The 115343-nt window shown below is 71.2% G+C and carries 92 protein-coding genes and 1 pseudogene (2 of these 93 running past the window's edge); 47 read left to right on the plus strand and 46 right to left on the minus strand.

Annotated elements, in window-relative coordinates; translation table 11 throughout:
- From ACWEFB_RS16530 to ACWEFB_RS16555, 6 genes are all read left to right on the plus strand, one after another.
- Window positions 1-2179, plus strand: partial view of an SDR family NAD(P)-dependent oxidoreductase gene (locus tag ACWEFB_RS16530; protein ID WP_452286224.1) — the final stretch only. The gene continues 18644 nt to the left of window position 1, outside the view; the window shows 2179 of its 20823 coding nt (coding positions 18645-20823); the start codon falls outside the window, past its left edge; it ends in the stop codon at window positions 2177-2179.
- Window positions 2176-3111 (plus strand): LnmK family bifunctional acyltransferase/decarboxylase, encoded by a 936-nt coding sequence (locus ACWEFB_RS16535; protein WP_452286226.1) that lies wholly within the window; start codon window positions 2176-2178, stop codon window positions 3109-3111. Before ACWEFB_RS16530 ends, ACWEFB_RS16535 begins: the two co-directional genes overlap by 4 nt.
- Window positions 3108-3350, plus strand: a complete 243-nt coding sequence (locus ACWEFB_RS16540) for an acyl carrier protein (RefSeq protein ID WP_452286228.1) — start codon at window positions 3108-3110, stop codon at window positions 3348-3350. The genes ACWEFB_RS16535 and ACWEFB_RS16540 overlap by 4 nt, the downstream gene beginning before the upstream one ends.
- The gene (locus tag ACWEFB_RS16545) at window positions 3347-4582 is read left to right on the plus strand and encodes a hydroxymethylglutaryl-CoA synthase family protein (protein ID WP_452286230.1); all 1236 of its coding nucleotides are present in this window, start codon (window positions 3347-3349) and stop codon (window positions 4580-4582) included. The genes ACWEFB_RS16540 and ACWEFB_RS16545 overlap by 4 nt, the downstream gene beginning before the upstream one ends.
- Window positions 4579-5721, plus strand: coding sequence for an alpha/beta fold hydrolase (locus ACWEFB_RS16550; protein ID WP_452286232.1), 1143 nt, complete (start codon window positions 4579-4581; stop codon window positions 5719-5721). The genes ACWEFB_RS16545 and ACWEFB_RS16550 overlap by 4 nt, the downstream gene beginning before the upstream one ends.
- 234 nt (window positions 5722-5955) lie before the next feature.
- A complete protein-coding gene (locus ACWEFB_RS16555; protein WP_452286234.1) occupies window positions 5956-7218 on the plus strand; it encodes a hypothetical protein in 1263 nt (420 codons plus the stop codon).
- Window positions 7219-7327: 109 nt separating this feature from the next.
- On the opposite strand, the gene ACWEFB_RS16560 is transcribed toward ACWEFB_RS16555, so the two are convergent.
- The 3 genes from ACWEFB_RS16560 to ACWEFB_RS16570 all read right to left on the minus strand — a co-directional run bounded on the left by ACWEFB_RS16560 (window position 7328) and on the right by ACWEFB_RS16570 (window position 10408).
- Complete coding sequence (locus ACWEFB_RS16560; protein ID WP_326557424.1) at window positions 7328-8128, minus strand: ABC transporter permease; 801 nt, start codon at window positions 8126-8128, stop codon at window positions 7328-7330.
- Window positions 8125-9087, minus strand: coding sequence for an ATP-binding cassette domain-containing protein (locus tag ACWEFB_RS16565; RefSeq protein WP_326557425.1), 963 nt, complete (start codon window positions 9085-9087; stop codon window positions 8125-8127). The genes ACWEFB_RS16560 and ACWEFB_RS16565 overlap by 4 nt, the downstream gene beginning before the upstream one ends.
- A gap of 82 nt (window positions 9088-9169) precedes the next feature.
- A complete protein-coding gene (locus ACWEFB_RS16570; RefSeq protein WP_452286236.1) occupies window positions 9170-10408 on the minus strand; it encodes a cytochrome P450 family protein in 1239 nt (412 codons plus the stop codon).
- Window positions 10409-10608: 200 nt separating this feature from the next.
- On the opposite strand from ACWEFB_RS16570, the gene bioA reads away from it, so the two are divergent.
- Window positions 10609-11970 (plus strand): adenosylmethionine--8-amino-7-oxononanoate transaminase, encoded by a 1362-nt coding sequence (gene bioA, locus ACWEFB_RS16575; protein WP_452286238.1) that lies wholly within the window; start codon window positions 10609-10611, stop codon window positions 11968-11970.
- Between the two features lie 59 nt (window positions 11971-12029).
- Here bioA and ACWEFB_RS16580 read toward each other — a convergent pair whose 3' ends face one another.
- The gene (locus ACWEFB_RS16580; RefSeq protein ID WP_326557428.1) at window positions 12030-12767 is read right to left on the minus strand and encodes a thioesterase II family protein; all 738 of its coding nucleotides are present in this window, start codon (window positions 12765-12767) and stop codon (window positions 12030-12032) included.
- Entirely contained in the window at window positions 12767-19231 is a 6465-nt protein-coding gene (locus tag ACWEFB_RS16585; RefSeq protein WP_452286240.1) for an amino acid adenylation domain-containing protein, read from the minus strand. The genes ACWEFB_RS16580 and ACWEFB_RS16585 overlap by 1 nt, the downstream gene beginning before the upstream one ends.
- Window positions 19232-19345: 114 nt before the next feature.
- On the opposite strand from ACWEFB_RS16585, the gene fabD reads away from it, so the two are divergent.
- From fabD to ACWEFB_RS16640, 11 genes are all read left to right on the plus strand, one after another.
- Complete coding sequence (gene fabD / locus ACWEFB_RS16590) at window positions 19346-21592, plus strand: ACP S-malonyltransferase (protein ID WP_452286242.1); 2247 nt, start codon at window positions 19346-19348, stop codon at window positions 21590-21592.
- A 45-nt stretch (window positions 21593-21637) separates the two neighbouring features.
- Entirely contained in the window at window positions 21638-22579 is a 942-nt protein-coding gene (locus tag ACWEFB_RS16595; protein ID WP_326557431.1) for a DUF6039 family protein, read from the plus strand.
- A gap of 3 nt (window positions 22580-22582) precedes the next feature.
- Window positions 22583-24385 (plus strand): non-ribosomal peptide synthetase, encoded by a 1803-nt coding sequence (locus tag ACWEFB_RS16600; protein WP_452286245.1) that lies wholly within the window; start codon window positions 22583-22585, stop codon window positions 24383-24385.
- A 1-nt stretch (window position 24386) separates the two neighbouring features.
- Complete coding sequence (locus tag ACWEFB_RS16605; RefSeq protein WP_452286247.1) at window positions 24387-25352, plus strand: chlorinating enzyme; 966 nt, start codon at window positions 24387-24389, stop codon at window positions 25350-25352.
- Window positions 25349-25579: a phosphopantetheine-binding protein gene (locus ACWEFB_RS16610; protein WP_326557434.1), complete on the plus strand. Its 231-nt coding sequence runs from the start codon at window positions 25349-25351 to the stop codon at window positions 25577-25579. Before ACWEFB_RS16605 ends, ACWEFB_RS16610 begins: the two co-directional genes overlap by 4 nt.
- Window positions 25576-26817 (plus strand): beta-ketoacyl synthase N-terminal-like domain-containing protein, encoded by a 1242-nt coding sequence (locus tag ACWEFB_RS16615; protein ID WP_452286250.1) that lies wholly within the window; start codon window positions 25576-25578, stop codon window positions 26815-26817. The genes ACWEFB_RS16610 and ACWEFB_RS16615 overlap by 4 nt, the downstream gene beginning before the upstream one ends.
- Before the next feature lie 6 nt (window positions 26818-26823).
- Window positions 26824-28011 carry an NAD(P)/FAD-dependent oxidoreductase gene (locus ACWEFB_RS16620; RefSeq protein WP_452286252.1) on the plus strand — a complete coding sequence of 396 codons (1188 nt, stop codon included), beginning with the start codon at window positions 26824-26826 and terminating at the stop codon, window positions 28009-28011.
- 99 nt (window positions 28012-28110) lie between these two features.
- Window positions 28111-29664, plus strand: a complete 1554-nt coding sequence (locus tag ACWEFB_RS16625; protein WP_452286254.1) for an ABC transporter substrate-binding protein — start codon at window positions 28111-28113, stop codon at window positions 29662-29664.
- On the plus strand, window positions 29661-30617 hold the full coding sequence (locus tag ACWEFB_RS16630) for an ABC transporter permease (protein WP_452286256.1): 957 nt from the start codon (window positions 29661-29663) through the stop codon (window positions 30615-30617). The genes ACWEFB_RS16625 and ACWEFB_RS16630 overlap by 4 nt, the downstream gene beginning before the upstream one ends.
- Window positions 30614-31405, plus strand: a complete 792-nt coding sequence (locus ACWEFB_RS16635; protein WP_452286258.1) for an ABC transporter permease — start codon at window positions 30614-30616, stop codon at window positions 31403-31405. Before ACWEFB_RS16630 ends, ACWEFB_RS16635 begins: the two co-directional genes overlap by 4 nt.
- Complete coding sequence (locus tag ACWEFB_RS16640) at window positions 31402-32958, plus strand: ABC transporter ATP-binding protein (RefSeq protein ID WP_452286260.1); 1557 nt, start codon at window positions 31402-31404, stop codon at window positions 32956-32958. The genes ACWEFB_RS16635 and ACWEFB_RS16640 overlap by 4 nt, the downstream gene beginning before the upstream one ends.
- A gap of 60 nt (window positions 32959-33018) precedes the next feature.
- On the opposite strand, the gene ACWEFB_RS16645 is transcribed toward ACWEFB_RS16640, so the two are convergent.
- Window positions 33019-33432, minus strand: coding sequence for a DUF3224 domain-containing protein (locus ACWEFB_RS16645; protein WP_326557441.1), 414 nt, complete (start codon window positions 33430-33432; stop codon window positions 33019-33021).
- 33 nt (window positions 33433-33465) lie between these two features.
- A complete protein-coding gene (locus tag ACWEFB_RS16650) occupies window positions 33466-33726 on the minus strand; it encodes a VOC family protein (RefSeq protein ID WP_452286262.1) in 261 nt (86 codons plus the stop codon).
- Window positions 33727-34306: 580 nt separating this feature from the next.
- On the opposite strand from ACWEFB_RS16650, the gene ACWEFB_RS16655 reads away from it, so the two are divergent.
- Window positions 34307-35047 carry a class I SAM-dependent DNA methyltransferase gene (locus tag ACWEFB_RS16655; RefSeq protein ID WP_326557443.1) on the plus strand — a complete coding sequence of 247 codons (741 nt, stop codon included), beginning with the start codon at window positions 34307-34309 and terminating at the stop codon, window positions 35045-35047.
- 24 nt (window positions 35048-35071) lie between these two features.
- Window positions 35072-36994: a KedN5 family methylcobalamin-dependent radical SAM C-methyltransferase gene (locus ACWEFB_RS16660; RefSeq protein ID WP_452286264.1), complete on the plus strand. Its 1923-nt coding sequence runs from the start codon at window positions 35072-35074 to the stop codon at window positions 36992-36994.
- 152 nt (window positions 36995-37146) lie between these two features.
- Here the strand turns inward: ACWEFB_RS16660 and ACWEFB_RS16665 are convergent, their stop codons facing one another.
- The 6 genes from ACWEFB_RS16665 to ACWEFB_RS16690 form a co-directional block, all read right to left on the minus strand.
- Window positions 37147-38034 (minus strand): glycosyltransferase, encoded by an 888-nt coding sequence (locus tag ACWEFB_RS16665; protein ID WP_452286266.1) that lies wholly within the window; start codon window positions 38032-38034, stop codon window positions 37147-37149.
- A gap of 82 nt (window positions 38035-38116) precedes the next feature.
- On the minus strand, window positions 38117-39262 hold the full coding sequence (locus ACWEFB_RS16670) for an RNA polymerase sigma factor (RefSeq protein ID WP_452286429.1): 1146 nt from the start codon (window positions 39260-39262) through the stop codon (window positions 38117-38119).
- Window positions 39263-39268: 6 nt separating this feature from the next.
- A complete protein-coding gene (locus ACWEFB_RS16675) occupies window positions 39269-39676 on the minus strand; it encodes a YciI family protein (RefSeq protein WP_326557446.1) in 408 nt (135 codons plus the stop codon).
- Between the two features lie 106 nt (window positions 39677-39782).
- Window positions 39783-40241, minus strand: a complete 459-nt coding sequence (locus ACWEFB_RS16680; RefSeq protein WP_452286431.1) for a putative quinol monooxygenase — start codon at window positions 40239-40241, stop codon at window positions 39783-39785.
- Between the two features lie 52 nt (window positions 40242-40293).
- A complete protein-coding gene (locus ACWEFB_RS16685; protein ID WP_452286268.1) occupies window positions 40294-41514 on the minus strand; it encodes an RNA polymerase sigma factor in 1221 nt (406 codons plus the stop codon).
- The gene (locus tag ACWEFB_RS16690) at window positions 41511-41843 is read right to left on the minus strand and encodes a YciI family protein (RefSeq protein ID WP_452286270.1); all 333 of its coding nucleotides are present in this window, start codon (window positions 41841-41843) and stop codon (window positions 41511-41513) included. The genes ACWEFB_RS16685 and ACWEFB_RS16690 overlap by 4 nt, the downstream gene beginning before the upstream one ends.
- Window positions 41844-42192: 349 nt before the next feature.
- On the opposite strand from ACWEFB_RS16690, the gene ACWEFB_RS16695 reads away from it, so the two are divergent.
- Window positions 42193-42876 (plus strand): hypothetical protein, encoded by a 684-nt coding sequence (locus ACWEFB_RS16695; protein WP_452286272.1) that lies wholly within the window; start codon window positions 42193-42195, stop codon window positions 42874-42876.
- A 342-nt stretch (window positions 42877-43218) separates the two neighbouring features.
- The gene (locus ACWEFB_RS16700; RefSeq protein ID WP_452286274.1) at window positions 43219-46593 is read left to right on the plus strand and encodes a family 16 glycoside hydrolase; all 3375 of its coding nucleotides are present in this window, start codon (window positions 43219-43221) and stop codon (window positions 46591-46593) included.
- A gap of 117 nt (window positions 46594-46710) precedes the next feature.
- On the opposite strand, the gene ACWEFB_RS16705 is transcribed toward ACWEFB_RS16700, so the two are convergent.
- Window positions 46711-47556: a transglutaminase family protein gene (locus ACWEFB_RS16705; RefSeq protein ID WP_452286275.1), complete on the minus strand. Its 846-nt coding sequence runs from the start codon at window positions 47554-47556 to the stop codon at window positions 46711-46713.
- Complete coding sequence (locus tag ACWEFB_RS16710) at window positions 47553-48371, minus strand: transglutaminase-like domain-containing protein (RefSeq protein WP_452286277.1); 819 nt, start codon at window positions 48369-48371, stop codon at window positions 47553-47555. Before ACWEFB_RS16710 ends, ACWEFB_RS16705 begins: the two co-directional genes overlap by 4 nt.
- 98 nt (window positions 48372-48469) lie before the next feature.
- Here ACWEFB_RS16710 and ACWEFB_RS16715 point away from each other — a divergent pair, with 98 nt between their 5' ends.
- From ACWEFB_RS16715 to ACWEFB_RS16725, 3 genes are all read left to right on the plus strand, one after another.
- Complete coding sequence (locus ACWEFB_RS16715) at window positions 48470-49315, plus strand: SAM-dependent methyltransferase (RefSeq protein WP_452286433.1); 846 nt, start codon at window positions 48470-48472, stop codon at window positions 49313-49315.
- 147 nt (window positions 49316-49462) lie between these two features.
- On the plus strand, window positions 49463-53140 hold the full coding sequence (locus tag ACWEFB_RS16720; RefSeq protein WP_452286279.1) for a S8 family serine peptidase: 3678 nt from the start codon (window positions 49463-49465) through the stop codon (window positions 53138-53140).
- A gap of 235 nt (window positions 53141-53375) precedes the next feature.
- Complete coding sequence (locus ACWEFB_RS16725; protein ID WP_452286281.1) at window positions 53376-54224, plus strand: glucose 1-dehydrogenase; 849 nt, start codon at window positions 53376-53378, stop codon at window positions 54222-54224.
- Window positions 54225-54363: 139 nt separating this feature from the next.
- Here the strand turns inward: ACWEFB_RS16725 and ACWEFB_RS16730 are convergent, their stop codons facing one another.
- Window positions 54364-56373, minus strand: a complete 2010-nt coding sequence (locus tag ACWEFB_RS16730; protein WP_452286283.1) for a DUF459 domain-containing protein — start codon at window positions 56371-56373, stop codon at window positions 54364-54366.
- A gap of 278 nt (window positions 56374-56651) precedes the next feature.
- On the opposite strand from ACWEFB_RS16730, the gene ACWEFB_RS16735 reads away from it, so the two are divergent.
- The 3 genes from ACWEFB_RS16735 to ACWEFB_RS16745 all read left to right on the plus strand — a co-directional run bounded on the left by ACWEFB_RS16735 (window position 56652) and on the right by ACWEFB_RS16745 (window position 59564).
- On the plus strand, window positions 56652-57836 hold the full coding sequence (locus ACWEFB_RS16735) for a zinc-dependent alcohol dehydrogenase (protein ID WP_452286285.1): 1185 nt from the start codon (window positions 56652-56654) through the stop codon (window positions 57834-57836).
- A 289-nt stretch (window positions 57837-58125) separates the two neighbouring features.
- Window positions 58126-58629: a peptide-methionine (S)-S-oxide reductase MsrA gene (gene msrA / locus ACWEFB_RS16740; protein WP_452286287.1), complete on the plus strand. Its 504-nt coding sequence runs from the start codon at window positions 58126-58128 to the stop codon at window positions 58627-58629.
- 80 nt (window positions 58630-58709) lie between these two features.
- A complete protein-coding gene (locus ACWEFB_RS16745) occupies window positions 58710-59564 on the plus strand; it encodes an SCO6745 family protein (protein ID WP_452286435.1) in 855 nt (284 codons plus the stop codon).
- A gap of 25 nt (window positions 59565-59589) precedes the next feature.
- Here the strand turns inward: ACWEFB_RS16745 and ACWEFB_RS16750 are convergent, their stop codons facing one another.
- Together ACWEFB_RS16750 and ACWEFB_RS16755 are read right to left on the minus strand one after the other, a co-directional pair.
- Window positions 59590-60423, minus strand: a complete 834-nt coding sequence (locus ACWEFB_RS16750) for a patatin-like phospholipase family protein (RefSeq protein WP_452286289.1) — start codon at window positions 60421-60423, stop codon at window positions 59590-59592.
- Between the two features lie 94 nt (window positions 60424-60517).
- Entirely contained in the window at window positions 60518-60874 is a 357-nt protein-coding gene (locus ACWEFB_RS16755; protein WP_452286291.1) for a PspC domain-containing protein, read from the minus strand.
- A gap of 81 nt (window positions 60875-60955) precedes the next feature.
- On the opposite strand from ACWEFB_RS16755, the gene ACWEFB_RS16760 reads away from it, so the two are divergent.
- Window positions 60956-62164: an RNA polymerase sigma factor gene (locus ACWEFB_RS16760; RefSeq protein ID WP_452286293.1), complete on the plus strand. Its 1209-nt coding sequence runs from the start codon at window positions 60956-60958 to the stop codon at window positions 62162-62164.
- A gap of 21 nt (window positions 62165-62185) precedes the next feature.
- On the opposite strand, the gene ACWEFB_RS16765 is transcribed toward ACWEFB_RS16760, so the two are convergent.
- Entirely contained in the window at window positions 62186-62545 is a 360-nt protein-coding gene (locus tag ACWEFB_RS16765; protein WP_452286294.1) for a YciI family protein, read from the minus strand.
- A 167-nt stretch (window positions 62546-62712) separates the two neighbouring features.
- Between ACWEFB_RS16765 and ACWEFB_RS16770 the strand changes: the two genes are divergently transcribed.
- Window positions 62713-63093, plus strand: a complete 381-nt coding sequence (locus tag ACWEFB_RS16770; RefSeq protein ID WP_452286296.1) for a VOC family protein — start codon at window positions 62713-62715, stop codon at window positions 63091-63093.
- A gap of 34 nt (window positions 63094-63127) precedes the next feature.
- Here ACWEFB_RS16770 and ACWEFB_RS16775 read toward each other — a convergent pair whose 3' ends face one another.
- Both ACWEFB_RS16775 and ACWEFB_RS16780 read right to left on the minus strand, forming a co-directional pair.
- A complete protein-coding gene (locus tag ACWEFB_RS16775; RefSeq protein WP_452286298.1) occupies window positions 63128-63508 on the minus strand; it encodes an HflX-like GTP-binding protein in 381 nt (126 codons plus the stop codon).
- Between the two features lie 50 nt (window positions 63509-63558).
- Window positions 63559-65277 (minus strand): ABC transporter ATP-binding protein, encoded by a 1719-nt coding sequence (locus tag ACWEFB_RS16780; RefSeq protein ID WP_452286300.1) that lies wholly within the window; start codon window positions 65275-65277, stop codon window positions 63559-63561.
- A gap of 204 nt (window positions 65278-65481) precedes the next feature.
- On the opposite strand from ACWEFB_RS16780, the gene ACWEFB_RS16785 reads away from it, so the two are divergent.
- The 4 genes from ACWEFB_RS16785 (at window position 65482) to ACWEFB_RS16800 (ending at window position 69611) form a co-directional block, all read left to right on the plus strand.
- The gene (locus ACWEFB_RS16785) at window positions 65482-65904 is read left to right on the plus strand and encodes a MarR family winged helix-turn-helix transcriptional regulator (RefSeq protein WP_452286437.1); all 423 of its coding nucleotides are present in this window, start codon (window positions 65482-65484) and stop codon (window positions 65902-65904) included.
- A 113-nt stretch (window positions 65905-66017) separates the two neighbouring features.
- Window positions 66018-66557, plus strand: a complete 540-nt coding sequence (locus ACWEFB_RS16790) for a hypothetical protein (RefSeq protein ID WP_452286302.1) — start codon at window positions 66018-66020, stop codon at window positions 66555-66557.
- Between the two features lie 146 nt (window positions 66558-66703).
- Window positions 66704-68467 carry a glycoside hydrolase domain-containing protein gene (locus ACWEFB_RS16795; protein WP_452286303.1) on the plus strand — a complete coding sequence of 588 codons (1764 nt, stop codon included), beginning with the start codon at window positions 66704-66706 and terminating at the stop codon, window positions 68465-68467.
- A 130-nt stretch (window positions 68468-68597) separates the two neighbouring features.
- The gene (locus ACWEFB_RS16800) at window positions 68598-69611 is read left to right on the plus strand and encodes a DUF5954 family protein (protein ID WP_452286305.1); all 1014 of its coding nucleotides are present in this window, start codon (window positions 68598-68600) and stop codon (window positions 69609-69611) included.
- A 212-nt stretch (window positions 69612-69823) separates the two neighbouring features.
- Here ACWEFB_RS16800 and ACWEFB_RS16805 read toward each other — a convergent pair whose 3' ends face one another.
- Window positions 69824-72409, minus strand: coding sequence for an ATP-binding protein (locus ACWEFB_RS16805; RefSeq protein ID WP_452286307.1), 2586 nt, complete (start codon window positions 72407-72409; stop codon window positions 69824-69826).
- Window positions 72410-72745: 336 nt separating this feature from the next.
- The gene (locus ACWEFB_RS16810) at window positions 72746-74143 is read right to left on the minus strand and encodes an MFS transporter (protein ID WP_452286309.1); all 1398 of its coding nucleotides are present in this window, start codon (window positions 74141-74143) and stop codon (window positions 72746-72748) included.
- A 304-nt stretch (window positions 74144-74447) separates the two neighbouring features.
- Between ACWEFB_RS16810 and ACWEFB_RS16815 the strand changes: the two genes are divergently transcribed.
- Window positions 74448-75485, plus strand: coding sequence for an ETX/MTX2 family pore-forming toxin (locus tag ACWEFB_RS16815; RefSeq protein WP_452286311.1), 1038 nt, complete (start codon window positions 74448-74450; stop codon window positions 75483-75485).
- Between the two features lie 15 nt (window positions 75486-75500).
- Here ACWEFB_RS16815 and ACWEFB_RS16820 read toward each other — a convergent pair whose 3' ends face one another.
- On the minus strand, window positions 75501-76802 hold the full coding sequence (locus tag ACWEFB_RS16820) for an MFS transporter (RefSeq protein WP_452286313.1): 1302 nt from the start codon (window positions 76800-76802) through the stop codon (window positions 75501-75503).
- A gap of 320 nt (window positions 76803-77122) precedes the next feature.
- Here ACWEFB_RS16820 and ACWEFB_RS16825 point away from each other — a divergent pair, with 320 nt between their 5' ends.
- Window positions 77123-77503, plus strand: coding sequence for a RidA family protein (locus tag ACWEFB_RS16825; protein WP_452286439.1), 381 nt, complete (start codon window positions 77123-77125; stop codon window positions 77501-77503).
- Window positions 77504-77560: 57 nt separating this feature from the next.
- Here the strand turns inward: ACWEFB_RS16825 and katG are convergent, their stop codons facing one another.
- Together katG and ACWEFB_RS16835 are read right to left on the minus strand one after the other, a co-directional pair.
- Window positions 77561-79834 carry a catalase/peroxidase HPI gene (gene katG, locus ACWEFB_RS16830; RefSeq protein WP_452286315.1) on the minus strand — a complete coding sequence of 758 codons (2274 nt, stop codon included), beginning with the start codon at window positions 79832-79834 and terminating at the stop codon, window positions 77561-77563.
- A gap of 23 nt (window positions 79835-79857) precedes the next feature.
- Window positions 79858-80286 carry a Fur family transcriptional regulator gene (locus ACWEFB_RS16835; protein WP_452286317.1) on the minus strand — a complete coding sequence of 143 codons (429 nt, stop codon included), beginning with the start codon at window positions 80284-80286 and terminating at the stop codon, window positions 79858-79860.
- A 276-nt stretch (window positions 80287-80562) separates the two neighbouring features.
- Between ACWEFB_RS16835 and ACWEFB_RS16840 the strand changes: the two genes are divergently transcribed.
- Window positions 80563-82062: an FAD-binding oxidoreductase gene (locus tag ACWEFB_RS16840; protein WP_452286319.1), complete on the plus strand. Its 1500-nt coding sequence runs from the start codon at window positions 80563-80565 to the stop codon at window positions 82060-82062.
- On the opposite strand, the pseudogene ACWEFB_RS16845 reads toward ACWEFB_RS16840, so the two are convergent.
- From ACWEFB_RS16845 to ACWEFB_RS16865, 5 genes and pseudogenes are all read right to left on the minus strand, one after another.
- Window positions 82054-82395: pseudogene (locus ACWEFB_RS16845) on the minus strand (phosphoketolase family protein); the annotation flags it as partial. The gene ACWEFB_RS16840 and the pseudogene ACWEFB_RS16845 overlap by 9 nt on opposite strands.
- An 8-nt stretch (window positions 82396-82403) precedes the next feature.
- On the minus strand, window positions 82404-83108 hold the full coding sequence (locus tag ACWEFB_RS16850) for a CBS domain-containing protein (RefSeq protein ID WP_452286321.1): 705 nt from the start codon (window positions 83106-83108) through the stop codon (window positions 82404-82406).
- 164 nt (window positions 83109-83272) lie between these two features.
- Window positions 83273-84313: an alcohol dehydrogenase catalytic domain-containing protein gene (locus tag ACWEFB_RS16855; RefSeq protein ID WP_452286323.1), complete on the minus strand. Its 1041-nt coding sequence runs from the start codon at window positions 84311-84313 to the stop codon at window positions 83273-83275.
- 32 nt (window positions 84314-84345) lie between these two features.
- Window positions 84346-84792: a carboxypeptidase-like regulatory domain-containing protein gene (locus ACWEFB_RS16860; protein ID WP_452286325.1), complete on the minus strand. Its 447-nt coding sequence runs from the start codon at window positions 84790-84792 to the stop codon at window positions 84346-84348.
- A 247-nt stretch (window positions 84793-85039) separates the two neighbouring features.
- Window positions 85040-86005, minus strand: a complete 966-nt coding sequence (locus ACWEFB_RS16865; RefSeq protein WP_452286327.1) for a helix-turn-helix transcriptional regulator — start codon at window positions 86003-86005, stop codon at window positions 85040-85042.
- A 59-nt stretch (window positions 86006-86064) separates the two neighbouring features.
- On the opposite strand from ACWEFB_RS16865, the gene ACWEFB_RS16870 reads away from it, so the two are divergent.
- Genes ACWEFB_RS16870 through ACWEFB_RS16885 form a run of 4 tightly spaced genes read left to right on the plus strand, consistent with a single transcriptional unit; the run spans window position 86065 to window position 90826 of the window.
- Window positions 86065-86466, plus strand: coding sequence for a VOC family protein (locus tag ACWEFB_RS16870; protein WP_452286328.1), 402 nt, complete (start codon window positions 86065-86067; stop codon window positions 86464-86466).
- Window positions 86467-86520: 54 nt separating this feature from the next.
- Complete coding sequence (locus tag ACWEFB_RS16875; protein ID WP_452286329.1) at window positions 86521-87432, plus strand: AAA family ATPase; 912 nt, start codon at window positions 86521-86523, stop codon at window positions 87430-87432.
- Window positions 87429-88487, plus strand: coding sequence for a VWA domain-containing protein (locus ACWEFB_RS16880; RefSeq protein WP_452286331.1), 1059 nt, complete (start codon window positions 87429-87431; stop codon window positions 88485-88487). Before ACWEFB_RS16875 ends, ACWEFB_RS16880 begins: the two co-directional genes overlap by 4 nt.
- Window positions 88484-90826 (plus strand): CHAT domain-containing protein, encoded by a 2343-nt coding sequence (locus ACWEFB_RS16885; RefSeq protein WP_452286333.1) that lies wholly within the window; start codon window positions 88484-88486, stop codon window positions 90824-90826. Before ACWEFB_RS16880 ends, ACWEFB_RS16885 begins: the two co-directional genes overlap by 4 nt.
- On the opposite strand, the gene ACWEFB_RS16890 is transcribed toward ACWEFB_RS16885, so the two are convergent.
- Window positions 90803-92170 carry a hypothetical protein gene (locus ACWEFB_RS16890; RefSeq protein WP_452286335.1) on the minus strand — a complete coding sequence of 456 codons (1368 nt, stop codon included), beginning with the start codon at window positions 92168-92170 and terminating at the stop codon, window positions 90803-90805. The genes ACWEFB_RS16885 and ACWEFB_RS16890 overlap by 24 nt on opposite strands.
- 93 nt (window positions 92171-92263) lie before the next feature.
- On the opposite strand from ACWEFB_RS16890, the gene ACWEFB_RS16895 reads away from it, so the two are divergent.
- The gene (locus tag ACWEFB_RS16895) at window positions 92264-93655 is read left to right on the plus strand and encodes a hypothetical protein (RefSeq protein WP_452286337.1); all 1392 of its coding nucleotides are present in this window, start codon (window positions 92264-92266) and stop codon (window positions 93653-93655) included.
- 121 nt (window positions 93656-93776) lie between these two features.
- Window positions 93777-94514 carry a tetratricopeptide repeat protein gene (locus tag ACWEFB_RS16900; protein ID WP_452286339.1) on the plus strand — a complete coding sequence of 246 codons (738 nt, stop codon included), beginning with the start codon at window positions 93777-93779 and terminating at the stop codon, window positions 94512-94514.
- 30 nt (window positions 94515-94544) lie between these two features.
- Here the strand turns inward: ACWEFB_RS16900 and ACWEFB_RS16905 are convergent, their stop codons facing one another.
- The 8 genes from ACWEFB_RS16905 to modA form a co-directional block, all read right to left on the minus strand.
- On the minus strand, window positions 94545-95669 hold the full coding sequence (locus tag ACWEFB_RS16905) for a serine hydrolase domain-containing protein (protein ID WP_452286341.1): 1125 nt from the start codon (window positions 95667-95669) through the stop codon (window positions 94545-94547).
- A 64-nt stretch (window positions 95670-95733) separates the two neighbouring features.
- Window positions 95734-96093, minus strand: coding sequence for a MerR family transcriptional regulator (locus ACWEFB_RS16910; RefSeq protein ID WP_452286342.1), 360 nt, complete (start codon window positions 96091-96093; stop codon window positions 95734-95736).
- A 111-nt stretch (window positions 96094-96204) separates the two neighbouring features.
- Window positions 96205-98370 (minus strand): MMPL family transporter, encoded by a 2166-nt coding sequence (locus ACWEFB_RS16915; protein WP_452286344.1) that lies wholly within the window; start codon window positions 98368-98370, stop codon window positions 96205-96207.
- A 1-nt stretch (window position 98371) separates the two neighbouring features.
- On the minus strand, window positions 98372-98926 hold the full coding sequence (locus tag ACWEFB_RS16920) for a TetR/AcrR family transcriptional regulator (RefSeq protein ID WP_326557488.1): 555 nt from the start codon (window positions 98924-98926) through the stop codon (window positions 98372-98374).
- Window positions 98927-99052: 126 nt separating this feature from the next.
- Window positions 99053-99718, minus strand: coding sequence for a cysteine hydrolase family protein (locus ACWEFB_RS16925; protein WP_452286346.1), 666 nt, complete (start codon window positions 99716-99718; stop codon window positions 99053-99055).
- 123 nt (window positions 99719-99841) lie between these two features.
- Window positions 99842-100900, minus strand: a complete 1059-nt coding sequence (locus tag ACWEFB_RS16930; protein ID WP_452286441.1) for an ABC transporter ATP-binding protein — start codon at window positions 100898-100900, stop codon at window positions 99842-99844.
- A 56-nt stretch (window positions 100901-100956) separates the two neighbouring features.
- Entirely contained in the window at window positions 100957-101784 is an 828-nt protein-coding gene (locus ACWEFB_RS16935) for an ABC transporter permease (RefSeq protein WP_452286443.1), read from the minus strand.
- 28 nt (window positions 101785-101812) lie between these two features.
- Complete coding sequence (gene modA, locus ACWEFB_RS16940; protein WP_452286348.1) at window positions 101813-102613, minus strand: molybdate ABC transporter substrate-binding protein; 801 nt, start codon at window positions 102611-102613, stop codon at window positions 101813-101815.
- Window positions 102614-102795: 182 nt separating this feature from the next.
- Here modA and ACWEFB_RS16945 point away from each other — a divergent pair, with 182 nt between their 5' ends.
- Both ACWEFB_RS16945 and ACWEFB_RS16950 read left to right on the plus strand, forming a co-directional pair.
- The gene (locus ACWEFB_RS16945) at window positions 102796-103911 is read left to right on the plus strand and encodes a class I SAM-dependent methyltransferase (protein ID WP_452286350.1); all 1116 of its coding nucleotides are present in this window, start codon (window positions 102796-102798) and stop codon (window positions 103909-103911) included.
- A gap of 61 nt (window positions 103912-103972) precedes the next feature.
- The gene (locus tag ACWEFB_RS16950; RefSeq protein ID WP_452286352.1) at window positions 103973-105508 is read left to right on the plus strand and encodes an alpha/beta hydrolase; all 1536 of its coding nucleotides are present in this window, start codon (window positions 103973-103975) and stop codon (window positions 105506-105508) included.
- Window positions 105509-105548: 40 nt separating this feature from the next.
- Here ACWEFB_RS16950 and ACWEFB_RS16955 read toward each other — a convergent pair whose 3' ends face one another.
- The 3 genes from ACWEFB_RS16955 to ACWEFB_RS16965 form a co-directional block, all read right to left on the minus strand.
- Window positions 105549-106364 carry an SDR family NAD(P)-dependent oxidoreductase gene (locus tag ACWEFB_RS16955; RefSeq protein ID WP_452286354.1) on the minus strand — a complete coding sequence of 272 codons (816 nt, stop codon included), beginning with the start codon at window positions 106362-106364 and terminating at the stop codon, window positions 105549-105551.
- Window positions 106361-107731, minus strand: a complete 1371-nt coding sequence (locus ACWEFB_RS16960; protein ID WP_452286356.1) for a flavin-containing monooxygenase — start codon at window positions 107729-107731, stop codon at window positions 106361-106363. Before ACWEFB_RS16960 ends, ACWEFB_RS16955 begins: the two co-directional genes overlap by 4 nt.
- Window positions 107732-107800: 69 nt before the next feature.
- On the minus strand, window positions 107801-108457 hold the full coding sequence (locus ACWEFB_RS16965; protein ID WP_452286358.1) for a TetR/AcrR family transcriptional regulator: 657 nt from the start codon (window positions 108455-108457) through the stop codon (window positions 107801-107803).
- A gap of 67 nt (window positions 108458-108524) precedes the next feature.
- Between ACWEFB_RS16965 and ACWEFB_RS16970 the strand changes: the two genes are divergently transcribed.
- Entirely contained in the window at window positions 108525-109856 is a 1332-nt protein-coding gene (locus tag ACWEFB_RS16970; protein ID WP_452286360.1) for an MFS transporter, read from the plus strand.
- A 132-nt stretch (window positions 109857-109988) separates the two neighbouring features.
- The gene (locus ACWEFB_RS16975; RefSeq protein WP_452286362.1) at window positions 109989-111068 is read left to right on the plus strand and encodes a glycoside hydrolase family 19 protein; all 1080 of its coding nucleotides are present in this window, start codon (window positions 109989-109991) and stop codon (window positions 111066-111068) included.
- Between the two features lie 69 nt (window positions 111069-111137).
- Here the strand turns inward: ACWEFB_RS16975 and ACWEFB_RS16980 are convergent, their stop codons facing one another.
- The 3 genes from ACWEFB_RS16980 to ACWEFB_RS16990 all read right to left on the minus strand — a co-directional run.
- Window positions 111138-112229, minus strand: coding sequence for an aldo/keto reductase (locus ACWEFB_RS16980; protein ID WP_452286364.1), 1092 nt, complete (start codon window positions 112227-112229; stop codon window positions 111138-111140).
- Window positions 112230-112367: 138 nt separating this feature from the next.
- Window positions 112368-114233, minus strand: a complete 1866-nt coding sequence (locus tag ACWEFB_RS16985) for a hypothetical protein (protein WP_452286366.1) — start codon at window positions 114231-114233, stop codon at window positions 112368-112370.
- Window positions 114230-115343: the final stretch of a DUF5682 family protein gene (locus ACWEFB_RS16990; protein WP_452286368.1), read on the minus strand. It continues 2420 nt past the right edge of the window; 1114 of the gene's 3534 nt are visible here — the last part of the coding sequence; its start codon lies off the right edge, out of view; it ends in the stop codon at window positions 114230-114232. The genes ACWEFB_RS16985 and ACWEFB_RS16990 overlap by 4 nt, the downstream gene beginning before the upstream one ends.

Here is a 115343-nt window from a genome sequence, read left to right on the forward strand (position 1 = left end):
GAACCCGGACCTCGTCGACTCCTCCACCCCGAGCCGGGCATCGGGCGACGCCGAGGTGGTGCGGGCGACGGCGGACGCCGTACCCGCGCCGGCGGCGGGGCAGGGGCGGGAGTGGGCCGAGGTGCTGGCCGCGCACGGGTACAACGCCCTCACCGTGCCGGCTGAACTGGTCCCGGTCGACCTGCTGACCGACTCGTGGGCGGAGCGGGCCGACGGGTTCATCGCCGTACGGATGCGGGAACTGGCCACCCGGTCCGACCCGCCCGAGCTGACCGAACTGGACTGGCTGCCGTTCGCCGAGGTGCTACCGACCAGATCCGGACGCTCGGCCGAGGCGCTGCTGTGCCGCTGCCATCCCGGCCCCCGGGGCGTGGTGCTGCACACCGCCGTCTTCCCCACCTGGCTGCTGTCGCTCGTCGATCTCGGCTATGAGCCGGTCCAGGTCGGGAACGGTCGGCTCGACCCCGGGGCGCTGGCGGCGGAACTGGCTCGGCGGCCGGCGGGGGCGGTGTCGTTCGTGGTGGTCGAGGCGTCCAACAACGCCGCGGGCGGGGCCCCGATCGAACTCGACGCCCTCCGTGAGGTACGCCGGGTCACCACCGGACACGGCGTACCGCTGGTCCTGGATGCCAGCCGGATCGTCGAGAACGCCGTCTTCCTCACCAACGACGACGGCGATCCGTGGTCGGAGGTACGGGAGTTGCTCGCGCTCGTGGACACGGCGACCTTCAGCCTCTCCAAGGACTTCGGGGTCACCTCGGGTGGGCTGGTCGCCACCAACGACACCGAACTGGCGGCACGGCTGCGGGAGGACGTGGCGCGTCGCGGCTGGGAGGTCGACCGGTCCACCCGTACGACGCTGCGGGCCGCCCTTGCCGACCGGGCCGGCGTCGCGGAACTCGTACGGCGGCGCGTCGCTGCCGTCCGGACGCTCCGCGACGGCCTGGGCGCCGCGGGCGTGCCGGTCGCGGACGCGGCCGGTGGGCACTGCCTGCTGCTCGACGTCGCCCGGATGCCCGGGTTCGCCGACCAGGAGCACCCGGTGATGTCCTGCCTGGCGTGGCTCTACGCCGGCGCCGGGGTCCGGGGCGCGCCGCACCTGGCGAGCGGGCCGCTCGCCGGCACCGTGCGCCTGGCGGTTCCGGTCGGGTTCGGGCCGGCCGACGCCGAGTTGATCGTGGCCCGCATCGCGGCGCTCGTCGCCCGGCCCGGCCCCGTGACCGAGTTGGTCACCGGGGGAGTCCGGACGGCGGGGGAGGCGGCGCGGGCGGTCTACCAGCCGGTCGAGCGGGTGCCCGAGGACGTCCGGGAGGCGTTGCGCGACGAGCGCAGGCCGTCCGACGACAACGCGGCCGTCCTGCGGGAGTACCAGCCGGCGGTACACCGGCAGATCGTGTCGGCGGCCGGCGCCCGGGTCGAGGTGTTCACCGCCGGCGACGGCCCACCGCTGCTGCTCACCCACCCGTTCAACATCGGCGCGGGCGTGTTCGCCCGGCAGTTCGCCGGGCTGGCCGAGCACTACCGGGTCATCAGCATCCACCACCCCGGCGTCGGGGCCACCACCGGCGCGTCGGACATCACCCTCGACGGGCTCGCCGCCCTCGAACGGGAGGTGCTGCGCGCGATCGGGGTAACCGGCCCGGTCCACGTCGCAGGCGCGTCGTTCGGCGGGCTCGTCGCGCTGACCTTCGCGCTCAACCACCCGGCCGACACGGCGTCGCTGTGCCTGCTCGGCAGCTCGTACAAGATCGGCAACCGGGTTGGCGAGATCAACCGGCTCGCCGTCGTGGCGGCACAGGACCTCGACCGCACGATCGAGGGCGCCGGCGCCGGCGCCGGCGCCGACCGGCTCCGGCGCGGGCGCGCCGACGTCGAGGCCCTGCTGCTGCGCTGCGAGAGCATGGACCCGCAGACCGGCCTGCGATACCTCGACGTGTTCGCGGCCCGGCCCGACCTGCGCCACCGGCTCGGAGAGCTGGACCTGCCGGTGCTCGTGGTGCAGGGCCGACACGACACCGTCATCCCGCTGGAGACCGCGCGGCTGGTGCACCGGGGCATCCGCGGCGCGCGGTACGCCGAGATCGCCGATGCCGGGCACTTCCCGTACCTGACCAGCCCGGACGCCTGCAACCGGCTCCTGGCGGACTTCCTGGCGAGCGTACGGAAGGAGGCGTCATGACCGTGCTCACCCCCGAGCTTGAACTACTCGGCCCCGACGCGACGACCCGCACGACCGTCGTCCGGCCCGGGATGTGCGGTCCCGGCTCGCTGTTCGTCGGGCAGATCGGTGACTGGACCTGGGACACCGTCAGCGCGGTCAGCGGCACCAACGTCTACACCGCCCGCGACGCCGGCGGGGCGCCGACCTACCTGGCCTTCCACTACTTCCACCTGCGCGGCGGCGCGGACCTGCACGTGCGCGGCATGACCTTCGGCGACGTGCTGCGGGTGGACTCGCGAGCCTTCGCGTTCGGCAGCGAGTCCGTGCTGACGCTGCACGAGATCCGCCGGGGCGACGTACCGGCCCGAAAGATCGACCCGGACGAGTTCTACGCCCACCCCGACCCGGCCTGCCTGTACGCGCAGAACTTCAACCGCTGGGTCGTACGCGGCCCGTCCGGTGGCAACGGTGACCTGCGCAGCGCGTCGCCGCCCGGGTTCCGCCACGACCACCTCCCCGCCCTGCCGGCCCGCTACTCGCCCAGACGCGCCTACGGCGACCTGCGCGACCTGTACGCCGCGCCCGAGCCGGTGGACGGGATCGACCGGCTGGTGCTCGACTACCCGGTTGATCCCAGCCGCGACCTCAACGGCGTCGGCCTGCTGTACTTCGCCGCCTACTTCTCCATCGTCGACTGGGCCGTGCTGCGGTTGTGGCGGCACCGGGGCGGTACCGACGCCGGGTTCCTCCGCCGGGTCGTGCTCGACCAGCGCCTGAGCTATCTGGGCAACGCCGACGCCGGCGCGGTGCTGCGGGCTCGGGTGAGCCGGCAGTCGGGCGGCGACGTGCCGGGCGCCGACGAGACCGTACGGGTGGTGCTCACCGATCGCGACACCGGACGGCCGATCGCGGTCGCCCTGCAGCAGGTACGGACGGAGGACCAGAGATGACCGACACGGACCTCCGGCGGGTGGTGTACGAGGTGATCATGGAGATTCTCCCGTCGGTCTCCGACCAGCAGATCTCCGGTGACAAACACCTGCGCGACCTCGGTGCCGACTCGATCGACCGGGTCGAGATCATCCTTGGCCTCCGCGAGCGGCTCGGCATCGACGAGCCCCTCGGCAGCTTCAGCGACCTGCCCGACATCGACCGTCTGGTCGGGTTCCTCCGCGAGGTGACCACGTGACCGCCGGCATCGAGGCCCTCAACGTCTACTGCGGGGTGGCCGCCGTCCCGGTGCCCGTCCTGTTCGAGGGGCGGGGACTGGACCCCGCCCGCCTCGACAACCTCATGATGACAGCGAAGTCGGTCGCGCTGCCGTTCGAGGATCCGGTCACGCACGCCGTCAACGCCGCCCGGCCGATCGTCGAGGCACTGGACCCGGCCGACCGCGACCGGATCGAACTGCTGGTCATCTCCACCGAGTCCGGCCTCGACTACAGCAAATCGATCGCGTCGTACGTGCACCGCCACCTCGGGCTCAGCCGCCGGTGCCGGGTGTTCGAGGTCAAGCAGGCCTGCTACGCCGCGACCGGGGCCCTGCAACTGGCCTGCGGGTACCTCGCCTCCGGTGTGTCGCCGGGCGCCAAGGCACTGGTGATCGCGACCGACGTGTCCCTCGTGGACGAGGCCGCCTCCTACACCGAACCCGCGATGGGCACCGGTGCCGCGGCCGTGCTGCTCGGCGCCGACCCGCAGGTCCTCGACGTGGACCTGGGCGCGTTCGGCACGTACAGCTACGAGACCCTCGACTCGGCCCGACCCGGCCCCACCTTCGACATCGCCGACGCCGACCGGTCGCTGTTCGCCTACCTGGACTGCCTGACGAACGCCTACGGCCACTACGCGGAGAAGGTCGAGGGGGCCGACTTCGCCACCACGTTCGCCGGGCTGGCGATGCACACGCCGTTCGCCGGGATCGTCCGCGCGGCGCACCGCAAACTGGCCCGCGACCATCGGCTCCCCGACGCCGAGACGGACTTCGCCCGCCGGGTCGCGCCCGGCCTGGAGTACCCCCGCCTGGTCGGCAACCTCTGTTCCGGCTCCGTATATCTGGCCCTGGCCAGCCTCATCGATCACCTGCGCACGGAGGAACCGATCCGGGTCGGCCTGTACTCGTACGGCTCCGGCTGCGCCGCCGAGTTCTACAGCGGACTGGTGGACGCCCGGTCCACCGCGGCGGTCGGCCGGATGCGCATCGGCGAGCACCTCGCCGGCCGGTGCGAGCTGACGTTCGACGAGTACCGGCGGATTCTCGCGGACACCGCCGACTGCCTGGTGCCGGTGGCGGACAAGCGGATCGACCCGCAGCGCAGCGCGGCGGTCCTGGAGCGCGTCGGCACCCGCCGGGAACTGCTCGCCTGCACCGGCACGCAGGGCTACCACCGCACCTACGAGTGGATCGGAGTGGGCGCATGACCGCCGTGCTGGACCTCGCCCGCGCACTACTGGCCGCGGAGCCGTTGCTGAGCGCCCTGCCGCAGCCGGTACGCGTACGGTGCACCGACCCCGGTACCGCCGACCGCCTGACCCGGCTGACCGACCTGCTGAAACTGCCGACGCTGACACCCGTGTCCGACGCGGCCGGGCTCGGCCCGTTCGAGCGGGTGGTGAGCGAGTTCCTGAACCTCGGCGTGGGCCCACCGCTGCCCCACGGCGACGACGACATCGCCGTGGCCGAGGCACGCCGACGCGACTTCACCGGCCGGTTCCCCCGCACCGACGTACGCACCGGCGACGGGGTCGTGCTTCCCACCTACTCCGCCGGCAACCCGGACCGGCCGGCGGTACTCATCGCGTCCGCGTGCGGGATGCCCGCCCGCCTCGCGGAGGGCTGGCTCGACCGGCTGTCGCGCGACTTCTTCGTCCTCGTCCCCGAGACCCGGGGCCTGTTCGCGGCCGTGGACGGGTTCACCGGCAGCGCCGACGTCGGAGCCCAGGCCGACGACCTGCTCGCGGTCCTGGACCACTTCGCGCTGGAACGCGCGCACCTGCTCGGGCTGTGCGGTGGTGCCGTGGTGGCCGTCGTCGCGGCAGCGCGCAAGCCGGACCGGGTGTCGTCGCTCAGCCTCTGGCACGGCGACTTCGACCTCGGCGACGAGAGCTCGAAGACCGACCACCAGCGCAACCTGCAGGCGTTGATGGCGCTGGCGGCCCGGGGCCGGCAGCAGGCGGCGGCCGTGCACGCGGTGCTCGCGAACACGATGCTCGGCGTCGCCCCGCCGCAGCTGGCGCATCTGGTGGTCTACCCGTACGCGACGCCGGACCTGCTGCGGCTCTACTGCCAACTCAACGGCGACATCATGGCCACCGACGTTCGCCCGTACCTCGCCGGCCTGACCCACCGCACCCTCGTCGTCACCAGCGAGGACGACCACACGGCGGACCCCGCCGGGTCGCGGGCCGTCGCCGCCCGGCTCACCGGGGCGGCGCTGCACGTCGCCCCGCACGGCGACCACCTGTCCCTCTTCCGCGCGGATCCCCAGCTCGTGGATCTCGCCGCGCGGTTCATCGCCGGGGACGCCGTCCCCGGCCCACAGATCCCCGCCGGCCCCTGAACGGCGGGTGGCACCGAACCCCAACCAGGAACGGAGAGGAGGTGTTCCCCATGACGAAGGAGACCGAGACCCGGAAGAAGGCCCTTCCGGTACGCAAGCTCGAGTCCGTCAAGGCCAGCGCTGCTGTGCCGTGCGGCCCGTCCCCGGTCTGACCGACCAACGCGGGGGGTCCGGAAACGGGCCCCCCGCCCTCGATCCCGCAGTTTCCGCACAGTCTGAGGAGGTGTCCCCAAGGTGACCGAGTTCGCTCTCGACGCGCCGGTGCTGGTCCGGCCGTACACCGCCCGCAGGGACGGTGACTTCGCCGTGATCGGCGACGATGGTCGTCAGGTGTACCTGTCCATCCCCGCGGAGGGTCTCGACCTGCTCGAGTGGCTGCGCGAGGGCGTCACCCTCGGCGAGGCGGTCCACCGCTTCGAAACCAGGCACGACGAGTCCCCGGACGCGACGGCGTTCCTCGAGGCGCTGGCCGAAGAGGGCTTCGTCGCACCGGCGGGAGCGCCGGACGAGACGCCCGCGCCGGAGCAGCCGCCGCGCCGCCCGACGCGCACCTGGAATCTCGACTGGATGTCCCAGCGCACCGCGCAGCGCCTGATGAGCTGGCCGGTCCTCGCCGCGGGCGGCGTGGTGACCCTGGTCGCGGTGGTGCTCGCCGTCGACCGGCCGGGGCTGCTGCCCGGGCCGTCCAGCCTCATGTTCCACACGTACTTCTGGGCGTACCTGTGGATCGTCCTGGGAATCACCTGCGTCGGCGTGTTCCTGCACGAGCTGGGTCATGTCGTCGCCGCCCGCAGCGCCGGGGTCTCGGCGCGCATCGCGATCGGCAACCAGATGTACGCGATCGTCGCCCAGACCGAGATGTCGGGAATCTGGTTGGCATCCAAGCGCCAGCGGTACCTCGCGCTGATCGCCGGTGTCCTGATCGACGTGGTCGGCGCGGCGCTGCTGTTCATCACGCTGTGGCTGAACAACGTCGGGGTTCTCGGCCTGCCCGAGCCGGTGCGGCTCGTGGTCGCCGGAACGCTCTTCACGTCGTTCATCCGGCTGCTGTGGCAGACGTTCGTCTTCCTGCGTACCGACTTCTACTACATCATCGCGACCGCGTTGAACACCCGCAGCCTGATGGCGGACACCGGCGCGTACCTGCGCAACCTCGTGCGGCGGGTGCGGCGCCGCCCGCTGATCGACCAGTCCGGCGTCGGCCCGCGCGAGATGCGCAGTATCCGGATCTTCGCCGTGGTGTGGATCCTCGGTCGCATCCTCTCCCTGGCCACCCTGTTCACCGCCACGATCCCGCTGCTGTGGTTCTACGTGGGACGGGTGGTCGCGTTCTTCCGCGGCGAGCATCTGACCGGCAGCTTCACCTGGGCCGACGTGCTGGCGTTCGCACTCCTGACGTTCCTGGTGGACGGCGGTGGCCTCGTGATGTGGATATTCTCGCTGGCCCGCTCCAGCCGCCTGAGGCGCCGTGCCCCGGACCGTGTCCTGGTCGAATAGCCCACCGGGCTACCCGGTCACACACCGCGCCGCCACACGACAACTCCGCCCGGGCATCAGATCGCCTGGGCGGAGTTGTCGTGTCGACGACCGTACGGGGAACCGAGGCTCAGCCGCCGGCGGCCTTGCGGAACTGGCTGATCGCCAGGGGAATCGAGAGGGCCAGCAGGACGCCGATCCACAGGAGGGAGGCGGCGACCGGGTGCTGCATCGGCCAGACGTCCGGGGCGGTCGACGGGTCGACGTTGCCGAACTGGACCCGGAGGGCCTGGACGATGGCGGACACCGGGTTCCACTCCGCGATGGTCTGCAGCACGCCCGGCATGGACTGGATCGGCACGTACGCGTTGGAGAGGAAGCCCAGCGGAATCGCGATGGTGAAGCCGGTGCTGCTGACCACCTCCGGCGCCCGCGACGCCAGTCCGACGACGGCCATCAGCCATGACAGCGCGTACGCGAACGCCAGCAGCAGCGCGAACCCCAGCACCGCATCGGGGAACGACGAGTGGACCCGCCACCCGACGACGAGGCCGAGCAGGGCGGTGACCGTGATGACCACCGCGCTGTTGACCACGTCGCTGGTCGTCCGGCCGACGAGGACCGCCGACCGCGAGATCGGCATCGACATCAGTCGGTCGACGATGCCGTTGCGCAGATCCCCGGCGATCGCGGTGCCGGTGTTGACGGCGCCGAACAGGACCGCCTGGACGAAGATCCCACCGAGCAGGTACTCGCGGTACGGGACACCCGCCACGTCGATCGCCCCGCCGATGATGAAACCGAACAGCAGCGTCATCATCGCCGGTGCGACGGCGGCGTTCAGCAGGAGCTCCGGGACCCGCAGGATCATCCGCAGATTGCGCTTGGCGACGACGGTGCCCTCGCCGAAGGCCAGTGCGAAGGCGTTCACGCGTGCTCCTCTACGGTTTCCTGGACCGGGTTCGCGGTGAGCGCGAGGAAGACGTCGTCCAGCGTCGCGGTCCGCAGCCCCGTGCCGAGGACGGGGATACCGGCCTCGCGCAGGAGCCGTACACCGGCCAGCAGCGCGTCGACGCCGTCGTCCACCGGTACGGCGAGCCGGCCGCCGATCTCGTCGACGGTCACCGGGCCGGTGCCGACGGAGGCGAGTACGGCCTGCGCAGCCGGCAGGTCGGCGTCCGGCCCGACGGTGACCTCCAGACTCTCCCCGGAGACCCGGCTCTTGAGTTCGTGCGGTGTTCCGGTGGCGACGACCCGGCCGTGGTCGATCACCACGATCTGGTTGGCCAGCCGGTCGGCCTCCTCGAGGTACTGGGTCGTCAGCAGCAGGGTCATGCCGCCGGAGACCAACTCGCCGATGGTGTCCCACAACGCCATCCGACTGCGGGTGTCCAGCCCGGTCGTGGGTTCGTCGAGAAACAGCACCTTCGGGGTGGAGATGAGCGCCGAGGCCAGGTCGAGCCGACGGCGCATCCCCCCGGAGTACTCCTTGGTGCGGCGCTTGGCGGCGTCGACGAGATCGAACCGGTGCAGGAGCTCTTCGGCCCGTTCCCGGCTCCGCCTGCGGCCCAGGTGCAGCAGCTGGCCCAGCATCTCCAGGTTCTCGAATCCGGTGAGGTTCTCGTCGACGGCGGCGTGCTGGCCCGACAGGCTGATCACCTTGCGGACCTTGGCCGCCTCGCTCACCACGTCGAGTCCGGCGACTTGGGCCCGCCCGCCGGACGGCGCCAACAGGGTTGTCAGCAGCCGAACGGCGGTGCTCTTGCCGGCGCCGTTCGGGCCCAGCAGCCCGGTGATCGTGCCCTCCGGCACCACCAGGTCCAGCCCGTCCAGCGCGGTCACCTTGTCGAACTGTTTGCGCAGGCCCTCAGCGACGATCGCGTTGGCCACGTTGTTCCTCCCTCTGCGGTTCGGTCGGTGGGCTGTTGACCGGCCAGCCGAACCGCGTGGGAGCCGGTCGAACAGATCGGGTTCAGAACGCCACGGACAGGGCGCTCAGGCCGCGCAGGGTGAGCCCCGGCCGCCAGGGTGTGTCGTCGATGCTCTCCGCCGGGTGCAGGTCGGGCATCCTGGCCAGCAGGGTGTTGATGGCGACCTGGCCCTCGACGCGGGCGAGCGGGGCGCCGAGGCACATGTGGGCGCCGCGGCCGAACGCGAGGTGCCGGTTCGGGGTGCGTTCGATGTCGAGCCGGTCCGGGTCGGCGTAGCGGTTCGGATCGCGGTCGGCCGCGGCGAGCACCGCGATGACCATCTCTCCCCGGCGGATCGGTACGCCGCCGATCTCGGTGTCCTCCGCGGCGAACCGCGGGAAACTGATCTCGATCGGGCCGTGGTAGCGCAGCATCTCCTCGACGGCGCTCGGCGCGAGGTCGGGTTTGCTCCTGAGCAGGGCCAACTGGTCCGGGTTGCGGAACAGAGCCAGCACCATGTTGCCGATGAGGTGCTGCGTGGTCCCGAGGCCACCGACCACGAGCAACGCCACCATCTTGAGCAGGTCCTCGTCGGTCATCCGCTCGCCGTCGGCCTCGGCGAGGGCCATCCCGGAGATGAGATCGTCGCCGGGCTCCGCGCGCTTGTGCTGGATGAGCGCGTCGAGATACCGCACGAACTCCTCGATCTCCGCCATGACCTCCATCGGGCTCATGCCCTGCGGCGCCGACTGCGCCGACGTGGGGTCCAGCGACAGCAGCAGTTCCGACCACAGCCGGAACCGGTCGCGGTCCGCGCGCGGGATGCCCAGCATGTCGGACATCACGGTCAGCGGGAGCGGTACGGCGAAGTCCTCGACGAGGTCGAAGGTCCGGTCCGGGCGGGCGAGCAGGCCGTCGATGAGCTGATCGGTGATCTGCTGGACTCCCGGGCGCAGGCGCTCGACGTACTGCGGGGTGAAAGCCATCTGCACCAGCCGGCGCTGCCGGGTGTGCTCCGGTGGGTCGACGCTGCCCATGCTGCCACCGAGCAGCCGGACGACCGCCTCGGGCAGGGCCGGCATCTCCATGCCCTCCGGCATCACCGTCGGGCTGGTCTTGAAGCGGTTGTAGTCGGCGAGGAAGCTCGCGGACTCGTCGTAGCCGGTGACCAACCAGACGTCCTGCCCGGTGGGCATCCGAACCCGGGCGACCGGGTTCTCGTACCGCAGCGCGGCGTAGGTGTCGTAAGCGATGGACCTCGCCGCGACCGAGGTCAGGTCGAGGTGCTCGGAGGTCGTCACGTCGGCGTCTCCTCTCCAGCATCCGGCCGACGCCGATCGGCGCCGACCGCGGGATGAGCATTTCGGGGTCGCGCCGACACCTCTGCTCAGAGTTGAGCACTGACCACGTTGCGCACTACTGCGCAGACGTCGCGGTCCCCGAACGGGTGATACTGCGTCATCTTTGACCCGGTTCCCACCCGATGACGGAGCGCCGACTCATGGACCTCGAAATCACGGAGACCGAACGCCTGCGAACGCTGGACCAGCAGCGTGTGTGGCACCCCTACACCCCGACCGACGCCTACCTGAACGCGAAGCCGCTGGTGATCACGCACGGTGAGGGCGTGTACCTGGTGGACAGCGACGGCAACCGGTACCTCGACGCCGGCTCCTCCCTCGGCGTCAACATCCACGGCCACCAGCGCAGGGAACTCAACGAGGCGCTTCTCGCGCAGACGGCGAAGATCGCGCACACGACCCTCTACGGCATGACCCACCCCGGCGCGGCCGAACTCGCCGACCGGCTGGTCAAGCTGGCACCCGAGGGCATCGACAAGGTGCTGTTCCTGGAGTCCGGCTCCAGCGCCGTCGAGACGGCGATGAAGATGGCCTACTCCTACTGGGTTTTCAAGGGATCCCCGCAGCGCAACAAGTTCGTCTCGATGGGCGGTGCCTTCCACGGCGACACGCTCGGCGCGCTCTCCGTCGGTCAGATGACCATCCTGAAGAACTTCTACCAACCGCTGCTGCGCCCGACGAGTTCGTTCGCGCAGCCGTACGCGTACCGGTGCGGGCTGTGCAACAACAACTGCAGCCTCGCCTGCGCCGACACCCTGGAAGAGGTGCTGGAGCGCGAGGGCGACGAGGTCGCGGCGGTGCTCGTCGAGCCGAGGGTGCAGAACGTCAGCGGCATGGTGGTGGCCCGGGACGGCCACCTGGCCCGGGTCGCCGAGATCGCCCGCCGGTACGGGGTCCTGCTCATCGCCGACGAACTCGGCGTCGGCTTCGGCCGTACCGGCCCGATGTTCGCGTGCCAGGCGGACGACGTCTCGCCCGACATCCTGTGCGTCGGCAAGGGACTCACCGGCGGGTACCTGCCGCTCACCGCGACGATGGCCTCGGCCGAGGTGTTCAACGCGTTCCGCGGCGACGGCAAGATGCTGCTGTCCGGACACACGTTCTCGGGCAACCCGTTGGCCGTCGCCGTGGCGCTGGCGAGCCTCGACCTGTTCGAGAAGGACGACCTGATCCGCCACGGCCAGTCGCAGGCCGTCGTCCTGACCGAGGAGCTGGACAAGATCCGTCAGGTCCCCCACGTCGGCGACGTCCGTCAGTGCGGCCTGCTGGCCGCCGTCGAGCTGGTGGCGGACGTGGAGACCCGGGAGCCGTTCCCGTGGGAACTAGGCGTCGCCACGCGCATCACCGAGCGGTGCCGGGAACTCGGCATGATCATCCACTCGGCGCCGAGCGACACCATCGTCATCGTGCCGCCGCTCGCGATGACCGAGGAGGAACTGCGTACGTCCATGCGCATCCTCCTGCAGGCGACCCAGGAGGTCGTGGCCGCGTTGCCGGCCTGACCCACCGGACATGACGGGACGGGCCCGGCCCGTCCCGTCAGCTGTCCGCGGTCAGGGTCTCAGGGGTACACGGCGAGGTCCGCCCGCAACGCCTCGGCGAGCTCCGGAGGCGGGCCGGCGAGGTAGAAGTGCCCCCCGCTGAACACCCGGAGGCTGAAGTCCCCGGTGGTGACCTCCGCCCAGGAGCGCATCTCGGTCACGTCGACCTCGGGGTCCGCGTCACCGGTGAGGGCCGACACCGGACACCGCAGCGGCGGGCCCGGCAACTGCTGGTACGTCTCGTTGACCCTGAAATCGGCCCGTAGCCCCGGCAGGAACACGGCCATGAGTTCCTTCTGCCGCAGCACCTCCTCCGGTGTCCCGCCCATCGCCGCGACCGCCGGCAGGAACTCGTCCGGGCCCAACGCGTGCAGCTCCGGCCGGCGGGCGGGCAGGTGCGGTGCGCGCCGGCCGGAGACGAACAGCCGGCTCGGCCCCTGCGTGATCGTGGACAGGCGCCGGGCCACCTCGTAGGCGACCACGGCACCCATGCTGTGACCGAACAGCGCGTACGGGCGGTCGGCGTGTGACCGGATCGCCTCGGCCAGCGGTGGTACGACGTGCTCGACCGCGGTCAGCGGCGCCTCCCGCAGGCGCGACTCCCGACCGGGCAGCACGACCGGGCAGACGCCGATCCGCGGCTCCAGCGCCGTTCGCCACGACCGGAAGAAGGAGCCTCCACCGCCGGCGTGCGCGACGCAGTACAGCAGCAGGGACGCGTCATCCGTGCCGGGCTCCTTGATCCAGGGGCTCGTCATCAGTGTTCCTCCTCGGCTCGCAGCACCACGTGCCCCACCGAGCCGGTCGCGCCGACCGCGGTGACGAGGGCACGCAACGGAGTGCCGGTCCACGGCTGCGACCGGTCCACGAACCGTACCGGCAGCGCGTCGAGGTCGACCAGCGGATTCGGCGCGGTCGCGACGAGGGTGGGGACGAGCCTGCGGTGCCGTAGCTGCAGCAGCACCTTGGTCAGCTGGGCGAGCCCGGAGGCGGCCTCCGCGTGACCCAGGTTCGGCTTCAGCGTACCGATCGGCACCCGGCGGCCCTGGGCGGTCGGACCGAAGAACCGGCCGACGGCCTCGACCTCGGCGGCGTCGGCCAGGACCGCGCCGGAGGCCGCACACTCGACGTACCCGACGTCGGCCGGCGCGACCCCGGCCTGACGCACGGCTTCGGCCAGCGACCGGGCCAGCGTGGCCGCGTCCGGGGTGCCGAAACGGCTCGTTCCGCCGGTGTGCCCGACCCAGGCGCTCTCCACCACCCCGTCGACCCGGTCGCGGTCCCGGCGTGCGTCGCCGAGCCGGCGCAGCAGCAGGGCACCGGCCCCTTCACCGGGCGACCAGCCGCCCGCGTCGGCGTCCAGCGCACGGGCCGCCGGCACCTCGGCGACCAGGCCCAGGCCCCGTAGCACCGACGCGTGGTACGGGTGCAGCAGCAGGTTGACCGCGCCGACCACGGCGGCGTCGCAGTCGCCGCGTTCGAGGCTCTCGACGGCCTGTCGCAGCGCGGTCAGCGCGGAAGAGCACGAGGTGTCGACCGCGACGCTCGGACCACGGAAGTCGAAGGCGTGGGAGATTCGGTTGGCGATCTCCGAGCCGGTGCCGGAGATGCGGGCCGGGCCGCCCTCGCGCCACCGGTCGGTCCCGACCAGGCGATGGTCGTGCCACATCACGCCGACGAACACCCCGACGCGCCCCAGCGAGCCGGCGGTGTGGCCGGCGTCCTCCAGGCACTCCCACACGACCTCCAGGAGGAGGCGCACCTGCGGGTCGAGGGTGGCGGCCTCGGCCGGGGCGATACCGAAGACCATGCTGTCGAAGGTCTCCACGTCGCGCAGGTAGCCGCCGGGAGGTCCGGCGCCGCGGCCGGGTGGCGGTGCCGCGATCGAGCAGCGGCCGGCGTCGAGGTTGCGCCACAGGGCCGCGACGTCGTCGGCGCCGGGGTAGCGGCCGGCCAGCCCGACCACCGCGATCCCGTCCGGCTCCTCCGGGTGCGGCGTGCGCGCCCTGCCCGTGGGTGCCTCGTGTGTCGCCGGTCCGCACAGGAAGGCCTGCTGGAACACGTGACCCTGGTCCAGCCGCAGGGCGGCGCGGACCGGCGCCGTGGCGACCCCGCCGACGGGGCACAGGCCCAGCCCACGGGCAGCCTGGGCACTCATCAGCAACTGGCCGAGGTAGCCGGCCTCCAGCGCCAGGTACCGCTCGGTGTCCTCGCCGTACAACGGGCGGATCGCCTTCTCCTGACCGACCAGGAACAGCTCGAAGGCGGCCCGGTCGTAGATCGGCCGGTTGTAGACGAAGTGCGCGGAGCGGTCCAGGCCGTCGCCGTCGCCGATACGGCGCAGGGTGTGCTCGTCGGGGTGGTAGTAGTACACCCCGGCCGGCAGCCCGGCGACCCGGTCCGCGGGTACGTGGACGTAGACCTGTACGCCGTAGGTGTCCCCGGCCGACGGGTACAGGCGTCGCGTCCGGTCCCCGTCGGGCAGCGGGCGCAGCAGGGCGAGCAGCGACGCCAGCGCGGCGAACGGCACCGTACCGTCGAGGAAGTCACGTCTCGTGCCGCGCCACCGGTACTGCCGTACGTCGGGGTGATCGTCGGGCAGCGGTACCGCCTCGCCGTCGTCCCGCAGCTCCCGTCGGGTCGAGGCGAAGGCGGCGCGGGCGGTGGGGGAGAGCACGTCGACGGTCTCCGGGTCCGGGTCCGGTGTCGACACGGCCGGGGCGGTCCCGACCGGCACCCCGGACACGTGTGCGGCGATGCCGTCGACGGTCGGATTCTCGAGCAGCACGGCGACCGGCACCCGGGTACCGAACCGCTCCTGCAGCCGCATCGACATCTGCACCATGGTGAACGACGTGGCACCCTGGTCCCACAGGTCCGCGGCGGGATCGACGGCCTCGCCGAGCAACTTGCCGACGAGGTCGGTGAGCGCCTGCCGGATGTTCTGCCCGCCCGGTGACGCGACCGGTGCCGCCGTGGTCAGCGGCCAGGGCAGCCGGTCGCGGTCGAGCTTGCCGTTGGGCGTGGCGGGGAACTGGTCGAGCACCGCCAGATGGTTCGGGACCATGTAGTCGGGCAGCGTCTGCGCGGCGAAGGCACGCAGCTCGCGTACCCCCGGTGTGGTACCGCCGGCGGCCAGGACGTAGGCGACCACCTTGCGCTCGCCGCCCTCGTCGCGCGCCACGACCACCGCGTCCTTCACCTCCGGATGGCTCCGGAGCCGGTGCTCGATCTCGCCGAGCTCCACCCGGAAACCGCGGATCTTCACCTGGTGGTCGGACCGGCCGAGGAAGGTGATGTTCCCGTCGGGGAGGAAGCTCGCGCGGTCCCCGGTGCGGTACATCCGGTCGCCGGGCGGCCCGAACGGGCACGGTACGAACCGGTCCTCGGTGAGATCGGGCCGGTTGCGGTAGCCCAGGCTGAGCACCTCGCCGGCGATGAAGAGATCGCCCTCCGTACCGATCCGGCAGGGCCGCAGATCGCCGTCGAGGATGTAGTACCGGGCGTTGTCGATCGGTCGGCCGTACGGGATGCTGCGCCACCCCGGGTCGACCGCACCGACCCGGAACCAGTTCGACCACACCGTGGCCTCGGTGGCGCCGCCGAGGTTGATGACGTCGGCGGCGGTGAAGCAGGCGCGCAGGTCGTCGGGGAGCGCCAGCGGCATGTAGTCACCGCTGAGGAACACCAGCCGCAGGTCGGTCGTACCGGGCCGTCCCCGGTGCGCCGCGGTCAGCGGCACCACGTGCGCCAGGGTGGTCGGCGCGGAGTTCCAGAACGAGACCGGCTCGTCCAGCAGTACGTCGAGCAGCAGCGCCGGATCCTTCTGCTGCTCCTCGTCCGCGACGTAGATCGACGCGCCGAAGCACAGCAGCCCGAGAAGGTCGAACACGGACAGGTCGAAGCCGAGCGACGTCACGCACAGTCCGACGTCGTCCGGCCCGAAGTGGAACGTCCGGCGCGCCCAGTGCAGGAGGTTGTGCACCGCCCGGTGGGTGACCGCCACACCCTTCGGTCGCCCGGTGCTGCCCGAGGTGAAGATGATGTACGCCGTCGCCCGGTCGTCGGTGACGGGTTCCGGGTCCGGCACGGCGGCGGTGCCGATCCGGTCGGCGTGGACCACCGCGATCCCGGCCGGCATCAGGTCGGACGCGTGCAGTGCCAGGTCGGACGTGGTGACGAGGGCGGTCGCGCCCGCGTCGGCCAGCATCGCCGCGGCCCGTGCCGGCGGAATCGACGGCTCGACCGGCAGGTAGGCGCCGCCGGCCTTGAGCACGCCGTAGACGGCGGCGACCATCAGCGGCCCGCGGGCGACGCTGATCCCGACGACGGACTCGGCGCCGACCCCCGCGGCGCGCAGCCGTACGGCGATGCGGTTCGCGGCCGTGTTGAGCTCGGCGTAGGTCATGGTGCCGCCGCGCCAGCGTACGGCGACCGCCTCGGGTCGGGCCCGCGCGTGCGCCTCGAACGCCAGCTGCACCGGCCCCTCGTGCGGGAACTCCACGGCGGTGTCGTTCCAGCCGTAGACGACGTCGGACAGTTCGGCCAGGCCCGTCAGCGCGGCCCGGTACGCGTCGAAGATCCGGTTCAGGGCGGGGTCCGGGATCGCGCCCTCGGTGCAGTCCCAGAACAGCCGCAGCTCGTCGTCGCCCTCGTCGATGGCGATGCAGTCCAGCGCCACGTCCGGCGTACACGTCAGCCACGGCCCGGCGGTCACCCCGTCGGGCAGCGGCGCGCCGGCGAGCTCCAGCAGGCCGGTACAGACGACCGGGTAGCCGGATCCGCCGTCACGCATCCGGCGCAGCACCAGCCGGCGCAGCTCGGCGAGACCGGACGCGCCGTCCGCGGCCGCGTCGGCGGTGAGGTGCCGGTCGTAACGCTCGGCGAGGTCGAGCAGCGGCTCCCCCGGCTCACCACGCCGCAGCCAACTCAGCGCGGTCAGCTCCGCCGGCCGGTACGGCTCGGACTGTGGCGTCCAGCGCACCAGCGGTACCGCGAAATCGTCCGGGAAGTGCGTGCCGAGCGCCTCGGTGAGCGCGGCCATGAGGACCGCGTCGAGAGCGACCCCCCGTTCCCGGGCCAGCCGTCGGATCCGGGACCAGCCCGGCACCCGGGCGGTGAGCCGCCGTCGGGGCCCGTTGGTCGTCCCGATCGACGGGCCGGGTGGCAGGTCGGCCAGGTGTTCGCGCCAGTACCTCGTGGCGTGCCGGTCCGGCGCCGCCTGCGGGAGACGCGACGGTACGGCGGTCGGCACCGTCGCGTCCGGTTCGGCGTAGCGGCGCATCAGCTCGCGCAGCATGAGGTGGATGCTGCGCCCGTCGGCAACCAGCAGGTCCACGGTGACGTGCACGGTCGCCGAGCCTGCGCTGTCCACACCGACCCGCAACTCGCCCTGCGGGAGCCGGCCGAGCGGGTAGGCCCGGCTCACCATGTCCCGCTGCGGCTCGGCCTGCTCCGCAACGTCCGTCACGGGGATGTGCCACCGGTCCGGTACGGCGTCGTGCACGATCAGGGACCCGTCGTGGGTGACGACCGTCCGCAGCGGCTCGTACGCCGCGAGCAGGCCCAGCCAGGCCGCTTCCAGGCGGGGCAGGTCGATCCGGCCGACCTCGAAGCCGTGCACGACCTGGCAACCGGTCCACGGCCCGGTGCCGCCGGTGATCCGGTCCACGAAGTACGCCTGCTGCAGGTCGTTGAGCGGCCGGGCGCCTTCGGTTCCGACGGGCCGGAGCCAGCGCAGCGTGTTGACGAACCAGGCGAAGGCCCCCGCCACCACACCCGGCCGGAACGCGCCCTCCAGGACGTCCCACCGTACGTGCAGCTCGCCGTCGCGTTCGGCGATCTGGGCGTCGAGCGTGACGCCGGTCGTCTGGCTGACCGCGTACCTTCCGTCGGCCCCGCCGCCGCCGATGTCCAGCAGGCTGGTGAAGATCACCGGCAGGTCGGCCGGTACGGGCAGCCGTCGGGACCGCAGCTCGCGCAGTGCCGCCACGCCGGGCACGTCACCGTGCTCCAGGTCCTGGCGCAGCCGATCGTGCACGGCCCGTGCGGCCTCGGCGAGTGGCAGGCCGGTGGTCGGCTCCGCGACGAACACCGAGGTGGACGTGAACGGCCCCACCACGCTCGCCGTGTCCGCGGGCAACCAGAGCCGGCTGTTCGTGGTGAGCACGAGCGAACACCGGGGATCCGCGGCACTTCGCTGGAGTGCCTCGGCGAAGACGGTGAGGACCAGCGCGGTCGGGGAGACGCCGAGGTTGCCGGCAAGGGAGGTGACCGTGTCCCACTCACGTCCGGTCAACGCCGCCGTGTACGGCACCCGAGTGGTGCCGGGCTCCCCGTCGGACGCGGGCAGGCCGGGACCGGGGGGCAGGTCGCGCAGCCGGTCGGCCCAGTACTCCAGACCGTCGCGGTATCCGGGGGCGTCGCGGTGCCGGGCCAGCGCCATGCCGAGGTCGCGCAGGCCGTGGGCCGGGTCCGGGAGGCGGTATTCCGGGTCGTCGTACAGCCCCCACAACTGCTCGACGAGCAGCTCCAGGCCGGCTCCGTCGGTGATCATCGCGTCCACGCTCAGGTGCAGCACCCCGGAACCGTCCGCGTTCCGGGTCACCTCCACCGTCCACAGCGGATCCTCCGTGGGAACGTAACAGCGGTGGGAAAGCCGCTGCCGTACGGCGACCGCGTCCTGGTGGACCGGCATCGTCCACGCCGGCGCCCGCTCGGTGACGCGCTGGCGCCCGTCGGGCGTGAGGACCAGCCGCAGCGCCTCGTGGTGCTCGACGAGCCGGGCCCACGCCCCCCGCAACCGGTCCGGGTCGAGGTCGGCGACGTCGAACTCGCGGTACACGTGACATCCGGTCTGCCCGGTGCTCTTCGCCAGCAGGTACGCCTCCTGCAACGGGGTGAGCGGGAACGGCTCGTGCCGCAGGTCCGGCTCGGGGCGTACCACCGGGCGCAGCCCGCCGCCGGCCGGAGTGGCGCCGGTGGCGAGGGCGGCCAACTCGCGCGCGTTCGTGCACCGGCGCAGCGCGTCGGTCGGCAGTTCCGTACCGAGCGCGCCGCCGACCTCCAGCAGCAGCAGCGCGGCGGCGAGGGAGCTGAGTCCCAGCGACTGCAACGGCACGTCGGCGTCGACGGCGGTGCCGGGTGGCAGCACGTCGGACAGGACGCCCAGCACGGTTTCCACGGGATCCGGGCGGGCCGAAATGGCGCTCTGCTCGTCCATGCGCTCCTCGCTCCGAAGGCCGACGGCGTCGCCGCAACCTAAGCGCCACGGAGGCCCCTGTGCTGCTCAACTCTGGGCAGCCAGCGTGGTCCGAGGGGCTGGACAGTCCAAGTCGTGTCTGCCAGACCGAAATCCGCCTGGGTCTTCCCGGGGCAGGGGGCTCAGCGCAAGGGGATGGGCGGCGACCTGTTCGAACGCTTTCCCGACGAGTGCGCCGCCGCCGATCGGATCATCGGTGTCCCGGTGGCCCGACTGTGCCGCGAGGACGGTCGGCTCGGCGACACCCGGTACGCGCAGCCGGCCCTGTTCGTGGTCAACGCCCTGAGCTACCTGGCGGCACGCGACGACGAGCCGCCGGACTTCCTCGCCGGGCACAGCCTGGGGGAGTACACCGCGCTGTGGGCGGCCGGTTGCCTGGACTTCGAGGCGGCGCTGCGGCTGGTGTGCCGGCGCGGCGAGATCATGGCCCGGACCGCGGGCGGTGGCATGGTTGCCGTGGTCGGCGAGCGGTTGGACCGGCTGCCCGAGGTGCTCGCCGAGGCCGGCGTCGACGACGTGGACATGGCCAACGACAACGCCGACGGGCAGGTGGTGCTCTCCGGCCCCCGGGAGTCACTGGCCGCCGCGTCGCGTGCCGTGGCCACCGCCGGCCTGGGCCGGTGCGTGCCGCTGAAGGTCGCCGCCGCGTTCCACTCGCGGTACATGCGCGCGGCCTCGGACGAGTTCGCGGACGTGCTCGCGGGTGTGCGGTTCGCGCCGCCCAGGGTGCCGGTGATCTCGAACGTGACCGCCCGGCCGCACGACCCGGCGCTGCTTGTCGAACTCCTCGCGGTGCAGTTGCGCCGCCCGGTGCGGTGGCGCGAGACCATGGCGTACCTCGTCGCCCGAGGCGTGCGGACCGTGCGCGAGCTGGGCCCGGGGCGGGTGTTGACGGAGCTGTTCCGGCCCGTGCTCGCCGCGGCACCGGCCGTTGCGGGTGCTGGGGCGTCCGGGCCGGAGGTGCCGGGGTGCCCGCAGTTCCGGGCCGACTACGGAGTCACGTCGGCGTACCTCGCGGGTTCGATGTACAAGGGGATCAGCTCGGTCGACCTGGTGTCACGTCTGGGCAGGTCGGGACTGCTCGGCTTCTTCGGCGCCGGTGGCTTCGACCGGAACGGGGTCGAGGCGGCACTGCGGTCGCTGACGACCGACCCCGGCCCGGGACGCTTCGGAATGAACCTGCTCGCGATGCCCGACAATCCGGCGCTGGAGTCGGCGCTGGCCGAGCTGTACGTCCGGTACGACGTGCGGTACGTGGAGGCTGCCGGGTACCACGGCGTCACCGCGCCCCTGGTGCGGTTCCGGTTCGCCGGGGCGCACCTGGCCGCCGACGGCACCCCGGTCGCGGTGCGCCACATCGTGGCCAAGGTCTCCCGCCCCGAGGTCGCCGCGGCGTTCCTGCGCCCACCGCCGGACCCGATGCTGGCCGAGCTCGTGGCCGTGGGGGCGCTGTCGGCGGCGGAGGCGGCCGTCGCCGCGCGGCTGCCGGTGAGCGGGGACCTGTGCGCGGAGGCCGACTCGGCCGGGCACACGGACGCCCGGTCGGCGCTCACCCTCGTGCCGGACCTCGCGCTCCTGCGGGACGGGGCCATGGCCGGGCACGGCTACCACAAGCGGATCCGGCTCGGCGTCGCCGGCGGACTGGGGACCCCGGAGGCGGTCGCCGCGGCGTTCGTGCTCGGCGCCGACTTCGTGCTCACCGGCTCGATCAACCAGGCCACCCCGGAGGCGGGTACCTCCGCGGCGGTCAAGGACCTGCTGGTGCAGGTCGGAATCCAGGACACCGCGTACGCCCCGGCCGGCGACACCTTCGAGCTCGGCTCCAGGGTGCAGGTGATGCGCCGTGGGACGATGTTCGCTGCCCGGGCCAACCAGCTCCTGCAGCTCTACCAGCGGTACGACAACTGGGCCGACGTGCCGCCCACCGTCCGCGAGACCGTCGAACGGACCACGTTCCGCCGACCGTTCGAGCGGGTGTGGGAGGAGACCGAGCGGCACTACCGCGCCACCGGCCGGGCCGTCGAGGTGGAACGGGCGGATCCACGGCGGCGCATGGCGCTGGCCTTCCGGTGGTACTTCGCGCACTCCACCAACGCCGCGTTACGCGGTGACACCGCCGAGCAGGCGAACTTCCAGGTCCACACGGGACCGGCGATGGGTGCCTTCAACCGGTACGTACACGGCACCGAGCTGGCCGATTGGCGGCTGCGCCACGTCGACGTCATCGCCGGGATGCTGATGCGCGGAGCCGCGGAGATCCTTCGCCGCCGCTGCCCGACGGTGACCACTAGTGAGCAGTGCAACACGCCCGACGCTGATTAGCGTGGCCGGGCGTCTACCGAACCAGCGACAGCGAAGGAGTCTTCGATGACCACGACATCGAGCCCGCCGTTCGTGTTGCCGACGGCGCAGGATCAGACGTCGCTCGCCCCGGACGCGATCCTGCACTCGGGCAACGCCGGCGTGATCGTGGAACGGGTCGGGCAGTTGCGCGCCGAGTTCCGCTCCGAGGCCCGGCAGTTCGCCCGAGAGCTGTCGGAGTACCTCAACACGAACTACGCCGGCATCATCAGCGTGTTCGTCTACGAGGAGACGTTCGGGACGAAGGACCGGCTGCACTGGCTGATGCACCTCAAGTCCCTGCACGCCTACGAGACCCTGATCCGGATGGGCAGCCAGGACGCCGGCTGGCGGGACATCATCATGCGCCAGCGGATCGAGCCGGAGCGCGGCGGCGGCACCTGGGACCGCATGTTCCTCGACGGCGCCCTGCACGAGACGGTGCTCATCCCGTCGGCCTTCGGGATGTACGGCACCTCCGAGGCGACGCCGGACTCGGTGAACACCGACGAGGGCGCCGCCACGTTCGTGGTCCCGACCGCCCAGTTGCAGACCGACGTACCGATCGGGGAACAGCTCAACTCCGCCACCTGCGGCATCCTCATGCACCGCACCGGCGAGCTGCGCTACGAGTTCCGCGCCGAGGGCCGGGCGTTCGCCCGCGCGCTCTGCGAGAGCTGGAACCGGGCGCTGGCCGGACACGCCACGATCTACCTGTACGAGGAGGCGTTCGGTCAGTCCGACCGCATCCACCACTTCATCCACCTCAAGTCGCTCAGCTCGTACTACACGCTCATGGGCGTCCGGGCGATGAGCGATCCCGCGACCCGCGAGGTGTTCACCAAGCAGTGGATCCCGCAGGAGAAGGGCGGTGGTGGGTGGGAGCGTATGTTCGTCCAGTCGAGCCTGGCTGATCTCTCGCTCACGCCGCAGCACTGGGGCATGTACGCCACCAAGACGGAGCGCTGAGCCATGCCCGTCACGGACTGCCTGCACACCGCGTTCTCCCGTCGCTCCGCCGAACTTCCGCACCGGATCGCGGTCGTCTGCGGTGAGGATCGGGTGACGTACAGCGAGCTTGAACGGCTGTCGGACGAGCTCGCCGCGCGACTGCGCCGGTACGGAGTCACCCGCGGCGTGCACGTCGGTGTCTGCGTCGACCGTTCCGTCGACCTGGTCGTGTGCCTGCTGGCGGTGCTGAAGGCGGGCGGCGCCTACGTGCCCGTGGACGCCGACCATCCCGCGCCCCGGGTGGCCGCCGTGCTGTCCGACAGCAGGGTCCCCCTGACCGTCGCGGTGACCCGGACCGCGGACGCGCTCGCCGAGTGGTCCGGCCCGGTGCTCTGGGCGGACGACCTGGAGTCCGACGACGAGGACCCGCCCACCGCCTCCGCCGAGGCGCCGGTCGACGCCGGCCCCGACGACCCCGCGTACGTCATCCACACCTCCGGCTCCACCGGCGCGCCCAAGGGTGTCGAGGTCGCGCACCGCAGCGTGGTGGCGCTGCTCGACCGTGGCGGCGAGCTGTTCGGCTTCGACCAGACGGACACGTGGACCCTGTTCCACTCGATCGGGTTCGACTTCTCGGTGTGGGAGCTGTGGGGGGCGCTGCTGTTCGGCGGCAGGGTCGTCGTCGTACCGACGAGCACCGCCCGTACCCCGGCGCTGATGCTGGACCTGCTGCGCCGCGAGCGCGTCACGGTGCTGAACCAGACACCGTCGGCGTTCCGGCAGCTCGCCGCCGTGGACCTGGCATCGGACGGGCGCAACGATCTGCGTCTCGTGGTGTTCGGTGGCGAACGGCTCGACGTCGCGATCCTGGCGCCGTGGATCGCCCGGTACGGCGACGAGGCCCCACAGCTCGTCAACATGTACGGCATCACCGAGGTCACGGTGCACGCCACGTACCGCCGGATCACCGCCGCGGACCTCGACCGGCCGTCGGTGAGCCCTATCGGCCGGGCGCTTCCCGGCGTACGGATCGAACTGCGCGACGAGGCGGGCAACGCGCTGCCCGACGGCACCCCCGGCGAGCTGTACGTCGCGGGCACCGGGGTGGCGCTGGGCTACCTGCACCGCCCCGAGCTGACCGCCGAACGGTTCGTCGAGGCCGGCGGCGAACGCTGGTACCGCTCCGGCGACCGTGCCGTACACGTCGACGGGGAACTGACCTATCTGGGTCGGGTCGACCGGCAGTTGAAGGTCCGCGGCTACCGGATCGAGCCGGGCGAGGTCGAAGCCGCCGTTCTCGCACATCCCGGCGTGGGGACCGCGCTGGTCACCTCGGACGACTTCGGCGACGGTGACGTACGCCTGGTGGCCTACGTCGCGCCGCCGCCCGGTGCCGACCCGGTCGACCTCACGGAGGCGGAGCTGGCCGGGACGGTGGAGCACCTGCCCGGCTACCTGCGGCCGTCGCGTTTCCACGTGGTCGCCGACATCCCGCTCACCGCCCAGGGCAAGGCCGACCTGGCCGCGCTGGGTGGCGGCCGGGCCGAGCCCGAGCCCGCACCGGCCGGGGACACCGACGGGGACACCGTGTCGGTGGTGAAGGCGATCGCCGACGAGGTGCTGCGGCGGGACGTACCCGTGGACGGGGACCTGTTCGACCTCGGCGCCACGTCCCTGGCGCTCACCCGGATCGTCGCGATGGTGAACGACCGCTTCGGCACCGCACTCACCGGCGCCGAGCTCGAGGACCCGACGATCGGATGCCTTGCCGAGGTGGTCGGGGCAACGCGCCGGGACGACGCACTGCAACAGATTGGAGGCTGACATGGCGGACGACTACGCACTCAGCGCGCAGGAGACGGCCGACTTCCACCGCAACGGCTACTTCGGCCCGTTCACGGTGTACGAGGTCGACGAGATGAAGCGCCGGTGGCGACGCGAGCGGCTGCGCCTGATGGACCGCTCCGACGCGATCTACCAGGACGAGGCGGCCCTGTCGGGCAACACGAACATCTCCAACTACGACCGGCACATGGACAACGAGTTCCTGGCCGACCACATCTGTCACCCGCGCATCGTCGACCGGGTCGCCAGCGTGCTCGGCCCCGACGTGCAGTGCTGGCGCTCGGAGTTCTTCCCGAAGTACCCCGGCGACGAGGGCACCGACTGGCACCAGGCCGACACGTTCGCCAACGCGTCGGGCAAGCCGCAGATCGTGTGGCCGGGCGAGGCCAAGGACTTCGGCGGGACGATCACCGTCTGGACCGCCTTCACCGAGGCGAACGAGGAGACCGGCTGCCTGCAGTTCATCCCGGGCACCCACCAGACGATGTTCTACGACGAGACCAAGCGCATGCACTACGACGCCGCCTCCATCAACAGCCTGGAGAAGGAGGGCGTGCGCCGCGGCTTCTTCGGGTACGACTACCGGGAGCTGCAGATCGACCCGGACTGGAAGCCCGACGAGTCCAGTGCGGTGTCGATGGTGATGCGGCCGGGTCAGGCCATCATGTTCTGGTCCACCCTGATGCACGCGTCGCTGCCGCACCTCGGGAACACCGAGGAGATGCGTCTGGGATTCGCCGGCCGGTACGTGCCGACGTCGGTGAACGTCTATCCGGACACGGACATCATCGAGGAGTACGGCGGCGCCGTGTCGCTGGCGCGCTGGGGCTCGGTGCTGGTCTCCGGCAACAACGAGAATCCCCACAACCGCATGGCGACCGAGACGACGCGGGGCCACGGGTTTCCCCGGCGCGACCGTTCCGGCGCGGGGGCCTCGCCGGCATGACGGTCTTCGAGGTCGTCAAGGCCAGCCTCATCGAGGTCGTCCCGGAGGTCGACCCGGACAGCGTCACCGCCGGCCGCACCCTGACCGACCTCGGCTGCACCAGCATCGACCGGGCCGAGGTGGTGACGCTGGCGATGGAGCGGCTCGGGATCGTGGTGCCGATCGCGGAGTTCCAGGACGTCAACGACCTCGACCGGATCGTCGAACTGCTGCGGAAACACGTGTGAGCACCGTCGTCGCGGTGACCGGGACCGGGATCGTCTGCGCGATCGGCGCGGACGTCCCGGCGTTCACCGCGGCGCTGCGATCCGGCCGCAGCGGCGTCACCGCGACCCCGGAGGGGCTCGCCGCGCCGATCACCGGCTGGTCGTTCCCCGACGCGGTGAGCGGCCTGCCGGAGCCGTTGCGCCGCAGGGCGATGCGGGCGGCGGCGCGGGCGCCCATGCCGATCCGGGCCGCCGTCGCCGCCGCCCTGCAGGCGTGGACGGCGGCCCGGCTGCCCGAGGCACCGGTCCCCGACCACCGGGTCGGGGTGGTCGTGGCCGGGCACAACCTGACCGCCCGCTACACGCACGACCTGTTCCGAAACTTTCTGGACAGTCCGGCGTACCTGCCGGCGCGCTTCGCCCTGCACGTCCAGGACACCGACCACGTCGGGACCCTCAGCGAGGTGCTGTCGGCCACCGGCGAGGGGTTCACCGTCGGCGGTGCCTCCGCCAGCGGCAACGTCGGCATCGTGCACGCCGCCCGGCTGGTCGCCACCGGCGCCGTGGACTGCTGTGTGCTCGTCGGCGCGGTCACCGAGCTGACCCCGATGCACCACCGCGGTTTTGCCGTGCTGGGCGCGTTGGCCGAGCCGGGCGGCGACCCGGCGGCCGCGTGTCGGCCGTTCGACCTCGACCGGCGCGGTTTCGTGCCCGGCGAGGCTGCCGCGGCGCTGGTGCTGGAGTCCGCGATGTCGGCGGCCCGCCGGGGGGCCGTTGCCGTGGCTACCGTCGCCGGGCATGCCCTCGGGCTGGACGGCAACCGGCTCGCCGACCCGAACGCCGGCGGCGAGGCCCGGGTGATCGGCGCCGCGCTGGCCGCCGCCGGCGTGGACCGGCACGAGGTCGACTACGTCAACGCCCACGGTACGGGCTCCCGGTTGGGCGACGAGACGGAGCTCGCCGCGCTGCACGCCGTGCTCGGCGACGCCGCCGGCCGACCCTGGGTCAACGCGACCAAGGCGCTGACCGGCCACTGTCTCGGTTCGGCCGGCGTGGTCGAGGCGGTCGCCACGGTCGCGCAGCTGGCCGGTGGTTTTGTGCACCCCAACCCGAACCTGGACCGCCCGGTGGATGACCGCATCCGGTTCGCCGGCGCCGTACCGCAGCCCGCCCGGCTGCGGTACGCGCTGTCCAACGGATTCGGCTTCGGAGGCATCAACTCGGCCGTGGTCCTCGCCCGTACCGCCGATGGAGGTTGATCGAAGATGTACGACGTCATAGTCGTCGGGGCCCGTTGTGCGGGCGCGCCGACCGCCATGTTGTTCGCCCGCGGGGGCCACCGGGTCCTGCTGCTCGACCGCACCGGTTTCCCGGCCGACAAGCTCTCGACCCTGTACATCCAGCAGCCGGGCGTCGCGCGGCTGGCCCGGTGGGGCCTGCTCGACGCCGTACGGGCCACCGGCTGCCCGCCGCTGGACCACGTCGTGTACGAACTGGGTGACGTACGCGTCGAGGGCTGCAGCAGCGGGATCGACGGTGTCCGGGCGGCGTACGCACCGCGCCGTAGCGTCCTCGATCCGCTGCTGGCCGACGCCGCCGTGCAGGCGGGGGTCGAGTTCCGCGACGACTGCCGGGTGACCGACCTGCTGTGGGAGGACGGGCGGGTGGTCGGGGTGCGCACCGACCGGGGCGAGGAGCGTGCCGCTCTCGTCGTCGGCGCCGACGGGATGCGGTCGACCGTCGCGGAGTTGACCGGTGCGCCGAAGACGACCGAGCACCCGCCGCTCACCTGCGCCTACTACGCGTTCTGGGACGGGCCGAAGACGCACTTCGAGATGTACGAGGGTGACACCGGCTGGGTGTCGGCGGTGCCGACCAACGACGGCGCCGTCCTCGTCGCCGCCTACTACCCGCAGCAGCGTTTCGACGAGGTCCGGCGCGACGCGTCCACCGCCTACCTCGACAACGTGCGGACCAACGCACCCCGGTTGTTCGAGCAGATCGAGCGCGGCCGGCAGGTCGGCAAGGTGCAGGGTACCGGCGACCAGCAGAACTTCTTCCGCCGCGCGCACGGCCCCGGCTGGGCTCTTGTCGGTGATGCCGGCCACCACAAGGATTCGCTGACCGCACGGGGCATCGCGGACGCGTTCATGCAGGCGGACCTGCTCGTCGAGACCGTCGGCGACACCCTGACGGACCGGCCGCGGCTCGACGCGGCCCTCGCCGCCTACGACAGCGAGCGCGAGCAGCGGCTCACCGAGAACTACCAGGCGACCCTCCTGGTGGCGCAGGCCGAGGCCCGCGACAAACGCCGTGCCCTGCTGCGCGCGGTCGGCAGCAGCCCGGAGATGACCACACGCTACTTCGACGCCGTGGCCGGCATCATCCCGCTACGCGAGCTTTATACCCCGGAGTTGCTCGCGCTGATGGCCAGTCCGGCGACGGCCACCTGACACCGTGCCTTTTTGAGCAGACACCCATGTTGGTGATCAGCGACCGTCAGTTCCGCAATCCTTTTGCCGAATCTCATCGGTACGTCTTTGGGAGGAACCATGGCGTCTATGGCACACGGCCAGGAGTTCAACCGTCGTTCGTTGCTCCGGTTCGGGCTGTTCGCGGGCGTGACCGCGATGGGCGTGCCGCTGTTGGCCGCCTGCGGCGACGACGAGCCGTCGCAGACCGGTGGCGGGAGCCCGTCGCTGGCCGTGCTGAAGGTGGGCGCGCCGAACGCCGTCACCGATGCCGAGGCCGGCAACCCGCTGCTCACCAGCATCGGCGCGACACTCATCGTCATGCGGCACGTGTACGACTCGCTGATGGTGCTCGACAACGGCGAGTACAAGTACCAGCTGGCCGAGTCGGTGGAGCCCAACGCCGACGCGACCGAGTGGACGATCACGCTGCGCTCCGGCGTGACCTTCCACGACGGCAAGCCGGTCACCGCCGACGACGTCGTGCACAGCCTGCGCACGCTCGGCGCGAAGCCCAGCAACCGGGTCTCCGTCTACGGCAACGTCGACCTCGCGAAGCTGTCCGCCGTGGACGCACGCACGGTCAAGGTGCCACTGCTGACCCCGCGTGGGGACTTCAAGGAGTCGGTGCTCGTCGTCTTCTCGCCCATCTTCCCGGCCGGTATGACCGAGTTCAGCAAGCCAATCGGTTCGGGCCCCTACAAGCTGGCCGAGCGCAACGGCACGACCACCAGGCTGGTCGCCAACGAGCAGTACTGGGGTGGCAAGCCGACGGTGGCGGAGCTGCAGGTGGTCGGCATCCTCGACGCCGGTGCCCGCCTGTCGGCGCTCAAGGCGGGCCAGATCGACTACGCGGTCAGCATCAGCTCCACCGGGGCCAAGACCGAGACGACCAACAGCGAACTCGTCGTCGTTCGCGGCGGGCCGGCGAACTCCAATGCGCTGTCGTTCGCGATGAACCAGAAGCTGGCGCCGTTCGACGACGTGCGGGTCCGCAAGGCGGTCCGCCTGGCGGTCGACCGGCAGGCGTTGGTCGAGAACGCGTTGCTGGGACTCGGCTCCCCGGCCGACGACGTGGTCGGCAAGACGCTGCCCGGCTACGCCGACCTGCCCGCGCGGACCCGGGACCTGGAGCAGGCGAAGAGGCTGTTCGCCGAGGCCGGCATCACCAAGCTGACGCTGCGTACCGGTGAACTCGTGCCCGGCATGCTCAACGCCAGTCGGCTGATGGCCCAGCAGCTCAAGGAGGCCGGCGTCGAGCTGACCCTGGACGAGATCTCGCCCGACGCCTACTACGCCGACCTCGCCGCGCTCGCCACGTTCCCCTTCCAGGCGTTCTACTACGTCAACCGACCGGCCGCCGTGCACCTGTCCGCGGTCACCCATGGCAAGGCGCCGTTCAACGTCACGGGTACGTCACCCGCGTACCAGGCGCGGCTGGCGGCGGCCCAGGCCACGGCCGACGACAAGGCCCGGGCCGACGCGTTCAAGGCGCTGCAGCAGGAGTTCTACGACGAGGGCGGCGACCTGTTGTGGGGCTTCCAGGAACAGCTGGATGCCAGCCGTAAGGGCATCTCCGGGGTCCGGACGATGCAGTCGGTGCAGTTGTTCGACCAGGCTACCGGCCCGGCGTGACCGCGCTGAAGTTCCTGGCCCGCCGGCTGCTGGCGACCGTGGCGACGCTGTTCGCGGTCTCGGTGGTGCTCTTCGCGGCCTCGGAGGTGCTTCCGGGTGACGCCGCTTCGGCGTCACTCGGGCCCGACGCGACTCTCGAGGAGGTCGAGCAGCGCCGGGCGGAGCTCGGCGTCGACCGGCCGTGGCCGGTGCGGTTCGCCGAGTGGGCGGCCGGCGTGGTCCGCCTGGACCTCGGCACCAGCACGTCGATGCACCAACCCGTCGTCGACATCGTGGCCGAGCCGCTGGCCGCGACCGGACTGCTGGTGGGCCTCACCGCGGCGGTCACGGTGCCGCTCGCGATGGGTATCGGGCTCCTCACCGGGCTGCGCCCGGGTGGGCGGGTGGACCGGGTGGTGTCGGCGGTCGCCGTGGTGTCGGTGTCCATTCCGCAGTTCGTCACCGCGGGTCTGCTGGTGCTGGTGTTCGCCGACCTGATTCCGCTGCTGCCGGCGATCTCGTTACCGCCGCTGGGCGGTGGGCCGCTGGACCGGCCGGAGATCCTGGTGCTGCCGGTGGCGGCGCTGACCCTGTTCGGCGCGGCGTGGGCGAGCCGGATCGTACGGGCGGCCGTCATCGACGCCGACGCGATGCCACATGTCGAGGCCGCTCGGCTGGCCGGGTTGCCCGAGCGGGTGGTCGTCTTCCGGCACCTGCTGCCCGCCGCGGTCCCACCGTGCGCGCAGACGTTCGCGTGGCTGCTGTCCGGGTTGTTCGGCGGTACCACCGTGGTCGAGGTGGTATTCAACTATCCGGGCCTGTCGCAGACGCTGGTGGCGGCGGTGCGCAACCACGACACCGCCGTGCTGGAGGGCGTGGGCCTGCTCCTCGCCGCGATCATCGTCGTCTCGTTCGTCCTGGCCGACCTCGTGGTCATGGCGGTCGAGCCCCGACTGCGGGTGGCGGCCCGATGAGAGTGGTGCGGTGGGTCGTCACCGTGGTCGCCGCCGCGGTGGTCCTGGTCGTGCTCGGCGTCGCCCTGGTGGGTCCGCTCTTCGCGGGCGAGCCGGAACGGATCGTCGGACTGCCCTACAGCCTGCCGTCGGCGGGCAGTCCCCTCGGCACCGACAGTTCGGGGCGGGACGTGCTGGCCCGAGTGTTGGCCGGGGGGCAGCCGCTGGTGGCGGTGCCCGTGATCGCGACGATCCTGGCGACGGTTCTCGGTCTCGTCCTGGGCCTGCTCGGCGGCTACTTCGCCGGCGTCACGGATGCCGTGGTGTCGCGGCTGGACTACCTCCTGCTCGGCCTGCCGCCGGTGTTGATCCTGCTGGTGCTGCTGCACGGCTGGGGATACAGTGCCGCGACGATGATCATCGTGGTCGTCCTGACCGGTACGCCGTTCGTCTCCCGGATCACCCGCGCCGAGACGCTGCGCGCCGTCGAGGACGGCTATGTCGTGGCCGCGTACGCCAGCGGCGATTCGCACCTGTCGGTGATCGTCCGGGAGATCCTGCCCAACATCATCCGGCCGGTGCTCGCCGACTTCGGCACCCGCCTCGCCATCGCGGTCACGCTGACCGCGGCTGCCGGGTTCCTCGGCTTCGGCTCCAGCGGACCCAACTGGGGCGCGATGATCAGCCAGAACGTCGAGGGCATCCAGCTCACACCGTGGGCCGTCGCGGTCCCGGCGGTCCTGCTCGGCGTACTCACCGTCGCCGCCAACCTCGGTATCGACCGGATCGTCGGACGGGTGCTGCGATGATCGAGATCAGCGGACTGCGCATCGAGGATGCCTCCGGGCGAGCCGTGCTCGAGGACCTGTCCCTGCGGGTGGCCGAAGGGGAGCGGGTTGGCGTCGTCGGCGAGTCCGGCGCAGGCAAGACGACGCTGGCACTGGCTCTGGTCGGTGCCGTACGGCCGGGGCTGCGTGCGGTCCGGGGCCGGGTTCTCGTCGACGGGCACGACATGCTGACGGCGTCCAGCGCCGACGTGCGGCGGGTGCGTCGGAGGGTGTTGGCGTACCTTCCGCAGGACCCGCCCTCGGCCCTGACCCCGACGCTCCGCGTGGGTCGGCAGATCAGGGAGGTTGCCACGGACGGGTCCGACGAGGCGGTCTCCCGTGGACTCGTGGAGGTGGGGCTGCCCGGCGACCGGGCGTTCCGCCGACGGTACCCACACCAGCTCTCCGGTGGTCAGCAGCAACGGCTCGCCCTGGCCCGGCTGATGGCAGGCGACCCGCGTGGGCTGGTGTTGGACGAGCCGACAACGGGACTGGACGGGCTGATACGCAAGCAGGTGCTGGACCAGATGGAGCGGCTCGCCGCCCGGCGTGGGCTGGCGTTCGTGTTCATCACCCACGACCTGGCTGCGGCGGCGCGGATGACCGACCGCATCGTCGTGCTGCACGGTGGCGTGGTGGTGGAGGAGGGTCCGACCGCCGAGGTGCTCGCACTGCCGACGGCCGCCTACACCCGGGACCTGCTCGCCGCGGTGCCGGATCTGCCGACCGAGTTGGAGCGCCGGGGCGCCGCGCCCGATCCCGGCGCGGTGGCGCTGGAGGTGTCGGGGTTGACCGTGCGGCGCGGTAAGCGGGTGATCCTTGACGACGTGTCGCTGGGGCTGCGAGCCGGTGAGGCGCTGGCGCTGCTCGGGACGTCGGGCTGTGGCAAGACGACGCTGGCGCAGAGCGTCACCGGGGTGCTGCGTCCGGCGTCGGGCAGTGTGTCGCTGTTCGGTGAGGTCCTCGAACCGACGCTGTGGAAACGACCGGTGCGTCAGCGGCGGCGCGTGCAGCTCATCCCGCAGGACTCCGGCGGCTCGCTCAACCCGCGGCGATCGGTCGGCGCTGCGATCGGCCGGGTGGCCCAGCGCGCGCAGGGTATGACGGCCGAGCGGGCGGCGGCGGAGACCCGGCGGCTGATGGGGCTCGTCGGTCTGCCCGCGGAACTGGCACCGCGGCTGCCGCGTGAGCTGTCGGGCGGGCAGCGCCAACGCGTCGTGATCGCCCGTGCGCTCGCCGCCGGCGCCGCCGTGCTCATCTGCGACGAGATCACGTCGAACCTCGACGCCCGGGTGGCGGCCTCCGTCCTTGCGCTACTGGACTCGCTGAGGCGGGAGCTGGGGCTGGCGTTGCTGATGGTGACCCACGATCTCGGGGTCATCGCCCGCAACGCCGACCGGGTCGCGGTGCTCAGCGATGGGCGGATCGTCGATGAGGGGACCGTCGAGGAGGTCTTCGGCAGCCCCCGTCACGAGGTCACTCGGGCGTTGATCGGCGCGGCCGTGCCGATCCCTGCCGCGCCCAACATGCCGTGACACCAATACGGAGGGCCGCACCCGCTCGGGGTGCGGCCCTCCGTATTGCCGGGCAGTTTCTCAGACGAGTTCGTCGAGAAGGTCGTACTGCAACGTGAAGGTGTGGCTGCCGTCCTCGAGCTTGCGCATCGTGGCGGTGCCCTGGATGCCGGCGAGGCCGTCGGTGCCGGTGCCGGGCACGATGTGCCAGTCGGCGCCGCCCTCCTCGTCGCTCATCAAGCCGACGGCCTGGTGTTGGAGGATGAAACTGCCCTTGGCGCCGCCGACCGTCACCTCGATGCGTTCGTGGCCCACATACCCCGCACCACCCTTGCCGTAGGCGAAGAGGAACTGGGCGCGGCTGGTGCCTTCGAGCTCGCCGGTGTACGTCTTGGTGACCGATGCCCGGGAAAACTTCATGCCGTCAGGGGACTCCTGCCACTCATCTTCGTCCCAGGAGTCCAGGGTGAATGAGGCGGTCGCGGTCGTGCTCACCTTGTCTCTTCTCTTCCGTGGGTGTTTGTTTGTTCAGTCCCAGACCGAGGTGCAGAACGGGTGCCCGGCCGGGTCGAGATGCAGTTGCTGGGGCACTGCCTGTCCGGGCCACTCGGGTGGCCGGTAGCCCTCGACGCGTTGCATTGCGAGGGCGACCCCGTCACCGTTGCTGAGAAAGCCGCTGTTCTCCGACACGTGCGCCGGCTTGAGACCCGCGGCGTCCCGGTAGAAATCCACCAGTGGGGCGATGTCGGCACAGTCCAGCGTCACTGCGGCCCAGCGACCGACAGCCATTCTTGTCTCCCGAAGAGTGAATTATCGGCAAGAAAGTACTGCACGAATCGTAGCAATGCGGCGTCGGCTTGTCGCGTACCAGAACGAGGAACTCCGGACGGGTTCGCCAAGGCGTCTGGTGTGTCGCGATTGGTGACGATTGCAGATGATCATCAATGTGGATGGTGCCCGTCCGGTTCCTCGATGGTAACCGATCGGGCGGACGGTGGTGGGTTGGTCCTGCCCGCCCCACCGGTCCCGACGCTCCACAGGTGCCGACGCGCCGGCTACCCGCAGGCAACCGTGCACGAGATCGCCCCACGGAGGGAATTGTCCGGACATTTCTCTGCCGGGTACGAGGACGCCCGACCACGCGGACCATCCCGCGTGGACCCCTGCGCGGCGACGACGGACCCGACCCGACAAAGCGCTATCGGCCGCCCCGTTCATTGCTCACTCTCGGCGTACCTGAGCCGGGCGTGGTTTGCCATTCACGATTTCCGAGTCGCCCTCGCTTTCGTGCTCACAACAGGGCAGCGCCGTACCGCGTCCGTCCTTGACGATTCGCCGGTGCCCCGGCCGCGGGCGGAGAGAGGGGAACGTGGTGGAAGGTTTTGAGATCTTCACCTACGGCGACGCCGTAGCCGACATGTTCGACGGTACGGGGTGGGCCGGCGATCCCGGCGACACCGAGGAGACCATCCAGTGGCTGGCCGACAACGCGGGTGAGGGCCCGGTGCTCGAACTCGGGGTGGGCACCGGACGGGTGGCCGTACCCCTGGCGCAGAAGGGCATCGAGGTGCACGGCATCGACGCCTCCGAGGGCATGCTCGCGCAGTTGCGGGCCAAGCCCGGCGGCGAGCTGGTGCAGCTCCACGTCCAGGACTTCACCGACTTCACCTTGCCGTACAAGTTCAGCATGGCGTACGCGGTCTTCGACACGCTGCCGTTCGTCACCGACCAGGAGTCGCAGATCCGTTGCTTCCAAAAGGTCGCCGACGTGCTGATGCCGGGCGGCCTGTTCGTGATCCAGACATCGATCCCGGACCCGGCCCGCTACGACCGCGGCCAGCGCACCCAGACCGTACGCGTGGAGAAGGACCACATCGTGATGACCTTCACCCGTCGCGAGCGGATGAGCCAGTGCTCGTCGATCCAGTTCGCGATCCTGCGCCCCGAGGGCATCAAGTTCTTCCCCATGCGCATCCGCACCGTCATGCCGTCCGAAATGGACCTGATGGCCCGCCTCGGCGGGCTGACCATGGAATCCCGCTGGGGCCACTGGGACGGTCGCCCACTGCGGGACTCCGACGAGCGGCACATCACGATCTACCGCAAGTAGGCGGCGGTACGGGTGGAGAACTCCATGCTGGGGGCCGAGGGTGCCCGTCCACGGCTGCGGGTCGTCCTGGTGCAGCAGGGCGTCTGGGACATGCCGCTCGAGTCACTTCCGCTCGCCTCGGGATACCTCAAGGCGATGGTGCTCGGCGACGCCGAGCTGCGCGACCAGGTGTCGGTGGACATCTGCAACTTCCGCGGCAGGGTCACGCACGGTGAGATGGCCGCCCGGCTCTTCGCCGGCCAGATCCCCGACGTGATCGGCTTTTCCGTCTTCGGTTGGAACCAGCGTGCCTTCGGTGCGCTCACCGCCACCTTCAAGCAGCTCAACCCCGACGGCTGGGTCCTCTTCGGCGGCACCCACGTCAGCGAGCAGGCCGAGCGGGTGTTCCGTCTCTACCCCGAGGTCGACGTGGTGGTCAACGGCGAAGGCGAGCTGACCTTCGTCGAACTGCTCCGCGCCCGGCTCGCCGGAGTCCGCCCGGACGACCTCGAACCGGTGCTGGGCGTCTCCTGGCAGCGGCCCGACCGCACCGTGGTCACCAACCCGGAGCGGCCGAGGATCGAGGATCTCGACATCATCCCGTCGCCCTTCCTCACCGGTGCCATCGAGCTGATGGACTCGGCCGGGCGATTCCGCTATGACGTCGCGTTGTTCGAGACCAACCGCGGCTGCCCGTACAAATGTTCGTTCTGCTACTGGGGTGGTGCGATCGGGCAGCGGGTACGCGCATTCTCCCGGCAGCGGCTGCGCGCCGAACTGGAGTTGTTCGCCAAGTGCGGCGTACACACGGTGGTGGCGTGCGACGCCAACTTCGGTATGTTGCCGGGGGACCTGGAACTGGTCGACGATCTCATCGAAATCAAACAGCAGTACGGCTTCCCGTTGGCGTTCGAGAGCTCGTGGGCGAAGAACAAGTCGAAGGTGTTCTACGAGATCGTCCGGAAGATGAAGGACGCCGGCCTGCGCAGCTCCTTCACGTTGGCCCTGCAGTCGCTCAACTCCGAGGCCGTCACTCTGATGCGGCGACGCAACATGAAGGTCAACGAGTGGCGTGACCTGGTGCAGTGGCTCAACCGCGAGGGCCTGGACTGTTATGCGGAACTGATCTGGGGTGCCCCCGGCGACACGGTCGAGTCGTTCCTCGCGGGCTACGACGAGTTGGCCCAGCACGTGTCCCGGATCGCGGTCTATCCGATCATGCTGCTACCGAACACCGAATACGCCTCCAACAAGGACCTGTACGGCATTGTCGCCCTGCGCGGCGACAATGACGACTTCGAGTACGTCCTGGCCCATCGCACCATGTCGTTCGCGGACAACGCGCTGATGCAGCGATTCCTGTTCTGGGCCCGCGTGATCGCGGAGAACGCGGTGCTGCGGCACTGCTGGCTCCCGCTGCGCGGTCTCGCCGGTTGGGGGCAGTCGCGGGTCCTCAACAGCATGGCGGACTGGGCGGACACGACCGCGTCGCCGGAGGCGGTGCCGCTGCGGGAGGCGGCGCTGCGCGGGCACGGCGGCGGGGCGCCGGCGTATGCGAAGGCGATCGGCTACCTCTTCACCACCGCCGAGGGCCGGCGGGCGCTGGAACAGTGGTGGCAGGAGGTGGTCGAGCCCCAGTTGCCCGAGGACGTACGGCCCTTCCTCGCCGAGGTGTACCGCTACGACCTGCTGACCCAGCCGGTCTGCGAGCCGGGGCCGCTGGCGGTCGTGGAGGTGAACGGCGTCGAGTACTACCATCGCCCCGGCGTGACGCTGGACTATGACGTGCCGGCCATCCTGGCCCGGCTGCGGGCCGAGGAGCCGGTCACTCTCACCCCCCGTACCACGCACCTGGACATCTACTACCGCACCGGTGCGCTCAGCGCCGTCATGTCGACCAATCACGAGGAGATCGTGCATTTCATGGGGGAGGTGCGCCCGGCCGGCGCCCCGTTCACCACTCCCTGACCCGAACCGGCCCAGGGCTACCGCTGCGGTCCGGCGGGACGCCCGCCCAGGAACCAGGTGACAGGGCCGGTGTGCGTGCCTGTCGGACGGCCGAGGACGACCGTCCGGCAGGTGCTCCGCTGTTTGCGGGTCCCGGGACGTGTCAGTCCCGGTCAGGGCGACGGCTCCGCCGCCATCGGGTTCTTCCTGGGCGGGGCGGCGGTGTAGGCCGGATGGGAGCGGTGCAACGCCCGGAACGGCAGGTAGCAGAGCATGATCAGGCGGGTGGTCAGGCAGGCCCGCCAGTAGCTGGCGCTACCGGCCCGCCCCGAGTGGCTGGCGAAGGAGGCGTCGATCATCCTGAGGTACGCCCAGAAGTCCGCCGGGCGGTCCCGGAAGCGGCGCGCGGAGGTGCCTGCACGGAGCTTGGCGGCGAAGACCACCCGGTGGCCGTTTCGGTGCAGGTGGATGCCGAGATCGAGGTCCTCGTGGTACCGGCGATCGTCGCAGAGGTCGCCCCGGACGGCGTGCCAGGCCCGGGCCCGGACCGCCATGTTCGCCCCGAAGACCCAGTCGAGCCCCTGCCGACTCGGCAGCGCCCAGGCCCGGCGCAGCACCAGGTCCACCGCGTTGAGGGCCGCCGGGAAGCGGATGTCGTAATAGGTCACCGGACCGGTCACCGCCGCGACGGTGCCGTCGGCGAAGAGCCGGCGGACCGCTTCGACCCAGTACGGCGGCAGCCGGGTGTCCGCGTCGATCCGGCCGATGACGTCACCGGTGGCCGCCGTCAGGCCGCGATCGCGGGCGTGCAGCACCCCCAGCCGAGGTTCGGTCAGCAGCACCACCCGGTCGGCGTACCCGGCGAGCCTGGCCCGGGTGGCGTCGGTGGAGGCGTTGTCCACCACGATGATCTCGTCGGCCGGCGACGTCTGGCGGAGGATCGCGTCGAGGCACGGCCCGATGGTTTCCTCCTCGTTGTGCACCGGCACGACGATCGAGACCCTGGGTGCCCGAACCGGACCCGCTTCGGCACCGTCGGATGATCGAGCCGCACCGGTCATGGTCCGCTCCCGCCCTCGGGGTCGATCGATCGCCGTGCCGGAAGCGTGCCATGCCGGGTCACGCCGGTGCCACCGCAGCGGCTCACCTGCGCAGTTCCGCGTTGAGCCGTGCGGCCTGTCGCGTGAGGTGGTCGCGTTCGGGGAGGTTCGGCGCCGATCGGGCAGCTTCGGCATAGAGGCGTGCCGCGGTGACCCGGTCACCGTCCCGCTCGTGCAGGTACGCCGCGACGGCGGTGTGACGGGGCAGGGTGGGGGCGAGCCCTGCCATGGCGGCCAGGCCGGCGCGCGGGCCGTCGGCCTCGCCGACCGCGACCGCCCGGTTGAGGCGGGCCACCGGGCTGTCGGTGAGGCGCACCAGCTCGTCGTACCACTCGACGATCTGCACCCAGTCGGTCTCCTCGGCCGTACGGGCGTCGGCGTGCAGCGCGGCGACGGCGGCCTGGGCCTGGAACTCGCCCAGGCGGTCACGGGCGAGGGCGGCCTGCAGCACGTCGACGCCCTCGGCGATCAGGCGGGTGTCCCACCGGTCGCGGTCCTGCTCGGCCAGGGGCACGAGCCGGCCGTCGGGCCCGGTCCGGGCCGGGCGCCGGGCATGGTGCAGCAGCATGAGCGCGAGCAGACCCGCGACCTCCTCGTGGTTGGTCCTGACCGCCAGTTGTCGGGTGAGCCGGATCGCCTCGGCGGCGAGGTCGACGTCGCCGGAGTAGCCCTCGTTGAAGACCAGGTAGAGCGTCCGCAGCACCGTGGCGACGTCACCGGGCTGGCTGAACCGGGCTCCCGTGACGGTCCGTTTGGCCCGGCTGATCCGCTGGGCCATGGTCGCCTCCGGCACGAGGTACGCCTGCGCGATCTGCCGCGTGGTCAGACCGCCGACCGCGCGCAGGGTGAGCGCGACGGCCGAAGCCGGTGTCAGGGACGGGTGCGCGCACAGGAAGTACAGCTGGAGCGTGTCGTCGACCACCTCGCCCGGCCCGGGCACGGGCTCGCGCTCGACGACCACCTCGCGGTGCCGCCGGGAGGTGTCGGCGCGGGCAGCGTCGACGAACTTCCGCCAGGCCACGGTGACCAGCCACCCCTTGGGGTCCCGTGGCGGGTCGTCGGGCCATCCGCGTACGGCCTCGACCAGGGCGTCCTGCACGGCGTCCTCGGCCGCCGCGAAGTCGGCTCCGCGACGGACGAGGACGCCGATCACGGCGGGGGTGAGGCTCCGCAGCAGACTCTCGTGCACCACGCGTCACTCGGTGATGGTCGGCAACGCGTGCAGGAACGGGCGGACCTCGAGCCACTCGTGGATCGGCTCGCCACCCGCGCCCGGAGCCGCCGACAACTCGCCGGCCAGCTCGACCGCCCGCTCGTAGGTCTCGACGTCGATCACCATCCAGCCTGCGATCAGGTCCTTGGTCTCCGCGAACGGACCGTCGGTGACCGGCGGGCGCCCCTCGCCGTCGGAGCGGACGAACGTGCCCTCCGGGGACAGAGCCTGACCGTCGACGAACTCACCGGTGCCCTCGAGTCGTGACGCGAAGTCCCGCATGTACTGCACGTGGGCCGAGACCTCCTCCGGCGTCCACTGGTCCATCGGCACGTCGTTCACCGCCGCCGGCGCGCCCCGGTAGTGCTTGAGCAGCAGATACTTGGCCATCATGTTCTCCTTGGTGTGGTACGGCCCCCTCGTGGCCGTGTTCGTACCGGGGACGGAGCCGTCCTTCAGTTCTCGACATCCCACCGCAACCTTTCCTCGGTCGCGACTACATCGACCGGAAGGGCGTGAAGAGTCGGACCACGCTCCCGGCCAGACTCGCTCTGAGCTCCGCGCTCGGCTCGCCGAGGAGTTCTCCGGAGACGGAGCCGGTCGCCAGGATCGCCTCCATCAGGTCGCCGACGTGCGCCGCGTGCTGGATCAGCGCCTCGGAGTTCCGGTACCGCTCGAGGACGATGCACTCGGACTCGTCGTCGTTGAAGTAGATGTCGTACTGCAGCGTTCCGGTGTCCTTGGTCCGTACGATCTCCATGCATCGAGCGGACAGGCGCTTGAACTCCTCGAGCCTGCCCTCGTGAAACGTGAACCGGGCGATACCTGCAAGCTCACTTCGTTCGGTCATGGTGGGTCTCCTCCGTACGTCGCGCGGGCCGTTCTGGCCGCTGCTCCCCCTGGGACGGAGCCGGCACCGCATTCTCGACACCCGAACCGACGCGAGGGCTCCCATGGCCGGGGCGGCCACCGTCGCGGACACCCCGTCGTGACCGCAGTGGTGCCGTTCAGGGTCCGGTGAGCTGGTCGCGACGACGGATGAGGTACGCCGTCTCGGCGGTGTTGGTGGCCAACCCGATCGCCCGGTCGTACGCCGCCCGTGACTCGACGTTCCGGCCGAGCCGGCGCAGCAGGTCGGCGCGGGTGGCGTGGAAGGCGTGGTAGTCCTCCAACGGCAGCCGGTCAGCCTCCGTCAGCGCAACCTGCGGGCCGTCGAGTTCGGCGACCGCGATCGCCCGGTTGAGCCGCACGATCGGCGAGGGGTCGAGGCGGACCAGTTGGTCGTAGAGTGCGACTACCTGCGACCAGTCGGTGTCGCGGGCGTCGTGGGCGTCGGTGTGGACGGCGTTGATCGCGGCGAGGATCTGGTAGCGCCCTGGCGCCTGGCCGGAGGCGAGGCGCGCGCGGACCAGGGCGTGGCCCTCGGCGATCAACCCGGGGTCCCAGGTGCCGCGGTCCTGCTTGTCGAGGGTGACGAGCTCACCGCTCGCCGACACCCGTGCGGCCCGCCGGGCCTCCGTGAGGAGCATCAGCGCCAGGAGTCCGGCGACCTCACCGTCCGCCGGCATCAGGGCACGGACCAGCCGGGTCAGCCGGATCGCCTCGGCGGTGAGATCGCCGCGGACCGCCTCCTTCTCGGGGTCCGAGGCGAGGTAGCCCTCGTTGAAGATCAGGTAGAGGACGGCGAGCACACCGGCGACCCGGGCCGGGAGGTCCTCGCGCATCGGCACGCGATAGGGGATCCTCGCCGCCTTGATCTTCGTTTTCGCGCGGGTGATCCGCCGGCCCAGGGCGGCCTCCTGGACCAGGAACGCGCGGGCGATCTCGGACACGGTGAGCCCGCCGACCATCCGCAGGGTCAGCGCCACCCGCGCCTCCATGGCGAGAGCGGGGTGGCAGCAGGTGAAGACGAGGCGGAGTCGATCGTCGTCGATGGCGCCGAGCGGCTCGGGGGTGTCGGACAGCATCAGCGCCTCCCTGTGCTTTTCCTCGCGCCTGACCTCGCGCCGGAGCCGGTCGATGGCCTTGCGGTGGGCGGTGGTGGTGAGCCATCCGCCGGGACTCGGAGGGACGCCCTCGACCGGCCAGCGCTCGACGGCGGTCGCGAACGCCTCGGCGGCCATCTCCTCGGCGATGTCGAGGTCGCCGAAGCGCTTGGCCAGGGTCGCGACCACCCTCGCCCACTCGTCCCGGTGGACCCGGGCGATCACCTCATCGACGTCGGTCATGCGTCCAGGAAGGGTCGCAGCTCGACCCTCCGGTCACAGTGCTTCGATCCCAGGGAGGCGAGCCGGAGCGCCACGTCGAGGTCGGGGGCCTCGATGATCCAGAAGCCACCGACGTACTCCTTGGACTCCAGGTAGGGCCCGTCGGTGAACACCGCCTCACCGTCCCGGCCGTCGACGACGGTGGCCGTGCCGGGCGCGGCGAGTCCGCCGGCGAAGACCCAGTGGCCCTCGGCCCTGAGCTGCTCGTTGAAGGCGCCGATCGCGGCCATCTCCTCCGCGTTGGCGGAGTCGGTCGTGTCGTCGAGCACGGAAATCAGGTACTGCGCCATTGGAATCATCTCCCTGTCGTCGGTGGTCGCCGTCCTCGGGCGCCTCTCACCCCTTCTACGGACGCCGCCGCCTCGATCAGACACGCTCGGCCGGAGTTTCTTCCACGAATCCTGTAACGAGTCGGCCGGCACCAACCACCTCCGAGCAACCCCGCGCTACCCGACGCTGCGCGTTCACCGATGAGCGTGCATGGCTCATCACGTACTGTTCACGCCGCCGTTCACTGCTGATCGCCGGCCCCGACCTGCACGTTTCCCCACGCTCGGCAGAGTGGTGGAGATCCACTGTTGCTATCAGATCCGGAGCACCTCCTTGTCCCCATCCGGACGTCGTCGCCCTCTCGGCGCGGTGAGAGCCCGTGTGCCGGCGGCGTTCGCTGCGGCGGTGCTCGTCACCGCCGTACCCGCCCCGGCCGCGGCGCACCCGTTCGGTGATCCGCAGACCGTAGCCATCACGCTCGACGAGCACCGACCCGAGGTCGTGCACGTACGGTGGCGTGTCGGCGGCCCCGACGACCTGACCCTGCTCGGGGTCTCGCTCGGCCTGCTGCCGTCCGATCGTGTCCTGCTCGACGGTGCGGTGGACTACCGGAGCACGGATCCGGCGCTGATCGGATCATCCACTCAACTCGGGGCCTACCTGCTCAAGCAGATAACGGTGGCCGACGGCGGACGGCAGTGCGTCGGCGTCGTCGAGCCGCCGGTGGCCCTGGCGAGAACCGGGGCGACCGTCGACTACACCTGCCCGGAGCCGGTCGGCACGGTCACCGTCGCGGTGCGCATGCTGACCGACCTCAGTCCCGCGTACCGCACAGTTGCCACCGGCCCCGGCGGCCAACGTGCGCTGTACGACTCCAGCACGGACTCCCACGACTGGGTCCTTGCCGGCGCGGTGCCCCGGCGCGACACCGGTCCCGGGCGCGGTGCCGCCCTCCGGACCGCTGCCGTCGCGGGTGGCACGCTGGTCGCCGTGCTGGCGGCGCTGCTGGTGTGGCGGCGGTTGCGCCGACGGCGGGCCGTCGTAGGACCGTGATCCTCGGTCCGTCAGGCCCGCTTCCGGACCGGTCGTAGACCTCGTTCACACCCCCGGACGTACCGTCGCTGCCGGATGCAGGACGTACAAGGGCGGAATTCCGGCCGGCCCGCCAGCGCATGATCCGGGAGTCGACGATGCCGGGACGGGATCGGGAGGACACGGAAAGCGACGCGTCCAAGCCCTCGTCCGCGTGGGCGGCGACCGTCCCCTTTCTGGCGATCGGTTTTTTGCTTTTGCTCGATTGAAGGGAAGTTCCGATTGATCGACGTATAGATATAGACAGTTGAATGAAAGACCCCTACCGTGTCCGTCACGTCCCTCTCCCGTCCCGGAGGAACCATGGGCATACGGTCCTTTTCCACCGTCCTCGCCGCCGCCGGTCTGCTGGCCGGCAGCCTCGCCATCACACCCGGTGCCGCGGTCGCGGCGCCGCCACCGCAGGAGCCCGGAGTAACGCTGCGCGTCTTCGACGTGCAGGTGCCACTCAGCGAGATCTGCGTGCTCAAGCCCGGCCAGACCCCTAACGTGGACAAGAAGATGTCCACGATCAACTGGACCGCCACCACCGACTTCGGATTCAGCGACAACTTCGTCAGCCAGGTCATCGGCAACATCAACATCGCCACGGCCGGGAGCTACACGTTCCGGCTGAGCAGCGACGACGGGTCCGAACTGCGGATCGACGACCAGCTCGTGATCGACCACGACGGGCTGCACGGTGCGACGCCGCCCAAGGAGGGCACGGTCACGCTCACGACCGGCTACCACTCGCTGCGGATCGACCACTTCGAGCGGGCCGGCGACCAGCAGATCACCCTTGACTGGCGTACGCCCGGATCCTCGTCTTTCGTCCTTGTCCCGAACAGCGTGCTCAGCACCGATGCCGGCGTGGTGCGGGTCACCGCGCCGGGTCGCAAGGAGTGCGAAGGCGTCACCGACGCACCCGGCGACGGGTTGCCGCTGACCGGCGTCCACCCCAACTACACGCTGACCAACCTGCGTCCGACGGGCTTCCAACCGCAGGTGTCGGCGATGGACTGGCTGCCCGACGGGCGGCTCGCGATCACCACCTGGGGCGGCACCGACAACGTGCTCGGCGAGGTCTACCTGCTGTCCAACGTGACCGGCACCACGGGCCCGTCCCAGGTCACGTACCAGAGAATCGCCCAGGGGCTGAAAGAGCCGATGGGGATCAAGTACGTCGACGGCAAGCTCTACGTGTCGGAAAAGCACCGGCTGGTCGAGCTCAACGACACCAACGGCGACTGGGTCACCGACAACTACCGCCAGGTGGCGACGTGGCCGTTCGGCGGCAACTTCCACGAGTTCGCGTTTGGGCTGCTCTACCAGGCGCCCTACTTCTACCTCAACCTGTCGGTCTCCATCAACCAGGGCGGGGCGACCACCAACCCGCAGCCGGCGCCCAACCGGGGTACGACCGTCCGGATCGACAGGAACACCGGCGCCCTGCACTACGTCGCGGGCGGTCTGCGTACGCCCAACGGCATCGGTTGGGGTCCCGAGAACGGCATCTTCGTGCTCGACAACCAGGGTGACTGGCTGCCGTCGTCGAAGCTGGTGCACATCAAGCAGGACCGGTTCTTCAACCTCAACATGAATCCGCCCGGGCCCTTCCAGAGCAACCCGGTCACCCAGCCGGTGCTGTGGATGCCGCAGAACGAGATCGCCAACTCGCCGAGTACGCCGGTGATGGTGTCGACCGGCCCGTTCGCCGGGCAGATGCTGATCGGCGACGTCACCTACGGCGGGCTCCAGCGCGCGTTCCTGGAGAAGGTCAACGGCGAGTACCAGGGTGCGCTGTTCCGGCACACCCAGGGCCTGGAGATGGGCGTGCTGCGTACGTCGATCGGGCCCGATGGTGCCCTCTACGTCGGCGGACTCGGCGCGGGCGGCAACTGGGGCCAGACCGGCAAACTCACCTACGGCCTGCAGAAGCTGACCCCCAACGGCGGCAACGCGTTCGACATCCACTCGATGCGCGCGGTGGCCGGCGGATTCGAGCTGACCTACACGCAGCCGCTGTCCGCGGCCACGCTCGCCGACCTCGTCGCCAAATACAAGGTCAAGCAATGGCGGTACGTCCCGACGGCGACGTACGGCGGCCCGAAGGTCGACGAGCAGACCCTGACGGTCACCTCCGCGACTCCGTCGGCCGACGGCAGGAAGGTCACCCTGCAGATCAACGGTCTCCAGCCCGGCCGTGTCGTGCACGTCCGGTCGCCCCGCCCGTTCACGGCGACCAACGGGCAGGAACTGTGGAGCACCGAGGCCTGGTACACGCTCAACTCCCTCGTCGGGGGCCCGCCGCCCCAGACGGGAACCCTGGAGGCGGAGAACGCCTCGCTCGCGGGCGGCGCGGTCGCGATGACCGACCACGTCGGCTACACCGGTAGCGGGTTCGTGGCCGGCTACGGCACCCAGGGCGCGTCGACGACGTTCACCGTGAACGCGGCGGCGGCCGGCGCCCACAACGCCGTACTCCGGTTCTCCAACGGGCCCAACGGCGGCACCGGTGCCAAGACCGTCAGTCTCTACGTCAACGGCTCGAAGATCCGCCAGACCAGCCTGCCCAACACCGGCGACTGGGACACGTGGGCGACGAAGTCCGAGCCGGTCACCCTCAACGCCGGCGCCAACACGATCGCCTACCGGTACGACGCCGGCGACATCGGCCACGTCAACCTCGACAACCTCACGGTGACCGCGGTCGGCGGCGGTGGAAGTGGTGGGCCCGGCACGATCAGCGGCATCGGCGGCAAGTGCGTCGACGTCGACAACGCCGGCACCGCCAACGGCACGAAGATCCAGCTCTGGACCTGCAACGGCAGCGCGGCGCAGCAGTGGAGCCGGGTGGGCTCGACCTACCAGACCCTCGGCAAGTGCCTCGACGTCGACAACGCCGGCACCGTCAACGGCACGAAGGTGCAGCTCTGGACCTGCAACGGCACCGGCTCCCAGGTCTGGCAACCGCAGTCCAACGGCTCACTGCTCAACCCGCAGTCCGGGAAGGTGCTCGACGCCCTCGGCGGCAGCTCCACCGACGGCACCCAGCTGCACGTCTGGGAGTATACCGGCGCGGCGAGCCAGAGCTGGACGGTCCGGGCGGCCACCAACCGGACCGTGCTGTTCGACGGCACCGCGGCGTCCCAGACCGCCAACTGGCAGCACACCAACGGTGCGAACCCCACCTGGACGATCACCGGTGGCGGCATGCAGGTCAACGGCGGTGACATCCGTACGCGGCAGAGCTACGGCGACTACAAGCTGCACGTCGAGTTCTGGCTCCCACAGTACGGACCGGAGGTGACCGGCCAGGCCCGTGCCAACTCCGGCGTCTACCAGCAGGACCGCTACGAGTTGCAGGTGCTCGACTCGTACGGTGACACGTCGCTGGCCAACGACGAGGCGGCGGCGATCTACACCAAGAAGGCGGCGGACGTGAACGCCGCGACGGCGCCCGAGACGTGGCAGACCTACGACATCACGTTCCGGGCGGCACGCTGGAACGGCACGACGAAGACGGAGGACGCGCGCATCACGGTGGTCTGGAACGGCGTGACGGTCCAGAACAACGTCGCGATCAACGGCCCGACCGGCGGCGGCGCGGCCGAAGGCCCGTCGGCGGGCCCGATCCGCCTGCAGGACCACGGCAACCCGATCCGCTACCGCAACATCTGGATCGAGCCGGCGTAGCTCTCGCCCGACGAGCGCCGATCCCGCACCCGGGGTCGGCGCTCGTCGCTGTCGAGCACCCGGGCGGTCACGCCCGCCGGATCCGACGAGCGGTAACCACGCACCCGAGCGCGCGGCCTAGACGAGGGTGACGTCGACCCGTTTGGTGGCGGTCAGGGTGCCGCGGGCGGCGCCGAAGTACGAGCCGGAGGTCGGGGCGACGTCGGTGTAGTCGCGGCCGGTGGCGACCGTGACGTAGTCGCGGCCGGCGCGGCGGCCGTTGCACGGGTCGAACGCGACCGCCCGTGCCCCCGCCTTGTCGGCGACCACGACCTCGACCCAGGCGTGGGTGCCGCCCTCGCCGAGCAGGTGTCCCGATACGTACCTGGCCGGTAGGCCGACGGCCCGGCAGAGCGCGATCATCACGTGGGCACTGTCCTGGCAGACGCCATGGCCGCCGGCGAGCGCCTCGGCGGCCGTGGTCGCGACCGAGGTCACGCCGAACCTGTAGGTGATCGCGTCGTGGACGTGGTCGCAGAACCGTTCCGCGACGGCCAGCCGGTCCCTCCCGTCCATCGTCGCGGCCAGGTCCCGGATCGCCGGGTCGGCGGCGGTCAGCCGGGTCGCACGGAGCAGCCGAGGGTCGGTGAGCGCCGAGGCCGGCAACAACACGTCGGTGACCGGTCCGGTCCGTTCGACGATCGCCTCGACCTCGAACTCGATGTGGTCGTGCACGTGCGGCACCCGGGCCCGGATGACGGAGTTGCCGGCGGCGTCACGGCGGTGGGTGGTGCGGGCGTCGGCGGCGGACACGGCGACCGAGTGCCGCCGCCGGTGCTGGTCACCGTGCCGTCGCGGCGGTATCACCACCAGCCGGTGGTCGAGGTCGCGTACCGGGCCGTCGTAGGTGTAGCGGAAACGCTGGGTCAGCACGTACGTCAGCCGCTGTGCCCGCTCGATCTCCGGGCGGGACGGTGGCGTCACGATGCTTCCTCGGCCCAGACGGTCATGCTCTCCAGTGTCGGGCCACCGTAGGTGGTAACCATGGCCACGTCCACCGCGTCGCGTCCTCGGCCGATCAGCACCCTGCCCTTGCGAGGCGTGTTGTTGCGAGGGTCGAAGGTCCACCACCGGCCGTCGAGGTAGACCTCCATCCAGGCGGCGAAGTCCATCGGCGCCGGGTCCGGCGGGACGTCCATGTCGGGGAGGTAACCGAAGGCGTACCGGGTCGGGATCGAGAGCGCGCGGCAGAAGCTGATCGCGACGTGGGCGAAGTCGCGGCAGACGCCACTGCCTGCGGCGTACGCCTCGGCGGCGGTTGTCGTCGGGCTGCTGCTGCCGTACGCGAACCGCAGGTGGTCATTGACGTGGTCACAGATCGCCTGCACCCGCCGGTAGCCGGGCTTTTCCTTGCCGAACAGTCGCCAGGCGTCGTCACCGAGCACGTCGGGCAGGCAGTAGCGACTCGGCAGCGTGTACGCCAGCACCTCGTCGGGCAGGAGTGCGGTCGGCACCTCGGCGGCGTCGAGATCGACGTCTTCGGTCGCGTCCGGGACCGATACGAGTGCGTCGTACCGCACGGTGGAGGTGCCCGACGGAAGCGTGAGTCGCTGACAGACATTGTCGTAGAGGTCCACGTAGCCGTGCCGGGGAGTCTGCGGATCCATGTCCCAGCTCTGCCGCAGCACACTGGCCGGTGCCGCCCCCGACGGCTGGACCTGGAAGACCGCGGGTGTCTCGACCTCTGCCGCGTACCGGAACTCGCACCCGACCCGGAGCTGACGTGTCACGGCTGCCATCGCCGAATTGTGGGCCGTCAATGTTTCCCCACCGTAACGGCCAGGTACGGCGACACCGCGAGCGAGGCGCTAGGCTGCCGGACACCACCTGTCAACCTCTGCCTGGGGAGCCGAGCGTGCCGCAGAGCCAAAGTGTCCACGGGGCCGGTCGGCCCGGGTCGGGGATCGATACGACGGTCGCGCACAACGCCCGGATCTGGGACTACTGGCTGGGTGGGAAGGACAACTACAAGGTTGACCGGGAGGTGGGGGACCAGATCCGGGAGATGGTCCCGCACATCGACGCCGTCGCCCGCGCGGATCGAGCCTTTCTCGCCCGAGCCGCCCGCTTCCTGACCGGGGAGGCGGGGATCCGCCAGTTCCTCGACATCGGTACCGGCCTGCCCACCGCCGACAACACCCACGAGGTGGCCCAGGCGGTCGCGCCGGAGTCCCGCATCGTCTACGTCGACAACGATCCGCTGGTGCTGGTGCACGCCCGCGCGTTGCTGACCAGCAACTCCGAGGGCGCGACCGACTACATCGAGGCCGACGTCCGGGAGCCGGACACCATCCTGGCCCGAGCCGCCCGGACGCTGGACTTCGACCGGCCGATCGCGATCATGCTGCTGGGCGTCCTCAACTTCGTGCAGGACGACGAGCAGGTGCAGGACATCGTGGACCGCCTGTTGGACGCGGTGCCATCCGGCAGTTACCTGGCGCTCACCCACCCGACGATCGAACTCGGTGGCGAAGGGAACGTCGAGGCGATGGCGTTCTACAACCAGCACGCGACTCCGCAGATCCGTGCCCGCAGTGGTGCGGACATCACGCGGCTCGTCCGGGGACTGGACCTGGTGGAGCCGGGCCTGGTGTCGTGTGCGGTGTGGCGGGCCGAGCCCGACGCCAACGGCGCACTTCCCGCGCAGGTCCCGCAGTACGGTGTGGTCGGGCGCAAGCCCTGATCCGCCGGCCCTGATACTTGCGAGACTCGGGCGCAACAGCAAAGAACTTCCTCCGAAACAAAAGATCGACACATTACCATGTGCCGTCGTTTGTTGATCAACCTGGGGAATCCTGTGCTGTTCTCACGCCCTTGCGGACGTCGTCTGTTGGCGCTGCTCACCGCTTCCGTGGTGCTCGCCTCGTCTCCCGCCCCGGCCTCGGCCGCCGACCCTCCGTTGTCTGCCGGCGCGTCGGTCGTACCGCCTGCTCCCACGGCCACCGTCACGTTGATCACCGGGGAGAAGGTCACCGCTACCGGGACGGCCGACGGGGGATTGAGCCCCGAGGTACGGGACTCCACCGGCCGGTTGACCGGATACACCTCGCACCGGAAGGGGAAGAACACCTACGTCTACCCGGACGGGGCGCTGCCGTACGTGTCCGCCGGGCTGCTCGACGAGCAGTTGTTCAACATCACCGAACTGCTGGCGGACGGCTACGACGACGCGCACCGTGACCGGATTCCGCTGATCGTCACGTACACCGACGCCGCGGTGGCTTCGCGCAGAACGGTGGCGCCCGAGGGCGCCCGCACGGTACGCGCGCTGGACAGCATCCAGGGGGCGGCGTTGGACGTGGAGCGCTCGGACACGTTCTGGTCCTCGATCACGGCGGGCGAGGGGGTGGCCGCCCGTTCCGGGGGCGGGCGCCTCGCGCTCGCGGGCGGTATCGCCAAGGTGTGGCTGGACGGCAAGGTCGAGGCCGCCCTCGCCGACAGCACCGCGCAGATCGGCGCACCCGAGGTCTGGAAGTCCGGGAACACCGGCAAGGGTGTCGACGTCGCCGTCCTGGACAGCGGTATCGACGCCACCCACCCCGACTTCGCGGGCCAGATCGCCGCCGCCGAGTCCTTCGTACCGGGTGAGACGGTGAAGGACGTCTTCGGCCACGGCACCCACGTCGCCTCCACCATCGCCGGCACCGGAGCCGCTTCCGACGGGAAGGAGAAGGGCGTCGCCCCGGGCGCGCGGCTGCACGTCGGCAAGGTCCTGAACGACAACAACTCCGGCCAGGAGTCGTGGATCATCAGCGGGATGGAGTGGGCCGTCCGCGATCAGCGCGCCAGGGTCGTCAACATGAGCCTCGGCGCCGACCCCACCGACGGCACCGACCCGATGAGCGTGGCCCTCAACGAGCTCAGCGAGGAGACCGGCGCGCTGTTTGTCGTCGCGGCGGGGAACACCGGGCCCAGCCCGTACACGATCGGCACCCCGGGTGCCGCGGACGCCGCGCTGACCGTCGGCGCGGTCGACGGCGCCGACACTCTCGCCTACTTCTCCAGCCAGGGTCCACGGGTGGGCGACAAGGCCCTCAAGCCAGACCTCACCGCCCCCGGCGTGGGCATCCTCGCCGCCCGGTCCCAGTATTCCGACGGCGAGGGTCTGTACCGGTTCGGGGACGGAACCTCGATGGCCGCTCCGCACGTCGCGGGCGCCGCCGCGCTCCTGGCCGCCCAGCACCCGGACTTCACCGCCAAGCAGCTCAAGGAAGCCCTGGTGAGCACCACCAGGGCGACCCCGCAGGTCAGCCCGTTCCAGGGCGGCAACGGTCGGCTGGACATCGCCGCGACCACCGCCGCGACGGTGTTCGCGACCACCGGCGCCGACTTCGGGTACCCGGACTGGCCGACGGCTCCCGAGGGCCCGGTCGAGCGGGAGGTCCGCTACACGAACATCGCCGGCGCCCCCGTCACCCTCGAACTCGCCCTGGCTCTCGACGGCGGCCCGGCGGACCTCGTCACGCCCTCGGCCCGGCAGGTGACGGTTCCGGCGCACGGCACCGCCACGGTGACCCTGACCACGCAGTTCGACCGGGTGCCGGCCGACCGTCTCACGTCGGGCTTCCTGACGGCGACCGACGCCACCGGCGCCGTCCGGACCCACACCTCCGTCGCCGTCGGCCGTGAAGGGGTACGTCACCAACTCACCCTGAAGGCCAGGGACCGCGGCGGCAGGCCGATCGGGGGAGAACTGGTCCTGCTGGGTAAGGACGGTGTCCTGCCGGTGCAACAGATCGACGACACCGGCACCCTGGACCTGCGGCTGACCGGGGGCACGTACGCGGCCTGGCTGAGGACCGACGTCGAGGGCGTCAACGGACCCCATTCGCGGGGGTTCGCCCTGCTCCCGCTGCCCGAGATAACGCTCGACCGGGACCGGACCGTAGTCTTCGACGCCACCCGGGCCCGCCGGGTGACCATGGCCACCCCGCAGCCGTCCGTCGTGGACGGTACGCGGTTCGAACTGCTCCGCGACCTCGGCGGCAACCCCTGGATCTCCGCCTGGTACCCGGGCGCCGAGTACGACAGCGTCTGGGTTCTGCCGACCGGCCCGAAGGTCGCGACGGGCACCTTCTCCATCGGCGCCCGCTGGCGCATGGCGCAGCCCGCGCTGACCGTGGCCGCCGGCGGTCGGGGCTACGACGACCTGCGGGTGCAACGCGCCAGGATCCCGCTGCCGCCCGAGGTGCGCCACCTCGACGCGGTCTACGCCGGCACCGGCGCGGACATCCCGGTGAACGCTCGGGGCAGGGCCGTCGTGGTACGCCGCAACGACACCGTTCCCGTCGAGGAGCAGGCCGCCGCGGCGGCCGCTGCCGGTGCCCGCCTCCTGCTCGTGGTCAACGACGGCACCGGGCGCCTCAAACCGTGGGCCGGCTCGGTGTGGGATCCGCGCGACCCACCACCGGTGACCGTGGCCACCCTGACCCGCGACGAGGGCGAGCACCTGATCGGCCGGATCGGGCACGAGCGGCGGGTCCGGCTCGACGTCACCTCCCACCCCGACACCGAATACGTCTACGACCTGGTCCACGACTACACCGGCGCCGTGCCGACCGACCTCACCCACCGGGTCACCCAGCGGGACCTGGCCCAGGTCGACATGTCCCTGCGCAACTGGCGCCCCGCACGGGCGCTCGAAACGCGCGGCGACCTCACCCCGTCGGGAGCGTCGAGCATCCTCGACTTCGTCGAGGTCCCGGCGCGCGGCGACCGCACCGACTGGGTCACCGCAGGCGAGCCGTGGACCACCCAGGTCACGATCCCCGGCGAACAGGGCCAGCAGACTGCCCTCACCGCGTACCGGGCCGGCTCGGTCCACGAGGAGCACTGGTTCGGCCCCGTACAGCGTCCCCGCCTGCTGAACAACTACGGCGTCTTCCGCGAGGACGGGGGCATCTCCGCCTTCGTCCCCGGGTGGGGCGACTCGGGCACCGCCCACGAGGGTGACACCTACGACAACTACGCCGCCGACAACGTCCTGCGCCTCTACCAGGGCAACACGCTTCTCCAGGAGACCGACCGGTACCAGCGGATGCTGTCCGTCGGTCGGCTGAGCGCAGAACCGCTGCCGTACCGGCTGGTATCGGAGAACAAGCGGGACACCTGGGCCGGTCCGTACTCCACCGCCACCCGGACGGAGTGGGGCTTCACCTCCGGTGCGGTCGGCCAGGGCATGGTGTGGAACCCGTCGCTGGTCCAGCTCGACTACGCCGTGGACACCGATGTCGACGGGAAGACGAAACGCGACGCCGACCTCACCGTCACCGCACTGCACCTGCCAACGGCGGCTGAACCGGCCGACATCCGTACGGTGACCCTCGACGTGTCGTACGACGACGGGGTCACCTGGCACCACGCCAGGCTCCACCGCACCGGCCCCGGCTGGCGCACCCGCCTGGACGCCCCGCGTACCGCACGGTTCGTCACCCTCCGGGCCACCGCCCGTGACGCGGGGGGCAACAGCGTCGACCAGCGCATCACCCGGGCCTTCGGCCTGCGGTGATGGTCGGGGTGGGGCCCCGTGCAGGGGCCCCACCCCGAGTTCGGCCGTGGCACCATGCCGATGGCTCACTCCCCACTCCCGGCTGTTCCGGGTCCGTCTGATCCCGCATTTGGGTGGGTTGTCCCTGGATACCTGGTTTAGTGGCTGCCAGGTGTGGGGATTTTGGACGCTGCACCGGGCGGGTCGCCGGGCGGGACCGAGATTGCTCGAATGCCGTGGAAGGAGTCACCTCGTCATGTCCGACAGCCAACAGTTCGAACCGCAGCAGCAACCGCCGGGCACCCTGGGGACAATGCGTCACAAGCCCGATCACGGCGAGGACTCCTACCGGGGTGCCGGTCGCCTGGAAGGCAAGAAGGTGGTTCTCACCGGGGGTGACAGCGGCATCGGCCGGGCGGTCGCCATCGCCTTCGCCCGCGAGGGTGCCGACGTGCTGATCTCCTACCTGAACGAACACGACGACGCGGCCGAGACCGCGAAGCTCGTCGAGCGCGCGGGTCGCCGCGCCGTGCTGGTAGCCGGGGATGTCGCAGACGCGGCCGTATGCAGGACGATCGTCAATCGGGCCAGCGACGAGTTCGGACGAATCGACGTCCTGGTCAACAACGCGGCTTACCAGATGACGCACGAGACGGTGGAGGAAATCGCCGACGAAGAGTGGCAGCACACCTTCGACGTCAACATCACAGCGATGTTCCGGCTCGTCAAGGCGGCGCTCCCGCACCTCGGCCAAGGCGCGTCGATCATCAACACCAGTTCCATCAACTCCGACATGCCCCGACCGACGCTGCTGCCCTACGCGACCACCAAGGGCGCGATCGCGAACTTCACCGCGGGCCTCGCACAGATGCTCGGCGAGCGCGGAATCAGGGTAAACAGCGTCGCACCGGGCCCGATCTGGACCCCGCTGATCCCCTCCACCATGCCGCCGGAGCAGGTCGAGAAATTCGGCAAGAACACCCCGCTGGGTCGCCCTGGCCAGCCGAAAGAGGTCGCCCCCGCCTACGTACTGCTCGCCTCCGACGAGGCCAGCTACATCTCCGGCGCGATGATCCCGGTGACCGGCGGCAAGCCCATCCTCTGACCGGGCCAGCTACGGACCACGACGCGACGACGGAAGGAGTCCGCCCTGCCGCCGCGCTGGCCGTCCGTTCGTGCGCGCACCTCGTGATGCCAGGAGGGGATCGCGTCCGGTCAGGCAGGGCGCGGCCAAGTACTCCGAATCAGCCGGGGCCCCGGGTGGCGAGCTTGGCCAATTGCGGCGCGAGCCACGGGTCGATCCAACTCCGTACGCCCTCCGGTGTGAAGTGCAACCCGTCGCTGCGGATCCGGGTGTTGCCCACCTGCCAGGTGAACCGGCCGTCCGGGCACACCCGCCAATTGAGGTCGACCACGGTGACCCGGTCCGGTCGCTTCGCCGCCGCAGCCCGCTGCAACCGGTTCCACGCGTCCACCCGAGCGGGCTCGTCCTCCGGCCACAGACCACCGTCGGGCCGTTCGGCCCGGCGCGTGTAGGGCGCGGTCAGCAGCACGACGTGGGCGTTGCGGGCGGTGACGACGGAAAGTGCGAGGTCCAACTCCTGGCTGAGGTACGAGTCGAAGGCGGGCTGCCCCACGTGCTGGTACGTGCCACCGAGACGGCGGTCCATCAACTCCCAGCGGTCGAGCAGGATCACCGCAAGGTCCGGATCGTCGGCGTCGACCCCGCGCCGCCACCGGGCGTCCCACCGGTCGCAGCCCGGGTAGTTGGTGTGTGGTGCGCCCAGATAACGCACGTCCGGTAGGCGGGCGATACCGCAGCCCTGCACCGCCCGGACGCTGACCGCGAGATCGGTGTGCGCCGGCAGGTAGGTGCCGAGCGACCAGGACACTGAGTCGCCGAAGAAGGTGACCCTGGGCGTCGCCCCCGGCATGCGGCCCGGTCGCCGCAGCGGCGAGCGCGCCGCCGGATCGCCGGCACCAGCCCCCACGCCGGGTGCGGCCTGTGCGGCGGCGGGTCCGGTCGGTTCCGGCAGCGGCCGGGGCACGGTGGCGAGCACGGTCAGCACGGCCGTGGCGAGGAAGGCCCCGCCGGCCGCCGCGACCGCGCCGCCGCGCACCCGCCGCCGTGTTCCGTCAGCGACCCGGGTACGGGCCTGGGCCCGCAAGGGGCGCTCGACCAGCAGGTACGACAGGAGCGCCGCGACGAGCGTGACCGCACAGCGCGCTACGAACAGCGGAACCCCGTGCAGGCCGGTCCGACCGCTGTTCAGCCAGATGAACAGGGGCCAGTGCCACAGGTACACGCCGTACGAGATCCGTCCCAGCCAGACCAGCGGTGGCAGGGCGAGCAGCCGCGCGGTGCCGCTGTCCGGCTGACGCGTGGCGTGCAGGATCAGCATCCCGACGGCGAGCGCGGCGGCCAGCAGGCCACCCCGGTACAGCCAAGGGTCGGTACCGGTGGCGTGCGTCCACAGCCATGCCGTACCCAGCCCGGCGGCGGCGATGAGCGCGCGGAGCTGCCAGCGCCGGTGGAACAGCCGTCCGGTTCGGCGATGGGGGAGCGGGGCCGTCCCGACTCCGGTCGGCCGGCCCGCCAGCCAGGCGGCGAGGGCACAGCCGACCAGGAGTGCGGCGGCCCGGGTGTCGGTGCCGTAGTAGGCGCGGTCAGGGTTGCTCGGGTCGAACAGCAGCGCCGCGGCGACCGTCGAGCCCAGCGCACCGGCGACCGCTACCCGGAACAGCACGACCGGCCGGCTCCGGGCCAGGAGCAGCAGGACCACCAGCGGCCATAGCACGTAGAACTGTTCCTCGATGGCGAGCGACCACGTGTGCTGCAGCGGTGACGGCGCGGCGGTCGCGGTGAAGTAGTCGCCGCCCCGGTCGCTCATCCGCCAGTTCGCGACGTACCCGAGCGCGGCGAGCGTGTCGAGCCGCAGTGCGCGCAGTTCGGTCGTCGGCAGCAGCCAGCGCTCCACGACCACCACGGTGGAGAGCAGGAGCAGCAGCGCGGGCAGCAGCCGCCGTACCCGCCGGCCCCAGAAGGCGAGCAGCGCGAGCCGACCGGTCCGTGCGTGCTCGGTGAGCAGCAGTGAGGTGATCAGGAAGCCGGAGAGGACAAAAAACGCGTCGACACCGAGGAAGCCGCCGCGCAGAGCGCCGACACCGCCGTGGAAGGCGAGGACCGCGGCCACCGCCAACGCGCGTACGCCGTCGAGCGCGGGGTGGTAGCCGAAACCCTCGGCGGACCGCACCCCTCGCAAGCTCAACCGCACCGGCAACGCCCCACCTCGCGACGGCTACGTCAAGTAACCATCACTCTAGGTGATATCCGGTTCCGAGAAGACCGAGACTCCGGCACCCCGAGTTTCGCCCGGCGTCTACCGACGCCCGGCGGGCGATCGGGCGGAGACCCCCATGATCGCGTACGGGCCGGGGTCCTGAACTGCAGATGTCCTCCGTCATCCCGCGATTCAGCCGAGAGGGGTGTGGGTAGCAGGTCGCTCGACAGCACCAGGGGAGGGAGCGACCGATGAGGGCTTTGACGTGGCAGGGCAAGCGTGACGTGCGGGTGGAGGAGGTGCCCGATCCGCGGATCGAGGAGCCGACGGATGCGATCGTGCGGATCACGTCGACCGCGATCTGTGGTTCCGACCTTCACCTGTATGAGGTGCTCGGGCCGTACCTGAAGCCTGGTGACGTGCTCGGGCACGAGCCGATGGGAATCATCGAGGAGGTGGGTCCGGGGGTGACCCGGCTGCGGCCGGGGGACCGGGTGGTGGTTCCGTTCAATATCTCCTGCGGATCGTGCTGGATGTGTCAACGGCAGCTCTACGCCCAGTGTGAGACAACCCAGGTGCGGGCGGAGGGCAAGGGCGCGGCGCTGTTCGGCTACACCTCCATGTACGGGTCAGTTCCCGGCGGGCAGGCCGAGTACCTGCGGGTTCCGCAGGCCCAGTTCGGGCCGATCAAGGTCCCTGACGGTGGCCCGGACGAGCGGTACCTCTACCTGTCGGACGTTCTCCCGACTGCCTGGCGGGCGGTCCGATATGCCGACACGCCCCCCGGCGGCACCCTCGCCGTCTTCGGGCTCGGTCCCGTCGGTCAGCTCTGCGCCCGAATCGGACGTCATCTCGGCGCGGGCCGGGTGATCGGTCTGGACCTGGTGCCGGAGCGGTTGGAGATGGCCCGCAGGCATGGGATCGAGGTGGTGGACGTGACCGATCTCGACGACGTACCGGGTGCGTTGATCGACCTGGTCGACGGTCGGGGGCCGGACGCGGTCATCGACGCGGTCGGCATGGAGGCGCACGGCTCCACCTCCGGAAAGCTCGCCCAGACCGCGGTCGGACTCCTGCCGGACAAGCTGGCCCGGTCGATGACCGACCGGTTCGGCGTGGACCGGCTCACCGTGCTCCACGCCGCCGTCAAGTCGGTACGACGCGGCGGCACGGTCTCGATCTCCGGTGTCTACGGCGGGGAGATCGACCCGATGCCGATGATCGAGATGTTCGACCGGGGCATCCAACTCCGGATGGGGCAGTGCCACGTACGGCGCTGGGTGGACGAGATCCTGCCACTGCTCTCCGGCGACGATGACCCGCTCGGCGTGCTGGACCTGCGCACCCACCGGGTGTCGCTGGCCGAGGCTGCCGAGGCGTACGAGATGTTCCAGAAGAAGCGGGACGGCTGCGTGAAGGTTGTCCTCGCGCCGTGACCCTCGCCGTCCAGCACAGGCTTGTGTCCGCCACCCCTCAGGTGTCGGACACAAGCCTTCCTCCTCCACACGCAGGAGGAGATGCAGGTGCCGGTCGACCGTACGGCGATGTACCGGGCGGGACTGCCGCCGAGGTCCGGACGTACCTCGGGCTTCGTGTCCGCCGGTCGCGTGAATCACCGAGAAGTGAGGCCCCTTTCATTTTAGGCTGGTGACCGGGGTGACAGTGCGGCGGCAGCGGTCCACGGGTCATGCTGGGAGACCAACGACGAATGAGGTGGGCGCGACTATGGCTACGGAGAAGGCGATTCTGGCCGGAGGCTGTTTCTGGGGGATGCAGGACCTGATCCGGCGGCGCCCCGGTGTGGTCACGACACGGGTCGGCTACACCGGTGGCGAGGTGGCGAACGCCACCTACCGCAACCACGAGGGTCACGCGGAGGCTATCGAGATCACGTTCGATCCGTCGGTGACGTCGTACCGGAACCTGCTCGAGTTCTTCTTCCAGATCCACGATCCGACCACCCTGAACCGGCAGGGCGGTGACATCGGCACCAGCTACCGGTCGGCGATCTTCTACGAGAGCGACGAGCAGAAGCGGGTAGCCGAGGACACCATCGCCGACGTCGACGCGTCCGGGCTCTGGCCGGGCAAGGTGGTCACCGAGGTGACGGCCGCCGGTCCGTTCTGGGAGGCGGAGCCGGAGCACCAGGACTATCTGGAACGCATCCCCAACGGTTACACCTGCCACTTCCCGCGACCGAACTGGACACTGCCGCGCCGTTCCCAGTGACGGTCGCCGAAGCCCTGTCGCAGCCACCCGGCCGCCCGTACGCGGGATGAGATGCTGTCGGCGTGAAGAACGCGCGGCGGATGTGGACACTGTTCGAACCCGTGCACGCCGTCACGTACTTCACGGCGGAGGCACGGCAGGCGTACGAGGCGGCCGGGCTGCGCGGCTACTGGCGGGGGTACTTCGCCGGGCGGGCGGCTCCACTCGGGCCGGTCGGGGCGGCCCCGGCCGTGGCCGTCTTCTTCAACTTCGCGCCCGCCATGGTCGCCCGTGCCCTGCCCGACGTGTGGCAGCGGGCGACTGTGGCGGAGACGCTCGTGGCGCGCCTGGCCGGGGCCACGGACGCGTTGGCCCGGCTCACCGCGGGCATCCCGGTCGGCACGGTCGAGGCAGCCGCCGACCTGCTGGAAGAGGCGGTCCACCGCCTCGATTCGGCGGGTCGGGTGCTCGGGGCCGCCAACGCGGCGTTGCCGGTGCCGCAGGATCCGCTCGGTCGGCTGTGGCAGGCCGCCACGACCCTGCGCGAGCATCGTGGGGACGGGCACGTCGCCGCGCTGGTGACGGCCGGACTGGGTGGATGCGAGCCGCTGGTCTGGCGGGCGGCGACTGACCTCGGCCGCGAGGTTTTGCAACCGAACCGGGGCTGGTCCGACGATGAGTGGAACGCCGCGACCCGGCGACTCGTCGAGCGCGGATGGCTCGCCGAGGACGGCACTCCCACCGCCACCGGCGTTGCCGCGTACGAGTGGATCGAGAGCGTGACCGACGACGTTGCCGCAGCCGCCTGGACCGGCGTCGATCCGGCGGATGCCGCCGCGCTGCTGACCCCGATCGCGCACGCCTGCCGGGCCGCGCTGCCCCCGGTCAGTCCGATCGGGCTGCCCGAGCCCGGCGGGCACGACACCGGCGGCGGGCCGGACGGGGCCGGGGCGTAGGACGCGCCGGTCGGCTGTCCCGGCGTCACTGCCAGATCGCGCGGATCCGGTCCGCGATCGATCCGGCCTGGTCGCGCCCGGCGCGGGCTGCCGCCGCGCGTCGTGTGGGGTCGAGCATGTTGGGGCCGATGGCGGCGCAGGCTGCGGCGTCCGGCGTCACGACGACGTTCGGCACCCCGAGTGCGGCGGCCTGGATCTGGGGACGGTCGGCGCGGCGGAGGGCCGACGTGGTGGGTGCGATCACGACCACCCGGCTGTGGCCGGCGGCGAGGTCGACGTTGGCGACCGAACGTACGCCGCCGTCCAGGTACCGCCGTCCGTCGATCGTGACGGGTGGCCAGACCAGCGGGACGGCGCAACTGGCCGCGACCGCGTCGATCAGGGTGACCCCGCTGTCGCGGTCGAAGACGACGTCCGTACCGGTTTCGGCGTCGACGGCGGTCACCAGCAGCCGGCGGTCGGGCCATCGCCGGTCGGGTACCCGTCGTTCGATGACCGCTCGCCGTTCGGCTTCGGACATGGTCTTCGCCCGTAGCGCCGCTCGCCCCAGCCACGCCCGTCCGTGCCGCCGGTCGCCCGGCCACGCCGATGCGACCAGGAGACGGACGACAGGTCCCACGCCGATCCGGGCGGGAGTCTCGCCGGGGACGTTGTCGATCTGGGCGGCGTAGATGTCCGCCAGGGGAGTGGTCCCGGTCAGTTGCGCGGCGACCGCCGCCCCGGCCGAGGTGCCGATGACGGTGTCCGCGCCCGCGAGATCGACACCGCACTGCGCGAGGCCGTGCAGCAGGCCGATCTCCCACGCGACGCCGGTCACGCCACCGCCGCCCAGTACCAGCGCTCGCCCATCGGTCGGCATCAACGCATCCTCTCACGGTGCCGACCGCACGCTGTCCGCTCGACCACGGCCCCGAGCACCGGCACGGTGCCTTCCCGCCGCGTGCGCTCCCGGCTCAGGTGTATCGCGGTGCGTCCCGTTCGCGCTCGTAGTCGCCGACCGTCGGAACGACGGGAAGGACGAGCAGCAGGACCAGGTACGCCACGGCGAGCAGTCCTCCGGTGAACATGGTCAACAGGAGCACGACGGTTCGTACCCAGTCGACGCGGAACCCGCCGTACGCCGCGATGCCGAGACAGACGCCGCCGAACCATTTGCCCTCGCTGATCCGGCACCAGAACCGGCCACGCGCCCTTCCCTCAGCGGAGGGCGGGGCGGGGATTGCCGGGTTCACCGGTCCGAACTCAGCCAGGATCGCTGCCATCCGGGCACCGGTCACCGGACCGTCGCCCGAGCCCGTGCCGGTGCTCAACTGCCAATGTTCGTCGACCCGGTAACGCGGGTGAGGGCGATGCGGGACGCCTCGGGCCCGCAGGTACTGCACCCTGGTCCCGTGGACGACGTGGCAGAGATCCTGGACCGGATCTGGCGGACGGATGCGGCCGGCATGCTCGGCGCGCTCAGCCGGCGGCTCGGCGACTTCGATCGGGCCGAGGAGGCGCTGTCGGACGCACTGGCCGAGGCACTCAAGCGCTGGCCCGACGAGGGCGTCCCGGAGAGGCCGACCGGTTGGCTGGTCACGACGGGCTGGCACAAGGCGTTGGACCGGTTGCGCCGTGACGCCGTCGGCCGGCGGAAGGTGGCACGGGTGGCCGCGGAACCGCCACCCGAACCCGGCGTGGACGATCGGCTGGCCATGGTTTTCGCGTGCTGCCACCCGGACCTGGCCGAGCCGGCCCGGGTCGCGTTGACCCTGTACGCCGCCAGCGGCCTGAGCGCGGCCGAGATCGCCGCCGCGTTCCTGGTGCCGCTGCCGACGATGGCGCAGCGGCTTTCCCGGGCCAAGGGTCAGTTGCGGGAGCGCGGCATCCGGTTCGAGATGCCACAACCGCACGAGTACGCCGACCGGCTACCGACCGTACTCACGGTGATCTACCTGGTGTTCAACGAGGGGTATCTGTCCAGCGGCCGGTCCGCCCAGCGGCGGGAGCTGGCCGGCGAGGGGGTCGAGCTGGCGCGCCAACTCGCCGCGCTGCTGCCCCGTGAGCCGGAGGCCGCCGGCCTTGCCGCGTTGCTGGAACTGCATCACGCCCGCGCCGCCGCGCGGTTCGACTCGTGGGGCCGCATCGTGCTGCTGGAACAGCAGGACCGGCGGCTGTGGGACAGAGCGGCGATCGAACGGGCGGCGCTGCGGCTGCGGGCGGCGGTGAGCCAGGGCCGGCCGGGGCCGTACCAGGTGCGGGCCGGCATCGCCGCGCTACACGCCCTGGCCGCGTCGTACGACGCCACCAACTGGGCGGACGTCCGGGCGCTGTACGACCGGCTGTACGCACTGGACCCGTCGCCGGTCGTACTGCTGAACCGGGCCGTGGCCACCCGGTACGCGGTGGGACCGGCGCCGGCACTGGACGAGGTCGACGCGGTGGGGGACCGGCTTGCCGGTTACCACCTGTGGCACGCCGCCCGGGCCGACCTGCTGGCCACGCTCGACCGTCCGGGAGAGGCGCTGACGGCGGCGGAGCGGGCTCTGGAGCTGGCGACGAACCCGGCCGAGCGGGAACTGATGTCGCGTCGGGTGGGTGAGCTGCGGCGCCGGCTGTGAGACCGGCGCCCAGCGTCACCGCTATTCGCGGCTCATCACGGGACGGACCTCCAGCGCGGTCATCCCGGCGCCGAGTGGCCAGGTGGCCGCGATCCGCGCGGCCTCGTCGATGTCGTCGCACTCCAGGATGACGATCGCGCCGACGATCTCCTTGAGTTCCAGGTACGGCCCGTCCGTAATCACCGGCTGGCCGTTCGCGTCGGCGCGTACCGTTTTCGCCGTGTTCCCGGGTTGCAGCTCGGCACCGCCGTCGGCGATCTTGCCGGTCGGCTGCCACCGCTCGAACCACGCGTAGATCTGCTTCATCAGGTCCTGCTCGTCGCCCGGGGAGAGGGCGGTCCACTCGCGGTCGTCCCCGCAGATCAGCATCGCGTACTTCATGTTCGCTCCTCATGGTGGGAAGGGCTGCGTCATCCGGGTAACGAATGACCGTCACGGGTCCTCGACAGGTTCCACCGAATTTTCTGCCGAAGTTCCGGCGGCCAACCGCTCACTCATCGAGTTGAGCTGTCAGTACAACGAAGAACGGGAGACGTTATGGTGATCCGGTGGCGTGTCGCATCACCGAACTGGTCCTGGACGCACGTGATCCCGAACTGCTGGCACGGTTCTGGTGCGAGGTACTGGGCTACGTCGAGCTGGAACGCGACGGAGCAGACATCGAGATCGGGCCGGCCGACGTCGGCTTCGGTGGCGCCCAGCCCACGATCGTCCTGAACCAGACCGACGAGCCCAAGGCCGGCAAGCTGCGTCTGCACATCGATGTGAATGCCACCGACCGGGAACAGGACGAGGAGCTGGAGCGGTTGCTCGCGGCCGGCGCCCGTCGAGTCGATGTCGGGCAGACCGGCGCCGAGTCATGGCACGTGCTCGCCGATCCCGAAGGCAACGAATTCTGCCTGCTGCGGCGACGGGTACCAGGGGTGTAGCCGATCAATCGCCCACCCCGCCGGTTCGTGAGCGTCAGGAGAAGAGTTCCGTACCGCTGACCACGATGCACCCGAACATGTCACCGAGGACAACCTGTTGATGCTTGCTCAGTGGGTTGACGAAAACCGCCACACCGACCCCGGCAGCTCGACAGACCTGGGCGATCTCGCGCGCCTTGCCGGAGCTGAGCAGCGTCCGCCGCGAGAACGGTAGGGTCATCTTGGCCGCACCGCCTCGCGAGACGCCCCGCCGCTGCACATGCCGGCCCACCACCCGGCCCCCATGTGCCACCACGGAAGCCGCCAGCAGGTCGAGCTTCGCTCCGGATTCCCTGTCCTTCGCCGAGAACAGACCTACGAGCACCACGTCGGCACCCGCCAACACGGCGGTCGGCCCGCTCTGATTGCCACGCACCGCGCCATCGTGCCAGAGTTGTCGATGCCCATCGGTCGATCAGGTCGGCGTCAGGCGGCCAGCATCGCGTACCGGCCGTTGGTGTCGATGAGGGTGTCGTGGGTGCCGCGCTCCACGATCCGTCCGTGGTCGAGCACCGCGATCTGGTCGGCGTCGCGCACGGTGGAGAGCCGGTGCGCGATGGTGATCGTCGTACGTCCCTCGGCGAGGACGTCGAACGCACGCTGCACGGCCCGTTCGGTCTCGGTGTCCAGGGCGCTGGTCGCCTCGTCGAGGATCAAAACGCGCGGGTCGCGCAGCAGCGTGCGGGCAATGGCCAGGCGCTGCTTCTCACCGCCGGAGAACCGGTGTCCCCGCGAGCCGACCATCGTGTCGTACCCGTCGGGCAGTCCGGCGATCAGGTCGTGGATCTGCGCGGCGCGGGCGGCGGCCTCGATCTCGGCGTCGGTGGCCTCCGGGCGGGCATAGCGCAGGTTCTCCCGCACGGTCGTGTGCAGCAGGTACGTCTCCTGGCTGACCACACCGACGATCGCGGCCAGGTCGGCCAGGCGCAGGTCGCGCAGGTCGATGCCGTCGACGGTGACCCGGCCGCTGCTCGGGTCGTGCAACCGGCTGACCAGCGCGGCGAGGGTGCTCTTACCGGAACCGGTCTCGCCGACCAGGGCCAGGCTGGTGCCAGGGGGCACGTCCAGGGTGACCCCGGTGACCGCGGCGGTGTCGCTGCCCTGGTAGCTGAAGCCGACCTCGTCCAGGCGCAGGTGGCCGCGGACCCGCCGCGGGTCGATGCCGACCGGTTCGGCCGGGTCGGCCACCTCGACCGGGAGGTCCAGGTATTCGAAGATCCGGGCGAAGAGGGCCAGCGACGCGGTCAGCGAGACGCCCACGTTCAGCAGGCCCATCAGCGGGCGGAACAGCCCGCCCTGCAACGTGGTGAAGGCGACCAGGGTGCCGATGCTCAGCGTGCCGGCGGTGCCGGGCAGGCCGGCGCTGAGGTAGATGATCGCGGGGATGGCGGCGAAGATGACGCTCATCGAGGCCATCCGCCACCGGCCGGCGAGTTCGCTGCGCAGTTCAAGGTCGACCAGGCGGGCGGAGGAGGCGTTGAACCGCTCGATCAGCGTCGGCCCGGTTCCGAGGGTCTTGGCGAGCTGTACGCCACTGATCGACAGCCCCTCCTCGACGGTGACGTTGAGGTCGGCCAGTTCGCGCTGGCGTTTCGCGGTGATCTCGCGACGCAGCCGGGCGACCCGGCGGGTCAGCCAGATCGCGGGGGGAAGTACGAGCAGCGAGACCAGGGAGAGGCGCCAGGAGAGGGCGACCATGGCGACCGCGGTGGCGACGACCGTGGTCAGGTTGGACGCGATGCCGGTGGCTGTGGAGGTGACCACCGACTGCATGCCACCGATGTCGTTGGTGATCCGGGACTGCACCTCGCCGGTGCGGGTACGGGTGAAGAACGCCAGCGACTGCTGCTGGAGGTGGCCGAACACGTCGGTGCGTAGCTGGTGCAGGACCTCCTGCCCGACCCGGGTGGAGATCCAGGTCTGCAGGACGCCGAGGACCGAGGTGACGGCGGCCACCCCGACCATGCCGAGGACCAGCCAGACGAGCAGCGTCAGGTCGCGCTCCGGGAGGGCTTGGTCGATCACGTGCCGGAGCAGGAAGGGCGAGGCCATCGCGATGATCGAGGCGGCCACGATGATCGCGGTGACCATGGCGAGCGCGGCCCGGTGCCGGGTGAACAGCCCGCCGATGCGGCGCAGTGACACCTGCCGGGCCTGCGTCTTCTCGGCGGCGCTGACTGTGTGGGGGCCGCGGTCGCGGCCGGAGGGGGTGGGTTCCAAGGGGATCTGCCCTTCGTCGGGGATATTACTGAGGTTGCCTCATCATGAGGTAACAACCGTACCCCCTGCTACCGTATTCCCGTGACCGAGGCGGACGGCATTCCCGTGACCGGGGCGGACGGCGTTCCCGTGACCGAGGCGGGCGGTGACGACGAAACCCTGGTGGAGGCGTTCTGGGGGGTGGCGCGCCGGCTGCGGCGGAGCAGCCGGGAGGCGCTGGAACCGTGGGACATCAACCCGAGCCAGGCCCGTGCGCTCGGTGTCCTCGCCCGGCACGGCATGCTGCGGCTCAGCGCCCTCGCCGAACACCTGCGCATCGCGCCGCGCTCGGCCACCGAGGTGGTCGACGACCTGCAGGCCCGGGGCCTGGTGGAACGCCGCCCCGATCCGGGCGACCGACGCGCCACCCTGGTCGCGCTGACCGGGGAGGGCAGCCGCATCGGCGCTGCGATCAGGGCCGCCCGGCGGGCCGAGGCGGAACGGCTCTTCGCCGACCTCGACGAGGCCGACCGTGACCAACTCGCCCGGATCCTGCGTACCTTGGGTGGTTGATCCGGTGTATGCCGTGATAGCGGGGGAAGTCCCCGGTCTAGTCGCTTCTGCCGGGGGTATGGCGCGCAGGTGCAGGGACCTCTCGCAAAAGTTACCCGGGTGCAGTGGTCCTCGTGGTCTGTTCCCTGGTCCCGTACCTGGTCCTGGCGGTGGCGGTGCTCTCGCTCGGAGAGATCATCTCCACCAGCCTCGCCATCTCCCGCCCCACCTTGCAGGTGACCGCCAGTGTGTCTGCCGGTGCGTACGCCGTCGGCACACTGCTGGCCGTGCAGTTCGCCATGCACCTCCCGCCACGACGAATGCTCATCACCTACGAGATCTGTTTCGTCGTCGCGTCCGTACTCGCCGCGACGGCCCCGAACGCGCCGGTGTTCATCGGCGCCTTCATCGCACAGGGGCTGCTGACCAGCCTGATGCTGATCGCCGCGTTACCCCCGTTGGTCACCGCCTGGCCGGCGAGCAAGATGCCGATCACCGCAGGAATCCTGAACCTGTGCATCTTCGGCGCCCTCGGGCTCGTCGGCGCGACCGCGCTGTACCTGTCGGGCCGTCCACGCCTCGAAACGCCGGACCTGGAGCGCTTCCAGGGTCGTGGGGAACCCGCGTGGTCGTCGCCGCCCATTCTCAGCGCCGTGCACCGCAAGTGGCGGTAAGCAGGGTTTGCCAGCCTTGCTCGAGCGTGCCGCCCCGGCCGCCGGTGGACGTGGTTCGGCGACAACCCTCTAGTGGTAAACGTCGATAGATGGTATGAATTGTCCAAGCTTCTCCGCAAGTAAGAGATTCTCCTACGGAGGCTCGGATGAACAGAATCATGGCAGGCCTGGCCGCCCTCCTGTTCACCATCGCCGGCTCATCGGTGGCCCCCGTGCCGGCACGGGCGGCCCTTGCGGAAAATTCGTCCACGTCGGAGGACTTCCGTACGGTCGATTACCGGGGCTATCGCGTGACGGTCCCGCAGACCTGGCGGGTTGTCGACCTGACCGACAACCCGGACGCCTGCGTCCGGTTCGACCGGCCCACGGTTTACCTGGGACATCCGGCCGACAAGTCGTCGTGCCCCGCCCACCTCGTCGGTCGTACCGCAGGGCTGGTCGTCGAACCGCTCGAGTCCGTACCGGTGGATCGTCTTCCGCCGGACACCGCCACCACGGCGCCGGGCACGGCGGCCCCGAGCGCCCCGTGGTCCCGCGACGACTCCCTCCGGTTCGCGGTGCGTGACGCGGGTGTGCTCGTCACGGCGGCGCACACCCCGGTGACCGAACCCCTGGTCCGCCGGATCCTGGCCACCGCGACCCTCGGCCCGGACGCGAAGCCGGCGGCACCGACGGCATCGCCCGGCACCGGCTCGGCGCCGGGGGCGGGGACCCGGCGGACACCGCTGGTCGCGGCCGGTCCGCAGCCGGGCACCTACACCGGCAGGGGCTTCGACACGTGTACGGCGCCGTCCCAGTCGACCATGGACACCTGGCGAGCCAGCTCGCCCTACCGTGCGGTCGGCGTCTACATCAGCGGCGCCAACCGGTCCTGCGCCCAGCCGAACCTGACCGCGAACTGGGTGAGCAACCAGACCGCGAACGGCTGGCGCCTGATCCCGATCGAGCTCGGCCGCCAGGCCCCCTGCTCCACCCGCTACTCGCTGCTGATGTCGAGCGACCCGACCACCGCGCGAGCACAGGGCTCGACCGCGGCGACCAGCGCGGTAGGCGCCGCGCAGGCGTTGGGCATCCCCGCCGGCAGCGCGATCTACAACGACATCGAGGCCTACCCGTCGAACGCGTCCTGCCGGGCCGCGGTCCTCTCCTTCCTCTCCGGCTGGACGAACACCCTCCACTCGTACGGATACCTCGCGGGCGTGTACTCCAGCGGGGCGTCCGGCATCACGGACGTCGCCGGTGCGTACGACGATCCTTCTTACACCCGGGTGGACCACATCTGGTTCGCCTGGTGGAACAACGTGGCGAACACCGACGCCGGACCGTACGTGCCGGCGGCGTACTGGGCCGACCACCAACGACTGCACCAGTACGCCGGGGACGTCTACGAGACCTGGGGCGGTGTCCAGATCCGAATCGACCGCAACTACCTCGACGTCTCGGCCGGCGCGGATCCGCCGGCCTGGAGCAGCACCGTCGACAACACCACCTCGGGCCGGTTCACCGCGAGCGCGAACTGGGGCACGTCCAGCTACTCCGGCCAGCGGTTCGGTGCCGACTACCGGTTCGCGAACCCGACCCCGGCCAGCGATGTCGCCTGGTACCGGGTCGCCATCCCGGAGACCGCCACGTACGAGGTCGCGGTCTGGTACCCGGCGAACCCGGACTACAACGACTCGACCCCGTACATCGTCGCCACCACCGGGGGCAACCGGACGGTACGGGTCGACCAGCGCGTCAACGGTGGTCAGTGGGTGTCGCTCGGCGTGTTCACGCTGGCCGGCGGCGACGCCAACCGGGTGGGAGTGAGCCGGTGGACCGCCGGCACCGGTTATGTCATGGCCGACGCGGTCCGGATCACCCGCCGGGTCACCACGATCACCACGTCCGGCGCCGTGCCGCTGCGGTAGTCACGGCGCTGCCCGCAGGGGGTACGGCGTACCGCCTCGGGGCGGCCGAGCCGGCCAGGATGCGGATCGATCTGTTGGTGTGGGCGTGGTGAGGACCGCGGGTCGAACGACAGCAGTGCACAGTGTGTGCATGACGTATGACGGTAAGCAGGTGCCCGACCACCTGCTGATCAACATCGAGCAGCGAGACGACCCGATATCGGCGGTTTCCGAGGACGATGCGCGCCGCCGCTCGGTTGCCTATCCCAAGCTGATGTGGGGGGCACCCGTCTTCGGTCGGGCCGAGGAGGTCGATGGCCGGTGGCGGATCCTCAGCCTCATCGGCGACGAGCCGCAGGGCACCCGGGACGGTCTCGGTTCCCACTTCCGGCGGCTGCTCAGCGAGACGCCGGACACCGCCGAGAACGCGGCCGAGCGGAAGGAGTACGAGGCGGCGATCCGATTGCTCGACTGGGAGGTGGTCAACGACCTCACGGTCAACGGCCGGCGCTACCGGATCATCCGTGCCCAGCCCTTCCTGCGAATGGGACCGGACGGGCCCGAGCCGCCCCGGCCCAGCGACCCGGACCCCCGCCCGGCCGGCAGGACGGGCTCGTCGGGATCGCAGATGGAGGGATTTGTCATCGATCCGGTCGCGACCACCGGCCTTTCCGACGGAATTCTGCGGATGGAACTCGTTCCCGCCTTCTACAAGAAGGGGGGAATCGTCCCCGACGACGTACGGGAGGACTCCCGGCGGGCGTTGGCCACCCATCCGAACGTGGTCCTGCTACCGGTCGGCTTCACCATCGGCGAGTACGTCGACGGCAGGTGGCGACCCCGGTCGTTCTCCACGTACCCGACGCCGCAGGCGGCTCGGGAGTCGGCGTCCTTCAACTTCAGTGACATCGTCCCGCACGAGAACGCGTCGTTCGAGGAGATCAGGGCGGCGTACAACCGTGCTCTGGAGGAGTTCGAGGCGCCCCGCACCGACGAGTTCGAGCTGAAGGGTGTCCGCTGCCGGGTGACCCGGGTCGAGTGCTTCGTACGGGTCGGCCCGGACGGCCCCGAGACGCCCCGTCCCTCGGACTGGGACCCGGAGCCGCCACCCGAGCTGCACTTCCAGCAACTGCGTGCGGAGGGCAGGATGCCCGAACTGGAGTGACCCGTACCTGCCGCGGTGGACAGGTCAGCGGCCCGGTCCAGCCCGCGGCCCCGATCCGCACCGGTATCGGCGTCGGCGCGGAATCGCACATGGCGCGGCCGGGCGGCCGCCGGACGGCCACGGGGGCCGTCGCAGCGGTCGCCCGGCCCGGCCGCGTCAACCGATCGCGGTACGGAGTGCCGGACGTCCCTGCGCGATCCCGGAGATCGACACTAGGAGACATTCCTGTCCCGCTCCGCCCCCTGAGCACAGAGCACGGCGCGCAGCCTGGCGTGGGTCCGTCGGTCGAGGCCGTCGAGCAGGGGCAGCGCCTCGGCCCAGCATCGGCGCGCGTCCCTGGTACGCCCCAGTGCCGCGTGGACGTCACCCAGGACCTGTTGGGCAAGCCCCATGCCGCGTCGATGGTTGAACTCCCGGCAGATGACCAGCGCCTGCCGGGCGCGGGTCAGTGCCTGCGTGGTGTCACCGGACACCTTTAGCGCCTCGGCCAAATTGATCAGCGTCAGCGCCTCGCGCAGCCGGTCCCCGCACTGCCGGGTGATGGCGAGCCCGGCCCGGTGGTGGGCCACGGCCCGGGTGAAGTCACGGCGTCGCTGGAACACCAGACCGAGGTTGTCCAGGACCGACCCCTCCTCGCAGCGGTCACCCAGCTCGCGCCGGATGGCGAGGCTCGCCCGGAGGTGCAGCACGGCGGCGTCGAGGTCGCCCCGGTCCCGCAGCGCGCTGCCCAGATTGTTCAGGCACAACGCCTCGCCGGCCCGATCGCCGAGACCGCGTTGGGTTATCAGGACCCGGCGCAGCAGGTTGACGCCCTGGTCCATTCGCCCCTCCCGGAGCATCGCCACGGCCAGTACGTTGAGGGCCAGCGCGTTCGCCGCCCGGTCACCCAGCCGGTGCGTCGCCTCGGCCCCCAACTCGCCGAACTGCACCTGTTCGGTGACGTACCCCGCGTCGTCGAGGAACCTGGTGACGGCCAGTACGAGATCACGTACCTCGGCGAAGTCGTGCCCGGTGGCCAGCCGCTGCCTGGCGATGACCAGCAGGTTCGTGTGTTCGCGTTCGAACCAGGCCCAGGCGTCCACGGGGCTGACCAACTGGTGGGGGTGGCCGGAGGATTGGGTCGGGGCGCGGTCCGGAAACCGCTCGTGCGGACAGAGCAGGTGGGCCGCGGACGCGGTCGTGTCGAACAGGTGACCGGTGAGCCGGGCCATTGCTGCCGCCCGTACCGGCGGCGGCTCGACCTCCTCGGCGCGCTCCCGGGCGAAGAGGCGGACGAGGTCGTGGAATCCGTACCGCACGTCGCCGGACGGCTGCAGCAGGTGCGCGTCCACCAGTTGTTCGAGCATCCGCTCGGCGAGCGGCACCGGCAGGTTCGCCAGGGCGGCAACGGCCGGCGCCGCCGCATCGGACCAGTCCGGCAGGCTGGCGAGCCGGAACAAATGGATCGCCTGCCTCCGCTCGTCCTGCTCGGACTCGTCGAACGCCCGGTAGCCCGGGTTCAGGCTGGCGCGTACGGAAAGATCCCCGGCCTCGAGCACGTCGAGACGCCGATGCTCGTCGTCGATCCGGTCCGCGAGTCCGACCAGGGTCGCGTTCGGTCGGGCCGCCGCGCGGGCGCCCACGATCCGCAACGCCAGCGGCAGCCCGGCGCAGCGCTGAACGATCACCGAGGCGGCGGCCGGTTCCGCGTCGACCCGCGCGGCACCGCCGGTCCGACGCAGCAGGGCGAGCGCGGCGCCGTCGGGCAGCGGCTCCAGCGAGATCCGGGCGGTCACGTCCAGGCCCAGCAGCCTCCACCGGCTGGTCACCACGGTGGTGCACCCCGCAGCACTCAGCAGCAGCGGACGTACCTGCGCGGCCGAGGCGGCGTTGTCCAGCACCATCAGTACGCCCTGCGCGGCGGTCATGGTCCGCAGCAGGGTGCTCGCCTCCTCCACCGTCGGCGGAACGGTGGACGCCCCCATCGCGCGCAGGAAACGGGCCAGTACCTCCGCCGGGTCGGCCGGCGCGATCCCGGCACTCACACCGTGCAGGTCGGCGTAGAGGCAGCCGCCGGGGTGCCGCGCGGCGACCTGGTGCGAGAGGTGCAGCGCGAGCGCCGACTTGCCGACGCCGCCGGCACCCGCCACGACACACACCGCACCGTCGACGGCCATCGCGTCGAGCATCCGCCGGGTCTCGGCGGTACGGCCGACGACCACGATCGGTGGCGGCGGTAACTGGAACGGAACGGGCCGGTTCACCGGTGTTGGTCGACGGAGGAGCAGGGGTGCGGAGTTGCCGGTCGGGCCGGTCGTCGGCGGCAGTCTCCGGGCCCCCGGCAACGGCTCGGCGACGGCGTCCGCGTCAACCGCCCCGCCGACAACGCCGGCCAGGGTGCCATCGTCCTCGCCGGTACGGCCGGCGCTGGGAATCCGGGCCTGCGCCGGGCCGTCGACCGGAGGAAGCAGCCGGAGCGGGTTCTGCCCCCTACCCCGCTCGGCCGCCAGGCGCTGCCACGACGTCACCCACGGCCCCATCCGCGCGGCCGGTACGTCACACGCCCGCAGCAGCGCGACCACCAACTCCCGGCGGGGCAGCGTCGCTCGCCCGAACATGGTGGCGAGGGTGCTGGCCGGCAGGATCTCGCCGTTGGCCTGTGCCCGTCGGGCGATCGCGCGGTAGGTGAGACCCGACTGGTCACGTACCCGGCGCAGGAGTGCGACGTACTGTGCGGCGCTCGACGCGAACGTCGGGTCGACATCCGGACCGGGTGCGGTCAGGGTGCTCTGTTCGGCATCACTTCGTTCACTGTCCACTGAGACGAATTGGACCAGACGGTGGCCGGGACAGTGCCACCTTTCGGTCGGGGACGAAGGCTCGCATCCCTGGTCGAAGGGCTGGACACCACCCCCGCCGGTCACCTGTGCGGTGGTCGACCCGACGTCGGAGCGCCGCCCCGGGCGTACGGCCACGGGGGTGACGCTCCGACGCGACCGGCCGCCGCGAGGCGGTCAGTTCCAGTCGACGCGGTAGCCGCGGTCAGGTCGAGCCGGCACCGCGTACGGCGATCAGGTCCAGCTGATGCCACGCTTGCAGACGCCGCGCATGACCCTCTCCTCTCCTTCGGGTGAGGCGGCCCCGGATCCGCCCCGTCAATCCAGCGTCGACCGGACGGACCCTCCGGCGGAAGGTTCAGCCGCGGTCGAGGTCGTTCGAGGTTGTTCGAGCGGCGCGTCGAACGCCGTCGGGCTGTCGCTGTGGCTGGTGGTGTCGCGGTGGCCCGACGGGTGGGCGGTGGGGCCGGACCGGTCGGATTGTCGCCGGGGCCACAGCGGGACCACGGCCAGCACCGCGACCGTGCCCAGCAGGCCGCTGACCCCGGTCACCGTGGTGGCGGCCCAGTGGTCGGCGGCCAGTCCGGCGAGGAGCATCGCCATGCCCTGCAGCCCGGCCAGCCCGGTGATCGCGACCCCGAAGGCCCTGCCCCGGTACTCGGCCGGCACCGCCCGTCCGAACAGGGCGTTCAGCGGAATGGCGAAGGCACTCCCGGCACCGGCCAGGACGAGCAGGCCCAGCACCGCCCACAGCGGCGGGAAGGTCCAGACGACAACCAGGACCGCGCCGGACAGTGCCGCCAGCGGCAGGATGAGACGCGGCCGGACGTCCGGTGGGCAGAACCGGGTGAAGACCACCCCACCGACGCCCATGCCCAGTGGCGCCGCCGCCAGCAGGAGTCCGACCGTGCCCGGTCCACCGCCGTACTGGACGGCCAGTGGCGCCATCAGTCCCTCGGCGGCGTAGACGAAGGCGCTGGCGAGCCAGAGGACGAGCACGTAGGCGCGCAGCCGGTGGTCGGTGAAGATGACCCGCAGCCCGATGGTCGGGCCCAGCCCGCTGGTGTGCCCGTGCCCGTGCCCGTGCCCGTGCCCGTGCCCGTGCCCGTGCCCGTCCGGTCGGGCGGGCACCGGGCGGGGGCGCACGCCGACGATGATCAGCAGCGCGGAGACCAGGAACGTCGCCGCGTCGACCAGCAGCGCACCGCGCAGCGAGAACACCGCCACCAGGCTGCCACCGGCGGCGAAGCCGACGACCTGAACGACCTGGGCGCTGATGTTGTCGACCCCGTTCGCCACCGGGTACCGGTCACCGTCCAGCACCTCGGGCATCAGCGCCGCCCGGGCGGCCACGAACGGCGGCCGCAGCAGGTTCACCACGAACAGCAGCCCCACCAGGGTCGGCGCGGAGAGGCCGGGCAGCGCCGCGAGCGGAATGAGCAGCGCGCGGGCCAGGTCGCACCCGATCATCAGCCGGCGACGGGGGAGCCGGTCGGCCAGGCCGGACAGCAACGGTCCGCCGGTGAGCCAGGCCAGGTAGGAACTGGCGAAGGCCGCCGCCGCCAGCGCCGCCGACCCGGTACCGGTGTAGACGAGGTACGCGACCGTGATGGCCGTGAGCTGGTCGCCGAGCAGGGACAACAGGTACGCCCCGAACAGGTACCGGTACTCGCGTACGGCAAACACCTGCGCGTACGTCGCGGGGTGCTCGGTCACCACTGCCGTCCCCGATCCGCTCTCCGTGATGCGTCGAAGCCAGACCGTATCCAGCGGTGGTGGCACCGGGGCCGGTCCCGGCGTTCGGGTCCGTTCGGACCTGTTCGCGGTCGCCTGACCCGTCCCGTGGTTGTCCGGCCGAGTCCCGCCACCGCCCGAGCGGATGTCCCGGGGACTCGGGACATCCGCGCCTTGAGTCCGGGACGGCGCCGCCTGAAAAGTGACGTCGTCCAACACGGAGATGAGGGGGATGGGGCACATGAAACGAATGCGAACGGAAGTCGGCGCCGGCCGTGGGGGCGGGATGCGCAGAGGATTGCTGCACGGGCTCGCGACGGTGCTTGTGGCAGCCGGTTTCCTGGCCGTCGCCGCCGGACCGGCCGCGGCCGAGCCGTACTGCGACCGACCGAACCCGCCGCCGGCCTGCGGTGATGACCCGGGGGATCCGCCGCCGGCGCCGACCACACCGCTGCTCTCCGTCGAGGGCGTGCGGCAGATCCCGTCCTTCGACGGCGTGCGGGTCTCGGGTTGGGCGGCCGACGAGGATGCGCCGACGACGCCGTTGACCGTGAACATCACCCTGGACGGGGTGCTCAGCCGGTCGCTGACGGCCAACCTGCCGTGGAGCGGCATCCCCGCCGGGTACGGGCCGTCACACGGATTCGACGTGGTGCTGCCGACGACGGCCGCGCAACCCAGGATCTGCGTGACCGCGGTCAACGTCGGCGCCGGGATCAACAAGACGATCTGCCGGACGGCCGACCACATCGTCGACTTCGAGGCGAACGACATCCGATACGACACCGGAAACGCGGTCATCACGGGTTCGTCGCTGGACCAGCTCGACTTCCTGTCGATCCGCAACGACTCGACGGTGCAGCAGTCGACCGAGATCAGCGGCAGCAAGACGAAGTCGGAGACCATCGGCTGGTCGAGCACCTACGGTGCCAAGGTCACGCTGAAGACGACGTTCAAGACCGGTGTCCCGATCCTGTTCGAGGGCAAGGTCGAGGTCACCGTCGAGGGCTCTTACAGCTACACGCACAACGGCTCGACGCAGCGGTCCCAGACCTTCGGTTGGCGACAGCCGGTGATCGTACCGCCGCGATCCATCATCGAGGCGTCGGTGGCGGTCACCACCGGCAGGATCAGGGTGCCGTACCAGCTGACCGGTGACCATGTCTACAACAGCGGCGTACGGGTCGCGGGCACGGTCGACGGGCTGTTCACCGGTGGCAACAGTGAGCGCCTGGAGGTCAAGCTGAAGCAGTTCAACCTGGACGGCACACCCGCACTCGCACCCGCGCCGCAGCCGAAGGCCGCGATGCTCAGGGTCGCGTAGGAAAACCGCCGACCGTCACCACCGTACTGCCGGGGAGGCTGACCGCCTCCCCGGCAGCGCCGTTCCCAGCCGGGCGAGCGGCGACAGCGCCATCAGTACGGGGGACAGCATCATGCCGGCGGCAGTGACCAGCAGTGCCGTACGTATTCCCCAGTGTTCCGCGAGAAGGCCGCCGAGCAGCGAGCCGAGTGGCGTCAGTCCCATGCCCGCGAAGGTGATCGTTGCGGCGACCCGGCCCTGCATCGGGTCCGGGGTGACGGCCTGCCGGACGGCCATGATCGAGACGTTGACCAGTTGGCCGAAGACCCCGAACACGAGGTTGATCGTGACCAGTGCGGCGATGGTGCCCACGGAGGTGCCGTGCAGAGCGGGCACCCACAGCATCACACCGTCACCGATGACCGCCGCCCCGACGAGTACCGGACCGTAGCCGAGGCGGCTCGGGAGGCGGGCGGCGAGCAGGGAACCGACGAGCGCGCCCGGCCCCGTGGCGGCGAGGACCAGGCCGATGGCGGTGCCGGACAGGTGCAGTTCCCGTGGCAGGAAGAGCAGGTACGTGGTCATCACGGCCGCGAACGACAACTGGAACGCGGCCGAGGCGAGGCACACCGTACGCAGCAGGGTGTCGCGTACGACGAAGCGCAGTCCCTCGTGGATCCGCCGCCAGACACGCTGCGGGCCGCCCGGGTGCGCCGGAATCGACTCCTGATGACGGATGCGGGAAATGCCCAGGAACGACACCACGAAGAACAGGGCGCTGGACGCCGCGGCGATCGGCGCCGGAAGCAGGGACATCATCGTCCCGCCGAGGGCCGGACCGCCGATCTGGGCCGCGGACCGGCTTCCCTCGATCGCGCTGTTGCCAGCCAGGAGCTGATCGCGTTTCACCAGGCGTACGAGGCAGGCCTGGTAGGCGACGTCGAAGAAGACCGACAGGGCCCCGACGGTGAAGACGACCGCCAGCAGCGCCGGCAGGCCGAGACCGCCCACGAGGGCGAGCACGGCGGCTCCACCCAGCGTCAGGGCTCGGCCGAGGTCCGCCAGCACCATGACGGTACGGGTCCGCCACCTGTCCACCCACACGCCGACGAACAGCGCGAGCAGCAGTTGCGGAGTCTGCCCGACCGCGCGCAGGACGCCCAGTTGGTCCGCGCCCACGTCGAGTGTCAGTACGGCGATCAGCGGCAGGATCACCAGGCTTGCGTGCTCACCCAGTTGCGAGGCTGTCTGGCCCAGCCAGAGCCGGCGGAAGTCGGCGTTGCGCCACAGACCGGGAGCAACGGATCGATCATGAACGGTGGAGCGGCCGTACGGCACGAGGACCCCTTGGATCGCCGCGGACAGGGCGCACAGACCGCCGTACGACAGAAGACGTACCGACGGTACGGGCGGAGGGCTCGCTGTGCCGCGCGATCAGGGGCAGCACGCGATGACAGGCCGATTACGGCCTAGGACGTCAACGCGCGCTCGGACGACCGGGCATGTCTCAGCTCCTCCCGGGGTCACTCGCCGCCCCAGACTAGCCAGAGCTGGTCCAGCCGGAAAGGCAAATAGGGTCGTCAGAACGCAGCCAGCGACCAGCGCTGGTCCATCGAGCCGGGGGGCGACCCGACACCGTGACTTCAATCCGACGCTTGGTGACCTCGGGGTCACCGCTGGAACCGGAGATCGGCTTCTCCCGCGCCGTACGGATAGGGCCGTACGTGTCCGTGGCCGGCACCGCGCCGATCGCGGACGACGGATCCGCCGCCGCCCCCGGAGACGTGTACGCCCAGTCCGTACGCTGCCTGGACATCGCCGAACACGCACTGCGTGAGGCCGGTGCGACGTTGGCGGACGTCATCAGGACCAGGGTTATGCTCGTTGACATCGCCCGTTGGCGAGAGGCGGCCCGCGCCCACGGAGAACGATTCTCCCGGATACGACCGGCGTGCACCTTCGTGGAGGTGTCGCGCTTCATCGACCCGGAGTGGCTGGTGGAGGCCGAGGTCGACGCCGTGGTGGGAACCGACCGGTGAAACGGCCGGGCCCGGCCGATCACCGATGGATCGACCGGGCCCGACGGTTGGAGCGGATCAGACGAGGTCGAACCGGTCGAGTTCCATGACCTTGGTCCAGGCCGCGACGAAGTCGCCCACGAACTTGTCCCGGGCGTCCTGGCTCGCGTAGACCTCCGCGAGGGCACGCAGTTGCGAGTTGGAGCCGAAGATGAGGTCGACCGCGGTGGCGGTCCACTTCACCTCATCGGTGGCGAGGTCGCGGATCTCGTACACGTGCTCGGACTCCGACGCCTTCCACCGGGTGCCCGGGGAGAGCAGGTTGGCGAAGAAGTCGTTGGTGAGCACGCCGGGCCGGTCGGTGAGGACGCCGTGCTGGGCGCCACCGAAGTTGGCCCCCAGGGAGCGCAGGCCGCCGATGAGGACGGTCATCTCGGGCGCGGTCAGGTTGAGCATGTAGGCCCGGTCGACGAGCAGCACCTCCGGCTGGGTCTTCTCGCCGGGACGCAGGTAGTTGCGGAACGCGTCCGCGCGCGGCTCGAGGACCCGGAAGGACTCGACGTCGGTCTGCTCCTGGGTGGCGTCGGTGCGGCCGGCGCGGAACGGCACGGTCACCTCGACACCGGCGTCGCGAGCCGCCTTCTCCACGGCGGCCGAGCCGGCCAGCACGATCAGGTCGGCGAGCGAGATCTTCGCGCCGCCGGCCTCGTTGAACTCCCGCTGGATGCCCTTGAGGGTGTCCAGGACCGTCGCGAGCTGCTCCGGCTGGTTCACCTCCCAGCTGCGCTGGGGCTCGAGGCGGAGCCGGGCGCCGTTGGCGCCGCCGCGCTTGTCGGTGGAGCGGTAGCTCGCGGCGGAGGCCCAGGCGGTCGAGACGAGCTGGGCGGTCGTGAGGCCGGACTCCAGGACCTTCGCCTTGAGGGCGGCGACGTCGGCGTCACCCACGAGTTCGTAGCTGACGGCCGGTACCGGGTCCTGCCACAGCTGGGGCTCGGCGACCCACGGTCCCAGGAAGCGGTTGACCGGGCCCATGTCGCGGTGCAGCAGCTTGTACCAGGCCTTGGCGAAGGCCAACGCGAACTCGTCGGGGTTCTCCAGGAACCGGCGCGAGATCTTCTCGTACGTCGGGTCGAAGCGCAGCGACAGGTCGGTCGTGAGCATCGTCGGCAGGTGCTTCTTCGACGGGTCGTAGGCGTCCGGGATGATCGCCTCGGCGTCCTTGGCGACCCACTGCTTGGCGCCGCCGGGGCTCGTGGCGAGCTCCCACTCGTAGCCGAAGAGGATCTCGAAGAAGCGGTTGCTCCACTGCGTCGGCCGGTCGGTCCACGTCACCTCGAGGCCGCTGGTGATCGTGTCGGCACCCTTGCCGCTGGCGTGGGTGCTGAGCCAGCCCAGGCCCTGCGCCTCCAACGGGGCCCCCTCGGGCTCCGCGCCCACGTGGCCGTCGGCGACGCCGGCACCGTGGGTCTTGCCAAAGGTGTGGCCGCCGGCGATGAGGGCGACGGTCTCCTCGTCGTTCATCGCCATCCGGCCGAAGGTCTCCCGGATGAAGTGCGCGGCCGCGCGGAAGTCCCCGCTACCGCGAGGCCCCTCGGGGTTGACGTAGATGAGCCCCATCTCCGTCGCCCCGACACCCTCCGACATCTCCGCGTCGGAGACGTAGCGCTCGTCGCCGAGCCAGGCGTCCTCCGGACCCCAGAAGATCTCCTCGGGCTCCCACACGTCGACGCGGCCGAAGCCGAAACCGAAGGTCTTGAACCCCATCGACTCCAGGGCGACGTTGCCGGCGAGCACGAGCAGGTCGGCCCAGGAGATCTTCTGGCCGTACTTCTGCTTCACCGGCCACAGCAGCCGGCGGGCCTTGTCGAGGTTGGCGTTGTCCGGCCAGCTGTTGAGCGGGGCGAAACGCTGACCGCCGTCGCCGGCACCGCCGCGACCGTCCTGGATCCGGTACGTGCCGGCGGCGTGCCAGCTCATCCGGATCATGAGGCCGCCGTAGTGGCCGAAGTCGGCCGGCCACCAGTCCTGCGAGGTGGTGAGCACCTCGGTGATGTCCTGCTTGAGGGCCTCGACGTCGAGCTTCTCGAATTCCTTGGCGTAGCTGAAGTTCTGTCCCAGCGGGTTGCCCTTGGACGAGTGGGCGTGCAACACCGAGAGGTCCAGCTGGTTGGGCCACCAGTCCCGGTTGGTGCGCGGACGACCGCCGGTCTTCGGGGTCGGCGAGTCGATCGCCGGGTTCTCGCTCTCGCTGCCGGTCGCGGTCACGGAGTCGTGCGCGACCGGGCAGCCGGCCGCTGCCTTCTGGTCCACGCCCTGCGCGCTGGAGGGACCATTCTCCTGGGTGTCGCTCATTTGCTTCCTTCCGAGCTGGCGGATCACTGGGTCGTGCGTTCGGTCGCGCAGTCGGGACAGGTGCCCCAATAGACGACCTCCGCCTCGTCGACCACAAAACCGTGGTCGTTCGAGGCGGTGAGACAGGGGGAGTGGCCGACGGCGCACTCGACGTCGGCGATCGCTCCGCAGGAGCGGCACACGACGTGGTGGTGGTTGTCCGCGACCCGGGACTCGTAACGGGCGGTCGCACCGGCGGGCTGGATGCGGCGTACCAGTCCGGCGTCGGTGAGGGCGCGCAGGACGTCGTATATCGCCTGGTGGGAGACGGTGGGTTGGTCCGCCCGTACCAGCGCGATCATCGTGTCGGTGTCGACGTGCGGATGGTCGCGCAGCGCTGCGAGCACCGCCAACCGGGGCCGGGTCACGCGCAACGAGGCCGCCCGCAACTGCGCCTCGAAGTCGGACGTCACCCGATCAACATAGCCCACTGATCTGGAACGGATCAAGTTTGGCTCCGGTTCGAGTCCGTACGTTCCGGTGGCGCCGTGTGGGGGAGCAGCCACTGTGATCGGGCTCACGTCCGGTCCACCCCGCAAAGGAAGGTCGGCGTCACCCGACCGGGTTCCGATGCAACGTTCTCGGATCTCCGAAGAAGTCTCCGGTATTAGCGTGAGTCTGCGCGCCAGCGGGAGGGCAAGAGTCTCTTGGTCGAGTGGTCGCGTAACCCGATCGAGAGGATACGGACCATGCATGACCTTTCTCGTCGCGAATTGCTCAAGGCGACTGCGGCCGTCGGCGCCGGGGCGGTTGTCCTTCCGGGCATCATCGTCGGAGGCACTCCGGCCATTGCGGACGACGGCCCGGGATGGTCAACCGGTCCGGAAACCCCGTCGGCGACGCTGACCGGTCGGATCGTTCGCCCCCAGGACCCCGGGTACGCGAATGCCAGCCTCGGATGGGACGAACTCTTCGTACGTTATCCGCTGGTCATCGTCTTCGCCCAGGAGACCCGGGACGTGGTCAACGCCCTCGCGTGGGCGCGGCAGAACGACGTCGCGCTGCGGGTGCGCAGCGGCCGTCACAGCCTCGAGGGCTGGTCGAACGTCGACAACGGCATCGTGATCGACGTCAGCGAGCTGAAGTGGGCCCGGATCGACGCCGCCGCCGGAACCGCGACGGTCGGCGCCGGGCTCAACCAGTTGGAGGCGGTCACCACGCTCGGGCAGCAGGACCTCGCGGTGACGACCGGTACGGAGGGAACCGTGGGCCTGTCCGGCGCCACCCTCGGCGGTGGCTTCGGCTTTCTCACCCGTTACCTCGGCATGGCCTGTGACAACCTGATCGGGGCGGAGATTGTCGTCGCGTCGGGTGCCGACGGCGCCAGGGCGATCGAGGTGGACCTGAAGAACCACCCGGACCTGCTCTGGGCGCTGCGCGGAGCGGGAAACGGCAACTTCGGAATCGTCACGTCGCTCACCTACAGGGTGACTCCGCTCAGGAGTGTCGCCTACCTGCAGGCGACCTGGGAGGGCCTCGACGACCTGCACGGGGTCTTCGACACCTGGCAGCGGACCGCCCCGTTCGCCGACAACCGGCTCGGCACCCAGCTCGAGATCCACAAATCCCAGATCCTGCTGTTCGGGGTGCTCGCGGAGGGGTCGGAGGCGGAGGCGAGGGACCTGCTGGAACCGCTTCTCTCGATCGGCAACCCGGAGGTCACGGTGCAGATCGGGGGCTGGGGCGACACGTACGCCGGATTCCAGATCCCGACCGAGGACGAGCCCGCGAACTGGAAGTTCTTCTCCCAGTTCACCAGCGAGCCGTTCCCGGAGGAGGCGATCGGCGTGATCCGTTCGTTCATGGAGAACGCCCCCTCCGAGGACAGCAACTTCTTCACCCAGGCCTTCGGTACGGGTGCCCAGACGAGCGAGCCGCCCGGCGGCACGGCGTTCCCGCACCGCGACGCGCTCTTCTACTCCGAGCCGGGCGCCGGTTGGGGCACTCGCGGCGAGCCGGACAGCGGCGACGCCGTCACCCCGATCGCCCAGGCGTGGATCGCCGAGTTCAGCCAGGCACTGCGGCCCTACGTGAACGGCGCCTACGTCAACGTGCCGAACATCGGGATGGCGGAATGGGAAACCGCGTACTGGAAATGCAATTTCGACCGGCTGCGGAAAATCAAGGCCAGGTACGACCCCCACAACGTCTTCCAGTACGAGCAGAGCATCCCACCCGCGTCATGCTGACCCACGGTTCGTCGATTCCGTACCCGGCCAGGTCCACTCCGCCACCCGAGGGTCGTCCTCGCCGTACCGGCGGGTGCGGTCCCGGCACCGCTGCCGGGCGTCGACCATCGCCTGGCGCAGGTGGGCGGCCCTGGCGCCGAGGCCGGGAACCCGGTCGATCACGTCGATGACGAGGTGGAAGCGGTCGAGGTCGTTGAGCATGACCATGTCGAACGGGGTGGTGGTGGTCCCCTCCTCCTTGTAACCCCGTACGTGCAGGTTGGCGTGGTTCGTACGGCGGTAGGTGAGCCGGTGGATCAGCCAGGGGTAGCCGTGATAGGCGAAGATGACCGGCAAGGTGCTCATGCTGGTAGGTCTCCCATGATGCGATGCCGCGGACCGATCGGCGACACGGTGTCGTCGTAGTCGTAACCCAGCTCGTTGGCCAGCTCGACCACCCCGCTGACCTGGGCGGCGAGCTGTCCGGCGATGTCCACGGAGGTACGGCGGTCCAACTGGCCCACCATCCGTACGACACCGTCGTCCACCGTCACGCGTACCGCCCCCTCCCGTACGGCGAGGACCCGTTGCAGGACCTCCCGGACGACGTCGCGCCGGATGTCGGCGTCCGGGCGCAGGTGCACCCGCAACAGGTCGCCCCGGGTCACGATGCCAACCAACCGGCCCAGGTCGTCGACCACCGGGAGGCGCTTGACGTGCTCGCGGTCCATCAGCTTCGCCGCGGCGGCCACCGGTGTCCGGGCGTACGTGGTGATCGCGGGTGCCGTCATCAGCTCGGTGGCGACGGCACCGTCGGCCTTCACCCGGGCGTCCCGGCGTCGGCGGCTCTCGAACAGCCGCCGCTCGTGCGGTTCGCCGACCAGCTCGACCTTGTGGAGCAGGTCGGCCTGCGAGACCACCCCGACCACCCGGTCGAAGTCGTCCACCACCGGCACGGCACTGACGTGCCGGCCGGTCACCGCGTCGATGATCTCCCGGTACGGGGTCTGCGCCCCGACCGTCGCGACGTCCGTCGTCATCACGTCGCCCACCTGCCATGCCCTCATCGTGGATCTCCTTCCTGCGCTCACCGTACGAGCGCAGGGGCCCACGCCATCAGGGCCGAAGGACCGGTGCGGTAGGGACCTGAGGCACGACGCGTCCCGCCGTCGACCACTTCTCGTCGACCCGGTTCACCACCCGCGCGGCGACTGCCGGGTGCCGGGCGCGATCATCTCCGGGTCAACACCACCTTGAGGGCGCCACTTTGTCCCGGCCGGGAGAACTCGTCGTACGCGTGCATGATCTCGTCCAGCGCGAATCGGTGGGTGACCAGGCCGCCCACGTCGAACTGCCCGCCGGCGAGCAACCCGAGCAGCACCGGGATGGTGTTGGTGTCGACCAGCCCGGTGGTGATGGTGACATCGCGCGCCCAGAGTTGTTCCAGGTGCAGGGTGGCCGGCGCGCCGTGCACGCCGATGTTGGCGACCCGGCCCACCGGCCGTACCAGGGTGGTGCAGAGTTCGAACGCCTCGGGCACCCCGACCGCCTCCATGACCACGTCGGCGCCGAGTCCGCCGGTCACGGACCGCACCACCTCCTGCGGATCCTCGTCGGGGGCCACCGTGATGTCCGCACCGAACTGCCGGGCGGCCCGCAGTCGGCCTTCGGCCTTGTCGACGGCGATGATGTGCGCGGGGGAGTAGAGGCGGGCGGTCAGAATGGCGGCGAGCCCGATCGGGCCCATTCCCACGATCACCACGGTGTCGCCCGGCCGGACCTGCCCGTTGAGCACGCCGACCTCGTACGCGGTCGGCAGGATGTCCGCGAGCAGGACGGCAGACTCGTCGGTGACGGTCTCCGGCAGCGGGTACGTGGACAGGTCGGCGAACGGGATTCGGGCGTACTCCGCCTGTACGCCGTCGACGAGGTGGCCCAGCAGCCAGCCGCCCCCGCCGGTGCACTGGCCGTAGCTGCCGGAGCGGCAGTAGCGGCAGCGGCCGCAGGCGGAAATGCATGAGGCGAGTACCCGGTCGCCGGGACGTACGGTGGTGACGGCGGCGCCGACCTCCATCACCGTGCCCACCGCCTCGTGACCGAGGATCCGCCCTTGCTGTACCTCCGGGACGTCACCACCGAGGATGTGCAGGTCGGTCCCGCAGATGGTGACCGTGTCGACCCGGATGACCGCGTCGGTGGGTTCGGCGACCTGTGGGTCGGGGGCCGACGTCCACTCGTGCTTTCCCGGGCCGCCGTACCTGAGCGCCTTCATGTGCACCTCCCTCGGCCCGCTGCTGTTGGCGGTCAGGTGAGGGTGAAGTTGACCGTCGAGGTCTGCCCGACCGTCACCGTGGCCGGCTGCGGTGCCGACCGGCCCCTGATCGAGGTACCCCCGGTCCGGATGTGGAACTCGTAACGGCCCGGCTCCAGGCTCCACTGGAAGACGCCCTTGGCGTCGGTCGTGACGACCAGTTCGGGGACTGGTTTAGCCGGATTGTCCGCCGATCTCACCTCGACTCCCACGCCGGGCACGGGTGCGCCGTCGGGGCGGATGACGGTGCCGGTGACCATGCCCCGGTCGGCCGCCCGGCTGGGATCGGCCGGTGGATGGGTCGCGGAGACCGGGGCGTCGCCGCCGGGTCCACCGGGCAGGCCGGGGGAGGTGGACGAGGGCTGGCTACAGGCCGGCAGCACGCCGACGGCGACGGCGACGAGCATCGAGACGAGTACGCGACCACGGATTGTCCGCATTACTGGCTCCTTGTGACGATCTGGGCAATCTGGTGTTCACCCGGTTGCCCCCAACTTCGTCATCAATACCGACAGTAAGGCAATGGACACGGTCCGACGTCAGAACGGATGGGGCGAGCAGATCCCCGTACGGGATCGGTCTGGGCCGGGCCGTTGCGGACGTCCTCCTCGCGAGCCGCCGACAGGCTCCCGGACTGCTGGGACGGCAAGAACCGACAGCGCGAGGAGGACAACCAGGTGTTGCTGTTCAGGACGTTGGTGACGGCGCGTAGTGGTCGGCAAGGTTGGTGGCGAGGGCGCGGAGGTGAGCCCTGGCTTCGGCGGGGCCGTGCACCGTGATGGCGTTCCCGAACGGCAGCAATGCTCGCACGTCCTCCAGATGCAGGAAGCGAATTGTCACCTTGTAGCCGGTGGCAGATTCCTCATCGTCGTCCCGGACGAGTCGTAGGCCGAAAATCCGTTGCGCCCGCTCGATCTGGGTCCGGTCGATGGTGGCGCTGACCTCTATCGCGTGGTTGTGTGCCCACTGATCAATGAGCGCTGCAGCGACGGTGGACAGGGTTTGGTTCTCGCGGAGCCGTCGTGGCTGGTCGACTTCTTTCCACGTGGTGATCCGTTCGAGTCGGTACATCCGTGGCACTCGGGCACAGTCGGCAACGAGGTACCAGATCCCGGCCTTGGCGAGCAGCCCGTACGGATCCACGACCAGGTCGCGTGGGCACGACTCGCGTGGGCTGTCGTACTCGATCCGTAGCTGGCGACCTCGCCGCACTGAGCCGATCAGCGAAGCCGGAGTCGGGCCGGAAGCTCGTGTCCGGTGCCAGGGACGGCTGTCCACGTGCACGACGTCGCTGAGCGGCAGGAGCTCATCAACTCGACGTGACTGTGTCGCGGCGAGCTTGGCGAGCGCGCGTTGGCTTTCGGCCGATGCGTCGAGCTCCGCGCGTTGCTTCTCATCCAGTCCGACGAGCGAGAGATGGTCACGCTCGCCGGGGGTGAGTCGCGTGAGGTCGAGCCCGGACCCGGGCAGCATGGTCACGCCGCCGAGGCGGCCCCGGTGTGCGGTCACCGGCAGACCGGCGTCGCGGAGCCAGTTCAGGTCCCGGGTGATGGTTCGGAGGGAAACCCCGAGCGCCGAGGCAAGTTCCCGGGTGGTTGCGCCATCCCTCGATTCGAGCAGCAGCATCAGGGCGAAGAAACGGTCCGGGGTCACCCACCAAGTTTCTCAAGAATTGCGACATGATGCGGCGCATATTTCGGCCAGGCTGGTGGATGCGTACCTACGACCAGCGAGAAGGAACAACCATGACCACATCTGTCGTGTCCATCGTCTACGTGAACGACGCGCCCGCCGCAGCTCGTTTCTACGGCGACCTCCTCGGCATCAGCCCTTCGTTGGAGACTTCGGGATACATCACCTTCGACCTCGGGCCAGGCGCTGAGCTCGCTGTGTGGTCCGGCCAGTTCGAGGATCTGTCGCCGAACGTCCCGCGTACCAGTGAGGTTTGCCTGGCCATCGGCGGTGGACGACCCGACGAGATCAACGCGATCTTCAAGCAGTGGCAGTCCAAGGGCGTCACGATCCTGCACGAGCCTCACGATGCGGGGTTCGGGCTGACCTTCCTCGCCGCCGATCCTGACGGGAATCGCATCCGGGTCGCACCGAAGGACTGAGAGGCCACAATCCGGCAGGCGCGCACGTCAGGTGTCGGTCCGTCAGAACCAGGCATGACTGAGGCAACCACGGGCTGGCCGCTGATCGACAGCCCCGACCAGCTCACCGGGATGCTGGCGGACCGGCACTACCTGGCGGGCGAAGGGCTGGCCGCGGCGGCCTTCCTGGCGCTGCGGATGGGGCGGCCCCTGTTTCTCGAGGGCGACCCCGGTGTCGGGAAGACGGACTTCGCCCGCAAGATCGCCGAGGCGCTCGACGCCCGGTGCATCCGCCTCCAGTGCCACGCCGGCCTCGACGTCTCACAGGCCCTCTACGACTGGAACTTCCCGCGGCAGATCCTCGCGCTGCGGGTGGCCGGCGAGGCGCAACCCGGAACCGGTGACCGCGCAGAGCAGTTGCGAGGGCTGTACACCGAGGAGTTCCTCCAGCGCAGGCCGATCCTGCAGGCGCTCGAGGGCGGGCGCACCGTACTGCTGATCGACGAGATCGACCGGGCCGACGACGAGTTCGAGGCGCTGCTGCTGCAGGTGCTGGAGGACTACACCGTCGGCATTCCCGAACTCGACGACGTACGGGCGCCGTTCCCGCCGCTGGTGATCCTCACCTCGAACCGGACCCGCGAGGTGCACGGCGCGCTCAAACGTCGCTGCCTCTACCACTGGATCGCGCACCCGGAGCCGGAGTTGGAGGAGCGGATCCTGCGGGAGCGGGTCCCGAAGCTGGAGCAGGTACTCGCCCGGCAGATCGCGACCGGCATGCAGCGGGTACGGTCCGCCAAGAACGTCACCAAGCCACCCGGGGTGGCCGAATCCATCGACTTCGCCGCCGCGCTGACCACGTACGGCGCCGCCGCGCTCACCCCGGCGACAGTGGACGCTGCGGTGAGCACGGTGGTCAAACACCACGAGGATCTCGGGGTGGTACGCCAGTTGTTGCTGGTGCCGCAGCAGCGGGAGGCGGCGTGAGGGACCTCCTCGCGTTCGTCGCCGAGTTGCGGGCGGCAGGGCTGGCGGTCGGTACGGACCGGATCGTCCTCGCCGCGCAGGCACTGACGAGCCTGCCCGGTGACCCGTACCGGTCGCTGCGGGTCACCCTCTGCACCCACGCCGGCGACCTGCCGATCTTCGACGCGGTGTGGGCGTCACGGTCCGCCGCCGAGGTCGACCCGGACGGGGTGGCGGTCGGGTCGGTCGAACCCGGCGCCGACACCGCACCCGCCGGTGCCGAGACCGAGCCGGCCCCCGCCGGGCAGGTGCCCGACGCGGGCAATCTCGACGACCTGACCCGGCGCGACGTCCGCCGCCTGACCCCCGCCGAACGCGACGAGATCCAGCGGCTCATCGCGGTGCTGGCACCGGCCGCGCCCCACCGGCCCGCGATGCGCCGGGTGCCGGCCAGGACCGGTCGGATCGACGCGCCCGCCATGGTGCGGCTGATGCTGCGCAGCGGCGGCGAACCGAGCCGCATCCCGCGCAGTCGCCGGGCCCGGCGGCCACGACGGCTGCTCCTGCTCATCGACGTCAGCGGCTCCATGCGGGCGTACGGCGACGTGATGCTGCGCTTCGCCCACGCCGCCGTCGCGGTCCGACCGGCCACCACCGAGGTCTTCACGGTCGGCACCCGGTGGACCAGGCTCACGGCCGAGCTGCGGATCCGTGACGCGGACGCGGCGATGCGGGCGGTCGCCGAGGTGGAGACCGACTGGGGACGCGGCACCCGGCTCGGACCGGCGCTGCGGGATTTCCTGCGGGGATGGGGCGGCCGAACCGCGGTGCGTTCGGCGGTCGTCGTGGTCAGCTCCGACGGGGCGGAGTACGGCAACATGGCCGTCCTGCCCCAGCAGGTGGCCCGGCTGGCGCGACTCGGTCACGTCGTCGTCTGGGTGAACCCGGCCCTCGGCGCAACCGGCTACCGGACGGTCAACCCCGCGCTCGTCAACAGCCTGCGGCACGTCACGGCACACGTGCCCGGGCACAGCTTCGACGCCCTGAGCGACCTTGCGGAGGTGATCGCGCGATGACCGACGACCTGGCGGCCCCCGAATCGGTGCGGCGTGCCCTGGCCCGCGACGACCTGCTGATGCTGGCCGCGGACGCGGACCAGGCGGTCGGCATCGTGCGCCAGCGGGAGGCGCTGTCGAAGCTCACCAGGGACGAGAAGAGTCTCTTCTCGATCGCCCTCGAGCACTACCTGACCATCGCGGGGAGCGACGAGGGCTGGGCGACGAAGGCCCGGGCCTGGAAGCACGCCGGGGTGATCGTCCGCTTCTGCAGGCTGGTCGGTATCCCCGTGCAGATGCCGAAGGGCACGTCGTACACGACCGGGGAGATGCACGCCGGGTCCTTGCGCGAGCTGGGTGACGTACGGGCGGACGGCTACCCGGACCAGCCGGTGCGCGACCTCACCCTGCACGCGTTCCACCGTCACGAGATGGCTCGCGACCTGCGTCTCACCGGCCGGTTCGACGAGGCCCTGGGCCTGGCGCAGGTGAGCCCGGACGCGTTGAACGCGGCAGGGGCGGATCCTCACATGGCGCACCTGATGTACGAGACCGGCGCGGTCTACATCCTGCGCGGGCAGGCGGCCCAGGTCGAGGACGTCATGGTGGAGATGGCGTCGTTCTGGTCGAGCCGGGAGGGTGTCCCGACGCGGTACCGGGCGGACCTCGTCGGCGCGGTGGCGTACTGGGCGACCGGCGACGCACGGGCGGAGGCCGGCCTCAGGTCCGCACTGAACCGGGTGCGCGCAATGCAGGACGCGGAGCAGGGTATCGGCGACCTGTCGGTCACGCTCGCCATGGCGGAGTACCTCGCGGAGCGCGACGGATCGGACGAGGACCGTGCCGAAGCGGTGGAGCTCGGGCGGCACGCGTTGCGGATCGCCGACGACGTCCGGGGCAGGTGGCGGGTGATCGCCCGGTCCCGGGCCCCGCTGGCCGTCGTCTTCCAGCGCGTGTACGGCGACATCGCCCTGCTCGCGGCGCGGCTGGGTCCGGAGGCGGCCGAGCTGGGGCTGCGGGTCGCGCTGTCGGCGAAGCAGACCGGGTTCGCCGCCCGGATCCGGACCGGACGCGCGCTGATGAGCCCCCGGGTCGAGGGCATCATCAACGACATCGTCGATGCGGAGGACGGACCGCGTCTCGGCGTCGAGGGTACGACCGGCAAGTCGCTCGACACACTGCGCTTCGAGCTGGAGCAGGCGGTGTCACCGATGCTCGCCGACACCGTCCTGCCGCCGCCGGCCGACCTCGGCACGCTGACCAGGGTGATCGGCGACCGGTACGCGCTGGACTACCTGGAGCTGACCGACAGTCTCGCCGAGGCGCCGAACCTGTTCCGGACCCTCATCCGGCCGGGCGGGCGGATCGCCTTCGAGCGGTTCGAGCCCGACCCGTTCCACGCCGCCTTCTTCCACCACGCCCGCCGGTACAGGAATTTGGCGATGCTGCTCAACCGCGTACTCGACCACGAGGCCGACCTCGAACGCGACCTGACGTCCACGGCGACGGCACAGGGCGCCGCACTCGACCTCGCCGAGTTCGACTGGGGAGTGCTCGCCCGCAGCGTCCTGCCCGGATCGCTGCTGGCGGACCTCGCTGCGGACGGGCCGCCGATCAAGCTGCTGATCTCGGCGCACTCCTGGCTCAGCCTGGTCCCCTGGCCGGCGCTCGACGTGTGCCCCGACGACCGCCGGGTGCGGCTCGTCGAGCGGGCGGTCATCACCCAGACCCCGGCGTTCACGTGCCTGCAGCACCCGGCGCCGCCACTGGTCACCGGAGAGGCGCTGATCCGGCTCGTGGGCCGGGACGAGGAGGGCGTCGACGTCCGCGCCGAACGGCTCGCGTGGGGGCTGCCCGGCAGCACCGACGGGGTACGGCTCAGCGAGTGCACCATCGAGTCCGAACGGGAGCCGGTGCGCCGGGACGGCCGTCTCGCCGACGCCCTGCGCGACCAGGGCCGGTGGGGGTTCGTACACATCGCCTCGCACGGCGCCGGTGAGGGGCTGGCGCAGTACCTCAACATCCCGGGCGAGTCGCTGTCCTTCGGGCGCGCGCTCGGCCTCAAGTGGCCCGGCTCGGTGCTCATGGCCTCGTGCCACGTCGGGCAGGTCATCAACGTCACCGAGGCGGAGCCGATCACCCTGGTCATGGCACTGCTCAACGGCGGGGCCCGCTGCGTCGTCGCCGGCATCGACTCGGTCCACGACGAGGGAACCGGCAGGGCGGCGAGCCACATCGTACGCGCGATCCGGGAGCGGCCGGTGTCGCTCGACTTCGCGTTGCACGACGCCCAGCTCGCCGCCGTCAAGAACGGTGCACCGGAGCCGGAATGGGCCCTACTCGGTGCCTATACGCAGTGACGACCCGGCTTCGGCCACGCGCAGTGCGGCCTCGACCCGGGGCTGCCGGCCGCCCTGGTTGGCGTAGCGGCCGAGCCGGTACCACCGGCGCCGCCACGCGTAGTAGGCCGGGCCGTCACCGGTCAGCGACCGGAGCGCGACCACGGACCGGTTGAACAGCGGCAACGTGGCGGCGGCGATGATGTTGCCGTGGTTGGGGCCGCCGCCGCTCGCCTCGGTCGACAGCCAGGTCGACAGGCCGGTCACCGCCTCGTCGTCGAGCGGGTCCGGCTTGAGACAGGCATCGAACGGGTCCGGTGAGGGCAGCGAGTGGCCGGGGACGAGCAGCGCCAGGTTGAGCCGCAGTTGCACGAGCGCCCGCTTGTGGTCGTGCTTCATAGGCATCGGTTCGTCGTCGGCGTTGCGTACCGGCTCCTGGATCGCGTCGTACGCGCGGGTGAACTGCTCGATCAGCAGGGCGCGTTCCTGCTTCCAGGTGGCGGTCCCGGTCGGGGTACGCCCCAGGTGCTCCATCGCCGGGGACAGCGCCAGGGCGAGCAGCGCCGCGCGGGCCGTCATGATGCCGGGGTTGCGGTACCCGGTCACCAGCGCCAGGCGCTTGGCGGTGACGACGTGCACGAGGGTGTGGGTGTCCTTGATGCGCCGTGCGGTGTCCAGGGCGCGCCGGCCGATCTCGACCGCCTCGGACAGGTCGCGGTACATGCGCTGGACCCACCGTTCCTCGCTGTCGGTGTCCGCGCCGGGGAACTGCTCGCTCCAGAGACAGATGATCCGCTCCGCCGTACGGCACGCGGTGCCGGTCTCGGCCAGTGCCAGCTGCAACAGCACCTCGTCGAGGGCCAGGAGGAAGTCCTCGCGGACGGCCCTGCCGAGGTGCGAGTCGTAGTAGCTGCGGTACCTGGCTCGCGCCTCCTGGTGCACGATGTACGCGGCGTCGTAGCCCGCCTCGGTGTCCCGTTTCGACTCCGCCAGGGCCTGCGCCCGGATGGCGCCGAGGGCCCGCGGGGCGAACTCGGGCCACACCAGGTTGCGGGCGGCGTCCGCCAGCCGCCTGATGTGGCCGTAGGACCGGGCGCTCTGCTCCCGCTCCTCCTCGTCCATCGCCTCGAACGCCGCCTGGACCTGCTGTACGGCGTTCCACGACGCCTCGTAGACCAGCCATCCCATCAGGGGCAGCAGTTCCCGCAGCGGAGCCGGTGGCTCCTCGGGCACCGGCTCGACCAGGAAGGTGGCCTTGTACTGGGCGACGTCCTGCTCGATCGAGGTCACGACGTCGTTGTCGACTTCGAGGTCACGGTGGCGGAAGTCCTCGCACAGCTCCAGCAGCCGCCGAGTGTCCATCATGGTGTGGATCCTTCCGTGTCGTCGGTCCGGCGAAAGCGGTGGTTCGTCCGTCAGAACCTGACGGACGAAGCACACGATCACGAGGGGGCCGCCATGATGACCGCCGACGAGCTCCGCACGCTCTGCACGGGGATCCGCGCCCGGAGCGCGGAGGGCGGGCCGCCGCCCGACAGCCCGGAGGTGGACGCCGGGCTGGTCGGCCTGATCGAGGCGGACGTCGAGGAGTACCGGGCCAGGTTCCTGGTCGACCCGGTGCCCGAGGAGCCACCGGAGCCACTGCGGGAGCTGCTTCCGCTGATGGGGTGGCTGATCTTCGAGGCCTCGCTCGACCGCCTCTGGGAGGTCAAGACCCGGTTCGAGACGCTCCGGGGCGCCGAGGGTGAGGCGTCACGGGTGGCCGCTTCCCTGATCAGGCGCCTGTCGGACGCCGGGCGAGCGCTGGTGTGGCCGCAGTTCGCCCCACGGTTGCTCGGCGCGATCCGGGCGCAGGCACTGGTGGAGTCCAAACGGGACACCGAGGCCGGCTACGACGCCGCCTACATCCTGCATCAGGAGGCCAGGGAGAGGCACCGCAGCTACGACGGCTCGCTCCGCGACGGTCCGCTCAGGGATCGTCTGGCACTGGACCTGGACGAGGTCCTGCTGACCCTCGCGCTGGCCGAGACCGGCACGGCGTGCCGGACCGCGGAGCGGGTCATCGGCCGCTGGGACCAGGACTTCCGTGCGGAGGATCCGGACCAGGACAGGGACGAGAGCGAGCGCTGGACCCAGCGCATGTTCGCGCAGCTCGTCGAGGGCATCGAGATCGGTACGCACGCGCTCGCCGACGGGCGGCGGATCAAGGCCACGCTGGGTCTGGTCGACGGGGTGACCGAGACCCGGCTGACGCTCGTCACCGGACTGCGCAATCCCGCGATCATGACCTGTCGCGCGATCCTGCTCGCGTACTCCATGTGTCCGCAGATGGAGTTGCTCGGACGGATCCCACCGGCACCCGCCGAGACGTGGCCGGAATACCAGCGGCACCTGCTGGATCGGTTCGACGCCACGTTCCCGACGCTGCTCCTGCCGGTGTCGAAGCCGAACGGCGACCCTTGGCCGCTGAGCGCCGACCACTCCCGGAGCCTCGTCCAGTTGTGCCTGCACCTCGGGCTCGTCACCCCGCGGCACCCCCTGCACGACCCCGTACGCGTCGACGACGAGCTGACCCTGACGGTGCTGGACGACGACGCGGTGGAGCGGATGTGCGCGTGGCTGGCCACCGAGGTCGACGGGAAGCAGCGCGGTGACGCCAACACCATCGGCACCGCATCCAAGCCGGACTTCATCAGCTCGGTCGAGGCGTGCCGGCGGGACACCGGCGCCGCCTCGGACTACCGCAGGTGGCGCAGCCGCTGGTTCGAGCTGGACCGGTACGCCGGGGAGGACGGACGCCGTACCCGCATCGACGGGATCCTCGGCATCGACCGGGACGGGAAGGGGTAGGACCGCGCAGCCGCCCGGGCCACGAGTCCCGAGGCCGACTCCGTCGACTACCGTACGGAGTTGGCGCTGGTCACCGCGGGAACAGCGGCACCTTCGGCGATCGAACAACAAAGGGAACCGAATGAGTTTCGAAGAGAGCGTGCGTGCCACCTTCCGTCGTGGCGACAGCGACGGCGTGTTGCGGATGGCGCGGGCGGAGGTCGAGCGGGCGCGTTCGGCCGGTGAGCCCGCGGGTGAGGTGGAAGGGCTCTACGCCATGGCACGCGTCGCCATCCGCGGTGACGACCTGCGGCGTGCCGAGGAACTGGCCACCGCCGCCCTGGAGGTAGCGGTACGCGCCGGCGACCAGCGACTGGAGGAACGTCCGCGGCACGTGCTCGCCGCCGTGGCCAGGGTGTCCGGTGACTACCCCAGGGCCCGTGAGCTCTACCTCGCGAGTATCGCTCTCAACGAGACCCTGGGGCAGCCGGAGATGGTCAACTCCGAGTACCACAACCTGGCGTTCACCGAGCTCCATCTCGGCAACATCGACCGCGCCCGCGAGCTGTTCGAGGCCGGTCGCGAGCGGGTGTTCCGGGAGGGGTACGACTCCTTCGTCCCGTACCTGTGCGTTGCCGCCGCCGCGCTGGCCTCGGCCGAGGGGGATCGCGCGCTCGCCGCGCGGATGATCGGGCTGACCGACAGCGCCTATGCCGCCATCGGCCAGGTTCCCGACCCGGACGATGCCCTGGAGCTGTCGGCCGCACGCGCCGGTGCCGTCGAGGCGCTCGGTGAGGAAGCCTTCGCGCGGGAGTACGCGGTCGGCGCGGCCCAGAAGCCCGCCGAGGCGTTCGGCATCGGCCCGGTCGCCGGGGAGTAGTTCGGACCCGGGGCCGACGCCCGGTGCGACTCACCTCCCCACGGCCCGGTAGGTCGCGGCGACGTACTCCCGGGCGCGGTCGGAGCCGAGGATGCCGCCGCCCATCCGGTTCATCACGTAGCTGATGGTCATGCGCCGGTCCAGATCCACGATCGCCATCGAGCCGCCCCAGCCACCCCAGTAGCCGATCCGGCCCGCCGGTACCCACGGCAGCGTCCGCAGGTCGCTCAACGCGAAGCCCAGACCCCACCGCAGGTACAGGCCGTTGACCAGATCGTCGCCGGCAGTCTGCTCGGCGAGGATCAGCTCGGCGGTCCGCTCCCCGAGCAGGCGTACGCCGTCGACCGTCCCACCGAGGGCCAGTACGGACAGGATGCGCGCGACCGATCGGGCGTTTCCGTGGCCGTTGGCGGCGCCGATTTCGGCTGCCCGCCAGCCCGCCGTGTTGGCGTCCCCGGGTGCGACGACCGGGCCGGTGAACGTGCGGTACGCCGGGCTGTCCTCGTCCAGCGCCGACGGGTCGAACGGCGCGGGCGGCGGCGGGACGACGTCCGCGACGCGGTGCAGGTCCCGGTCGGCGACCCCGAGCTGGAAGTCGGCGCCGAGGGGGCCGGTGAGCTCCTCGGCCACGAACTGGCGCAGCGTCCGACCGGTCACCCGGTGGACCAGCGCGCCGAGCAGGTGTCCCTGGCTGAACAGGTGGTAGCCGGACGCGGTGCCCGGCTCCCACCAGGGCGCCTGGGCGGCCATCCGGGCGGCGGCGGCTGGCGCGTCGTAGAGGTCCTCGACCCGGCTCGGGGCGTCCAGGCCCGAGACGCCCGAGGCGTGCGCCAGCAGATGGCGTACCTTCACCCCGTCTTTGCCGTTCGCCCCGAACTCGGGCCAGTACACCGCCACCGGTGCGTCGAGGTCCAGTTGCCCGCGGTCGACGAGGATGAGCACGGCCACGGCGACGACCTGCTTGGTGATCGACCACACGTTGGTGATGGTGTCGGCCTCCCAGGGCCGGGTACGGGCCTCGTCCCGGTACCCGCCCCACACGTCGACGACCGTCTCGCCGTCGATGTCGATCGTGATCGACGCCCCGAGTTCCGTGCCGGAGGTCAGGTTACGTTCCAGCGCGTCGCGGACCTCGGCAAACTGTTCCGTGTTCATGGTGGTGCTCTCCTTCTTCCGACTGCGGGAAGAGAAGCGTCCACCCCTCACACCAGTGAGAAGGTCAAGTGTTGGCGATCACGTCGACGAACTCGAGGATCGCGGTACGTCGGGCCGTCAGGTCGTCGATCCGGGTCCCCAGCGAGTCGGCCTCGCGGCGCAGGGCGGCCAGGAACTCCGGGTCGACGCCGTCGAGCGTGGTCGGGTCCGGCCCGCGCAGGCAGGGCAGCAGGTCCCGGATCATCCGGGTGGGCAGTCCGGCGGCGAGGAGGGTACGGATCTGGGTGACGCGTTCCACCCCGACGTCGCAGTAGACCCGGTAACCGTTGGCGTCCCGCCCGGGCGTGATCAGGTGCTGCTCCTCGTAGTAGCGGAGCAGCCGCTGCGGGACCCCCGTCCGGGCGGTCATCTCGCCGATCTTCATCTTCCGATGATGCCTCGCCGCACTACCCGGATGCGTACAGCGTTGACCACGACCCCCTCCCGGCCGGCCCCCACGGAGGGCCGGCCGGGGCTGCTGCTGTGGTGAGGGAGATCAGACGTGCACGGTCTCCCGCTGCGGCTCGGCGGTGAGCTGCTTGCGCAGGCCCTCGCCCTCGATGTCGACGTTCGGCAGAACCTTGTTCAGCCAGGCCGGCAGCCACCAGGCGGCGTGGCCGAGCAGTGAGATCACCGCGGGCACGATCGTCATCCGTACGACGAAGGCGTCGATGGCCACCCCGAGTGCGAGCGCGAAGCCCATGCTCTTGATGACCGGGTCCTCGACCAGGATGAAGCCCGCGAACACCGAGGTCATGATGAGGGCGGCGGCGGTCACCACGCGGGCACCGTGGCCCATGCCGTTGATGGTCGCCTGGCGCGGGGTGTCCCCGTGTACGAAGTCCTCGCGCATCCGGGAGACCAGGAAGACCTCGTAGTCCATGGCGAGGCCGAACAGGATGCCGATGAGCAGGATCGGCAGGAAGCTGACCAGCGGCCCCGGGGTGTCGACGCCGAGCAGACCGGCCAGGTGCCCCTCCTGGAACACGGCGACCGTGATCCCGAAGGTGGCGCCGACGGTGAGCAGGAAGCCCAGCGCCGCCTTGATCGGCACGAGGATCGAGCGGAACACCAGCATGAGCAGCAGCACCGAGAGGCCGACGACGAGCAGGAGGTACCAGGGCATGGCGTCGGAGAGCTTCTCGGAGACGTCGATGCCGATCGCGGTCTGGCCGGTGAGTGCGATGTCGGCGCCGTCGACCGTACGGACCTTTTCCCGGACCTCGTGCACCAGTGTCTCGGTGGCCGCGTCGGTGGGGCCGGTGCTCGGGATGACCGCGAGCAGGGCGGTCCGCTGGTCCTGACTGAGGTTCGGCGGAGCGACCGCGAGCAGGTTCTTCGTGCCCTGCAGCGCGGTGGTGACCTGCTGCGCCGCGGTTGCGGTGGAGGCAGGGCTGTCGCTGGACACGACGAGGATCAGGCGCCCGTTGAACCCGGCGCCGAATCCCTCCTCGGTGAGGTCGGCGGCGTCGCGGGCCGGGGTGCCGACCGGTGCGGCGGTCGCGTCGGGCAGACCGAGGCGCATGTCGGCCGCGGGCAGCGCGAGGGCGCCGAGGCCGAGGATCGCCACCAGGATCACGGGTACGCGCAGCTTGATGACGAGCCGCGCCCAACGGAAACCGAAGCCCTCGGTGTACGCGGCGGCGTTGCCGGCGCGGCGCTGGGCGCGGGAGAGCACCTTGCGGCCGGCGAAGCCGAGCAGTGCGGGCAGCAGGGTGATCGCGACCAGCACGGCGACCGCGACGGTCCCGGCGGCGGCGAGGCCCATCGCGGTGAGGAACGGGATCCTGACCACCGCCAGGCCGGCGAGGGCGATGACCACGGTGACGCCGGCGAAGACCACGGCGGAGCCGGCGGTGCCGACGGCACGACCGGCCGCCTCGTCGGGTTCGTGGCCCTCGAGAAGGTTCTGGCGGTAGCGGGAGCCGATGAACAGCGCGTAGTCGATGCCGACGGCCAGGCCCAGCATCAGGGCGAGGACGGGGGCGGTGCTGGTCAGCGACACGACCCCGCTGAGCGCGTACAGGCCGGCCATGCCGGCGCCGACACCGATCAGCGCGGTCAGCATGGTCATGCCGGCGGCGACGAGCGAGCCGAAGGTGACGAGCAGGACAACGAGCGCGACGACAACGCCGAGACCCTCCGTGCTGCCGATCTCCGGCTGGGTGGACATCACCTCGCCGCCGTGCTCCACCCGCAGTCCGGCGGCCTTCGCGGCGGCACCGCTCTCCTCGTACGCGGTCCGCTGCGCCTCGGTGACACTGTCGGCCCGCTCGGTGAACTGCACCTGCACCAGCCCGTAACGCCCGTCGGCCGAGACGGATCTCGCGTCGAACGGGCTGACCGCGCCGACCACCCCGGACAGCTTCCCGGCCTCGGCGACCAGGTCGTCGACGGCGGCGCGGTAATCGGCCAACTGCCGCCCTTCCGGTGCGGCCAGCACGATCGCGCCGGTCGCGCCGGACGCGGCCGGGAACTCGCGGGCGAGGGCGTCGAGTGCGCGCTGCGACTCGGTGCCGGGGATGGAGATCTTGTCGGACGTCTCACCCATGAACGCGGCAGCCGAGCCGCCCAGCGCGGCAAGTACGACGAGCCAGAGCACGACGACGAGCCGGCGACGCCGGAACGATGCCCGGCCGAGCCGGTAGAGGATGGTTGCCATGTCAACTTTCTTGTCGGGGTCGGGCTTGGGATGGGAGTACCCGCTCGGCCACTGTGGTGAGTGCGTCGCGGAGGTCGATGACGCCGGAGTTGGCGTGTTCGATGACAACGGTGCAGATGCCGCTGAGGACGACCCGCGCGGCGATGTCGTCGACCGGATCGGCGGAGTGGCCGGCGAACGCGCGTACGAGGCGTTCGGCCAGGGCGTCGATGCCGGGGAACCGGGACATCTCGGTGAGCTGGAGGCTGTCGTAGACGAGGGTCACCTGCGGGCGGTACCGGAGCACCAGGTCGACGAAGCCGTCGATCGCCACCGCCCGGGCGTCCTCACCGACGAGCGTGGCAAGCCGGTCGTCCAGCGCCCGCAACTCCTGGACGGCGGGTTCGACCAGTGCGACGAGCAGCGCGTCCTTGCTGGCGAAGTGGTAGAGCAGGGTCGCCTTCGAGCAGCCCACGGCCACCGCTATGTCGTGCAACGAGGTGCCCTTGAAGCCCACTCGCGCGAAGAGCCGGGCGGCCTCGGAGAGGATGTCCTCCCGGGTGTGGTTGCGGGTCACCGCTCGATCACCTCCACGCGCAAGTATGCCTGACCGATCGGTCAGTCAATGGCGAGGGTAACCCGCTGCGACCTTTCGAGCATCTCGGCCGGACCACCCGGGCCGGGCCTGGACCCCGTCTGCTCCCTAGTGGACGGCGGACAACGCGGTGGTGATCTCGTCGCTGGTCAGGAGCTGTACGCCGATCCCGGCGATCTCCCGGAAGCCCTGCGTACTCGCCTGGGAGACGGCGTCGGTGGCCAGGACGATGCGGTAGTCGCGTTCGCTCGCCTCGATGATGCTGGCGCGGGGGCAGTTGGGCAGGTTGCAGCCGGCGAAGACGATCGTGTCGACCGCCAGGTCGTCCAGCAGGGACGCCAGCGGTGTCCGGTAGAACGCACCCCATCGTGGCTTGAAGATGACGTACTCGGTGGGGTTCAGTTCCTGTGGTTCGCCGTCGAGCAGCCGCGCGTGGTCGAGTGGCGGCGCACCCGTGGGCAGCAGGCCGGGGGCGAGTTGGCTGCCGGGGGAACCCGGTGCGACGATCCGCGCGCCGTCGGCGAGCAGTGTTCGCCGGGCCAGGTCGGCGTCCGTGCCGTCGGGCTGGTAGAGGCGCACGATGTGCACGATCGGCCGGTGGGCCGCCCGGAAGGCGTCGGTGACCCGGCGCAGGTTCGGCACGATCTCGGTGGTGCCGGCCAGGCCGTACGGGCTGTCGGACAGGAAGTCCACCTGCATGTCGATGGTGACCAACACCGCCGACTCCCAGTGCGGGATCAGGTGGGGGTCGGGGTTTTGCCCAGCGTGGGTCACGGACTTCCTCCTACCGTCGGCGCCGCTCCAGGATCGCCGAACCGGGCCCGACGCCGGGGTCGCAGGGAGGTCGGGTCCTGCCCTGTGGAACGGCGGTGATGGCGACTCCTCGGGGCTGGCGGGTCACGGGGCGCTCGCGGGGTAGACCCGGGTTTCGGTGGCCTTGACCGCGGCCCAGACGGCTTGACCGGGTACGAGATGGAGCTGGGCGGCGGCGAGCGGGGTGATGTCCGCGGCCACCCCGATCGGGCCGTCGAGTTGGATGCGCAGGTTGTCGCCGTGGCGCTGGATGCCGGCGATGGTGGCCGGCCAGGTGTTGCGCGGGCTGCCGTCGGGGCGGTTCGGGTGCAGGGCCACGGCCGACGGCGGGAAGGCGACAAACACGTCCCCGTCGTGCCGGTCCCCGATCGCGAGCGGGAAGGCGTCGCCGACCAGCACCGTGTGCCCGTCGGCGTGGCCCCGGTAGAGGTTGAGCCCGACGAGGCGGGCGACGTAGTCCGTACGCGGCCGGGCGGTGATGGTGGCGGCGTCGCCGTCCTGCACCATTCGGCCGTCCTCGATGATGACCAGCCGGTCGGCGAGCACCAGGGCGTCGAGCGGGTCGTGGGTGACCAGCAGCGTGGCCCCGGCGTGCGCGGACAGGTGCCGTTGCAGTTCGGCGCGGGTGTCCAGCCGGGTACGGGCGTCCAGCGCGGCGAGCGGTTCGTCGAGCAGCAGCAGCGCGGGGTCGACCGCGAGGGCGCGGGCGAGCGCGACCCGTTGGGCCTGTCCACCGGAGAGCTGCCGCGGTTTGCGTCGGGCGTGTTCGGTCAGGCCCATCCGGTCGAGCCAGCCGGCAGCCTGCTCCCGCGCCCGGCGGCGGTCGATCCCGTGCCGGCGGGGTCCGAACGCGACGTTGTCCAGCGCGCTCAGGTGTGGGAAGAGCAGGTAGTCCTGGAAGACCACCCCGATCGGGCGGCGTTCGGTGGGCAGCCAGACCCGGTGGTCGGGTCGGTCGAGGTCCCGGCCGGCGAGCGTGACGTGCCCGGCGGTGAGCGGTGCCAGGCCGGCCAGCGTACGCAGGGCGGTGGTCTTGCCGGCGCCGTTCGGGCCGAGCAGGGCGACCACCTCGCCGGGCTTCACCCGCAGGTCCAGGTCGAGCCGGAAGGTGCCCCGGTCGACGACAAGATGGGCGTCGAGCATCGGGGCGGCGGTGGTGGCCGCGTGGTCGGGCGCGGCTGGCGGGGTGGCGGGCGTGGTCACGGGCTGGTGATCCATCGGTCGCGGAGGCTGGCGAGGATCGCCACCGAGACGGTGAGCAGGATCAGGCTGAGCACGATCGCCGACTCCAGATCGGTTTCCAGGGCGAGGTAGACGGCCAGCGGCATGGTCTGGGTGCGGCCGGGGAAGTTGCCGGCGAAGGTGATCGTGGCACCGAACTCGCCGAGCGCGCGGGCCCAGCAGAGCACCGCCCCGGCGGCGATGCCGGGGGCGACGAGGGGAAGCGTGACGTGCGTGAAGGTGGTCCACCGGCCGGCGCCGAGGGTGGCGGCGGCCTCCTCGTAGCGGGTGTCCGCGCCGCGTAGCGCGCCCTCGACGGCGATGATCAGGAACGGCATGGCGACGAACGCCTCGGCGAGGACAACCCCGGTGGTGGTGAACGGCAGGGTGATGCCGAAGGTGGAGTCGAGCCACGCGCCGAGCAGACCCCGGCGCCCGAACACGAGCAGCAGCGCCACCCCGCCGACAACGGGTGGCAGTACCAGCGGCACGGTGACGAGTGCGCGTACGACGCGGCGGCCGGGGAACTCGATCCTCGCCAGCAGCCACGCCAGGGGAACACCGAGGGCGAGGCAGAGGAGCGTGGCGAGGGTGGCGGTCTGCAACGACAGCCACAGCGCGGTCAGTACGCCGGGTTCGGTCAGCCGCTGCGGCAGGGTGGTCCACGGCGTACGGACCAGGAGGCCGACCAGGGGCAGGACCAGGAACAGCAGGCCGAGCGCGGCGGGTACGAGCAGTCCGATCGGGATCCGTCCCGTACGTCTGCGCCGGTGTGGCGGCGCGGCCACCGCTGGCCGCGCCGCCACGTCGGGCTCTTCGAGGAGGGGCACCGGTCTACGGTGCCTGGAAGCCGGCCTGGGTGAGCACGGACTTGCCCGCGTCCGACAGCACGTACGCGACGAACGCCTCGGCGCCTGCCTTGTTCGGCGCGCTCTTCAACACGCTGATCGGATAGTCGTTGATCGCGCCCCCTGATTCGGGGAACTCGACCCCGTCGACGTCGGCGGCAGACGCCTTGGCGTCGGTCCGGTAGACCAGGGCGGCGTCGACCTCGCCGAGCTTCACCTTGGACAGCGCGCCCTTGACGTCCTGTTCCAGGGTGACCGGGGTCAGCTTCACCCCGGCGGCGTCGAGGGCCTTCTTCGCCGCCGCGCCGCACGGCACCTGCTCGGCGCAGAGGGCGACCTTCGCGTCCGGCTTGGTCAGGTCGCTCAGCCCGGTCACCCCGTTGGGGTTGCCCTTCGGCACGGCGATGACGAGCTGGTTCTTGACGAAGGTGGTGGGGCTGCCGTCGCCGTTGCCCGCGTCGGTGACGGTCTTCATGTTCGCCGGGGCGGCGGAGGCGAACACGTCCGCCGGTGCGCCCTGGTTGATCTGGGTGGCGAGGGCGGAGCTGCCGGCGAAGCTGAAGGTGACCTTCGCGCCGGGGTTGGCCGCCTCGAAGTCCTTGCCGATGGTGGTGAACGACTCGGTCAGCGACGCTGCCGCGAAGACGGTGATCGTGCCGGTGACACCGGAGCTGCTGCTGCTCGGTTGCGGGCTGGCGGTGTCGGCGTCGTCGCCACAGCCGGTGAGGCCGAGCGTGGCCAGGGCGGCGAGCGTGGCCAGGGCGGTACGGAACCGTCGTGCTCTCACGAGCTTGGTCCTCCCTCTGCTACCGGCGGTCAGAGTGGGTGTGTCGACGGTCGCCCCACCGATCCGAGACACCGTCACGTTGAACACCTTAGTGCGCCGCAACTGCGAGGATTAATGGGCTGATCGGGCCGTATCTTCGACCTGCTGTTTCATTCCGGGAGCCGCATCTGCATCATGGGGTCATGGCTGGTGAACCGGCGTCGCTACCGGCGTGGCGGACCCTGACCGAGGAGCAGAGCCGGCGGTGGACCGAAGTCCTCGACCACCTCGCCGACGCGCTCCCGTCGGGCGTCGTGTCCGTCGTGATCGACGGCGGGTCCGCGCACGCGGCCGTCGTCGCCGACCGGCTCGCCGACGCGCTGCACGCCGGCGGACGTCCCTGCGCCCGGCTGACCGGGCACACACCTCCGGAATCGACCGGGCAACCATCGCTCGACGCCCGCCACCGCCTCGAAGCCGAGGACAACCGGCGTAGGGAAGGGACCCCGGACACCGTCACCGTCACCGTCGCTGACGGCTCCGGTTGGCTCGCGCGCCCGCCGAGCGGTAGGTGGGACGTGGTCGTCTGGCTCCGTACCCCGCCGGTCGGGCCAGGGGCGAACGGCGGCCGTGGTGCCGGGTGCGACATCGTCGTCGACCTGCACGACCCGACCTGGCCGGTGATCCGCCATCTCAGCGACCGCCTCGCCCCGCAGGACCGCTGGTATCTCAGTGAGTCGCGAGCCTTCTTCGCCACCCGCGCCGCCACCTGGGACACGAAATTCGGCGACGACCTCCCCGCCTACGCCGCAGCCGTGAACGAGGCGGACCTTTCCGTCGGTGGCGTTGTCGTCGACATCGGCTGCGGAACCGGTAGGGCGCTACCGGCCCTGCGGGACGCGGTCGGTCCGTACGGCGTTGTCATCGGCCTCGACCTCACACCGCAGATGCTCACCGCGGCCCGGGCGCACGCCGGGCGGGCCGCCGCCGACCTGCTCCTGGGCGATGCCCGGAACCTCCCGCTCGCCGACGCGTCCGTCGACGCGGTGTTCGCCGCGGGTCTGCTCACCCACCTGCCCGACTCCGAAGAGGGCCTGCGGGAACTCGCCCGGATCACCCGACCCGGCGGACGACTCGTGCTGTTCCACCCGTCGGGTCGGGCCGCGCTCGCCGCCCGCCACGGCCGCCCGCTGCGACCCGACGAGCCCCTCGCCGAAGCACCGCTGCGTCGCTCGGCCGGCCTCACCGGCTGGCACCTCAACCGGTACGACGACCCACCGCACCGGTTTTTCGCCACCGCCACCCGCCGGAACGCCTGACCCGACCGGGCCCCGACGGGCGCCCCGACGGGATGTCGTCGATACCGGTACGGTGCAGCGCATGTCGATCGAGCCCGCGCTCGCGGGGCGGGTTCGCACCCGGTCGGTGCTGTGGCGGTCGGGGCTGCTCCTCGGCGTACTGCTCCTCGCGGCCGGGGTGCTCGGTATCGGGTACGCCGGACGAGGGCTGCACTCGGTGTCGGTGCGGGTCGACGGCGTACCGGTGGAGATCGTCCGCCCGGTCGGCGGCGGCGCCGGACGGCCCGCCGTCGTGGTCGCCCACGGGTACGCGGGGTCGGGGCGCCTGATGCGGCCGTTCGCCGACACGCTCGTACGGCGGGGTTACGTGGTCGCCCTCCCGGACCTGGCCGGACACGCCGCCAACCCCCGCCCGCTGGCAGGGGAGGACGAACTCGACCGGGAACTCGCCGGGGTCGTCCGGTACGTGCGGGACCTGTCCGGGGTCGATCCGGCGCGGGTGGCGTTGCTCGGCCACTCGATGGGCGCCGCGGCGGTGGTCCGGGTCGGGTCCGCGGACCCGTCGATCGCCGCCACCGTGGCGATCTCGTTGGGGGACGGCGCGGCGGCGGCGTCCCGGCCCGGCCCCCGCCATCTGCTGCTGATCGTCGGCGCGCTGGAACCGGCCGGTATCCGGTCCGTCGCGCAGGCGGCCCTCGACGGTGACGCCGCCGGGCGCCGGATGGTTCGGGTGGGGTTCGCCGAGCACATCGGGGTGCTCTACGCCGACCGTACCCACACCGAGGCCGCGCGCTGGCTCGACGACGCCCTGCGAAACCGGCCGGAGCAACCGGTGATCGCCGCGAAGGGCCGGGTGACAGCGGGTGGCCTGTGCCTGGTCGGGATGTTGCTCCTGGTGATCGCGGGGCTGGTCCGGCCATCGGTACGTCGCGCGCCACCGATCCGGACCAGCCTCGCGCCACCGGCACGCGCACGGTTGGCGTGGCTTGCCGGTGCGGTGGCGGTCGCCCCGGTACCCGGGCTGGTCGGCGGCTGGCTGGCGGCCCGGACACTGCCGGCACCGGTCTGCGGCTACCTCGTCGGCTACTTCGCGTTCGCCGGGGCCACCCTCGCGGCCGTGGCCGTGGTGGCCCGCCGCATCCACGCCCGCGCGGCGGAGGGCGACGCGCACGGGGTGACCGGTACCCGGCAACGTCCCGACGGGCCGTGGCGGGCGGCGGCCGCCACTATCGGACTCGCTGTCGCCGGGATCGCGGCGGTGGTCCTACCCGTTCATCTCGGCCTGACCTCGGCGGTGCCGTACGGGTCGCGGTGGTGGCTGACGGTGTTGCTCGTCCTCGCCACCGCGGCCCTGCTCGGTGGGGCGCATGCCGTGGCCGGTCCACCGTGGAGCATCGGCGTCCTGGCGGCTGTCTGCCTGCCGGTACCCGTGGCTGCCATCGTCGGGCTGGCCCCCGGTTTCCTCACCCTCGTCACACCGTTGATCGCCGGCCTGCTCGCGCTGTACCTCCTGCTGGCCAGTGTGGCGTCGCTGACCGGAACGCCCTGGTGGCGCACCATCCCGGCCGGCGCTCTGCTGGTCGCCTGGCCGGTCGCGACCAGCCTGCCGATCACCTGAGAGGTTTCCGGTACGGCAGGTTGGTCCGAAACCGCGTGGGTCAGCGGCCGGCCCGGCGGCGCATGCCCTCGGCCAGCGGGGCCCGGTCCAGGTCACCGGCGGCGATGCGCCGGGCGATCGTGCGCCGCACGATCGCCCCCGCGACCGACGGCAGGTGCCGGGCCAGGAACAGCTCGACCCGGCCACGTCCGGTGGTGGCAACGTCGCGCGGGGCCCTGCGGGCGGTCGCCGCGCGCAGGATCGCGTCGACCACTCCCTCGACCGGCTCGTACCGGGAGACGCCCTCCAGGGACAGGCCGGCGGCGGTGGAGGCGTCGTGGATCGGCGACGCGACCATGCTCGGGTAGACCACGCTGACCCCGATGTGGGTGCCGACCTCCAGGCGCAGCGCGTCGGCGTACGCGACCAGGGCGCGCTTGCTCACGCCGTACGCGGCGGCCAGCGGGAGCGGCAGCAGGGCCATCCGGCTGGACACGAACACGATCCGGCCCCGGCTGCGTTCGATGGCGGGTACGGCCGCGGCGGTGGTGTGCCACGCCGCCATCAGGTTGACCTCCAACTGGCGGCGGGCCGCCTCACCGGGCGGCAACTCGGCCGGGGCGGGTCCGCCGACACCGGCGTTGTTGACCAACAGGTCGAGCCCGCCGAGCTTCTCGATCGCCTGCTCGACCGCGCCCGGCACGGCCCCGCCGTCGGTGAGGTCGCAGCCGATCACCGGGGTCGTGCCGACGCTGCCGGCGTGCAGGTCGATGCCGACGATCCGGGCGCCGGCCAGTTCCAGCCGCGCGCACAGCAGTCGGCCGAAGGTGCCGTTGGCGCCGGTGACGATGACACGCCTGCCGTCGAGTGTGGTCATCGGGCGCTCTCCGGGGCATCCTCGGCGCGGTGCCAGCGCACGCCCCGGCCGCGGCGGGCCCGGGCGGCGCCGTCGGCGAGTTCCCTCGCCGCGAGCGCGAGGTAGGCGTCGAAGTCGATGCGCATGGCGGGGCGGCGGTCGCCCCAGCGGTCACGGGCGGCCCGCAGCTCGGCGGCGATGTCCGCGGCCTGCGCGGCCGGGGTGGGTAGCGCGTACCGGCCGGCCAGGTGTGCGGCGACCAGTCGGGCCTGCGCCTCGACCACGGGCAGTGCCGAGCCGGTGGACTGGGTCAGCCCGACGAACATCAGACCGGGCGCCTGCTGGTGGAACACGTGCCGGAACAGGGGCAGCCGGTCGGCGCCGTCGCCGAGCAGCGCCGGGTCGAGGAACGGCAGGTGGATGTCGTACCCGGTGCACCAGACCACCAGGTCGATCCCGTCGGTGGTGCCGTCGGTGAACCGGACGCGGTCGCCGTCGAGGCGGTCGATGGCGGGCCGTACGCCGATCTCGCCGTGGCTGATTCGCGACAGCAGCGAGTCCGACAGGGTGGGGTGGTCCTGGAGGAACCCGTGCCGGGGCGCGGGGAGGCCGTACTTCTCGGGCCGGCCGACCGACAGGCGCAGCACGGTCTGGCTGATGCGTTGGCGCAGCCGCCACGGCAGGCGCTTGGCCAGCGCGCCGTTGAGGGTGTCCGACGGCCTGCCGAGCAGGTGCTTGGGCACGATCCACACCCCACGGCGCAGCGACAGCAGGGTGCTCGCCGCGACGTGGGAGGCGTCGACGGCGATGTCCATGGCCGAGTTGCCGCCCCCGACGACCAGCACCCGCCGCCCGGCGAGCTGCTCGGGGTCGCGGTAGTCGTGGCTGTGCAACTGCGCGGCCGGCTGGACCGGGCCGGCGGCGGGCGTGCCCGGATGGGCGGGGGAGGGCAGCCTGGGCCGGCTGTTGTGGCCGTTGGCGACCACAACAGCCTCGACGTCCACGGTGGACGCGCCGTCCGGTCCCGTCGTGGTGACCCGCCAGCCCTCGCCGACGCGGGCGACGTCGGTAACGGTGTGTCGCAGCCGCACGGCGTCCAGCAGCCCGAACCGTCGCGCGTAGTCGTGCAGGTAGCCGGCGACGCGGACGTGGTCGGGGTAGTCGGGCCAGTCCGTGGGCATGGGCAGGTCGGCGAATTCGGTACGGGTCCGCGAGGTGTTCAGGTGCAGGGTGCGGTACGCCGAGGAGTGCGGGGCGCCGTACACCCACAGCCCGCCGACCTGTGTCCCGGCGTCGAAGGCCACCGCGGGTACACCCCGGTCGGCCAGCGCCTTGAGCGTGGCCAGCCCGGCCGGCCCGGCCCCGATCACGGCGACCCGTGGCTCCATACCCGCCCTCCACAAAATCCAACGTCTGGTGGATATTGCGCCGCGCCGGGCCGCACGTCAAGGGCCCGCTCAGTGCGCCCCGGTCGGACCCGGTGCGTACATGCGGTCGAGCCAGCGGTGGGCGAAGACGCGGAACTCGCGCCGGCGGCGGGCGCCGTCCGCGCCGGACAGCAGGCCGACGACGTGGGCGTGGACGGACCACACCAGACTCCGTACGGCCAGGTGGGGCTGGGGTTCGCTGAGCACCCCGGCGGCGTCGGCGTCGCTCAGCACCCGCTCGACGGCCCGGTAGAGCGGGGCCGAGTACCGCTCGTCGAGTTCGGCGTGACGATCGGGTTCCAGCCAGCGTCGCAACCACAGTCCGGTGGTCTCGGGATGATCCTCCAGGAAGTCGACGAACACGTCGACCAGCTCGTGCAGCGCGGTCATGGCGGTGTCCGGCCCGGCGGTCAGCCCTTCCCGGGCGGCGGCCACGGCCCCGGTCAGCACCCCGCTCTCGGCCGCGAACACCCGCGCGAAACAGCCCTCGTACAGTGCCGCCTTCGTACCCACGTGGTGGTGCACGGTGGCGACGTCCACGCCGCAGGCGGTCGCGATCTCGCGCATGCCGACGGCGTCGAACCCGCGCCGGGCGAACAGGCCAGCCGCCGTCTCGATGATCATCTCGGGGGTGGTGCGCTGGTCGGTACGCCGAGGGCGGCCGGGTCCCCGTCGGGGTGTGGTCATGCGCCCCATCGTGCCCTATTATCCAGCGAACGTTGGATTGCACCGCGCGGCGCGGCGAGGAGACGGTATGGACCAGGCGGCGCGGCTCCCCCGTACCGGCCTGCTGGCCTTCGCCGGCGGATCGCTGGGCATGGGCACCTGGGTTACCGTGCCCGGCCTGCTGTTGCTCTACTTCCTCACCGACGTGCTGGCCGTGGCACCGCTCGCGGCAGGTCTCGTCCTGCTGCTGCCGAAGATCGCCGACGTGCTGCTGCACCCGTGGATCGGCCACCTGTCCGACGCCGACCTGGTCCGCCGTGGCCACCGCCGGATGCTCATGACGGCGGGTTGTGCCCTGCCGCTGGCCTTCGTCGCGCTGTTCCTGGTGCCGGGCGGGCTCACCGGCGGTCCGGCCGCGGTCTGGGTCGCCGTCGCGTTCGTCGCGGGCAACCTGCTGTTCGCGGCGTACCAGGTGCCCTACCTGTCCACCCCCGCCGACCTCGCCATCGGCTACCACGAGCGCACCCGGCTGATGGGCTTCCGGATGGTGGTGCTCACCGTGGGCATCCTGCTCAGCGGCGTGCTCGCGCCGGTGTTGACGGGTGGGGAGGAACCGACCCGAGGTGGTTACGCCCTCATGGGTCTCGTGCTCGGCGCGTCGATGCTGGTCGCCATGGTGATCGGCACAACCGGTACGCGGCGACTGACCGAGGCCGCCCCGACCCCGGTCACCACGTCCGGACACGGTGCGGCCGGCCTGCGTACGCTGCTCGTCGCCCTGCGCGACCCGCAGTTCCGCTGGCTGGTCGGCTCGTACCTGGCCATGTCGACCACCACCCACCTGGTGCTGGCCGCGGTGCCCTACTTCGCCAAGTACGAACTCGGCCGTCCCGGCCTGACCACGGTCCTGGTCGCCGCGTTTGTCGCCCCCGCACTGGTCGCCACCCCGGTCTGGGTCGTCGTGGCCCGCCGCATCGGCAAGCAGCCCGGACTCCTCGTCGCCCAGGGTGCCTTCGTGTTCGGTTCGCTCGTGCTGGCGCTCGGCGACGCCGCCGGCCTGCCCGTGCTGGTCGGCGCGGTCGCCGTGCTCGGCATCGCGTTCGCCGCCATGCAACTGCTGCCGTTCTCGATGGTCCCGGACGTCATCGGGTCCGGGGGCGCCGACGGCACCACCCGAGCCGGCACGTACACCGGCGTGTGGACCGCGGCCGAGGCCACCGGTGGCGCGCTCGGCCCGTACGTCTACTCCGCCTGCCTGGCCGTCGGCGGCTTCGTCGCCACCGGCGCGGGTACCGAGGTCGTGCAGCCGGAGTCCGCGCACACGATGATCCGGCTCGGGTTCGGCCTGGTCCCCGCGGCCCTGATGGTGGTGGCGATGCTGCTGCAACGCGGGTACACGCTGGACCGGACGCTGCGCTGAGCCGGGATCGCCGCCGGTCGCCCCCGGACCGTCGATGCTAATAGTAAAGATTGTGAACAGAAGATGTTAGAGTCACTCCCGTCGATGCATAGTCCGATCATCGGCCCATGGCATCCAGAAAGGAGTGATCGCATGCTGAGACTGCGCGCCCTGGTCACACTCGCGGCGTTGGTCGTCGCCGGTGGACTGGTGGCGATCATCCCGTCGACCCCGGCGTCCGCGGCGGCCTGCGCGGCATCGTGGCAGGCCTCGACCGTCTACTGGGGCGGCGACCAGGCCTCCCGCAACGGCCGCAACTACCAGGCGAAGTGGTGGACCCAGAACGAGGCGCCGCCGGGGACCACCGGCGTCTGGCAGGACCTCGGTGCCTGCGACGGCGGTACCACGCCGCCGCCGGGAGGCGGTTGCAACCACCCGAACTGGACCGCCGGCACCTGGTACCCCGCCGGGAGCATCGTCCGGTACACCAACGGCCTGTACTACATCGCCGAGCACGAGAACCCGGGGTACGACCCGATCGTCAGCACCTGGTACTGGGAGCCGTACACCTGCGGCGGCCAACCGCCCACCACCCCGCCCCCGACCAACCCCGGTGGCTTCGTGGTGACCGAGGCGCAGTTCAACCAGATGTTCCCGGGGCGCAACTCCTTCTACACGTACTCCGGGCTCGTCGCCGCGCTCAGCGCGTACTCGGCGTTCGCGCGGACCGGCAGCGCCACCGTCCAGCGCCAGGAAGCCGCCGCCTTCCTGGCGAACGTGTACCACGAGACCGGCGGACTCGTGCACATCGTGGAGCAGAACCAGGCGAACTACCCGCACTACTGCGACGCCGGTCAGCCGTACGGCTGTCCCGCCGGTCAGGCCGCCTACTACGGGCGCGGGCCGATCCAGCTGAGTTGGAACTTCAACTACAACGCCGCCGGCAACGCCCTCGGGCTACCCCTGCTGACCAACCCCTGGCTGGTGCAGAACGACGCCGCGGTGGCCTGGAAGACCGGCATCTGGTACTGGATGACCCAGAACGGGCCGGGCACCATGACCCCGCACAACGCGATGGTCAACGGCGCCGGGTTCGGCGAGACCATCCGCAGCATCAACGGCTCGATCGAGTGCAACGGCGGGAACCCGCCCCAGGTGCAGAGCCGCGTCACCAGGTACCAGCAGTTCGTCGGCATTCTCGGCGTACCCGCCGGGAACAACCTGTACTGCTGATCCGGGTACGGGCCTCGTCGCCCCCACTCGATGAGGCCCGTACACCGCTCTTCCGTGTGCCGAAGACGACTAGCCGATGGCGCCGTTGAACACCGGCGGCGCGTACGTGGCCGGCTTGTCGCCGATGCCCAGGCCGGGGCTGACGATCCAGGACTGGTACCGCGGGGTGAACATCGAGTAGAGCGACGGCACCTGTGGTGTGCTGGCCTCGTCGAGCCGGCGGCGGGCGTCCTCGGGGATCTCGAAGTCGAGCGCGGCGAGGTTGGTGTCCAGTTGCTCCGGGGTGCTCGCGCCGATGACCACCGACGACACGCCCGGCTGGGTGACCACCCAGTTGATCGCCACCTGTGCCATCGGGCGGCCCAGTTGCGCCGCCACGGTTTCGAGGCCCTCGATGACGCGCCAGTCGTGCTCGGAGATGGCCACGGGGGAGTCCGGGTTACCGAGCCGGCCTGCACCGGTCACGCCCGTGGTGGTCCGCCGGTACTTGCCGGTGAGCAGGCCACCGCCGATCGGGCTCCACGCGGTGAGCCCCATGCCGAGGGTCTGCGCCATCGGTACGAACTCCGGCTCGATCCCCCGTGCGTTCAGCGAGTACGGCAACTGCACCGTGATCATCGGGGCGAGCCCGTGCGCCTCGGCGTAGCTCTGCGCGCGGGCGGCGTACCAGGCCGGTACGTCCGACAGGCCGGCGTAGCGGATCTTGCCGGTCCGGACCAGGTCGTCGAGGGTGCGGACGACCTCCTCGACGGGGGTGATCCGGTCCCAGGTGTGCAGCAGGTAGAGGTCGAGGTAGTCGGTGCCGAGCCGGCGCAGCGAGGCCTCCACCGCCCGGACGATGTGTTTGCGGCCGTTGCCGCTGGCGTTCGGGTCGGTCGGGTCGACGGTGTTGGTGAACTTGCTGGTCAGCACCAGTCGATCCCGGTTGCCCGCCTTGGCGATCAGACTGCCGAGAATGCGCTCGCTCTCTCCGGCGGTGTAGAAGTCCGCGGTGTCGATGAAGTTGCCGCCCGTCTCCACGTACCGCCGGAAGATGGGTTCCGCCTCCGCCTCGGTCTTGCCGTAGGCGGCGTGGAAACCACCGGTGCCGAAGTTCATCGTGCCCAGCGCCAGCCGGCTCACCCGCAGCCCGGAGCGGCCGAGCAGGTAGTAGTGGTTCATCGCTTGATCCCCCATCTCGCCCATCCGGCGAACCCGTGACCGGCCCGGATCGGACCGCCTGGTCCTCACCATGGCTCGGAAAAAATGGACCTGCAAGTCCAAAAATGCCGGTGTCGCCCCGACGACCGCGACCGCCGGTCAGCCGATGGGGGACAACTCGGTCGGTAGCCAGGACGCCTCGGTGAAGGCGGCCGACGCCGCGCGCTCGTAGACGGCGGCGGCGAGCCAGGCCTCGGCGAACGCGGACCCGTCGTCGGCCGTGATGCGCCCGAACACGTCCCGGTCGCGGAACCCGGCCGCGCCGCGCAGTTCGGCGAGCAGGACCGCCCCGGTGTCGAGCCGGGCCCCGCGCAGGCGCCGTCCGTCTTCAGCGGCCAGAGCCTGCACCGCGCGACCGCCGTCGACGACGCGTTCCACCTGCCGGCGGAGCAGGTGCAGCGCCGGGTCCCCGGTCACGCCGCCCGGCCCGGCGGCCACACCCGGGACGGTCGGGTCGACACGGACCTGGCTGCGGTGCAGCCGGTCGAAGCCGAGATCGGCCCGGCCGGACCAGCGGGCCGGCAGGACCAGACCGGCGTCCGGGACGGCCGGGGCGACCGCGAGCGCCTGCACGGTGGTGCGGTGGTGCGGATCGAGCCGGCCGATCACCCGCAGGTCCGCCCCGACGGCACCGGCGAGGACCCGCAGGTTGTCCCGGTACGGCAGCGTCTCGTGGTCCGACGCGATGCCGAGCGCGATCGGCAGCCCGTCCGGGGTGACGCCGAGGACAGCGTCACCGGCGACGCCGACCACCTCGACCCGCAGGAACAGCAGGTCCCCACCGGCGGGCCGGTCCCGTACCGGCACGGCCGAGGCAGCGAAGGCCCGGTGGACCTGGTCGGCGTAGGGCTCCCGCCACAGCCGGTCGACGGGCTCCTCGGCCCAGCCGGCACCATTCGCCCGGACCGCCCGGACCGCCCGGACCGCCCGGACCGCCTTGCCGGCACCGAGCTGGCCGTTCTCCGAGGAGGTGGCGCCGGAGACCACGATGCCGGCGCGGGCCAGCTCACGGTGGCTCAGCACCACCTCGCCGATCGTGACGATCCCGTCGCCGGCGGTTGAGGCGCGCCCGGCGCCACCGGGCATCAGGTCGGCGATCGTCCACATCCGACCGTCACGGTCGACGAGGTACGTGACAACGCCGCCGTACCCCGAATCCGCCACCACGGGGACCGTGCACACCCCGTACAGTCGCAGGCCCCCCGCGGTCTCGTAGCTGCGGCGACCCGACCCGAGCAGGCCGGCCGTCGGGTCGGGCAGCCGCAGCCGGCGGGCGAGGTCGAGCAGTTCCCGCAGGTCGTCGGTGAGATCCGCCAACCGGTACTGCGGCTGGCTCTCCGCGGCGGCCTGGAGGCGGTTGGCGCACTGCCGGGCAACGGCGGCGGCCCGGTGCAGCCCGTGGATCCGCGCCTGGTGGGCGGCCCGGACGAGGGCGGCCCGGACCACGACCCCGCTGCCGGAGCGCCCGGCGCAGAGCACCGCGACGGCGGACCGCCACAGGTCGTCGGCGGCGGCGACCTGCCGTTCGGAGAGCGACACACCCCGGCCGGCGCCGACCGGGTCCACGACGGCGGCCTGCCGGGACCCCACGGTCTCCCCGGGGCCTTCGCCGTGGCCCGCCCGCCCGTCGGTGTCGCCCGGCCCGGACGGGTCCCCGGTGTCTGCGGGACCCGGGTCCTCCTGCACCGGACACCGGGCCAACACCGCCGCCCGGTGCAGGCAGTTCGGCGCCAGCAGGCAGCCGCAGGTCACGTCGGCACCGGACCGCACCACGCCGCCGGTCACCGCCAGGACAACCTCGGTCTCCTCGTCGACGCGGACCCGCACCCGGTCCCCGTCGAGGGTGGCGGGCCAGCCGGCGGCGCGGACGACCATGTCGTCCACCTTCCTGCGCAGCCGGGCAGGCAGCGCGTCGACCGCCTCGACGAGCAGCATCGGGGCGAGCTTCGGCAGCGGTGTGCTCATCGGACCTGTTCCCCCACCCATCGGGCCAGTTCGAGCGGGCTCAACGCCGCGACCGGCATGCCGGCGGCGACGAGCTGGCCGGCGACCGACACCGAGTAGCGTGGCCGCCCGGCGTCGTCCAGGCTCGCGCAGCCGAGCACCCGGCAGCCGGACTCCACCAACGCGCGGGTCTCGCCGAGCAGACCGCCGATCGGGTACCCCTCCTCGAAGTCGCTGATCAGGACGACCATGGTGCGCGAGGGCACCGTGACGAGCGACCGGGCGTACCGCAGGCCGGCCGCGATGTGCGTACCCCCGCCGACCCGTACCTCCAGGAGCAGGCCGAGCGGATCGGACACCCGGTCGGTGAAGTCGACAACCTCGGTCGAGAACGCCACGAAGTGTGTGGTCAGGGCCGGCACACCGGCGAGGACCGAGGCGGTCAGCGCCGACCAGATGGTCGACGCCTCCATCGACCCGGAGACGTCGACGACCAGCACGATCCGCCAGTCGACACCGCGTCGGGCCCTGGTGTGGAAGACCGGGTTCTGCGGGATGAGCAGAACGCCGCCGTCGGGGCGCCGCCGGGAGTGGACCAGGTTCGCCCGTACCGTCCGGGACAGGTCGAGCGGGCCGCCGGGGCGGTAGCTGGGCCGTGGTGTGGCGAGTCCGGTCAGGGCCGGCCGCAGTCGGATGGCGAGTTCCCTGGTGAGCTGCTCGATGATCCGGGCGACCAGGGGGCGGAGCCGGGCCAGGGCCGCCTCGGACAGCCCGCCGGACAACGACAGGACCGTCTGGAGCAGTTCGACCGACGGGGGAACGTTCGCCGGGTCGAGTTCGAGGGCGGCGTCCGCCCGGCCGGTCGCGGCCGCCTTCGCCAGGACCTCCTCCCGTACGCCCGGGCCGAAGAGCGCCGCCAGCTCGTCCGACCATTCGCGTACGCCGGGAAAAGGTGCCTCCCGGCCCGCCCGCGCGGAGGCGTCGGCGCGTGATCCCTCGCCCTTCCCGGCGCCGTAGAGCTCGTCGAGCGCGGTCGCGTACCGCTGGGTCCTGCCCCGGACCCCGGCAGTACGCCCGAGCACCAGCCGCCACCGGTCGGCGGCCGCCAGCTCGTGTTCCGACCCGGCGTTG

It is taken from the genome of Micromonospora sp. NPDC004704, from assembly GCF_053601675.1.

What these genes read in the sequence shown, in the direction of transcription:
- ACWEFB_RS16535 (WP_452286226.1), top strand. Translation starts at nt 2,176, where the DNA reads ATGACCGTGCTCACCCCCGAGCTTGAACTACTCGGCCCCGACGCGACG.
- ACWEFB_RS16540 (WP_452286228.1), top strand. Translation starts at nt 3,108, where the DNA reads ATGACCGACACGGACCTCCGGCGGGTGGTGTACGAGGTGATCATGGAG.
- ACWEFB_RS16550 (WP_452286232.1), top strand. Translation starts at nt 4,579, where the DNA reads ATGACCGCCGTGCTGGACCTCGCCCGCGCACTACTGGCCGCGGAGCCG.
- bioA (WP_452286238.1), top strand. Translation starts at nt 10,609, where the DNA reads ATGGACCTCGAAATCACGGAGACCGAACGCCTGCGAACGCTGGACCAG.
- ACWEFB_RS16580 (WP_326557428.1), bottom strand. Translation starts at nt 12,767, where the DNA reads ATGACGAGCCCCTGGATCAAGGAGCCCGGCACGGATGACGCGTCCCTG.
- ACWEFB_RS16585 (WP_452286240.1), bottom strand. Translation starts at nt 19,231, where the DNA reads ATGGACGAGCAGAGCGCCATTTCGGCCCGCCCGGATCCCGTGGAAACC.
- ACWEFB_RS16595 (WP_326557431.1), top strand. Translation starts at nt 21,638, where the DNA reads ATGACCACGACATCGAGCCCGCCGTTCGTGTTGCCGACGGCGCAGGAT.
- ACWEFB_RS16600 (WP_452286245.1), top strand. Translation starts at nt 22,583, where the DNA reads ATGCCCGTCACGGACTGCCTGCACACCGCGTTCTCCCGTCGCTCCGCC.
- ACWEFB_RS16605 (WP_452286247.1), top strand. Translation starts at nt 24,387, where the DNA reads ATGGCGGACGACTACGCACTCAGCGCGCAGGAGACGGCCGACTTCCAC.
- ACWEFB_RS16610 (WP_326557434.1), top strand. Translation starts at nt 25,349, where the DNA reads ATGACGGTCTTCGAGGTCGTCAAGGCCAGCCTCATCGAGGTCGTCCCG.
- ACWEFB_RS16620 (WP_452286252.1), top strand. Translation starts at nt 26,824, where the DNA reads ATGTACGACGTCATAGTCGTCGGGGCCCGTTGTGCGGGCGCGCCGACC.
- ACWEFB_RS16625 (WP_452286254.1), top strand. Translation starts at nt 28,111, where the DNA reads ATGGCGTCTATGGCACACGGCCAGGAGTTCAACCGTCGTTCGTTGCTC.
- ACWEFB_RS16635 (WP_452286258.1), top strand. Translation starts at nt 30,614, where the DNA reads ATGAGAGTGGTGCGGTGGGTCGTCACCGTGGTCGCCGCCGCGGTGGTC.
- ACWEFB_RS16640 (WP_452286260.1), top strand. Translation starts at nt 31,402, where the DNA reads ATGATCGAGATCAGCGGACTGCGCATCGAGGATGCCTCCGGGCGAGCC.
- ACWEFB_RS16650 (WP_452286262.1), bottom strand. Translation starts at nt 33,726, where the DNA reads ATGGCTGTCGGTCGCTGGGCCGCAGTGACGCTGGACTGTGCCGACATC.
- ACWEFB_RS16660 (WP_452286264.1), top strand. Translation starts at nt 35,072, where the DNA reads ATGCTGGGGGCCGAGGGTGCCCGTCCACGGCTGCGGGTCGTCCTGGTG.
- ACWEFB_RS16665 (WP_452286266.1), bottom strand. Translation starts at nt 38,034, where the DNA reads ATGACCGGTGCGGCTCGATCATCCGACGGTGCCGAAGCGGGTCCGGTT.
- ACWEFB_RS16675 (WP_326557446.1), bottom strand. Translation starts at nt 39,676, where the DNA reads ATGGCCAAGTATCTGCTGCTCAAGCACTACCGGGGCGCGCCGGCGGCG.
- ACWEFB_RS16680 (WP_452286431.1), bottom strand. Translation starts at nt 40,241, where the DNA reads ATGGGAGCCCTCGCGTCGGTTCGGGTGTCGAGAATGCGGTGCCGGCTC.
- ACWEFB_RS16685 (WP_452286268.1), bottom strand. Translation starts at nt 41,514, where the DNA reads ATGACCGACGTCGATGAGGTGATCGCCCGGGTCCACCGGGACGAGTGG.
- ACWEFB_RS16690 (WP_452286270.1), bottom strand. Translation starts at nt 41,843, where the DNA reads ATGGCGCAGTACCTGATTTCCGTGCTCGACGACACGACCGACTCCGCC.
- ACWEFB_RS16700 (WP_452286274.1), top strand. Translation starts at nt 43,219, where the DNA reads ATGGGCATACGGTCCTTTTCCACCGTCCTCGCCGCCGCCGGTCTGCTG.
- ACWEFB_RS16710 (WP_452286277.1), bottom strand. Translation starts at nt 48,371, where the DNA reads ATGGCAGCCGTGACACGTCAGCTCCGGGTCGGGTGCGAGTTCCGGTAC.
- ACWEFB_RS16725 (WP_452286281.1), top strand. Translation starts at nt 53,376, where the DNA reads ATGTCCGACAGCCAACAGTTCGAACCGCAGCAGCAACCGCCGGGCACC.
- ACWEFB_RS16735 (WP_452286285.1), top strand. Translation starts at nt 56,652, where the DNA reads ATGAGGGCTTTGACGTGGCAGGGCAAGCGTGACGTGCGGGTGGAGGAG.
- msrA (WP_452286287.1), top strand. Translation starts at nt 58,126, where the DNA reads ATGGCTACGGAGAAGGCGATTCTGGCCGGAGGCTGTTTCTGGGGGATG.
- ACWEFB_RS16745 (WP_452286435.1), top strand. Translation starts at nt 58,710, where the DNA reads ATGTGGACACTGTTCGAACCCGTGCACGCCGTCACGTACTTCACGGCG.
- ACWEFB_RS16750 (WP_452286289.1), bottom strand. Translation starts at nt 60,423, where the DNA reads ATGCCGACCGATGGGCGAGCGCTGGTACTGGGCGGCGGTGGCGTGACC.
- ACWEFB_RS16765 (WP_452286294.1), bottom strand. Translation starts at nt 62,545, where the DNA reads ATGAAGTACGCGATGCTGATCTGCGGGGACGACCGCGAGTGGACCGCC.
- ACWEFB_RS16795 (WP_452286303.1), top strand. Translation starts at nt 66,704, where the DNA reads ATGAACAGAATCATGGCAGGCCTGGCCGCCCTCCTGTTCACCATCGCC.
- ACWEFB_RS16800 (WP_452286305.1), top strand. Translation starts at nt 68,598, where the DNA reads ATGACGTATGACGGTAAGCAGGTGCCCGACCACCTGCTGATCAACATC.
- ACWEFB_RS16815 (WP_452286311.1), top strand. Translation starts at nt 74,448, where the DNA reads ATGCGCAGAGGATTGCTGCACGGGCTCGCGACGGTGCTTGTGGCAGCC.
- katG (WP_452286315.1), bottom strand. Translation starts at nt 79,834, where the DNA reads ATGAGCGACACCCAGGAGAATGGTCCCTCCAGCGCGCAGGGCGTGGAC.
- ACWEFB_RS16840 (WP_452286319.1), top strand. Translation starts at nt 80,563, where the DNA reads ATGCATGACCTTTCTCGTCGCGAATTGCTCAAGGCGACTGCGGCCGTC.
- ACWEFB_RS16850 (WP_452286321.1), bottom strand. Translation starts at nt 83,108, where the DNA reads ATGAGGGCATGGCAGGTGGGCGACGTGATGACGACGGACGTCGCGACG.
- ACWEFB_RS16855 (WP_452286323.1), bottom strand. Translation starts at nt 84,313, where the DNA reads ATGAAGGCGCTCAGGTACGGCGGCCCGGGAAAGCACGAGTGGACGTCG.
- ACWEFB_RS16860 (WP_452286325.1), bottom strand. Translation starts at nt 84,792, where the DNA reads ATGCGGACAATCCGTGGTCGCGTACTCGTCTCGATGCTCGTCGCCGTC.
- ACWEFB_RS16870 (WP_452286328.1), top strand. Translation starts at nt 86,065, where the DNA reads ATGCGTACCTACGACCAGCGAGAAGGAACAACCATGACCACATCTGTC.
- ACWEFB_RS16875 (WP_452286329.1), top strand. Translation starts at nt 86,521, where the DNA reads ATGACTGAGGCAACCACGGGCTGGCCGCTGATCGACAGCCCCGACCAG.
- ACWEFB_RS16885 (WP_452286333.1), top strand. Translation starts at nt 88,484, where the DNA reads ATGACCGACGACCTGGCGGCCCCCGAATCGGTGCGGCGTGCCCTGGCC.
- ACWEFB_RS16890 (WP_452286335.1), bottom strand. Translation starts at nt 92,170, where the DNA reads ATGATGGACACTCGGCGGCTGCTGGAGCTGTGCGAGGACTTCCGCCAC.
- ACWEFB_RS16895 (WP_452286337.1), top strand. Translation starts at nt 92,264, where the DNA reads ATGATGACCGCCGACGAGCTCCGCACGCTCTGCACGGGGATCCGCGCC.
- ACWEFB_RS16900 (WP_452286339.1), top strand. Translation starts at nt 93,777, where the DNA reads ATGAGTTTCGAAGAGAGCGTGCGTGCCACCTTCCGTCGTGGCGACAGC.
- ACWEFB_RS16905 (WP_452286341.1), bottom strand. Translation starts at nt 95,669, where the DNA reads ATGAACACGGAACAGTTTGCCGAGGTCCGCGACGCGCTGGAACGTAAC.
- ACWEFB_RS16910 (WP_452286342.1), bottom strand. Translation starts at nt 96,093, where the DNA reads ATGAAGATCGGCGAGATGACCGCCCGGACGGGGGTCCCGCAGCGGCTG.
- ACWEFB_RS16915 (WP_452286344.1), bottom strand. Translation starts at nt 98,370, where the DNA reads ATGGCAACCATCCTCTACCGGCTCGGCCGGGCATCGTTCCGGCGTCGC.
- ACWEFB_RS16930 (WP_452286441.1), bottom strand. Translation starts at nt 100,900, where the DNA reads ATGCTCGACGCCCATCTTGTCGTCGACCGGGGCACCTTCCGGCTCGAC.
- ACWEFB_RS16945 (WP_452286350.1), top strand. Translation starts at nt 102,796, where the DNA reads ATGGCTGGTGAACCGGCGTCGCTACCGGCGTGGCGGACCCTGACCGAG.
- ACWEFB_RS16950 (WP_452286352.1), top strand. Translation starts at nt 103,973, where the DNA reads ATGTCGATCGAGCCCGCGCTCGCGGGGCGGGTTCGCACCCGGTCGGTG.
- ACWEFB_RS16955 (WP_452286354.1), bottom strand. Translation starts at nt 106,364, where the DNA reads ATGACCACACTCGACGGCAGGCGTGTCATCGTCACCGGCGCCAACGGC.
- ACWEFB_RS16960 (WP_452286356.1), bottom strand. Translation starts at nt 107,731, where the DNA reads ATGGAGCCACGGGTCGCCGTGATCGGGGCCGGGCCGGCCGGGCTGGCC.
- ACWEFB_RS16965 (WP_452286358.1), bottom strand. Translation starts at nt 108,457, where the DNA reads ATGACCACACCCCGACGGGGACCCGGCCGCCCTCGGCGTACCGACCAG.
- ACWEFB_RS16970 (WP_452286360.1), top strand. Translation starts at nt 108,525, where the DNA reads ATGGACCAGGCGGCGCGGCTCCCCCGTACCGGCCTGCTGGCCTTCGCC.
- ACWEFB_RS16975 (WP_452286362.1), top strand. Translation starts at nt 109,989, where the DNA reads ATGCTGAGACTGCGCGCCCTGGTCACACTCGCGGCGTTGGTCGTCGCC.
- ACWEFB_RS16980 (WP_452286364.1), bottom strand. Translation starts at nt 112,229, where the DNA reads ATGAACCACTACTACCTGCTCGGCCGCTCCGGGCTGCGGGTGAGCCGG.
- ACWEFB_RS16985 (WP_452286366.1), bottom strand. Translation starts at nt 114,233, where the DNA reads ATGAGCACACCGCTGCCGAAGCTCGCCCCGATGCTGCTCGTCGAGGCG.